This window comes from Collinsella sp. CLA-ER-H9, from assembly GCF_040092295.1.
GTDB lineage: Bacteria > Actinomycetota > Coriobacteriia > Coriobacteriales > Coriobacteriaceae > Collinsella.
The window spans coordinates 57,672-173,014 of record NZ_JBBNLV010000002.1 but is presented as its reverse complement, the minus strand read 5'-3'; the positions used below and the strand labels follow the sequence as shown (position 1 = coordinate 173,014).

At 60.1% G+C, this 115,343-nt stretch carries 97 protein-coding genes, 6 tRNA genes and 2 pseudogenes (2 of these 105 cut by a window edge); 24 read left to right on the top strand and 81 right to left on the bottom strand.

Annotated features, from left to right (window positions below; all coding sequences use genetic code 11):
* Positions 1-380 carry the 3' portion of a restriction endonuclease subunit S gene (locus AAAX73_RS02515; protein ID WP_349124921.1) on the top strand. The gene continues 805 nt to the left of window position 1, outside the view, so the window shows 380 of its 1,185 coding nt (coding positions 806-1,185); the start codon falls outside the window, past its left edge; its stop codon occupies positions 378-380.
* Between the two features lie 117 nt (positions 381-497).
* On the opposite strand, the gene AAAX73_RS02510 is transcribed toward AAAX73_RS02515, so the two are convergent.
* Positions 498-908 carry a type I restriction endonuclease gene (locus AAAX73_RS02510; RefSeq protein WP_349124920.1) on the bottom strand — a complete coding sequence of 137 codons (411 nt, stop codon included), beginning with the start codon at positions 906-908 and terminating at the stop codon, positions 498-500.
* A gap of 84 nt (positions 909-992) precedes the next feature.
* Between AAAX73_RS02510 and AAAX73_RS02505 the strand changes: the two genes are divergently transcribed.
* On the top strand, positions 993-1,532 hold the full coding sequence (locus AAAX73_RS02505) for a restriction endonuclease subunit S (RefSeq protein ID WP_349124954.1): 540 nt from the start codon (positions 993-995) through the stop codon (positions 1,530-1,532).
* On the opposite strand, the gene AAAX73_RS02500 is transcribed toward AAAX73_RS02505, so the two are convergent.
* From AAAX73_RS02500 to AAAX73_RS02480, 5 genes are all read right to left on the bottom strand, one after another.
* Entirely contained in the window at positions 1,529-2,455 is a 927-nt protein-coding gene (locus tag AAAX73_RS02500; protein ID WP_349124919.1) for a tyrosine-type recombinase/integrase, read from the bottom strand. The genes AAAX73_RS02505 and AAAX73_RS02500 overlap by 4 nt on opposite strands.
* The gene (locus AAAX73_RS02495; protein WP_349124918.1) at positions 2,436-3,116 is read right to left on the bottom strand and encodes a restriction endonuclease subunit S; all 681 of its coding nucleotides are present in this window, start codon (positions 3,114-3,116) and stop codon (positions 2,436-2,438) included. The genes AAAX73_RS02500 and AAAX73_RS02495 overlap by 20 nt, the downstream gene beginning before the upstream one ends.
* The gene (locus AAAX73_RS02490) at positions 3,113-6,313 is read right to left on the bottom strand and encodes an HsdR family type I site-specific deoxyribonuclease (protein ID WP_349124917.1); all 3,201 of its coding nucleotides are present in this window, start codon (positions 6,311-6,313) and stop codon (positions 3,113-3,115) included. The genes AAAX73_RS02495 and AAAX73_RS02490 overlap by 4 nt, the downstream gene beginning before the upstream one ends.
* Before the next feature lie 211 nt (positions 6,314-6,524).
* Entirely contained in the window at positions 6,525-7,259 is a 735-nt protein-coding gene (locus AAAX73_RS02485) for a 3'-5' exonuclease (RefSeq protein ID WP_349124916.1), read from the bottom strand.
* A gap of 1,023 nt (positions 7,260-8,282) precedes the next feature.
* On the bottom strand, positions 8,283-9,662 hold the full coding sequence (locus AAAX73_RS02480) for an ATP-binding protein (protein WP_349124915.1): 1,380 nt from the start codon (positions 9,660-9,662) through the stop codon (positions 8,283-8,285).
* Positions 9,663-10,437: 775 nt separating this feature from the next.
* Between AAAX73_RS02480 and AAAX73_RS02475 the strand changes: the two genes are divergently transcribed.
* Together AAAX73_RS02475 and AAAX73_RS02470 are read left to right on the top strand one after the other, a co-directional pair.
* The gene (locus AAAX73_RS02475; RefSeq protein WP_349124914.1) at positions 10,438-10,605 is read left to right on the top strand and encodes a hypothetical protein; all 168 of its coding nucleotides are present in this window, start codon (positions 10,438-10,440) and stop codon (positions 10,603-10,605) included.
* 297 nt (positions 10,606-10,902) lie between these two features.
* Positions 10,903-11,436 (top strand): hypothetical protein, encoded by a 534-nt coding sequence (locus AAAX73_RS02470; RefSeq protein WP_349124913.1) that lies wholly within the window; start codon positions 10,903-10,905, stop codon positions 11,434-11,436.
* Between the two features lie 664 nt (positions 11,437-12,100).
* On the opposite strand, the gene xdh is transcribed toward AAAX73_RS02470, so the two are convergent.
* The 5 genes from xdh to AAAX73_RS02445 form a co-directional block, all read right to left on the bottom strand.
* On the bottom strand, positions 12,101-14,878 hold the full coding sequence (gene xdh / locus AAAX73_RS02465; RefSeq protein ID WP_349124912.1) for a selenium-dependent xanthine dehydrogenase: 2,778 nt from the start codon (positions 14,876-14,878) through the stop codon (positions 12,101-12,103).
* Between the two features lie 12 nt (positions 14,879-14,890).
* Positions 14,891-15,370: a 4Fe-4S binding protein gene (locus tag AAAX73_RS02460; protein WP_117797434.1), complete on the bottom strand. Its 480-nt coding sequence runs from the start codon at positions 15,368-15,370 to the stop codon at positions 14,891-14,893.
* 11 nt (positions 15,371-15,381) lie between these two features.
* Positions 15,382-18,381 (bottom strand): putative selenate reductase subunit YgfK, encoded by a 3,000-nt coding sequence (gene ygfK, locus AAAX73_RS02455; RefSeq protein ID WP_349124911.1) that lies wholly within the window; start codon positions 18,379-18,381, stop codon positions 15,382-15,384.
* Between the two features lie 148 nt (positions 18,382-18,529).
* Positions 18,530-19,885 carry a putative aminohydrolase SsnA gene (ssnA, locus tag AAAX73_RS02450; protein WP_349124910.1) on the bottom strand — a complete coding sequence of 452 codons (1,356 nt, stop codon included), beginning with the start codon at positions 19,883-19,885 and terminating at the stop codon, positions 18,530-18,532.
* Positions 19,886-20,080: 195 nt separating this feature from the next.
* Positions 20,081-21,475, bottom strand: a complete 1,395-nt coding sequence (locus AAAX73_RS02445; RefSeq protein WP_055285183.1) for a solute carrier family 23 protein — start codon at positions 21,473-21,475, stop codon at positions 20,081-20,083.
* Between the two features lie 352 nt (positions 21,476-21,827).
* On the opposite strand from AAAX73_RS02445, the gene AAAX73_RS02440 reads away from it, so the two are divergent.
* Positions 21,828-22,484: a PAS domain-containing protein gene (locus AAAX73_RS02440; protein WP_349124909.1), complete on the top strand. Its 657-nt coding sequence runs from the start codon at positions 21,828-21,830 to the stop codon at positions 22,482-22,484.
* Between the two features lie 122 nt (positions 22,485-22,606).
* On the opposite strand, the gene AAAX73_RS02435 is transcribed toward AAAX73_RS02440, so the two are convergent.
* Complete coding sequence (locus AAAX73_RS02435; protein WP_089572469.1) at positions 22,607-22,984, bottom strand: RidA family protein; 378 nt, start codon at positions 22,982-22,984, stop codon at positions 22,607-22,609.
* A 298-nt stretch (positions 22,985-23,282) separates the two neighbouring features.
* Between AAAX73_RS02435 and AAAX73_RS02430 the strand changes: the two genes are divergently transcribed.
* Positions 23,283-25,778 carry a DUF3656 domain-containing protein gene (locus AAAX73_RS02430; protein WP_349124908.1) on the top strand — a complete coding sequence of 832 codons (2,496 nt, stop codon included), beginning with the start codon at positions 23,283-23,285 and terminating at the stop codon, positions 25,776-25,778.
* Between the two features lie 15 nt (positions 25,779-25,793).
* On the top strand, positions 25,794-26,453 hold the full coding sequence (locus tag AAAX73_RS02425) for an RluA family pseudouridine synthase (RefSeq protein ID WP_349124907.1): 660 nt from the start codon (positions 25,794-25,796) through the stop codon (positions 26,451-26,453).
* 426 nt (positions 26,454-26,879) lie between these two features.
* On the opposite strand, the gene AAAX73_RS02420 is transcribed toward AAAX73_RS02425, so the two are convergent.
* From AAAX73_RS02420 to AAAX73_RS02295, 26 genes and pseudogenes are all read right to left on the bottom strand, one after another.
* On the bottom strand, positions 26,880-27,626 hold the full coding sequence (locus tag AAAX73_RS02420; RefSeq protein ID WP_349124906.1) for a DeoR/GlpR family DNA-binding transcription regulator: 747 nt from the start codon (positions 27,624-27,626) through the stop codon (positions 26,880-26,882).
* Positions 27,627-27,629: 3 nt separating this feature from the next.
* Positions 27,630-28,709, bottom strand: coding sequence for a Gfo/Idh/MocA family oxidoreductase (locus tag AAAX73_RS02415; protein ID WP_118079383.1), 1,080 nt, complete (start codon positions 28,707-28,709; stop codon positions 27,630-27,632).
* 408 nt (positions 28,710-29,117) lie between these two features.
* Positions 29,118-29,423, bottom strand: coding sequence for a 50S ribosomal protein L24 (rplX, locus tag AAAX73_RS02410; protein WP_006235043.1), 306 nt, complete (start codon positions 29,421-29,423; stop codon positions 29,118-29,120).
* Between the two features lie 13 nt (positions 29,424-29,436).
* Positions 29,437-29,805 carry a 50S ribosomal protein L14 gene (gene rplN / locus AAAX73_RS02405; protein ID WP_006235041.1) on the bottom strand — a complete coding sequence of 123 codons (369 nt, stop codon included), beginning with the start codon at positions 29,803-29,805 and terminating at the stop codon, positions 29,437-29,439.
* Between the two features lie 118 nt (positions 29,806-29,923).
* Positions 29,924-30,184 (bottom strand): 30S ribosomal protein S17, encoded by a 261-nt coding sequence (rpsQ, locus tag AAAX73_RS02400; protein ID WP_006235040.1) that lies wholly within the window; start codon positions 30,182-30,184, stop codon positions 29,924-29,926.
* 16 nt (positions 30,185-30,200) lie between these two features.
* The gene (gene rpmC / locus AAAX73_RS02395; protein ID WP_006235039.1) at positions 30,201-30,416 is read right to left on the bottom strand and encodes a 50S ribosomal protein L29; all 216 of its coding nucleotides are present in this window, start codon (positions 30,414-30,416) and stop codon (positions 30,201-30,203) included.
* Positions 30,417-30,523: 107 nt separating this feature from the next.
* A pseudogene (gene rplP / locus AAAX73_RS02390) lies at positions 30,524-30,919 on the bottom strand (50S ribosomal protein L16); the annotation flags it as partial.
* The gene (gene rpsC, locus AAAX73_RS02385; RefSeq protein ID WP_006235037.1) at positions 30,919-31,629 is read right to left on the bottom strand and encodes a 30S ribosomal protein S3; all 711 of its coding nucleotides are present in this window, start codon (positions 31,627-31,629) and stop codon (positions 30,919-30,921) included. The pseudogene rplP and the gene rpsC, both read right to left, overlap by 1 nt.
* 6 nt (positions 31,630-31,635) lie before the next feature.
* Complete coding sequence (gene rplV, locus AAAX73_RS02380) at positions 31,636-32,007, bottom strand: 50S ribosomal protein L22 (RefSeq protein ID WP_006235036.1); 372 nt, start codon at positions 32,005-32,007, stop codon at positions 31,636-31,638.
* A gap of 14 nt (positions 32,008-32,021) precedes the next feature.
* Complete coding sequence (gene rpsS, locus AAAX73_RS02375) at positions 32,022-32,282, bottom strand: 30S ribosomal protein S19 (RefSeq protein WP_006235035.1); 261 nt, start codon at positions 32,280-32,282, stop codon at positions 32,022-32,024.
* Between the two features lie 32 nt (positions 32,283-32,314).
* Complete coding sequence (rplB, locus tag AAAX73_RS02370) at positions 32,315-33,145, bottom strand: 50S ribosomal protein L2 (RefSeq protein WP_118079381.1); 831 nt, start codon at positions 33,143-33,145, stop codon at positions 32,315-32,317.
* A 179-nt stretch (positions 33,146-33,324) separates the two neighbouring features.
* Positions 33,325-33,612 carry a 50S ribosomal protein L23 gene (rplW, locus tag AAAX73_RS02365; protein WP_349124905.1) on the bottom strand — a complete coding sequence of 96 codons (288 nt, stop codon included), beginning with the start codon at positions 33,610-33,612 and terminating at the stop codon, positions 33,325-33,327.
* Positions 33,613-34,239: a 50S ribosomal protein L4 gene (rplD, locus tag AAAX73_RS02360; protein ID WP_006235032.1), complete on the bottom strand. Its 627-nt coding sequence runs from the start codon at positions 34,237-34,239 to the stop codon at positions 33,613-33,615.
* Between the two features lie 46 nt (positions 34,240-34,285).
* Complete coding sequence (gene rplC, locus AAAX73_RS02355; RefSeq protein WP_035137484.1) at positions 34,286-34,906, bottom strand: 50S ribosomal protein L3; 621 nt, start codon at positions 34,904-34,906, stop codon at positions 34,286-34,288.
* A 459-nt stretch (positions 34,907-35,365) separates the two neighbouring features.
* Complete coding sequence (locus AAAX73_RS02350; protein WP_118079379.1) at positions 35,366-35,992, bottom strand: histidine phosphatase family protein; 627 nt, start codon at positions 35,990-35,992, stop codon at positions 35,366-35,368.
* Between the two features lie 39 nt (positions 35,993-36,031).
* A complete protein-coding gene (locus tag AAAX73_RS02345; protein WP_118079377.1) occupies positions 36,032-37,186 on the bottom strand; it encodes a cation diffusion facilitator family transporter in 1,155 nt (384 codons plus the stop codon).
* 140 nt (positions 37,187-37,326) lie between these two features.
* Positions 37,327-37,635 carry a 30S ribosomal protein S10 gene (gene rpsJ / locus AAAX73_RS02340; RefSeq protein ID WP_022094184.1) on the bottom strand — a complete coding sequence of 103 codons (309 nt, stop codon included), beginning with the start codon at positions 37,633-37,635 and terminating at the stop codon, positions 37,327-37,329.
* Between the two features lie 61 nt (positions 37,636-37,696).
* Positions 37,697-39,796, bottom strand: coding sequence for an elongation factor G (gene fusA / locus AAAX73_RS02335; protein ID WP_349124904.1), 2,100 nt, complete (start codon positions 39,794-39,796; stop codon positions 37,697-37,699).
* A gap of 19 nt (positions 39,797-39,815) precedes the next feature.
* Complete coding sequence (gene rpsG, locus AAAX73_RS02330; protein WP_006235013.1) at positions 39,816-40,289, bottom strand: 30S ribosomal protein S7; 474 nt, start codon at positions 40,287-40,289, stop codon at positions 39,816-39,818.
* Positions 40,290-40,362: 73 nt separating this feature from the next.
* Positions 40,363-40,740 carry a 30S ribosomal protein S12 gene (gene rpsL / locus AAAX73_RS02325; RefSeq protein WP_006235012.1) on the bottom strand — a complete coding sequence of 126 codons (378 nt, stop codon included), beginning with the start codon at positions 40,738-40,740 and terminating at the stop codon, positions 40,363-40,365.
* 438 nt (positions 40,741-41,178) lie between these two features.
* Positions 41,179-45,654 carry a DNA-directed RNA polymerase subunit beta' gene (locus AAAX73_RS02320; RefSeq protein WP_199574269.1) on the bottom strand — a complete coding sequence of 1,492 codons (4,476 nt, stop codon included), beginning with the start codon at positions 45,652-45,654 and terminating at the stop codon, positions 41,179-41,181.
* A 6-nt stretch (positions 45,655-45,660) separates the two neighbouring features.
* Positions 45,661-49,152 carry a DNA-directed RNA polymerase subunit beta gene (locus AAAX73_RS02315; protein ID WP_255415126.1) on the bottom strand — a complete coding sequence of 1,164 codons (3,492 nt, stop codon included), beginning with the start codon at positions 49,150-49,152 and terminating at the stop codon, positions 45,661-45,663.
* Positions 49,153-49,439: 287 nt separating this feature from the next.
* A complete protein-coding gene (locus AAAX73_RS02310) occupies positions 49,440-50,348 on the bottom strand; it encodes a UTP--glucose-1-phosphate uridylyltransferase (protein WP_118079369.1) in 909 nt (302 codons plus the stop codon).
* Between the two features lie 313 nt (positions 50,349-50,661).
* Positions 50,662-51,039 carry a 50S ribosomal protein L7/L12 gene (rplL, locus tag AAAX73_RS02305; RefSeq protein ID WP_006235005.1) on the bottom strand — a complete coding sequence of 126 codons (378 nt, stop codon included), beginning with the start codon at positions 51,037-51,039 and terminating at the stop codon, positions 50,662-50,664.
* Between the two features lie 102 nt (positions 51,040-51,141).
* Positions 51,142-51,663, bottom strand: coding sequence for a 50S ribosomal protein L10 (gene rplJ, locus AAAX73_RS02300; RefSeq protein ID WP_006235004.1), 522 nt, complete (start codon positions 51,661-51,663; stop codon positions 51,142-51,144).
* Between the two features lie 504 nt (positions 51,664-52,167).
* A complete protein-coding gene (locus AAAX73_RS02295; protein ID WP_349124903.1) occupies positions 52,168-53,304 on the bottom strand; it encodes an aminotransferase class I/II-fold pyridoxal phosphate-dependent enzyme in 1,137 nt (378 codons plus the stop codon).
* A 93-nt stretch (positions 53,305-53,397) separates the two neighbouring features.
* On the opposite strand from AAAX73_RS02295, the gene AAAX73_RS02290 reads away from it, so the two are divergent.
* Positions 53,398-54,057 (top strand): hypothetical protein, encoded by a 660-nt coding sequence (locus AAAX73_RS02290; RefSeq protein WP_118079365.1) that lies wholly within the window; start codon positions 53,398-53,400, stop codon positions 54,055-54,057.
* 1 nt (position 54,058) lies between these two features.
* Here the strand turns inward: AAAX73_RS02290 and AAAX73_RS02285 are convergent, their stop codons facing one another.
* The 6 genes from AAAX73_RS02285 to AAAX73_RS02260 form a co-directional block, all read right to left on the bottom strand.
* Positions 54,059-54,622, bottom strand: coding sequence for a DNA-deoxyinosine glycosylase (locus AAAX73_RS02285; RefSeq protein ID WP_118079363.1), 564 nt, complete (start codon positions 54,620-54,622; stop codon positions 54,059-54,061).
* Positions 54,623-54,625: 3 nt separating this feature from the next.
* Entirely contained in the window at positions 54,626-56,026 is a 1,401-nt protein-coding gene (locus tag AAAX73_RS02280) for an alpha-amylase family glycosyl hydrolase (RefSeq protein ID WP_233542939.1), read from the bottom strand.
* 130 nt (positions 56,027-56,156) lie between these two features.
* A complete protein-coding gene (locus tag AAAX73_RS02275) occupies positions 56,157-57,353 on the bottom strand; it encodes an MFS transporter (protein ID WP_118079359.1) in 1,197 nt (398 codons plus the stop codon).
* Positions 57,354-57,474: 121 nt separating this feature from the next.
* Entirely contained in the window at positions 57,475-59,835 is a 2,361-nt protein-coding gene (gene feoB / locus AAAX73_RS02270) for a ferrous iron transport protein B (RefSeq protein ID WP_349124902.1), read from the bottom strand.
* Between the two features lie 446 nt (positions 59,836-60,281).
* Positions 60,282-61,745, bottom strand: a complete 1,464-nt coding sequence (locus AAAX73_RS02265; protein ID WP_349124901.1) for a basic amino acid/polyamine antiporter — start codon at positions 61,743-61,745, stop codon at positions 60,282-60,284.
* A 109-nt stretch (positions 61,746-61,854) separates the two neighbouring features.
* Positions 61,855-62,631: an arginine deiminase-related protein gene (locus AAAX73_RS02260; RefSeq protein ID WP_117583089.1), complete on the bottom strand. Its 777-nt coding sequence runs from the start codon at positions 62,629-62,631 to the stop codon at positions 61,855-61,857.
* Between the two features lie 275 nt (positions 62,632-62,906).
* Here AAAX73_RS02260 and AAAX73_RS02255 point away from each other — a divergent pair, with 275 nt between their 5' ends.
* Complete coding sequence (locus tag AAAX73_RS02255) at positions 62,907-63,536, top strand: GntR family transcriptional regulator (protein ID WP_233546742.1); 630 nt, start codon at positions 62,907-62,909, stop codon at positions 63,534-63,536.
* Between the two features lie 440 nt (positions 63,537-63,976).
* Here AAAX73_RS02255 and AAAX73_RS02250 read toward each other — a convergent pair whose 3' ends face one another.
* Positions 63,977-64,876 carry an alpha/beta hydrolase gene (locus AAAX73_RS02250; protein WP_349124900.1) on the bottom strand — a complete coding sequence of 300 codons (900 nt, stop codon included), beginning with the start codon at positions 64,874-64,876 and terminating at the stop codon, positions 63,977-63,979.
* A gap of 244 nt (positions 64,877-65,120) precedes the next feature.
* Between AAAX73_RS02250 and AAAX73_RS02245 the strand changes: the two genes are divergently transcribed.
* The 12 genes from AAAX73_RS02245 (at position 65,121) to AAAX73_RS02190 (ending at position 78,995) form a co-directional block, all read left to right on the top strand.
* The gene (locus tag AAAX73_RS02245; RefSeq protein WP_040359007.1) at positions 65,121-65,684 is read left to right on the top strand and encodes a PTS glucose transporter subunit IIA; all 564 of its coding nucleotides are present in this window, start codon (positions 65,121-65,123) and stop codon (positions 65,682-65,684) included.
* Positions 65,685-65,865: 181 nt separating this feature from the next.
* Positions 65,866-67,269 carry an asparagine--tRNA ligase gene (asnS, locus tag AAAX73_RS02240; RefSeq protein ID WP_349124899.1) on the top strand — a complete coding sequence of 468 codons (1,404 nt, stop codon included), beginning with the start codon at positions 65,866-65,868 and terminating at the stop codon, positions 67,267-67,269.
* A 258-nt stretch (positions 67,270-67,527) separates the two neighbouring features.
* Positions 67,528-68,310, top strand: coding sequence for a hypothetical protein (locus AAAX73_RS02235; RefSeq protein WP_118079349.1), 783 nt, complete (start codon positions 67,528-67,530; stop codon positions 68,308-68,310).
* Positions 68,311-68,470: 160 nt separating this feature from the next.
* Positions 68,471-69,451: an ABC transporter substrate-binding protein gene (locus AAAX73_RS02230; RefSeq protein WP_118079347.1), complete on the top strand. Its 981-nt coding sequence runs from the start codon at positions 68,471-68,473 to the stop codon at positions 69,449-69,451.
* A gap of 204 nt (positions 69,452-69,655) precedes the next feature.
* Entirely contained in the window at positions 69,656-70,579 is a 924-nt protein-coding gene (locus AAAX73_RS02225) for an ABC transporter permease (RefSeq protein WP_118079345.1), read from the top strand.
* Positions 70,572-71,366 (top strand): ABC transporter ATP-binding protein, encoded by a 795-nt coding sequence (locus AAAX73_RS02220; protein WP_117756907.1) that lies wholly within the window; start codon positions 70,572-70,574, stop codon positions 71,364-71,366. Before AAAX73_RS02225 ends, AAAX73_RS02220 begins: the two co-directional genes overlap by 8 nt.
* Before the next feature lie 72 nt (positions 71,367-71,438).
* Positions 71,439-73,475 carry a 5'-nucleotidase C-terminal domain-containing protein gene (locus tag AAAX73_RS02215; protein ID WP_118079343.1) on the top strand — a complete coding sequence of 679 codons (2,037 nt, stop codon included), beginning with the start codon at positions 71,439-71,441 and terminating at the stop codon, positions 73,473-73,475.
* Between the two features lie 128 nt (positions 73,476-73,603).
* Positions 73,604-74,371 carry a mechanosensitive ion channel domain-containing protein gene (locus tag AAAX73_RS02210; protein ID WP_349124898.1) on the top strand — a complete coding sequence of 256 codons (768 nt, stop codon included), beginning with the start codon at positions 73,604-73,606 and terminating at the stop codon, positions 74,369-74,371.
* A gap of 93 nt (positions 74,372-74,464) precedes the next feature.
* A complete protein-coding gene (locus AAAX73_RS02205) occupies positions 74,465-76,384 on the top strand; it encodes a BMP family ABC transporter substrate-binding protein (protein WP_349124897.1) in 1,920 nt (639 codons plus the stop codon).
* Entirely contained in the window at positions 76,381-77,091 is a 711-nt protein-coding gene (locus AAAX73_RS02200) for a metallophosphoesterase (protein WP_117639531.1), read from the top strand. Before AAAX73_RS02205 ends, AAAX73_RS02200 begins: the two co-directional genes overlap by 4 nt.
* Positions 77,092-77,323: 232 nt before the next feature.
* Entirely contained in the window at positions 77,324-77,884 is a 561-nt protein-coding gene (locus AAAX73_RS02195; protein WP_117583099.1) for a sigma-70 family RNA polymerase sigma factor, read from the top strand.
* Positions 77,865-78,995, top strand: a complete 1,131-nt coding sequence (locus tag AAAX73_RS02190) for a DUF4179 domain-containing protein (protein ID WP_117635373.1) — start codon at positions 77,865-77,867, stop codon at positions 78,993-78,995. The genes AAAX73_RS02195 and AAAX73_RS02190 overlap by 20 nt, the downstream gene beginning before the upstream one ends.
* Before the next feature lie 351 nt (positions 78,996-79,346).
* Here the strand turns inward: AAAX73_RS02190 and AAAX73_RS02185 are convergent, their stop codons facing one another.
* From AAAX73_RS02185 to disA, 19 genes and pseudogenes are all read right to left on the bottom strand, one after another.
* Complete coding sequence (locus AAAX73_RS02185; RefSeq protein ID WP_226790685.1) at positions 79,347-80,012, bottom strand: isocitrate/isopropylmalate family dehydrogenase; 666 nt, start codon at positions 80,010-80,012, stop codon at positions 79,347-79,349.
* Positions 79,921-80,487, bottom strand: a pseudogene (locus AAAX73_RS02180) (hypothetical protein). The gene AAAX73_RS02185 and the pseudogene AAAX73_RS02180 overlap by 92 nt, the downstream one beginning before the upstream one ends.
* A gap of 465 nt (positions 80,488-80,952) precedes the next feature.
* On the bottom strand, positions 80,953-81,660 hold the full coding sequence (gene rplA / locus AAAX73_RS02175; protein ID WP_022093892.1) for a 50S ribosomal protein L1: 708 nt from the start codon (positions 81,658-81,660) through the stop codon (positions 80,953-80,955).
* Between the two features lie 117 nt (positions 81,661-81,777).
* On the bottom strand, positions 81,778-82,206 hold the full coding sequence (rplK, locus tag AAAX73_RS02170; protein ID WP_022093893.1) for a 50S ribosomal protein L11: 429 nt from the start codon (positions 82,204-82,206) through the stop codon (positions 81,778-81,780).
* Between the two features lie 120 nt (positions 82,207-82,326).
* Positions 82,327-82,863, bottom strand: a complete 537-nt coding sequence (nusG, locus tag AAAX73_RS02165) for a transcription termination/antitermination protein NusG (protein WP_006234984.1) — start codon at positions 82,861-82,863, stop codon at positions 82,327-82,329.
* A 3-nt stretch (positions 82,864-82,866) separates the two neighbouring features.
* Positions 82,867-83,205 (bottom strand): preprotein translocase subunit SecE, encoded by a 339-nt coding sequence (gene secE, locus AAAX73_RS02160; protein WP_349124896.1) that lies wholly within the window; start codon positions 83,203-83,205, stop codon positions 82,867-82,869.
* 76 nt (positions 83,206-83,281) lie between these two features.
* Positions 83,282-83,357 (bottom strand) — tRNA-Trp (locus AAAX73_RS02155).
* A 13-nt stretch (positions 83,358-83,370) separates the two neighbouring features.
* Complete coding sequence (rpmG, locus tag AAAX73_RS02150; RefSeq protein ID WP_022093895.1) at positions 83,371-83,520, bottom strand: 50S ribosomal protein L33; 150 nt, start codon at positions 83,518-83,520, stop codon at positions 83,371-83,373.
* Positions 83,521-83,799: 279 nt separating this feature from the next.
* Entirely contained in the window at positions 83,800-84,990 is a 1,191-nt protein-coding gene (tuf, locus tag AAAX73_RS02145) for an elongation factor Tu (RefSeq protein WP_117563790.1), read from the bottom strand.
* 96 nt (positions 84,991-85,086) lie between these two features.
* Positions 85,087-85,163 (bottom strand) — tRNA-Met (locus AAAX73_RS02140).
* A gap of 3 nt (positions 85,164-85,166) precedes the next feature.
* Positions 85,167-85,242: transfer RNA gene (locus tag AAAX73_RS02135), tRNA-Thr, on the bottom strand.
* A 10-nt stretch (positions 85,243-85,252) separates the two neighbouring features.
* A tRNA-Tyr gene (locus AAAX73_RS02130) sits at positions 85,253-85,334 on the bottom strand.
* A 793-nt stretch (positions 85,335-86,127) separates the two neighbouring features.
* A tRNA-Thr gene (locus tag AAAX73_RS02125) sits at positions 86,128-86,202 on the bottom strand.
* Positions 86,203-86,426: 224 nt separating this feature from the next.
* Positions 86,427-87,104, bottom strand: coding sequence for an NYN domain-containing protein (locus AAAX73_RS02120; protein WP_055309418.1), 678 nt, complete (start codon positions 87,102-87,104; stop codon positions 86,427-86,429).
* 3 nt (positions 87,105-87,107) lie between these two features.
* Positions 87,108-88,022, bottom strand: coding sequence for a 23S rRNA (guanosine(2251)-2'-O)-methyltransferase RlmB (gene rlmB, locus AAAX73_RS02115; protein ID WP_349124895.1), 915 nt, complete (start codon positions 88,020-88,022; stop codon positions 87,108-87,110).
* A 143-nt stretch (positions 88,023-88,165) separates the two neighbouring features.
* Positions 88,166-89,632: a cysteine--tRNA ligase gene (gene cysS / locus AAAX73_RS02110; protein ID WP_349124894.1), complete on the bottom strand. Its 1,467-nt coding sequence runs from the start codon at positions 89,630-89,632 to the stop codon at positions 88,166-88,168.
* 3 nt (positions 89,633-89,635) lie between these two features.
* The gene (gene ispF, locus AAAX73_RS02105) at positions 89,636-90,130 is read right to left on the bottom strand and encodes a 2-C-methyl-D-erythritol 2,4-cyclodiphosphate synthase (RefSeq protein ID WP_006234975.1); all 495 of its coding nucleotides are present in this window, start codon (positions 90,128-90,130) and stop codon (positions 89,636-89,638) included.
* Positions 90,120-90,848, bottom strand: coding sequence for a 2-C-methyl-D-erythritol 4-phosphate cytidylyltransferase (ispD, locus tag AAAX73_RS02100; protein ID WP_117798311.1), 729 nt, complete (start codon positions 90,846-90,848; stop codon positions 90,120-90,122). The genes ispF and ispD overlap by 11 nt, the downstream gene beginning before the upstream one ends.
* Complete coding sequence (gene disA, locus AAAX73_RS02095) at positions 90,848-91,915, bottom strand: DNA integrity scanning diadenylate cyclase DisA (protein WP_089572525.1); 1,068 nt, start codon at positions 91,913-91,915, stop codon at positions 90,848-90,850. Before disA ends, ispD begins: the two co-directional genes overlap by 1 nt.
* Positions 91,916-92,141: 226 nt before the next feature.
* Between disA and AAAX73_RS02090 the strand changes: the two genes are divergently transcribed.
* The 3 genes from AAAX73_RS02090 (at position 92,142) to AAAX73_RS02080 (ending at position 94,627) form a co-directional block, all read left to right on the top strand.
* Positions 92,142-92,720 (top strand): manganese efflux pump MntP family protein, encoded by a 579-nt coding sequence (locus tag AAAX73_RS02090; RefSeq protein WP_349124893.1) that lies wholly within the window; start codon positions 92,142-92,144, stop codon positions 92,718-92,720.
* Positions 92,721-92,848: 128 nt separating this feature from the next.
* Positions 92,849-93,319 carry a helix-turn-helix domain-containing protein gene (locus tag AAAX73_RS02085; RefSeq protein WP_349124892.1) on the top strand — a complete coding sequence of 157 codons (471 nt, stop codon included), beginning with the start codon at positions 92,849-92,851 and terminating at the stop codon, positions 93,317-93,319.
* A 3-nt stretch (positions 93,320-93,322) separates the two neighbouring features.
* Positions 93,323-94,627 carry a type II toxin-antitoxin system HipA family toxin gene (locus AAAX73_RS02080; RefSeq protein ID WP_349124891.1) on the top strand — a complete coding sequence of 435 codons (1,305 nt, stop codon included), beginning with the start codon at positions 93,323-93,325 and terminating at the stop codon, positions 94,625-94,627.
* Positions 94,628-94,754: 127 nt separating this feature from the next.
* Here AAAX73_RS02080 and AAAX73_RS02075 read toward each other — a convergent pair whose 3' ends face one another.
* The 17 genes from AAAX73_RS02075 to AAAX73_RS01995 form a co-directional block, all read right to left on the bottom strand.
* The gene (locus tag AAAX73_RS02075; RefSeq protein ID WP_349124890.1) at positions 94,755-96,212 is read right to left on the bottom strand and encodes an aminoacyl-histidine dipeptidase; all 1,458 of its coding nucleotides are present in this window, start codon (positions 96,210-96,212) and stop codon (positions 94,755-94,757) included.
* 213 nt (positions 96,213-96,425) lie between these two features.
* The gene (locus tag AAAX73_RS02070) at positions 96,426-99,068 is read right to left on the bottom strand and encodes an ATP-dependent Clp protease ATP-binding subunit (protein ID WP_349124889.1); all 2,643 of its coding nucleotides are present in this window, start codon (positions 99,066-99,068) and stop codon (positions 96,426-96,428) included.
* Between the two features lie 192 nt (positions 99,069-99,260).
* The gene (locus tag AAAX73_RS02065) at positions 99,261-99,950 is read right to left on the bottom strand and encodes a TetR/AcrR family transcriptional regulator (RefSeq protein ID WP_055285228.1); all 690 of its coding nucleotides are present in this window, start codon (positions 99,948-99,950) and stop codon (positions 99,261-99,263) included.
* A complete protein-coding gene (locus AAAX73_RS02060; protein WP_349124888.1) occupies positions 99,934-104,373 on the bottom strand; it encodes an acyl-CoA dehydratase activase in 4,440 nt (1,479 codons plus the stop codon). Before AAAX73_RS02060 ends, AAAX73_RS02065 begins: the two co-directional genes overlap by 17 nt.
* Positions 104,374-104,654: 281 nt before the next feature.
* A complete protein-coding gene (locus AAAX73_RS02055; protein WP_055285230.1) occupies positions 104,655-105,203 on the bottom strand; it encodes a hypothetical protein in 549 nt (182 codons plus the stop codon).
* Positions 105,204-105,516: 313 nt separating this feature from the next.
* Positions 105,517-107,085 (bottom strand): threonine/serine exporter family protein, encoded by a 1,569-nt coding sequence (locus AAAX73_RS02050; RefSeq protein WP_199574366.1) that lies wholly within the window; start codon positions 107,083-107,085, stop codon positions 105,517-105,519.
* Between the two features lie 321 nt (positions 107,086-107,406).
* Positions 107,407-109,371: a lysine--tRNA ligase gene (gene lysS / locus AAAX73_RS02045; RefSeq protein WP_118081027.1), complete on the bottom strand. Its 1,965-nt coding sequence runs from the start codon at positions 109,369-109,371 to the stop codon at positions 107,407-107,409.
* Positions 109,372-109,450: 79 nt separating this feature from the next.
* The gene (greA, locus tag AAAX73_RS02040; RefSeq protein WP_006234960.1) at positions 109,451-109,921 is read right to left on the bottom strand and encodes a transcription elongation factor GreA; all 471 of its coding nucleotides are present in this window, start codon (positions 109,919-109,921) and stop codon (positions 109,451-109,453) included.
* 106 nt (positions 109,922-110,027) lie between these two features.
* Positions 110,028-110,303, bottom strand: coding sequence for a twin-arginine translocase TatA/TatE family subunit (tatA, locus tag AAAX73_RS02035; RefSeq protein WP_158554565.1), 276 nt, complete (start codon positions 110,301-110,303; stop codon positions 110,028-110,030).
* 112 nt (positions 110,304-110,415) lie between these two features.
* Positions 110,416-110,492 (bottom strand) — tRNA-Pro (locus AAAX73_RS02030).
* 49 nt (positions 110,493-110,541) lie between these two features.
* On the bottom strand, positions 110,542-111,438 hold the full coding sequence (ispE, locus tag AAAX73_RS02025) for a 4-(cytidine 5'-diphospho)-2-C-methyl-D-erythritol kinase (RefSeq protein WP_233543014.1): 897 nt from the start codon (positions 111,436-111,438) through the stop codon (positions 110,542-110,544).
* A gap of 2 nt (positions 111,439-111,440) precedes the next feature.
* Entirely contained in the window at positions 111,441-111,737 is a 297-nt protein-coding gene (locus AAAX73_RS02020; protein ID WP_117799674.1) for a Veg family protein, read from the bottom strand.
* A gap of 306 nt (positions 111,738-112,043) precedes the next feature.
* Positions 112,044-112,490 (bottom strand): D-aminoacyl-tRNA deacylase, encoded by a 447-nt coding sequence (gene dtd, locus AAAX73_RS02015; RefSeq protein WP_349124887.1) that lies wholly within the window; start codon positions 112,488-112,490, stop codon positions 112,044-112,046.
* A gap of 3 nt (positions 112,491-112,493) precedes the next feature.
* Complete coding sequence (gene rdgB, locus AAAX73_RS02010) at positions 112,494-113,135, bottom strand: RdgB/HAM1 family non-canonical purine NTP pyrophosphatase (protein ID WP_118081031.1); 642 nt, start codon at positions 113,133-113,135, stop codon at positions 112,494-112,496.
* Between the two features lie 146 nt (positions 113,136-113,281).
* Positions 113,282-114,007 (bottom strand): ribonuclease PH, encoded by a 726-nt coding sequence (gene rph, locus AAAX73_RS02005; RefSeq protein ID WP_118081033.1) that lies wholly within the window; start codon positions 114,005-114,007, stop codon positions 113,282-113,284.
* A 53-nt stretch (positions 114,008-114,060) separates the two neighbouring features.
* Positions 114,061-114,945, bottom strand: a complete 885-nt coding sequence (murI, locus tag AAAX73_RS02000; protein WP_118081035.1) for a glutamate racemase — start codon at positions 114,943-114,945, stop codon at positions 114,061-114,063.
* A gap of 51 nt (positions 114,946-114,996) precedes the next feature.
* On the bottom strand, positions 114,997-115,343 hold the 3' end of the coding sequence (locus tag AAAX73_RS01995; protein WP_118081037.1) for an HAD family hydrolase. 565 nt of this gene lie beyond the right edge of the window; the window shows 347 of its 912 coding nt (coding positions 566-912); the start codon falls outside the window, past its right edge; its stop codon occupies positions 114,997-114,999.

Below are 115,343 nucleotides of genomic sequence, written 5' to 3'. Positions count from 1 at the left end.
AGCGCGGCGATGTCCTGATGACCCGCATTGGCGATATCGGTACATCCAACGTTGTGGAAACCGACGACAAGCTGGCGTTTTACGTTAGCCTCGCATTGCTCAAGCCGCTTAACGTTGATTCCTACTACCTCGACAAAAGCCTACAGTCTCCAAGCGCCAAAATGGAGCTATATAGGAGAACGCTTCACATCGCATTTCCTAAGAAGATCAATAAGAACCAAATTGCCGAAGTGATGTTGCCGATACCGAGGAGCCGTCAGGAACAGGAGCAAATCGGTGCTCTTTTCCGCGACCTCGACACCCTCATCACCCTTCATCAGCGTAAGCTTAAACTGCTGAGGAATACTAAGAAATCGCTGTTGGAAAGGATGTTCGTCTAATAACTTTCGCGAGTTGCTTCTTGTTTCGAGCTCCAGAACCGCCGATTTCGCCATGTCGAGTCGGCGGTTTTTCGCTCCAGCGAGGAAAATAATGTCGTGCGACTTGCTGTTGGGCTGTCACTGATGAAGGGTGATGAGGGAGTCAAGCTCGGCTAAGCTCTTCGCAATTGCCTTCTGCTCGGCGTGATCGGCAGGCACGGCGAAGAACGATTGTGAAATCAGATTCCAATCTGCGCGAGGCATCTTAGAGCCTGAAGATACATTTGCGAGCCTTTGGAAGCTGTTCGTTTGAATCAGCCGATACAAAAATGAACTGTCACACTCTGTAGCCCTAAGGACCCAAAAATCACCAACAGCTACACCATTGAACTGCGGGTATAGCCAATTCATCAAATAAGGACGAAGCTTCCCGTATAGAACATCTCCGGCGTAAAACTTAATTCCTGTTTTGCCGCCTTCTTTGTCGCGCAAATCTTTGTTCAGCGTGCCCTCGCCAGAAACGATATCCTCGTATTCGACTTGAGGCAAATCGGAATCGCTTGACTGAATGGAAACCCTGTCGGTCAGATCGGAGAACTTACGCTGTTCCCAAGATGGAGTCGTCCAATTTGAATAACCGCTTGGGAACAGCGTAAGTTAGGCGAGGCCGCCACTATTGTGGGCGGCGGCACGCCGAGCACAAATAACGATGCGTACTGGGATGGCGATATAGACTGGTATTCGCCCGCCGAATTGGGCGAGCAGGTGTACGCCGACAGAAGTGTTCGAAGGATAACCCAGGCTGGTTACGATAGCTGCTCGGCAACATTGCTTCCAGCTGGTAAAACAATTCTCTTTACAAGTCGTGCGGGCATTGGCAATACAGCGATCCTTCGCAGGTCAGCATGTACAAACCAAGGCTTCCAGTCTTTAGTCGTGAACGATGATACCGATGTGTATTTCGTCTACTCCATGACCGATCGAATCAAGAAGTTCGCTGAACAAAAAGCTTCTGGATCAACCTTCCTAGAGATATCTGGAAAGGGTCTGGCGGCCGGAGAATTCGCCTTTCCTTCAAAGGATGAGCAGACTGCAATAGGGTCCATGTTCAAGCAACTTGACCATCTCATCACCCTTCATCAGCGTGAGCCACGGTTTGCTGATACAGGTTAAATTAGAGTCGAAAGAGCCCTCATGACGATGTCAATGTCCTTGTTCTCGAGCTCTTGAATGACGTGCAGATAGGTTTCCTGAGTGGTGGTCATGCTTGCATGGCCGAGCCTTCGAGATACGCTGGCGATAGAGACACCGGCGAACAGCAAAAGTGACGCATGCGTATGCCGCAGCCCATGGACGGATATGACAGGCACGCCAACATTTTTGCAGTGGCGCGCCAAAACGCTGTTAGCCGTCGAGTTATAGACTTTTCCCTTCACAAATATGGGCTCGGTCGGCGGAAGGTCTTTGAGCAGTCCAGAAAGTTGCATGATGAGTTGCCAGTCGAGTTGAACCTTCCGCATCGATGAGGCGTTTTTCGTGGGGACGAATCCGCCACCGTTCTTGTAATCCCAGGTCTTGCTCACCGAGAGCGTTTGATGGGCGAAGTCAAAGTCTTCGGGAGTAAGCCCAAGGGCCTCGGAGAAGCGCAGACCCGTTTTAGCGACTATCAGAATAAGCCAATCCCAACTCGGCCCGCCTGATAAATCAAGGTCGCCGAGCATGGCATGAAGCTCAAACTGGTTGAGATACTTGATCTTTTTCACCCGCGGCTGTTTCCCTTTGATGATGGCCTTGCGCGTAGGGTCGCGGGGAATGAGCCCTTCGTCAACTGCATCAAGGATCGCCCCTTTAAGCTGATGGTGGAAGTCCATGGTTGTCTGGCGCTCGTGGTGTTCTGCGTAACCATTGATGAGCTGCTGGTACGAGGTCCGGTCGAGATCTTTTATCTTGAGGTCTGGAATCAGCTTGGCAAGCCAAGACTGCGTGAGCCGGTACTTTCCCATGGTGACCTCACGGATGGCCCCTTCTTTGTAGACGCTAATCCATTGCGAGTAGTAGTCGCAGAAAAGAGATTCTTCATTGATACCGATTGGCATTTTTACCCTCTTTCATCATGTGAGTTGGCTCACGCTGATGAAGGGTGATGAGGGCGTCGATCTCACTCAGCGCCACGCCTATGGCAGATTGCTCCGACAAGCTAGGAAATCTAACTTGCGTATCTTGCAGAGCGGCCTTTGAAACGGAAATCACCTTGATCCCCTGCATTAAGGGAAGAAGCTGTCTGTGGTATGCATCGGAATTAAGGTAGTGCCCCAAGTAGCCCGTCCCAAAGGGGAACCGGGGCCGCGCCGGTATCGTATGCAACCCGGAGATAGTTGGCTCTTTGGGTAGTTTTCGCAGTTCAATACACTTGCCAGCCGCTTCGTCCTCTGCCGTGTCAGCGAAGATGACATCGCCTTCGCTAAGTATCGACCCAGCAAATTTGGGAAGCACGGTATCGTCGGTAATGAACGGCAAGTCGCTTTGTTCACCATCCAGGCAATCACCGAACTTGATAAGAATATCTCCGTAATGAACATTACGAGCAATGCCATTCTCGCCATTCAAGTCGGCACGTGAAAGAGTATTGTTCTTCAAGAAGTCGAAGCAATCTCCCAACTTACGCTGTTCCCAAGTTGAAACGAGGGGGCGCATGGTCGCATGCGTCCCCTCAGATAGACAAACTTTCGATTTCGCCTGTTCAAAAAAGCCGCTCATTCGTCGATATCGAAGCCGCCTTCTAGGATGAACTTCTTTAACAGCGCCGCCGCACGGGTGTTCACCTTGAACAGGGGAAGCGTCTTGCCTTCCTTCTGCTCAAAGAAGGCCTTGGCGCGCACCTTGTCCACCGAGTCCTTCAAATCATCGAAGCGCCCGAACTCGTTAATGTTCGATTCCGTCAGGTCAAGCGCAGCCATGGCGGCAAGAAGCTCGCCGTCTATGCCGAGCGCCTCGACGATTCGCTCGACTTGAGCGTTTTTCGCCTTGCGGGCATAGGACGTGATGTAATCCCTCAACGTCTTGCCGTCTTCCAGGGCGACGTCCCCTCGCTCGACATCGTGAAGGAACAGCTCGGCGAAGCGCTGGTCATCCTGGCTTAGGGACGCGAACGATCGGTGGAGCTCCTCACGCGCGGCGGCAAGGCCCTCGTCGTCCTGCTCAAGGCATTTCAGCCACTTCTCGAAGTTCGCGTTCATGTAGTCGCTGTCTATGAGCCCCGTGTCGATTTCGGTTATATGACCATCGAGCTCGTAGGGCGCTTCGGGCTCGTCGCCAGGCCCGCCTCCTCCTGCGAACAGCTCCTTGTAGCGCTGCACGAGAATGAGGTAGGTCCGCTCGTCGATGACCGGTTGCACGAAGAAGGACTTGCCCCTCGGCTCGCCTTCCTCCGGCTCCACCTCAAACTCGTAGGTATCCTGCTCCCATGTGAAACCCTGCACCTTTGCGGCCTCGAGGAACTCGTTGAGCTCAACGAACTCCTTGGCGAACTTGCGCCTGGCTTCCTGCGATGCGGGGAGCTTGGAGAGGTCCCCTACGCCAGCTGCTTCGAAGACCATGAGTATCTCCTGAAGGCGCGCGTCCATCAACGCAATATTCTCCGGTAGTTTCTGGACGAACATGTCGAGCGGTCGGTCTCCCGAATACAGCTTCACTGCCGCTTCGATATAGCCCTTCATGGTGTGGGGATGACGGTAATAGCGGATCGTGCCGAAGGGCTTGTCGGGGCCGAACAGGCGATTCGTACGGCTGAACGCCTGGATGATGCTCTCGTAGTCGATGACCTTGTCGAGGTAGAGCGTGTTGAGCCATTTGGAGTCGAAGCCCGTGAGCATCTGGTCCACTACGATGAGCAGGTCGATACGAGAGTCGCGGTTGGAGTCGACGTTGACGTAGGGCTTCTTGTGAGACAGGCGCGCCGAGATGTCCTTCTTCATGGCGGGCCATGTAGGGATGGTGAACTCCTGGCCGTATGCCTTGTTGTAGTCTTCTATGAGCTCGACCAGGGCATCTTCCTTAACCGTAGAGCCGGCGTTGTTGTCAATGCTCGGGTCGAAAAGGGCGGTCACCTTCATCTGCGGGGCGCGTTCCTTGAAGGCTCGGTAATAGTCAATCGCCTCTGGAATGGAGCTCGTCGCCAAGATTGCATGGAACTTGTTGCCGTGGGAGAGCACCGGGAAACGGCGCAGGATGTCCTCTACGACCTTTTCGTGGTGCGGAGTACCGGGCCAGTATTGGGCGCGGGTAAGGAAATCCTCGATGCCCTTGATGTGGTTGCCGGCGCTGTCGACCATCGGTCCCATGGGGACCTTTGCCGAGTCCATATAGTAGTAGAAGACCTTACTCTTTCGATCGTCGAAGATGGCTTCGGCTACTGTTGCGGCTTTCGCTTGCTCTAGGGCAACCGCTTCGCGCACGTCGTGGTCGTCGAAGGTCGTCACCATATATGGGTCGAAGCCCAGGACGTTGCCGTCGCGGATGCCGTCTGCGATGCTGTAACGGTGCAGACACTCGCCGAACACCATGGCGGTGGTGGAACCCTTCTTCTGGTTCTCGTCGAGAATCGGCGTACCTGTGAAGCCGAAGAACAGCGCGTTGGGGAACGCGCGGCGTATGTCCTGGAGCATCTCGCCGAAGGTGGAGCGGTGACACTCGTCGATGACGAACACGATCCGCTTGGAGGCCAGACGGTTGAGTTCCGCCTGGGTGATTCTGCCCTCGCCGGCCTTCACGTTGCTCATCTTCTGGATAGAGGTCACGATGAGGCGGTTCTTGGGGTCGTCGCTAGCGAGCTTCGACTTCAGCACCTGCGTGTTCTCGGTCCCCTGCACGTCGTCGGCGTCGTCTGCGAACGCGCGGTACTCGGAGAGCGACTGCGTACCCAGCTCGATGCGGTCCATGAGAAAGATCACCTTGTCGACGTCGTGCGAGTCGGCTATGAGCTGGGCAGATTTGAAGCTCGTCATGGTCTTGCCGGAGCCGGTGGTATGCCATATGTAACCGCCGGGGCGCCCCGGGGTGCTGCTCTTGGGTCTCTCGTCCCATTTGCACCTGCGCACCTTGTCGGATATGGCGGAGGCTGCGTAGTACTGGTAGCTGCGCATGACTTTCAGGCAGCCGTCCGAGCTGTCAGCCACGGTGTAAAAGCCAATGAGCTGGTGCGCCATTGGAATGGAAAGCAGCGTGGAGGTGAAGCGTTTCCATTCGTCGGTTCCGGGTTTATCGCCCGCGCAGACGGGCTCGTTGTTGAAGTCCTCCCAGTGGAAGAAGAAGTTCGGGTTGAACGCGCCCGTGCCAGGGTTGGCGAAATAGCGCGCCTCGTCGGGGGTCATCCCCACGAAGATCTGCGTCAGGCGGAAAAGCCCCGTGAACACGCCCTCGTGGGCATATTTCTCAATCTGACCAGTGGCCTGGCTGACGGGGATGCCGCTGCGCTTGAGCTCGATATGGATGACCGGCATGCCGTTGATGAGCAGGCACAGGTCTCCACGGCGATCGTTCAGGATCTTGTTCTTCGCAGGATAGACCGGCTGCTGAGCTATCTGGTAGCGACTCTGGCCGGCTGCGATCTCCTGACGATCATAGATCTTCAGGCTCACCTCCTTACCCAGGTGAAGCGCGTCGTCGGGGTTGTCGCGCGTGACGGCGACGGTCTTTCCGTTGATGAACCCGTTGAGTGCGAGTGGGGTCTTGAGCGTTTCGATTTGTTCGATGACCTGCGCCATTTCGCCCTGGGTGAGCGGGCAGCCGTTCAGGCGGTCTATGTCGGCGTTGTTCTGGAACAGAATCTTCGCCCAGTTGTCGATGAGGTCCTGCTCGGTGGGATAGCGAAGCACACCTCCCGCGTCGTCCCAGCCGTGCTGCTTCAGCACGGTTATGACCGCTTCTTCGAACGAAGCCTCTTTATCGAAAACCATAGCAAAACCTATCTGCACAATTGCAAAAAGCGCATTTAACTGTTCCAAACATTATAGGTCACGCGGCAATTTCCCCGGGATGGCTCAAGCCCATTACAGTCTGTAATAGGCCATCGATAAATTTCGATGGCGAGCATTCGGCGCATTGCCTACGATACGGGCAAGCCCCGAGGGGCCGCCGATCAGGCGCCTCCGGATGGCCGTCTGCCCCCTACCTCCCCTCTGCCTTTAACTTCAGCAGCAGGTCGCCCAGCTCGGGGCACTTCTTGGAAAGGCGCGTCTGGGGTCGCTCGCCCATCCCCCATCGCTGGCGGACTTCCTGGGCGCGCGGGCTCACGTGGTAGTCCCCCTCCATCATCTGCTTGAGCAGCTTGGCGGTCACGCGCGCATCGGCAAGGGCGCTGTGGGCGTGACCCGTCGACTCGTCGAACTTGATGCCAAACCACGCTGCCGCGTCGCCCAGCGAGACGCGCCCGTGGCTGCCCACATCCATGATCGAGGTGTAAAACGCCTGCAGGTCGGCCCAGTCCGTAGGAAATGCGGAAAGGTCGATGTGCTTTGCCTGGCACTCGGTCAAAAGCTGTCGGCGGTCCGCCCCGCTCCAACAGACCACCTGGGCGGAGTAGCGACCAATCCAATCGCTGAGCCTTTTGATCACCACATAGAGCGGATCGGCCATCGCGGTGTCCACGGCCGATATCCCCGTAAGCTCGCGGACGGGAAACGCAACGCCTTCGGTAAATTCCGTCTGCACAAACTGCGAGAACTCGCCCATAACGTTGCCGTGGTAATCGAGCTTGACGGCGCCGACCTCGATAATCTCGTTGCGCAGCCCACGGCGCTGGCGCTGCTTTGGCACCGGTGCAAACTCAAAGTCCAGCACAATCTGGCGCGCAAAGTTCGTCGTATCGATAGCCGAGATACACGGCGTCTTTTCAGCTGACACGATTATGGCCTTTCTCCGTCGCCTGCCGCCTGCTACATAGCTACATAGGCGGCTCTATTGCCGTAAGGATAGGCGCCCGCGCGGACATGAAAGCGGGGCGCAATACCATGCGCCAGGCACACGCCATGCAGACGGCCCCAAGAGAGTCGCCCGCTCTATTCAAATGGATGAAAAAATTTAGGCCCGGTGACTTGAATCAGCGGTCATCCCGGGCCCATCAGAGCTCGTAGAGCTCTTGGTTGCTTTGATCTCGCTCTTCACGGCGCTTATCGAACTTTCCGAGGCACTCAAGCAGCATTCGAAGCATAACAAGTCGCTGCCATTAAGGCACTGACCTCTTGACCAAGCAACGGCGCTGCCCAGCTCTCCAGAACTTGGGCTGTCGCCAACTTTATTCTATCCGCGAGCATCTGGTTTACCAAATGGATTTTCGGTAAAGGAAGCACGGCACGTCCGCAAAACCACTACGCCCCAAGTGCCGCCATGGGGATCACCGCCACGCCGTCGTCGCGTGTGTAGGCAATGCTCCCCTTTCCAACCACGACCGCCAAAAACGCCGGCGCGGCATTCTAAGACGCGCTTTCCACTTGAAGCCATGTCGATTCTGGGACACAGTTTCCGCTTGAAGCCCATCCGGAAAGCGCGTCCCATTCCGAGGCTTGAATCCGGGACGTAGTTTCCACTTGAGCTCCTGACGGGAAAGCACGTCCCACTCTGAAGCTCGATTCCGGGATACAGCTTCCGCCAGAGACCTCAACCGGAAACGGCATCCCACTCTGGAGCCAGAATCCGGGACGCAGCTTCCGCTTGAAGGCCGATCCGGAAAATGCGTCCCAGTCTGAGCGCTCATTCCGGAATGCATTTTCCGCGAGGGGCCGATCCGGAAAGGCCATCCCACTCTGGAGCTATAATCCGGGACACGCTTTCCGCCGACATTCCGCCGGCAGCCAACACGACAAAAGAAGGGCCCCATTCCAGCAATTCGAGGACAGGCTCTTGTTCTCGAGCAGAGCTACCCCGCACTCACATCTCGGCAAACGAGATCAGCTTGACGTCTCCCCTGCTCTCCGCGGCATCTCGACATCCCTGCGTAAAGCCGCGTTTCGAGAAGATCACATAGCTTTTGTGCTGCCGCCTAAAGAGCCCGCTTCGGTATACGAGCTTTTCCAGAACTTCCTCGCCTACCGACTCGTTACGCCATTTGCACTCCGCAAACAGCGCAGTGCCCTCGCCATCGTCAACAATCAAGTCGATTTCTTCCTGCGTATGCGTGCGATTATCCGTCCCCCACCAGCGCCCGACGCTCGCCGGAACCACATCGAGCTGGCCCGCGCGCGCGAGTTCGTACACGTATTGTCTGCATATGAGCTCAAAGACCGTACCCATGTAATCCGATACGTGCGGCTCAATGCGCTTATACGCCATCTCGGCCATATCGTTTTGAATCAACCCGATGTTCTGCGGCACAAACTTGTACCAGAACCTAAACATCTGGTCGCTCAGTAGATACACGGCCCGCTTATTGCTCGTCTCGTTTAGGGGCAGCTCGCGCTCGACAATCCCAAGCGACGCCAGCTTATCCACATAGCTCTTTACGTTGCTCGCAGGGATTCCCGTAGAGCTCGCAATCTCCGAGATCTTCGAGCGCCCCTGAGCAATTGCTTGCACGATCGCATCATATTGCTCGGGATTGCGGCACTCTTGCATTAGCAGGTTACTCGGCTCCTCAAAGAGATAGCCCGTAGGAGTAAGAAAAAGACGTTTGATGTTGTCCTTGAGCGGTGCGGCAGGATCGACTTTCTCGATATATGCAGGAATGCCGCCCGTCATGCCATAGCAAACTGCAGCGTCTTCGCGACTCATGCTCTGCCACAGGCCGAGGGTCGTCGTAAAATCAAGCGGCATGATCTTAAACTGGGCCGTACGCCTACCGTATAGTGGGCTCTCGTAGCCCAACACCTGTTCCTCCATAAACGAAAGAGACGAGCCGCATAGAATCAGCATGAGCTTGGTCTCTTTGTACAGGTGATCGATCTTGTCTTGCAGCAACGAGCTGATCTCGGGATTCGATTGGGCGAGATAGGGGTACTCGTCAATCACGACAATCAAACGTTCCGTGCGAGCCATGGTGGCCAATGCATCGAACGCCTCGTCAAAACTACGAAACGACACGCCTGCAGCACCAACCGATCCTGCAAATATCGCCTGGCTAAAGCCGTGCAGGTTTGCCTCTGCATTGGTACGACGAGCTTGAAAGTAAATAGCATTCTTGCCTTGAATGAACTCTGTGATAAGGCGCGTTTTGCCCACACGACGGCGGCCATAAATCACAGGCATCTCAAAGGAGCCCGTGCCATACAGTCGATTGAGCTCGGACATTTCCACTGTTCTTCCGATAAACATAGGGCCATCCTTCCTTTATCTTATAGCTAGCTATATTATACCTTCCTATAATATAGCTAGCTATAACATAATTCAACAAGCGGAGCACGAAAAGGGGCGGTACACCCCCGCACGTGGACCGTTCCGGAAAATGTATCCCGTTCTGGAGCCAAAAACTGGGCCGTAGTTTCCGCCAAGCATCCCATCCGGAAAGCGTGTCCCGTTCTGAGCCTGAATTCTGGGATGCACTTTCCGCTGAAGCTTCTACCGGAAAATGCATCCCATTCTGAGCGTCGAATCCGGGACGTAGTTTCCGCATGCGGCCTCGTTAGGAAAGCATGTCCCACTCTGAGTGCTCATTCCGGGGCGCAATTTCCGCCAGAAACGCCGCCGGGAAAGCGCATCCCGGTTTGGAGCCGAAATCTGGGATGCGGTTTCCGGTTGAGGGCTGTCCGGAAAGCGCGTCCCATTCCGAGTGGCAATTCCGGGTCACAGTTTCCGCAGATACAAGGCGACAGTCCGCCGCCCTTATCACATGCCTTCAAATATGCGATCCAGAAACACAAAACAGCAGATAGAATGCTCTTTTTCAAAAAGTACACGTCCCGAAACTTACCAAGACTTCATATCCAGTTACCGTTCACGGTCGCCAATTACCGCCCACCGATTCAAACAAGAAATATGTCGCCAAAAGCAGGTCATCTACCTGCATGGTTAGATTTTGGTCAGCTTTTGGTCAGCTGAGCGGCAAGTTCCAGCTGATACGTTTTTGCTACCCAAAAGGAGGCGGTAGCTCATGACCCATTGCAACGACCAGCTCATCGACCAACTGCTCACTCAAGCCGAACAAGAGGGGCGCTGTCTGATTCCCCCGAGCACGGCGATCCGAAAAGCGCTCCTTCGGCGCACCGGCGGCACGGTTGTCTCGCCCATGCCGGGGTTGTTTGCGCGAAAAACGCACTGAGATGAACTCAACCGAGCGCAACGCCATTGCGAGATCCTCCGCGCCCTTGCGATCATCCATCCCGATTGGACGTTCTGCTCGTTTTCGGCAGCTTGCCTGCTGGGGCTCGAGGTCTCGTGGCGACACCTGAACGTCGTGCATGTTTGCAGCTCGACAAAGCCGTCGGCTCGTCCGGGCGCACATATTCAGCGACACCAGATTGAGCCGGCCGGAGCAATACGCAGAGCCGGCATATCGGTAACGCCGCCCATCCAAACGGCCACAGATTGCCTGCTGCAAACTGGTTTTGCCGACGGCATGCCCATTGCCGATTCGGCGATCTTAAAGCTCGGCCTTGCGCGGGAACAGCTGATGGAGGCCGTCGAGCAACGAGCGACCGCCCGCAATGGTCGCACGATTCGCACCGCCCTCACGACACTTCGATATGCCGACGCCCGCGCCGAGAGCGGCGGGGAATCGGTCGCCCGAGCCATCATGATCGAGACGGGCTTTGCGCCCGATTGGCTTCAATACGAGCTGACGGACCCCTTCAATTCGGCCAAGCCCATACGAACGGACTTTGCCTGGGAGCGCCAGGCGCGGGAACTCACGCTGGGCGAGCTCGACGGGCTCATCAAATATACCGACCAGACCATGCTGGCCGGACGCACCACCGCCGAGGCGCTCGTTGCCGAACGACAGCGCGAGGCGCATCTATCGCTCTACGGTCACCCTCTGCTGCGCTTTACCATCAGCGAGGTCCGCTCGGCAGGAGTGCTCGCCAAAAAGCTGCAGACGGCAGGCATCCGGCAGACCGCGCTGCCGACATGGCTCAACGAGGTGGACCTGTAGGAGTTGTTGAGCTTATGCCCGCCTGCCCATCAAACTGGGGCACACTTTCCAGTTGGCGGCACCGCGGAAACCATATCTCAGATTGAGTGCTCAGAATGGGATGCGCCTTCCATATGGCATACCTAGCGGAAACCGTGTCCCGGAATCAAGGCCCAGAACGGGACACGCTTTCCGGCTGAAGCGCCCAGCGGAAACTGCATCCCGGAATAGACGCTCAAACTGGGACGCAATTTCCGCTGAGGTTCCATCCGGAAACTGTGTCCCACTCCGAGCGTCAATTCTGGGATGAACTTTCCGCCAGAGGGTTCAGCCGGAAACGCCATCCCACTCTGAAGCGAAATTCTGGGACGCAGTTTCCGGTTGAGGGCTGTTCCGGAAAGTGCGCCCCATTCCAGGCGCGGATTCCGGGATGCACTTTCCGTTTGAAACTCCAACCGGAAAGCGCATCCCACTCTGGAGCCGAATTCCGGGATGCGCTTTCCGCTAGAGGCTCAAAAGGAAAGCGCGTCCCATTCTGAGCGTCGAATCCGGGACGCAGTTTCCGTATGCGGAGACGCTCCAAACAAAAGGCCCCGACTCGCGATGGAGCTGGGGCCAAAGGCGCAGCACATACAGTTGATGTTGAGCGCGAACGGCCCGTTAGCAATGCCGTCCGCGCTCTACCCTACCCGCGGTGACGGACGCGGCTGTACGGCGTATCCACCATGGGCAGATCTGGACGCAGCTTGCCGTCAAACGCGCGATAGGCGTTCTGTACGGCGGGCGCCGTGGGGATCGTTGCGATCTCGCCGATGCCCTTGCCGCCGTATGCCACGGGCAGCAGCTCGTCCTTCTCCACGTAGATGGCGTGGATATCCGGAATCTCGGGCGCACGGAACAGTCCGAGCGTGCCGTACCTTGCCTGGGGCACGCAGTCCTTGAGCGGCCAGTCCTCGGTAAGCGCATAGCCCATACCCATGAGCACGCCGCCTTCGATCTGACCCTGGATGGAGATGGGGTTGACCACCTTGCCGGAATCGTGCGCGGCATAGACCTCGCTCACGCGACCGTCATCATCCAGAATGACCACATGCGTGGCAAAACCGTAGCAGATGTGGCTCTTGGGGTTGGGAACGTCAGCGCCCAGCTTGTCAGTCGGCTCCAGGTACACGTAGCCAAACTCGCATCCCTCGAGCGCCTTGATGGCGGCCGCGGGATCCTGAGGATGCATGCCCTGGCCGGCGACGAGCTCCTGCGTGCGCAACTGATAGGCTCGACCGTCGTCGTACTCGATCTTGACGCCGTCACCATGCGCGCTCACAGGAACATCGGGTGCAGGCTTGCCGGCCTCGATGTCAAGCATGGCATCGCGCAGCAGGAAGGCGGCACCGCGCACGGCCTCGCCGGTCACGACCGTCTGTCGCGAGCCAGACGTGGTGCCGGAGTCGGGAGCGTTCTCGGTGGAGCACTCGCCATTGGCAATGCAGCTCAGCGGCAGACCGCACGCCTCGGCAACGTCCTGCAAAAAGACCGTGTTGCAGCCCTGGCCGATGTCGGACGTGGCGGCGTAGACCACGGCGCGGCCATCCTCGACGCGAATCTTGCAGCGGCCGGCATCGGGCAGGCCCACGCCCACGCCGGCGTTCTTCATGGCGCAGGCGATACCGGCGTGTCCGGGATGCGCATAGTAGGCATCCTTGACCTCAAGCAGCGTCTCCTTCAGCGCCGTGGAGCAGTCGGCAATCTGGCCGTTGGGCAAAACCTCGCCCGGCTCGATGGCGTTTCTGTAACGAATCTCCCACGGGTCCAGGCCGACCTTCTCTGCCAGCAAGTCGATCAAGCTCTCGAGCGCAAACTCGGACTGGCAAACGCCAAAGCCGCGGTACGCGCCGGCGGGCGGGTTGTTGGTGTAGTAGCCAAAGCCGCGAATGTCGGTGTTCTGGTACTTGTAGGGGCCAACGGCGTGCGTACAGGCGCGCTCGAGCACCGGGCCGCACAGCGAAGCGTAGGCGCCGGTATCAAAGTTGATCTCGCAATCAAGGCCGGTAAAGTTGCCCTCGGCGTCGCAACCCAGCGTAAAGGTACCGTCCATGGCATGGCGCTTAGGATGGAACGCAAGCGACTCAGCGCGCGTGAGCTTGCACTTCACAGGACGTTGGAACTTATATGCGGCGAGCGCGGCCAGGTGCTGGATGGACACGTCCTCCTTGCCGCCAAAGCCGCCACCCACGAGCATGGTTTCGACGACCACACGCTCGGGTTCGCTATCCCAGCCAAACATATGGGCACACTCTTTGCGCGTGTCGTAGGCACCCTGGTCGGTCGACTGCACCTTAACGCCGTTCTTGTACGGGAAGGCAACGGCGCACTCGGGCTCCAAGAAGGCATGCTCGGTAAAGGGCGTGGTAAAGCGCTGCGTCACGGTGAACGCGCTCTCTGCCAGCGCCTTGGCGGCGTCGCCGCGCGTCACGTGACGGCTCTGGCACACGTTGTCCTTGAGCTCCACCGTGTTGCCAAAGGCAAAGAAGCTGTCGTGCAGGCGCGGGGCGTCGGCAGCCCTGGCCTCGACAATGTTACGCACGGGCTCCAGCGGCTCGTAATCGATCTTTACGAGCTTCTTGGCCTTCTCGAGCGTCGCCTCGTCCTCGGCAACCACCAGCACGATGGCATCGCCCACGCAGCGGGTGATATCGCCCTGGGCGATCATGACGTCCCAGTCCTGGATAAGGTGGCCGACCTGGTTGACCGGCACGTCCTCGGCGCGCAGGATGCCCACCACACCGGGCAGGGCCTCGACCTTGGAGGTGTCGATGGAGAGCACGCGGGCGCGCGGATACTTGGAGCGCACGGCGCTGGCGTAGGTCAGACCCGGCTGATCGAGCTCGTCGATGTCATCGGGATACTTGCCCTCGCCGAGCACCTTCTTGCGCACGTCGATACGGAAGGCGCGCTTGCCCACGCCGTAGTCGTCGCCGCGCTCCAGGTCCTCGTCGATCTGCTTTTCGCCGCGGAGCACCGCAGCTGCCAGCGAAATGCCCTCGATGATCTTCTTGTAGCCGGTGCAGCGGCAGACGTTGCCGCGGATGGCGTACTTGATCTGCTCCTCGGTGGGCTCGGGATCCTCGGCGATCAGCGCCGCACCCGCCATGACCATACCGGGGATGCAAAAACCGCACTGCACGGCGCCCACGGCGCCAAAGGCGTACACAAAGGCCTCGCGCACGTCCTCGGGCAGGCCCTCGACGGTCACGATGTTGCGACCGGCGGCAAGGGCGGTGGTCAGCACGCACGCCTTGACGGCCTCACCGTCCACGTGGATGGTGCAGGTACCGCACGCGCCCTCGGAGCAGCCGTCCTTGGCGGAGTGAATGTGCAGGTCGTCGCGCAGGTAGCGCAGCAACGGTTTGTTTTGAGTCGTCGTGCGCTCGACGCCGTTAACGGTAAAAGTGAATTCCTGTGCCATGGTGATTCCCTTCTACACGCCGGCGGCTATGCCGGTGCGGTCGTGGATGGCGCCATGCGGGCAGACGACGGCGCACATGCCGCACGACAGACAATCCGCGCCATCAATATGGGCGCAGTTGTCCTCGATGCGGATAGCGCCGGCAGGGCACTTTTTGGCGCACATGCCGCAACCGATGCAGCTCGTGTCGCAGATCTTGCGGGCGATGGCGCCCTTATCGGTGTTGTTGCAGCGCACCAGGATGTTCTGGTAGCCGGGAACGAAGGCAATCACGCGCTGCGGGCACGCCATGCCGCACAGGCCACAGCCCGTACACTTGGAGCGATCCACGCGAGCGATGCCATCAATCAGCGCAATGGCGCCGTGGGGGCAGGCCGTGACGCAGGCGCCACAGCCAATGCAGCCTTCGCTGCAGTGGGCGTCGCCGCCTGCGGAGGCGCAACCGCTTCCGCAGGCAACGTAGGCCACGTTATGTTGAATGGATTTGGCCATAAGAGACTCGCCTATTTCTTAAGGAGATACGAATAGCTGTCGCGCACGGCCTTGATGGTCAGGCGGACGGCCTCGGGCAGACCGGTGTTGACGGCATCGACCGAGACGGTGCGGACCGTGCCGGCGACGCGGACCTTAAAGTGGTCCTCGTCCACTGCCAGGAAGCCCTCGTTCTCGGAGTTCTCCATGTCCTGATCGCTCCAGAACAGGGTGAGCTTGTCCTTGTAGGGACGACCCTCCTGGTAGGGGCAGAACACGGCGCAGTTGCCGCACTCGTTGCACATGCCGTCGATGTGGACGACCTGATGCTTGGCCAGGCCCGGCACCTTAATTGCCACGTTGGCGCGGTTGGGGCACACATCGCAGCAGACCTCGCACACCGAGCCGCAGCCCAGGCAGCGGGTCTTGGTGCAGTTGCGCTTGTCGCGGCACAGCGATCCCTTGCGCTCGTAGCAGGTGTCCTCGCGGCCGGCCTGCTCGTTGCAGTCGGCGTACTTGTTAAAGTCCACGCCGGCAATGGCACGGGCGACCTCGGCGGCGTCGGCGATAGCCTCGACCACGGTAGCGGGACCGCGGCGGCAGTCACCGGCAGCCCAGACGCCCTCGACGCCGGTGGAGGTGGCGGCAAGGCGGCCGCGACGGTCGTGCTCGACGCCCGCGGCGTCGTACAGGCTGGCATCGATGCCCTCGCCCACGGCGCAGATCACCGTGGTGGCGGAAAGCTCGACGGTCTCGCCCGTGGCGACGGGGCTGCGACGGCCGCTTGCATCCGGCTCGCCAAGTTCCATGACGTCGCAGGTCAGCACGGCGCCGTTGAGCGCCTTGGGCGCCAGCAGCTCGCAGAACTCAACGCCGTCGGCAAGAGCAAGATCGAGCTCTTCCTCGTCGGCGGGCATCTGCTTCTTGGTGCGGCGATACACCAGGCGCACGTTCTTCACGCCAGCAAGGCGCTTGGCCACGCGGGCCGCGTCCATGGCGGTGTTGCCGGCGCCAATGACCACGACGTCCTCGCCCAGCTCGAGTTTCTCGCCCTTCTTGGCGGCCTCGAGGAACTCCAGCACATCGAGCTCGGCACCCTCGCCCAGGCCCGCAGAGCCGGGCATCCAGGCACCGGTGGCCACGACCACGTCAGTAAAGCCCTGGGCCTTGAGCTCGTCAATGGACTCCACGCGGGCGTTGAGCTGAACCTTGGCACCAAAGGCCAGGCAAAGCTCGGCGTCGTGGGAGATATCGTCGCTGGCAATACGGAACTCGGGGATCACGTGACGGACCACGCCGCCGAGCGAATCGCGGGCCTCAAAGATGGTGACGGACACGCCGGCACGCGTCAGGAAGAACGCCGTCGCCAGGCCGGCCGGGCCGCCGCCGATAACGGCAACGTTGCGCTCGCCGTCGTTGGCGATGGCCTGGGCGCGCAGCTTGAGCAGCACGGTGGTCATGGCCTCGCGGGCGGCCTTGAGCTTGCTGGCGCGGATCTGGGCGCCCTCGGGCTCGTAGAATGCACGCTCGCAGGCACGGCCGCAGGGATGCGGGCAGATGGTGCCGGTAATGAACGGCAGGGCGTTGCGCTCGATGATGATGTTGAGTGCGTCCTCGTAGCGGCCCTCGTCAACAGCCGCCAGATAGGCGGGAATATCCTGCTGGATGGGGCAGCTCGTGCGGCACGGCGTGGTAAAGCAGTCGGAAAGCGGGCTCTTGCCGGCGACCTTGCGGTCGGGCAGCGGGCGCAGCGGCTTCTTGTAGAGCGGGTTGGTGAGCGAGTCGGTCTGGATCGCGGTCACGGCCTCGAGCGAGACGCCCGCGAACGGCTTGCCGTCCAGATCGCTAAACTCGCCGGCCATCTGGCTAAAGCGCTCGTAGCCACCGGGCTTGAGCACGTCGGTCGCCAGAGTAACGGGCCAAATGCCGGCGTCATACAGGGCGCGAATGTTGTAGACCGTAGCACCGCCGGAGTAGCTGATGCGCAGCTTGCCATCGAACTGCTCGGTAATGCGGCGGGCGGCCTCGATGGTCAGCGAGAACAGCGAACGGCCCGACATGTACATCTCGGTGGAGGGCAGCTCGTTCCTCGTCACGTCGACGGGGAACGTGTTGGTCAGCTTGACGCCAAACTCCAGGCCGCGCTCGGCGCACAGGGCAATCAGGCGCTCGAACATGGGCACGGCGTCGACCCACTGCAGGTCCTCGCGGAAGTGCGTGTCATCGAAGACGATGTAGTCAAAGCCCAGCTCGTTGAGGCGCTGACGGGCAAACTCATAGCCCAGCAGCGTGGGGTTGCACTTGATGTAGGTGTTGAGGCCCTTCTCGGTGATCAGATAGGTCGCGATGCGCTCGATCTCGGCGGGCGGGCAGCCGTGCAGGGTGGACTCGGTGATGGAGTTGGAGACGCGCGCCGGAATGGACTCGACAAACGCGGCGTCGACATGCTCAAACTTGTCCAGATTGGCGAGAGCCCAGGCACGGCACTCGTTCCAAACCTCGGAGCCGCTGGCGTCCTTCATGTCCTCGATGTAGGCGTCGACCTTGGGGCTCTTAATACCCTCGAGGTCATAACCCACGGACATGTTGAAGACAAAGCCGTCCGGGCTGCCCAGACCGTACTCGCGAGCGATCAGGTGGCAAGCGAACCATGCCTTCACGTACTCGGCAAAGGCCTGCGGAACCTCGAGCTCGGTCGACCATTCGCAGTTGTAGCACTCGTCCTGAGCCACAATGCAGGGCTTGTTGACGCACTTGGAGAGCTCCTCGCCGTCCATAACCTGGACGGTCTTGAGCTCAAAGAAGCGGGAACCGGCCACGTAGGATGCCACGATGTTCTGGGCCAGCTGCGTATTGGGACCGGCGGCCGGGCCAAACGGAGTCTCGATTCGCTCGTCAAAAATGGGAAGCGCGCCCTCCTGGTTGGCCGTGACCATCTTGCGCACGCCAAAGATGGCGTCCTGGGTCTTGTGCTCCTCGATGATCCAGTTCATCAGCTGCGAAAACGGGATCGGCCTCATGATGTCGCTCATAGTGAGCTCCTCTCTGTAACGCCCGGCGAGACCGCGCGGCGGGCGCAAATACGGTGTAGCGCTAGCACAGCGCCGGCGACCCCGCGGAGGTCGCCTATACGCGCGTCGGATGCGGCGAAACATCCGACGCGCGCGAATCTACTTGTAATTAGTAGGCGCGATCGTTGAGCGTGCTCCAGAGCTTCTTGGACTCGGCCATGGTCCACGCGTTGATCTTGTCCTCATCAATGCCAACGAACTCGCGATTCTTGTACAGGACGCGGCCGTTGATGATGGTGGTGCGGCAGTTTTTGCCCATCATGCCAAAGAGCATGTGGCCGTCAATGTTCTCCTCGCTCAGCGGCGTAAAGGGTTTGTAGTCCATAACGATGACGTCGGCGGCGGCGCCGGGCTCAAGCACACCGAGCTTGCAATCGAAGTACTTGCTGGCCATCTTGGCGTTATTCTCGAACAGCATGGTCATGGCCTCGCACCAGCCCACATTGGGCATGGCTGCGTTGTGGCGCTGAATGATCAGGAAGACCTTGAGGCTCTCGAGCATATCGTGGGTGTAGGCGTCGGTGCCCATGCACACGGGGATGCCGCGGCGGAAGAACTCGAGCACGGGTGCGCAGCCCACGGCGTTGCCCATATTGGATTCGGGGTTGTTGACGAGCCAGGTACCGGACTCCTTGACGATATCCATCTCGGCAGGTGTCACGTGGATGCAGTGGCCGAGCATGGTGTCGGGACCCAGCAGATTGTGCTGCAGCAGGCGCTCGACGGGGCTGATGCCACCGCGGTTGAGGCGGGAGTCCCACACGTCATTCATGCCCTCGCACACATGGATGTGGAAGCCGGTCAGGCCGTTGTTGGCCTCGGCCATCTTGTCCATGGTCTCGTCCGACAGCGTAAAGGTGGCGTGACCGCCAAACATGGCGGCGATCATATGGTTGTCGTTATCGCGACGCTCCTTGGCGGCCCACTGGGCAAATTCGGCGTTCTCGGCAATGGCCTGGTCGCATTTTTCCTGACCGCGGCGGTCGGAGACCTCGTAGCACAGGCACGAACGCATGCCCAGCTCCTGCGCGGCATCCTTAATGGCAAAGAGGCTGCCCGGAATCTCGCAGAAGCTCGCGTGGTGATCGAAGATCGTGGTGACGCCATCGCGGATGGAGTCAAGGATTGTGGCATAGGCGCTGGCCTTGGTACCGTCGAGCGTCAGGTTATCGTCGATCTTCCACCACTGCTGCTCAAGATTCTCCAGGAAGTTGGTGGGGTTGCAGCCCTTAATGGCAAGGCCACGGGCCAGACCCGAGTAGATGTGGGTGTGGCAGTTGATGAGTCCGGGCATGATGAGGTTGCCCTGGGCGTCGACGTACTCGGCATCCGGGTACTTGGCCTTGAGCTCGAGCTCGAGGCCCACTTCGACGATCGTATCTCCGTCAATGGCGACCGCACCGTTGGGAATGAACGGGGCCTGAGCGTTGCGGGTAAAGACGGAACCGTTAGCGACCAGAAGCATGAATGCTCCCTTCAACATCAGGGGCGGGGTTTGACACCTCTGACATAGCGGAGTGCGAAGCGCCGGCCTACACCGGAAACGGGCCCTCTCCCGTCAACGCTTCACCAAAGGGACAAACCCTTTGAAGTGCGGCTTGGCGCCGCATGACGTCGGCGGACGAGGCGATGCGTCCGCCGACGAATAGCACCGAATTGGTTACTTCTTGCTCTCGGGCAAGACCAGATCCACGGCAGCGTCCTTGGCAGCATCGATGTGCTGAGCCACGACCGGCGTCTGCGGAAGGATCAGGTTAAGGACAATGGCCATGATGGCGGTGGGGGTCACGGCATTGGAGCCGATGACGGTGGACACCCAGGCGGGCATACCCTCGCCGGCAAGGCAACCGCTGGCCATCCAGATACCCAGGCCAAAGACGACGGAGGTGCCGACGATGGTGGTAGTGCGCTGCGTGAGGCCCTCGCGGGTGAACATGCGCACGCCGTTCATGGTGATGGTGCCAAAGACGCCGACGGTCGCGCCGCCGATAACGGGCTGCGGGATAGCGGAAAGGACGGCAGAGAGCTGCGGGAACAGACCGGCGATGGCAAAGACGGCCGCGATGATCACAAAGACCCACTTGTTGACGACCTTGTTGGAGCAGATGATGCCCACGTTCTGGCCAAGGGCGCTGGTGGGAAGACCGCCCAGCAGGCCGCCGACCATAGAGGTGAGGCCCTGGGACACGATAGCGCCGGAGAGCTCGCGCTCGGTGGGCATACGGTCGATGGAGCCCAGGCAGGCGGCGGAGACGTCACCGATAACCTGGATGGCAACCATGGGGAACACAACAGCGAGGGTAATGCAGACTTCGGGATCAAACTCGAGCGCGTAGGGCATGAGCTTGGGAAGGGCGAAGACCTGAGCGGTGGCGACGCTGGAGAAGTCGATCATGCCAAAGGGGATCGAAACGATCATGCCAACGATCATGCCAAAGAACACGGATCCCAGCTTGAGCGTGCCCTTGCCAAAGTTGGCGAGCGCAAAGACCACGGCGAAGGTGATAAGAGCGACGCACCAGGCCTGCGGAGTGCCCCACAGCGGCGTACCCATACCGCCGGCCATATACTTGACGGCCGTGGGATACAGCGAAACGCCGATGGAGAAGATGACCGTACCGGTCACGACGGGCGGGAACAGCCACTTAATCTTGCTGTAGGCCAGACCAAAGAGGACCGCGACGGCGCCGCCGACGATCTCGCCGCCCAGCAGCGCACCAAAGCTAAAGCCCGAGGCACCCATGGCCTGCAGAGCCGGCAGGAACGCGAACGAAACGCCCATGACGATGGGCAGGCCGCCGCCGATGCGACGGAAGGGAGCGAAGGCCTGAAGGGCCGTATCGATCGCCGAAAGAATGAGCGCGACCTGGATGATGTCGGTGCTCTGCTGGCTATTAAAGCCGTAGACGCCGGCCATGATGACCGCTGGGGTAATGATGCCGGCAAACGATGCCAGTACGTGCTGAAGGGCACACGGGATCATTTCCTTAACGGGAGGCATGCCTTCGCGAGTGAACAGGGCTTCAGTGCCGTTCGTAACCGTCTCCTGGGTCATTTGACCACCAATCCTCGAAGTAGTTGTTTTCGCATCTAACGCTCTATTGTGACGCAGTGCGGGGTTGAGGTTGTGCCTTCGTTGCATATCGTATTAAAGATGATTCTCATTCTCAATAATAATTTTTTGTTATCAGACTATTCTTCGGCTGAAATAACTCGTTTCCGCAGGTCAGGAATGTGTCTGGTCTAAATAACATCTTACTTTTCTTTTGGTCGACCGTTTACCGCCAAATACCTACCGCTCATCTGTATTACGCAATGTACCTGCGAATATGTGAGTCAATAGACATCGTGTTACCATGAGAAAAAATTGTTATGAACATTTCCGATTTCACCCAAAGGAGTTGCCCGTGAACGAGACCGTACGTCGCTTTTTGCCGATGGTCGATTTCCTGGAGCAGATACTCGGTAAGAACAGCGAGATCGTCCTGCACGATTTCTCGGATCCCGACCACGCCATCGTCGATATTCGCAACGGCATCGTGAGCGGCCGCAAGGTCGGCGGTCCCGCCACCGATCTGGCGCTCAAGATCATGCACGACCCCAAGTATCGCGACCTGCCGTTTATTATGGGCTACGAGGGGCGCGGTGCCGGTGGCAAGACGTTGGAGTCCGCGACGTTCTTTATCCGCGAAAATGACGAGATCGTCGGTATGCTCTGCGTCAACACCGACCTCTCGACCGTACGCTCCATCAACGCCATGGCGCAGCAGCTCATGGCGTGCTTCGACGCAGCGCCGACGCGCACGGAGCCCGCCCCTATCGAGGTCGAAAGCCTTTCGGAGTCCACCCAGGAGCTCATCGACCGCAGCATTGCCGAGTTGCTGAGCGCGCGCGGGCTGGATGTAGCGTCGCTTGGCCAGAGCGACCGCGTGGACGTCATTCGCCACCTCAACGGCAACGGCGTGTTTATGCTCAAGGGCGCCGTGGCCTGCGCCGCCACCGCGCTGGGCATCTCGGAGCCCAGCGTCTACCGCTACCTGCAAAAAGTTCGCAAGGAGGGCTAAACGTGATCCCTTGGGGACGAAGGGAAACGGATCATTTTTGTCGCATCGCTTGACAAAAGACCCTGCAGCTCGCACGCGCTGCAGGGTCTTTTTGCATGTCATGTTTAGTTGTTACCAACACCTTAGAGAGCGGCGACAACCTCGATCTCGACCAGACCGCCAGCCGGAAGAGCGGCAACCTGGAAAGCGCTGCGCGCGGGGAACGGGGCCTCGAACTTGGAGGCGTAGATCTCGTTTACGGCAGCGAAGTCGGCAATGTCAGCCAGGTAGACTGTGGTCTTGACGACATCGGCAAAGGTGGCGCCGGCAGCGGTCAGCAGGGCCTCGACATTAGCAAGGGACTGCTTAGCCTGGGCCTCGACACCCTCGGGCAGCTTGCCGGTCGCGGGATCGATGCCCAGCTGGCCGGACAGAAACACCATGTTGCCAGTCTGGATACCGGGGGAATACGGGCCGATGGCTGCGGGTGCGTTATCGGAAGACACGACGGTCTTGCTCATGTTTTTCTCCTTACAAGTAAAAGGGAACGGGAGCGCGGCGTTCACACCGGGAGGCACAGTTCGGTCTGAACACCGCGCTTGATTGGGATAGTACTCAAGGTTTCCGCGCGATGCAAGATTATTATCACGTTGCGAGAATATTTTATCGCCCAACGGTTTCCCCGGACCGCTGAACGGTTCTCATGTGAAGCAGCCAGTCCAAGCTGCTGAAGACTTTATCCCGCTTAGAGCACGGGCATCGCCTGCCGCGACGGCACCACTATACTTTTGAGTATCTGAGCATTTTGAAAGGCAGGATATGACCGCAACCGCCAGTCGAACCACCAACCGCAGACCCGAACTCTTGGCCCCCGCCGGAGGCCCGGAGCCCTTTGCCGCCGCGCTCGCCGCCGGGGCAGACGCCATCTACTGCGGCATGGGCAGCTTCAACGCACGCCGCAAGGCCACCAACTTTACCGACGAGGCCTTTGAGCAGGCCTGCCGCGCCGCGCATCTGGCCGGCTCGCGCGTCTACGTCACGGTCAACATCGTCATCAAGGAATCCGAGATGAGCGATGCGCTGCAGCTCATCCATCGCTGCTCCACGCTGGGCGCCGACGCCTTCATCATCCAGGACTGGGGCCTGTTCTTTGAGGTCAAGCGCACGATGCCCGGCATCGAGACGCATATCTCGACCCAGGCGAACATCCACGACGACCGCGGAACCCTTTGGTGCCGCGAGCAGGGCGCCGACCGCGTGACCCTCTCGCGCGAGCTTTCCATCGACGAGATTGCCGCCATTCACGATGCCGCGCCCGATGTGGACCTTGAGGTCTTTAGCCATGGCGCCATCTGCTTTTGCTACTCTGGCCTGTGTCTGCTTTCGAGCTTTGCCATGGCGGGACGATCGGCCAACCGTGGCATGTGCGCCCAGCCCTGCCGCTTGCCCTACGAGCTGATCGACGAGAACGGTCGCTCGCTCTCCCCTGCCGGTCGCGAGCGCGCGCTGTGCCCGCGTGACACCAACACTTCACAACTTGTTCGCCGCCTGTATGACGCCGGCGCCGCGTCGCTCAAGCTCGAGGGCCGCATGAAGGCGCCCGATTACGTGTATTCCATCGTCGACGTGTATCGTCATCAGATTGATGACATGCTGGCCGATGTTTCGACCTCTAAGGATGAGGATGCCGCCCGCCAGCGCCAGCTCAAGCGCTGCTTTAACCGCGACTTTACGCACGCCTATCAAGACGGTACCTCGGGTGACGAGATGATGAGCTACGAGCGATCCAACAACCGCGGCCAGATCGTGGGCACGGTGCTCGGCAGCCGCCTGGCCAACCGCGATGTGCGCGGGCTCAAGCCCGACGACCGCCGTCGCCGCGCTGCCATCGCCCGCATTGAGCTGTTTGAGCCCGTGGGCAAGGGCGACCTGCTGGAGCTTCGTCACGACGATGAGTTTGACCAGTTCCTGACCACCATTGCCGCCGAGGATGCCGCTGCCGGCGACATCATCGAGTGCCGCGTGCCCCGTAGCATGCCCGAGGGTTGCCGCGTGCGCGTGATTCGCAGCCAGCGCGCCATCGACGCCGCCGGGGCTGCGCTCAAGCGCGACGTGCTGCGCCGCCGCGCCGTAGACGTGTCCGTTGTGGCGCGTCTGGGCGAGCCGTTTACCGTGACGCTCACCTGCTGCGACGACCCCACGCTCACCGCCACCGCTACCGGCTTTACCGTCGAGGCCGCCAAGACTCGCGCCGTCGAGGCGTCCGATCTGGTGGAGCACGTCGGCCGCATGGGTTCCTCGCCCTTTGAGGCCGCGAACTTTGATGTGGCGCTCGACGAGGGCTGCGGCATGGGCTTCTCCGCCGTGCACAAGGTGCGCGCCGCCGCCTGCAAAGCGCTGGAAGAGGCCATTCTGGCGCCGTATGAGGAGCGCGCCCGCACGCTCGAGCTGCCGGCGATTGTCACCAGTGATTCCCGCCCCATGCCCGAGCATTACCGCGATGAGCCGCAAATCTGCGCCACCGTCACCTCGCTCGAGGCCGCCGAGGCAGCGCGCGTGGAGGGTGCAACGCGCATCTACATGACCACCGACGCGCTCAATGCTGCCGAGCTCTCCCCCGCCGATGCGTTTGAGCAGGGCATCGTACCCGTACTCGACGAGGTCTGCCGCGCCGTCGACCACGTACGTGTCGACCCGTGGGTTGTTGCCGGCGCCACGGTCGCTATTGGCAACATCTCCGAGCTTGCCCTGACCGCCCAGGTTGGCGCCACGGCCGAGATTCGCTCTTGCCTGCCCGTGCACAACACGCCTTGCATGGAGGCACTTGCCGAGCGCGGAGCCGGCGCTTTTTGGCTCTCGCCCGAGATCACGCTCGACGAGATTATCTCGCTTGGCACCTCCGCGCCCGCAGCGCTGGGCATCACCGTGTTCGGCCGCCCGCGCGTTATGACGAGCGAGCACTGCATCCTGCAGGTGGCCAACGGTTGTATTCACGATTGCGCCAATTGCCGCCTGCGCGCCCGCAAGCTGTCGCTCAAGAATATCGATGGCAAGGTCATGCCAGTGCGCACCGACGTCCACGGCCGCTCGCGCCTGTACGATGCCTACCCCATCGACCTCACTCCGCAGGTTCCGCAGCTGCTCGACGCCGGCGTGCGCCGTCTTATGGTTGACGGAACCCTGCTCGAGCCCGATGAGATTGGCCGCGCCGTCGCACGCGTCCGTCGCGCCATCGAGGCCGCGCAGGCAGGTCGCAAGCCCGCCGCCCGCCTGCGCGGCGCCACCTCGGGCTGTATGTTTGTGGGAATTAGCTAACCGAAAGGCTTACACGTGAACGAAGAACCCCAAGTCCTCTACTGCGACGCCTGGCTCATGGCCATCGATAAGCCCGCCGGCATGATCGTCCACGGTGACGGCACCGGCGAGCGCACACTTACCGACTACGCCAGCGATCTGCTGCTGGCGATGGGCGACGGCTTTGCCGCGACTGACATGCAGCCGCTCAACCGCCTGGACCGTAACACCACCGGCGTGGTGCTGTTTTCGCTCGACAAACAGACGCAGCCTGCTTTTGATCAGATGGTGAACGACCACGCCTTCGAAAAGCACTATCTGGCGCTCGCCGAGGGCAAGATCGACTGGAACGAAAAGCTCATCGACAAGCCCATCGCCCGCGATCGCCACGATAGCCGCAAGATGCGCGTCGGTGCCAGCGGCAAGCCGTCGCAGACACGTGTGAAGGTGCTCAAGCGCCTTAAGAGCCGCCGAGGCCTGCCCGCGCGCTCGTATATCGATGTCGAGCTGCTCACCGGCCGCAAGCATCAGATTCGCGTGCACCTGGCCAGCGAGCACCATCCGCTGGTGGGCGACGACCTGTACGGCACTGCGCGCCCCTGCGGCCTGATGCTCCACGCCCACAGTGTGTCCTTTACGCATCCCGTAACCGGCGAGCACATTCACATCGAAGCCCCCTGCCCCTGGGAGCCCTAAACCACCACAATGGGGACAGGCACCTTTGTGGTGGTTTTGCCGCAATGGCTCAGTCGCGGTCCCAAAACGTCTCGATCTGTAACAGTTAGAGTCCATTTTCCGGTCTATCTGTTACAGATCGAGACATTCGAATCCCCCTCAAGGGAAAATCTCAATCTGTAACAGTAACTCGGCAAAATCCGTCCCAGATGTTACAGATTGAGACAAAGGGACGGCAAGGTTCGGAAGTATCTCAATCTGTAACATCTAGCCCACTTTTAACGGTCCAGTTGTTACAGACTTAGACAAACCGGCAGACAACGAAAGCGGCAACGCCCGTGATGGACGTTGCCGCTTTTCTATTGAGAAAACTACTCGGTTTTCGTTACTAACCACCACAATGGGGACAGGCACCTTCGTGGTGGTTTTGGCCTTAGCCCCCTGCTGTTAGACCGTGATGACGTTGTCCATTGCCCGGTACTTGGCGGGAACCTCGCCCGCAGTAATAATCGTTGCGTCGCGGAAGTCCGCGAACTTGACGGGCGCCACCATGCCAAATTTGCTGGCGTCCGAGATTACGAAGCGTTTGGCCGTATGGCGTATCGAGATACGCTTTACTTGCGCCTCCTCGATATCGGGTGCTGTGAAGCCCTGCTCGGCGGCAATGCCATTAGAACCCCAAAAGCCACAGTTGAAGTTGTAACGGTCTAGGGTTGCCAAAGCATCGGGGCCAACGAGCGCCTCGGTCTCGGGTTTGAGCTCGCCGCCCAGCACTACGGTGCGCATGCCGCGCAAAGCGAGGCGCTGAGCATGGAGCACGGAATCGGTCACATAGGTGACACCTTCAAAGTGTGGAAGATGCTCGATGAGCTTGAGCGTCGTCGAGCCCGAGTCGATGTATACAAAGCTCTCGGGCTCCACAAGCGCCGCCGCACGGGCGCAGATACGCTCCTTGTCGTCGTTATGGAGGTCGCTGCGCTCATTGAGCGTTAGGTCGCGCGTCACGTGCGCGCGCTCAAGACTCGTCGCTCCGCCGTGGACCTTGGCGATGCGGTGTGCGCGATCGAGCGCCTGCAGGTCGCGCCGAATGGTGGACGCCGTCACGCCCAAGGCCTCAGCAAGCTCCGGCACAGTAACCGAGCCAGCCTGCTGCACCATCGACACAATCGCATTGAGCCTATCTTCCGCTAGCATCGTTTACTCCTCCTCGGGGTACACGACTCCCCAGTCGGCGCGAAGCTTGGTCATAAGCTCCATAACATCAGAAGCATAATCCAGAAGCTCGCGCTTGGAGTCGTCGCCGGCAACGGCCTTCTCAAGATCGGCCATCTCATAGCAAAGGGCGTAAGCCTCGGTGCCCGCGTGGACCTCCTCGCGGTGGCCGTCCGCAGTCCACACGATGGTCGCGTGATCGGCACGCGGATACTCGTTGACCTCGATATAGCACTTGTCAAAGCTGATGACCAAGCGCTTGGGCTGCTTGGAGTGAAGCGTAAGGCTCACAACACCCAGCTGTTGCTCAGCATTACGGCAGACGATGCCGCCCGCAACGTCGACACCGGTCTCACAGGTGTTGCCCAGCGAAACGACCTCAGCGGGCTGGCTTGCCAAAAAGAGGCGCATAACGGAAAGCGCATAGACGCCAATGTCGAGCATAGCACCGCCAGCGAGGTTGCGGTTATAGAAGCGGTTAGTCAGATCGCCGTACTCCTTGTAGCTGCCAAAGTTGAGTTGGGCGAGGTTCATGCGGCCAAACTCACCGGCATCCATGCGGCGGCGCAGCTCCTGATACAGGGGCATGTGGAGCACCGTAGTGGCGTCCATGAGGACGACGTTATGCTCGTCGGCGATGGCGCGGGCCTCGTCGAGCTCGGCAGAGTTGAGGGTAATGGCCTTCTCGCAGAGCACGTGCTTGCCAGCTGTCAGAGCGGCGCGCAGGTAGGTGATGTGAGTGTTGTGCGGCGTGGTGATATAGACTGCGTCAATGTTCGGATCGGAGTAGAGGTCCTCGACCGTGTCATAGACCTTCTCAACGCCATACTGCTTGGCAAAAGCCTGAGCCTTGGACAGCGTGCGGTTGGCAACGCCCGCGAGTTTGCGGCCGGCAAGGGCGAGAGACTGAGCCATCTGGTTGGCGATAACACCGCACCCGATCACAGCCCAACGAAGCTCGGGGGCCGTAAAGATATCATCGGGGAACGGCTTGCCCTGGACCGAAGCGAACGCTGCCTTTGCGGCTGCCGCAGCATCAAGCGGAGCCTGTTTGGAATCTGCCATATGTGCCTCCTGCGTCGTGAAAAGTCTTTCATTTCTGACAGCTCTATATTCGCACAAATGCGCGTATCTGTGCGCGTTTTTGCGTATCTCACCGTCAAACGATCATTATTGCCCCATAAACGGCGCATATATACGCATTGATACGCAATTAAACGCAGCAAAATGCGCACAAGCACGTATGCTATCAATTTGTAAAGCACGATGCACGATCGATATCGACTCTTTCGGCGGATAAATAATCTAGGTCGAGACACCCACCTAGATTATCCGCGGTACGCCTTATGCCGCATGCACTCATTTAAGTCTGTCCCCACTCATTTAAGTCTGTCCCCAATGAGTGGGGATAGAAAAAGGCCCGGACGCGCTTGGTGTCCGGGCCTTTGGTTGCAACCTTATGTTGCAGGCAGCTTAGAACTTGTGGCCGCACTTCTTGCAGACGCGCAGCTTGTTCTTGCCGTCCTTCTCGTGACCGACGCGGGTAACCTTACCGCACTCGGGGCAAACGAGATTGACGTTGGAGGCGTCGATGGGAGCCTCCTGCGAAACGATGCCGCCCTGCTGGTTGGCAGCGTTGGGCTTGACGGCCTTCTTGACGACCGAAACGCCCTCGACAACGACCTTGTTCTCGGCGGGGAGAGCACGCAGGACAACGCCCTGCTTGCCGCGATCCTTACCAGAGAGAACCTGGACCTTATCGCCCTTCTTGATATACATATATCTCCCCTAACTACAGGGTCTCGGGAGCGAGCGAGACGATCTTCATGTACTTCTTGTCACGAAGCTCGCGAGCGACGGGCCCGAAGATACGGGTGCCGACGGGCGAACCATCGTTGTTGATGACAACGCAGGCGTTCTCATCAAAGCGAATGTAGGAGCCATCCTTGCGGCGGATCTCCTTAACGGTGCGAACGACGACGCAACGGACAACGTCCTTCTTCTTGACGTTGGCGCCAGGGGTAGCCTCCTGGACAGCACCGATGAACACATCGCCGATGCCTGCATAACGACGCTTGGAACCGCCAAGCACCTTGATGCAGCGAATCTTGCGAGCGCCGGAGTTGTCGGCGACGTTCAGCATGGTTTGCATCTGAATCATGGTAGATGTTCCTCCGAACTAAGAACCGAAGAGAGGTGCGCAGCCTTTATGCGGCCCGTGGTATGCAAGCCAGGCATACGCACATCTTCGGAAATGTACAAGTCGTAAGAGCGACTGCTTATTTAGCGCGCTCGACGACCTCGATGAGGCGCCAACGCTTCATCTTGGACATAGGACGGGTCTCCATAACGCGGACGGTGTCGCCCACGCCAGCCGTGCACTCCTCGTCGTGAGCGTGCAGCTTCTTGGAGCTGGTCATCATCTTGCCGTACTTGGGGTGACGCTTACGCTCGGTGATGGTGACAACAATGGTCTTGGCACCGGAGACGGAGGTAACGACACCCGTACGGACCTTACGCGAGTTACGCGAATCAGTCATGTTCTCTCCTTAGGTCCTACTCGGCGACAGCGGACTTCTCCGCTGCGATCTCGCGGGCGCGCTGCTCCGTGAGGACGCGAGCGATGTCCTTCTTCACGGTGTTGACGCGAGCGGTGTTGTCCAGCTGGCTGGTAGCCATCTGGAAACGAAGGTTAAAGAGCTCGGCGCGCATTTCCTTCAGCTTCTCAACGAGCTGAGCGTCCGAGAGCTCACGAATCTCTGCGGGCTTCATTAGTTCTCCTCCTTGGCGGCGGCGGCGTCCTCAGCAGCCCACTTGGCCTCGAGAGCGGCCTCCTCAGCCATCTCCTTCTCGATGCGCTGCTCAGCGTTCTTGGCAGCAACAATCTTGGTCTTGATGGGAAGCTTGTGCTGTGCAAGACGCAGAGCCTCGCGAGCGACCTCCTCGGGCACGCCCTTGACCTCAAACATGATGCGGCCAGGTTTGACGACGGCCACCCACTCCTCGGGGTTACCCTTACCAGAACCCATGCGAGTCTCGGCAGGCTTCTTGGTGATGGGCTTATCGGGGAAGATCGTGATGTACACACGACCGCCACGCTTCATGTAGCGGGTCATGGCAATACGAGCGGCCTCGATCTGACGGTTGGTGATCCAATGGGCCTCGAGAGCCTGGATACCAAACTCGCCGAAATGCAGCTCGGTATTACCCTTGGCCTGGCCCTTCATGGAGCCACGCTGCACCTTGCGGTGAAGAATACGCTTAGGGGCAAGCACTACTGACCCCTCCTCTCGGAGTTACGACGACGAGGACGGGAAGAGCCCTCGAGTGCAGGGTTGGGAACAGGCTGGCCCGGGAGCTTCTCACCCAGGTAAATCCAGACCTTCACGCCGCAAGCGCCCATGGTGGTGCTGGCGACAGCCGTGCCGTAGTCGATCTTGGCGCGGAGGGTGTGCAGAGGCACGCGACCCTCACGGTACCACTCACGACGGCCCATCTCGGCACCGCCGAGACGACCGGAGCACTGGATACGGATGCCCTTGGCGCCGGCCTTGCGGGCGGACTGGACAGCCTTGCGCATAGCGCGACGGAAGGCAACGCGACCCTCGAGCTGCTCAGCGATAGACTGAGCAACGAGGTTGGCGTCGAGCTCGGGGCGCTTGATCTCGACAACGTCGACGGAGAGCTGGCCCTTGGAGACGCCAGCGACCTTCTCGAGCTCGGTGCGGAGGGTATCGATCTCGGCGCCCTTCTTACCGATGACAACGCCGGGGCGAGCGGTGAGGATGATGACCTTCACCTTGTCGCCAGCGCGCTCGATCTCGACGCGGGAGACAGCTGCGCGGGAAAGACGCTTCTCGAGGTACTTGCGGATCTCGAGATCGTTACCGAGGGTCTTAGCGTAATCCTTCTCTGCGAACCAGCGGGAGCGCCAGTTCTCGGTGATGCCAAGACGGAAGCCGGTGGGGTAGACTTTCTGACCCATACAGCTTTACGCCTCCTTTCGAGGAGCAACGACGACGGTGATGTGGGAAGTACGCTTCAGAATGCGAGAAGCGGAACCCTTGGCGCGGGGACGGATGCGCTTAAGCGTCGGACCCTCGTCAACATAGGCAGCGGCGACAACCAGGTTGTCGGCACGCAGACCGTTGTTGTTCTCGGCGTTCGCAACGGCGGAACGGAGAACCTTCTCGACATCCACGGCGACGGCGCGGTCGCAGAAGTGGAGGATGTCGAAGGCCTGAGCGACAGGCTTGCGGCGGATCAGATCGACCACCAGGCGGGCCTTGCTGGGGGAAACACGCACGTACTTAGCGACGGCGCGAACCTCGGTGGCCTCAGTTTCAATAGACTTAGTTGCCATTTACGGTTAACCCCCTATTTGGCCTTGTGGCCACGGAACGTACGAGTCGGCGCGAACTCGCCGAGCTTGTGACCAACCATGGACTCGGTAACATACACGGGCACATGCTTGCGGCCGTCGTGGACGGCGATGGTGTGACCAACCATCTCGGGGAAGATGGTGGACGCGCGGGACCAGGTCTTCACGACGTCCTTCTTGCCAGCCTCGTTCATCGCGGTGATACGCGAGAGAAGGCGAGTCTCCACGAACGGGCCCTTTTTGAGACTTCTGCTCATAAGTGCTTTCTCCTAAAACTCGGTATCCGAAATTACTTCTTACGGCGACGAATGATGTGCTGGTTCGAGACCTTCTTCTTCTTGCGCGTACGAAGGCCCTTCGTCGGCTTACCCCAGGGGGTAACAGAGGGACGACCAGAGGTGTGGTTCTTGCCCTCGCCACCGCCGTGCGGGTGGTCGACAGGGTTCATGACGGTACCGCGGACGGTCGGGCGCACGTTCAAGTGACGCTTACGGCCGGCCTTGCCGATGACGATGTTGGCGTGATCGGCGTTGCCGACCTCACCGACGGTGGCGCGGCAGGTAACGAGGATGCGGCGCATCTCGGAGGAAGGCATACGGACGATAGCGTACTTGCCCTCCTTACCCATCAGCTGGCAGGAGTTACCGGCGGAACGGGCGATAGCAGCGCCCTTGCCCGGCTGGAACTCGACGGCGTGGATGAGCGTACCGACGGGGATGTCGGCGAGGGGCAGAGCGTTGCCCGGCTTGATGTCGGCGTCAGAACCGGACATGATGGTCTGACCGACCTCGAGGCCCTTGGGAGCCAGGATGTAACGCTTCTCACCGTCAGCGTAGTGCAGCAGAGCGATGCGAGCGGAACGGTTCGGATCGTACTCGATCGTGGCAACCTTGGCGGGCACGCCGTCCTTGTTGCGCTTGAAGTCGATCACGCGGTAACGACGCTTCACGCCGCCGCCCTGGTGGCGGGTGGTGATGCGGCCGTTGTTGTTACGACCGGCCTTCTTGGGCAGGGGCTCGAGAAGAGACTTCTCGGGCTTGGTGCAGGTGATCTCGGAGAAATCGGAGATCGTCTGCCAACGCCTACCAGCGGAGGTCGGCTTAAGGTGCTTTACAGCCATTACAATCCCTTTCAATAGGAATCCGTTAGCCATCGCAGACAGGGATTCGAGGTTCTGCCTCGGGTGCGATGACACCGGACGTATACACGGTTCCGGGCGTGTCCATTTTATACGCCCGAAACCTTGAGCTCTCGCCTCCCCTATTTGGGAGGCATGAGCTCACTCAACAGCAGCGAGTCTTAGGCCTGGTTGCCAAAGACCTCGATGGTGTCGCCCTCGGCCAGCGTGACGATGGCCTTCTTCCAAGAACGGGTCTTGCCGGCGACATAGCGCACGCGCTTGGTCTTGGGCTTGACCGTCAGGGTGTTCACGCGAACGACCTTGACGCCGAAGATCTCCTCGACAGCGTCCTTGATCTGATACTTGTTAGCATCTTTGGTGACCTCGAACGTGTACTTGTTCTGCTCCATGCCGGAGAAGGAACGCTCGGACACGATCGGACGGATGATGATCTCGTGGGCGGTCATTTATGCAAGCACCTCCCCGAAGTGAGCGGCGATGTCGGCGGGCATCAGCACAGCGTTGTTGTTGACGAGATCGTAGGTGTTGGCCTCGTCGGCAGTGATGATGAACGTCTTGGGAATGTTGCGGAACGACAGGTAGGCGTTGACGTCCTCATCGCGAACGATGATGGTCAGGCGCTTGCCCTCAAGGCCGAGAGCCTTGAGCATGGCAACGGCAGCCTTGGTGGAAGGCTTCTCGAAGCCGTAGTCGTCGACGAGCACGAGCTCGCCATCGGCCAGCTTGGCGGACAGCGCGGAGCGCATAGCCAGCTTGACCTCCTTGTTGTTCATACGCTTAGCGTAGGAACGGGGCTTGGGGGCGAAGACAACGCCACCGTGACGCCACTGGGCAGCACGGATGGAACCCTGGCGGGCACGGCCGGTGCCCTTCTGACGCCAAGGCTTCTTGCCGCCACCGGAAACCTCAGAGCGGCCCTTAGCGGACTGGGTGCCCTGACGCCAAGAGGCCATCTGGCACTTGACGATGTGGTGCATAACGTGGATGTTCGGCTCGATGCCGTACACCTCAGCGGCGAGCTCGGCCTCGGCGACCTTCTTGCCCTCGCTGTTCTTTACTTCAAACTTTGCCATTTAAGTGTTCTCCTTGGTATGACGCTGGGCTAAATGGGCTGGGCCCTTAGGCCATACGGATGGCGACGAGACCATTCTTGGCACCCGGGACAGCGCCCTTGACCAAGATGAGGTTCTGCTCGGCATCGATGCGGACAACGGAAAGGTTCTTGACGGTAACGCGCTCGTTACCCATGTGACCGGCCATCTTGACGCCCTTGAGGACGCGCGCAGGATAGGCGCACTGACCGATAGAACCGGGGTGACGCTGGAAGTGAGAACCATGCGTCATAGGACCGCGGCGCTGACCCCAGCGCTTGATGCGACCCTGGAAGCCCTTACCCTTGGAGGTACCGATGACGTCGACCTTCTCGACATCAGCGAAATCAGCGACGGTGACGACCTCGCCGACCTTGTGCTCCTCGCCGTTCTCGACGCGGACCTCACGAAGGAAGCGGACAGGCTCGACGCCGGCCTTGGCGAAGTGACCAGCCATGGGCTTGTTCACGTTCTTGGCCTTGATGTCGCCGAAACCGATCTGGACGGCGTCATAGCCGTCGGTTGCCTGAGTTTTAACCTGCGAGACAGCGCAGGGGCCAGCCTGGATGACCGTGACGGGAACGACGTTGTCGTCCTCGTCCCAAACCTGGGTCATGCCAATCTTGCGGCCGAGAATCATGCTGATCAAGATATGATCCCAACTCTCGCGTGGTCTTGGGACAATGCGTACACCACCGAGCGTGCGCCCCTAGAGGACCACTACTTACACGACGTGCTCCCCAACCTTGTATTGCGTCCGGACTACCTGACAACCCTATTAAGCAGGCATTTTGTCCAGCCAGAATACTCCCCTGGTTACACACAGCTGTTTAGTATACACGGCTGCGGGCGTATCCATCGAGATTCATATTTCACTCACATTGTTTACGCAGGTAAAGTGCGTGGCACGTTCCCAGTGTGCGGCGGAGGGGGCGGGCCTGAGACATATTAAGGTTGCTGCTCTACAGTCCTGCTCACGACGGAGAGCACATTAAGTGCTCTCCTGTTCGTGCGGAACTCGCGACAACCTTAATATGTCTCAGGCCCGCCCCCTCCGCCGCACACTGGGAACGCCACGTTAATGTCTGCTTAACTCTGCTCGCTCAGGCTAATGACTTTGTTGAGGGTCCACTATTTGCTGGAGGGTGAACTTGCATTGCATTGGCTCGCCTTCTGCTTGTGGCTTTGCTTCGTCAAAATCGAAGATCATGATGGCGCAGTTGGGGAGTTTTGCTGGAAGCTTGAAGCCCTCTGGGGCTGCGGCCCTAATGAATTGGCGGCTGGCGCTGCCGTGGCTTACTGCTAGGAGGGTTTCGGTGTCCTTAGCGCTCATAAGATTGGAGAGGGTGGCCACCATGCGCGCTTGTAGAGCCCGGCTTCCTTCTCCTCCGTAAGGGACCAAGTCCTCGCCTGGATCCCAGACGTCGGTGGGTAGAGCGTCGTGCGGGCCTTCTTCGAAGGTGCCGTAGCAGCGCTCGATGATGCCTTCGCAGGGCTCGACTGCTGCATCCGGACCCAGGAGTTCGCATGCGACGAGCTGAGCTGTGTCCATGGCTCGACCTAAGGGCGAAGAAACCACTTTGTCGGGGACGACGCTGTGGGCCTTGAGCCATGCGGCCGCCATTCCCGCTTGTTTGCGGCCCAGGTCGGTCAACGGTGAATCGCAGCGACCCTGGACGAGCTTTTTAACGTTGAATTCCGTCTGACCGTGACGGAGTAGATACAGCTTCTTCATGCTCTCCCCTTCTGCATCAATAGCTTGCGTGGCTCAATCCTATTCGTGGGTATGCCCTACGTAGTCTTCGTCGATCGTAATCTTGGCAATCGACTTGGGGTATTCCGATTCGACCCTCTGGGCCAGCGCGTGTTTGAGCTCATCGGCACTCATCTGCAGATCCGAGGGACGCACGCAGTCAAAGATCACGTTGGTGTGCGTGGGACCCGGCACGCAGCGCAGATCGTGAATCGAAAGGCGGCTATCAATCTCGTGGGCCATAGCGTTGATGCGCAGGCGCATGCTCGCCACATTTGAATCGTCGGTCACGATGGGATCGTAATGGAGCGTGACGATCATGCCGTCCTCGTCCCTAAACGACTGCTCGATGTTATCGAGCGTGTCGTGACTTTCCAGCGGGCTGGCCTCGGCCGCCATCTCGGCGTGAGCGCTTGCGAACTTCCTGCCCGGGCCATAGTCGTGGACCATCAAATCGTGAACGCCCAAAACGCCGGGATAACTCATGATCTTGTCTCGAATGTGCTTGACCAGCTTAGGATCGGGCGCCTGGCCCAAAAGCGGGCTCACCGTATCCTGGATGAGCTCAAAGCCGCTCCAGCCAATATAGGCGCCAACGGCAAGTCCAACCCAGGCATCAAGATTGATATGCGTCACCTGGGAAACAATCGCGCACGCCAGCACGGCACCCGTGGCCAGGACATCGTTCTTTGAGTCTTGAGCCGTCGCATGCAGCGTATCGGACTCAATACGGTCACCGAGCTTTTGGTTGAGGGCCGCCATCCACAGCTTTACAACCATCGAAAGCGCCAGGACTGCCACCAGGGCAAGCGAGAACTCGACAGGTTCGGGGTGGATGATACGCTCAAACGAAGACTTAACCAGTTCGAGTCCGATCAGCAGCACGAGCGCCGCCACGACCAGACCCGAGAGATACTCGTAGCGGCCATGGCCGTAAGGATGTTCGGGGTCTGCCGGCTTGCTCGCCAGTTTAAAGCCCAGCACGCTCACGATGTTTGAGCTTGCGTCGGATAAGTTGTTCATAGCATCCGCCACAATCGAAACCGATCCCGACAGCACGCCAATTGCACCCTTCGCAGCGCAAAGTGCCACATTGGCGAGAATGCACACCACGCCCGTCAACGTGCCCACGCGCGCACGGTCGCCCTGCGCACGACGAACGATCCACTCGACCATCTATATCTGCCCCCAACAGTTTTACTCATACACCCGTTTGTCGAATAGCTCAGTAGTGTAGACCCTTTATCCCATCGGCACAAAAAAGGCCGCAACCCTTAGGGCTGCGGCCTTGCAAATCGCACTATCGAGCAAAAAGCTTAGAGCTTGATGTCGATGTCGACGCCAGCGGGGAGGTCGAGACGCATAAGCGAATCAACGGTGCCCGAGGTGGGGTCGAGGATGTCGATGAGACGCTTGTGGGTGCGCATCTCGAACTGCTCACGGGAGTCCTTGTTCACGTGCGGCGAGCGGATAACCGTGTACAGGTTGCGCTCGGTGGGCAGGGGGACAGGACCGGAAACGCGAGCGCCGGTCTTCTGAGCGGTCTCAACGATGAGCTTCGCGGACTGATCGACGACCTCGTGATCATAGCCCTTGAGGCGAATGCGGATCTTCTGGGTAGCCAACTTAAACCTCCAAAGAGTGCGAGAAGTGTTCTCGCAGGATTACGTAACAGGGAGCTCGAACTTAGGCGTTCTTGCTCATGACCTCGTCCACGATGGACTTGGGCGCGGGCTCATAAGAGTCGAACTGCATCGTGTAGGATGCACGGCCCTGGGTCTGGGAGCGAAGGTCGGTAGCGTAACCGAACATCTCGCCCAGCGGCACCTTGGCACGGATGAGCTTGCTGTTCTTGCGATCCTCCATGCCCTCGATCTTGCCGCGGCGACCGGAGAGGTTGCCCATAACGTCGCCCATGTACTGCTCGGGGGTCTCGACCTCGACAGCCATGATCGGCTCGAGCAGCTGCGGATCGGACTTCCTGAGGGCGTCCTTGATAGCCATGGAACCGGCGATCTTGAAGGCGGCCTCGGAGGAGTCGACCTCGTGGTAAGAACCGTCGAACAGGGTGACCTTAACGTCGAGGACCGGGAAGCCGGCGATAACACCGGTGTTCAGGGCCTCCTGAATGCCCTTGTCGATGGACGGGATGTACTCCTTGGGCACGACGCCGCCGACGATAGCGTTGACGAACTCGTAGCCGAAGCCCTCCTCCATCTTCTCGAGCTTGATGACGGCGTGGCCGTACTGACCGCGACCGCCGGACTGACGGACGAACTTGCCCTCAGCCTTCTCGACGTCGTGACCAGCGGTCTCGCGGTAGGCAACCTGGGGCTTACCAACGTTAGCGTCAACCTTGAACTCGCGGAGCAGACGGTCGACGATGATCTCGAGGTGCAGCTCGCCCATGCCGGCGATGATGGTCTGGCCGGTCTCGTGGTTGGTGGACACCTGGAAGGTCGGGTCCTCCTCGGCGAGCTTGGTCAGAGCCAGGGACATCTTGTCCTGCTCGGCCTTGGTCTTGGGCTCGATGGCAACGTCGATAACGGGCTTAGCGAACTCGATCTTCTCGAGGACGATCTCCTTGCCCTCGGCGCACAGGGTGTCACCGGTGGTGGAGTTCTTGAAGCCGACGCAAGCGACGATGTCGCCGGCGGCAGCGTCGTCACGGTCGATACGCTCGGCAGCGTTCATCTCGAGGATGCGGCCGAGACGCTCGCGCTGACCGTTGGAAGCGTTGACCACGTAGGAGCCGGACTCGGCGCGGCCGGAGTAAACGCGGACGTAGGTGAGCTTACCGACGAACGGGTCGGTCATGATCTTGAAGACCAGGCCGGAGAAGGGCTCGTCGAAGGAAGGATGACGCTGGATCTCCTCGCCGGTGTCCGGATCGGTACCGGTGACGGCCTCAACGTCGAGCGGGCTGGGCAGGTAGTCGACGACAGCGTCGAGCAGCTCCTGGACGCCCTTGTTCTTGTAGGCGGAGCCCACGAAGACGAGGTTGAGCTCGTTGGCCAGAACGCCCTTACGCAGAGCAGCCTTGAGCTCCTCGACGGTGAAGTCCTCCTCCATGAGGATCTTCTCCATGAGCTCGTCGTCAAAGCTGGCAGCAGCGTCGAGGAGCTCCTCGCGCTTGGTGGCAGCGATGTCGGCGAACTCAGCCGGGATCTCGTCCATCGGCTCGGGGTAGGTCATGCCCTTCTCGTCGGCCTTGAAGTCCCATGCAGTCATGGTGACCAGGTCGATGACGCCCCAGAAGTTGTCCTCGGCGCCCATCGGGACCTGAGCGGCCACGGCGTTAGCGTCGAGACGATCCTTCATGGTCTCGATAGCGTTGAAGAAGTCAGCGCCCACGCGGTCATACTTGTTGATGAAAGCGATGCGGGGAACGTTGAAGGTAGAAGCCTGACGCCAAACGGTCTCAGACTGGGGCTGAACGCCGGCAACGGCGTCGAAGACGGCGACAGCGCCATCGAGGACGCGCAGGCAGCGCTCGACCTCGGCGGTGAAGTCAACGTGGCCCGGGGTGTCGATGATCTGGATGCGGTAGTCCTTGCCGTCCTTGTTCCAGAAGCAGGTGGTAGCAGCGGAGGTAATGGTTACGCCGCGCTCCTGCTCCTGAACCATCCAGTCCATGGTGGCAGCGCCCTCATGGACCTCACCGATCTTGTGGGTCTTACCGGTGTAGTAAAGAATACGCTCGGTCGTGGTGGTCTTACCGGCATCGATGTGGGCCATGATGCCGATGTTACGGGTATCGGAAAGCTTGTACTTAGGCTTAGCCATGTTAGTTCCTTACCTTAACTTACCAACGATAGTGAGAGAACGCGCGGTTGGCCTCGGCCATCTTGAAGACGTCCTCACGCTTCTTGACGGAAGCGCCCAGGCCGTTGGAGGCGTCGAGGATCTCGTTGGCGAGACGCTCGGCCATGGTCTTCTCCTTGCGAGCGCGGGAGAAGTTGACAATCCAGCGGATGCCCAGAGCGGTGGAACGACGGGAGTTGACCTCCATCGGGACCTGATAGGTAGCGCCACCGACACGCTTGGGCTTAACCTCGAGCGTGGGCTTGACGTTGTCCATAGCCTTCTTGAAGGTAGCGAGAGCGTCGCCACCCTCGGACTTCTCGGCAACAATCTCGAAAGCGGTGTAAACGATGCGCTCAGCGGTGGCCTTCTTGCCGTCAAGAAGGACCTTGTTGATGAGCTGAGTCACCAGACGGTTGTTGTAAACGGCGTCAGGCTGAACCTCACGACGATTAGCTGCTGCACGACGCGGCATGTGAAATCTCCTTAAGTGTCTACCGTGCGGCGCTTAGGCGGCACACGGCGAAAGTATCAAAACGTTATCTGGCTTATTTGGCCTTGGGGCGCTTAGCACCGTACTTGGAACGGGCCTGCATACGGTTCTGGACCGGAGCAGCGTCGTAGGCGCCACGGATGACGTGATAACGGACACCAGGGAGGTCACGGACACGACCGCCGCGGACGAGCACGATGGAGTGCTCCTGCAGGTTGTGGCCCTCACCCGGGATGTAAGCAGTAACTTCGATGCCGTTGACGAGGCGAACACGGGCAACCTTACGAAGAGCCGAGTTCGGCTTCTTGGGGCTCGTGGTGAAGACGCGGGTGCACACGCCGCGCTTCTGGGAGTTGTGCTGCAGAGCAGCGTTCTTGGACTTCTTGGGCACGGAACGACGGCCCTGGCGAACCAGCTGGTTAATAGTAGGCAAAGCGTACTCCTTCTCGAATGATTCCAGCTTTCTGTAAAGTGCAACGGCTTGAATCGAGGGGTCAGCATCCCCCTACGAAACACGCAGTTCGATAGGATACGTGCCGTTAGCTGTGCCGTCAACAGACCACGCCGCCGGGCGTATCCTTAAATAGCCACATTTCCGCAAAGCCTACACAAAAGGAATCCCCTCCTGTGCGCGGGGGTGGATTCCCGGGCCGGGCGGCACAGGGGTTAAGTTTGCTGCTCTACAGTCCTGGCTCGCACGGAGGCCACATTAAGTGGCCTCCGGCTCGTGCGGAACTCGCGACAAACTTAACCCCTGTGCCGCCCGGCCCGGGAATCCGACGTGCTCGTTGGGGCAACGTTCCTCATCAAAAAAGGCCCGCTCCCCTGTTGGGAAGCGAGCCTTTATAAGAACGGTTAACGTACTAGGAAATTACTCCTCGTCGTTGTCCTTGGCCTCTTCGGCGTCGTCAGTGTCCACGAGCTGGTTGAGCAGCTCGTCGAGGGAAGCCATGTCCTCGTTGATCGCGCCGTTGGCGGGAGCCTTCTTGTCGTCGATCGGGGCGCCCAGGAGCTCCTCGTCGGCGTCGGCGTGATGCGTCGGAGCGGAGGTACCCAGCAGGATATCGTCCGGACCGTCGGGGCTAAAGACCATCTGCAGCAGCTGCGAGAGGTCTTCCTCGTCGGCAACGTCGTCGTTGTTCTCGAGGATGTAGAGCAGGTCGTGGGCCTCCAGGCCGTCACGGAGCTCCTCGATCGCCTTGGCACCGATACCATCGATGCGCAGCAGATCCTCCTCGGACTTGCCGACCAGGTCGCCGACCGTCTCGATGCCGACCTCGCTGAACTTGTTGGTCCAGCGCTGCGACACGCCCAGGTCGTCGAACAGGTACAGGCGAGCCTTCTCGGCGGAGATGGTGTGGCCGTTGCGGGTGAACGAACCGTCAGCACCACCGAACTCGTCGTACCCGGCCCAGTCGAGCTGCTGCGGGAGCTGCTCGTCCAGGTCCTTGAGCTCCACAGGAGCCCACTCGGGCAGCGACTTGGCGTTGGGCGAAGCCGGGCCGTCGATGTCCACGTAGCCGTCGGCCGTACGATACGTCAGCTTGGCGTTGGCGTACGGCTTGAGGCCGGTACCGGCCGGGATCTTCTTACCGACGATGACGTTGGACTTAAGGTCGAGCAGGTGGTCGACCTTGCCCTCGATGGCAGCCTCGGTAAGGACGCCGGCGGTACGGATGAACGAAGCGCTCGACAGCCAGGAGTCGATGTTGGACGCGACCTTGAGCGTACCCAGGATGACGGGCTCGGCCACAGGAGCCTGACCGCCCAGACGGGCAACGCGCTCGACCTCGTCAGCAAACTCGTAGCGGTCGACGTACTGACCAAGCAGGTACTTGGAGTCACCGGGGTTGGTGATCTGAACGCGACGCAGCATCTGACGTGCGAGCACCTCGATGTGCTTGTCGTTCAGGTCGACGCCCTGGCTGGTGTAGACGTCCTTGACGCTCTCGACGAAGGTGTGCATCGTCGACTCGATGTCGGTCAGCTTGCGCAGGTTGCGGAAGTTGACGAAGCCCTTGGTGATCTGGTCGCCGGCGCGAACCTCGCAGCCGTCCTCGATCTCGGGCATAAAGCGCACCGAAGCGGGGACGCGACGCTCGTCGAGAACACGGGTGTGGTCCTCGGAGTCGGTGAGCGTCAGCACGTACTCGGACTTCTCGGGCTTAATCGAGAGGTGACCGGAGTACGGAGCCAGCTCGGCCTCGCGACCCAGGATCTTCTCGTTGACGTTGCCGACGATATCGAACATACGGCTGACCGTAGGCAGGCCCTGCGTAATATCGTCGACGCCAGCGACGCCGCCGGAGTGAATGGTACGCATCGTAAGCTGCGTACCGGGCTCACCGATGGACTGGGCGGCAATAATGCCGACCGCGGTACCGATGGCGACCGGACGACGGGTGGAAAGATCCCAGCCGTAGCACTTCTGGCACACGCCGTACTTGGAGCGGCAGGTGAGCAGCGCGCGAAGCTTGACCTTCTTGAGGCCCGCATCGACCATCTTCTGGATGTCGGCGACCTTCTCGATGTAGCCGTCCTGCTCAAAGAGCACGGTGCCATCGGGAGCCACGACGTCCTCAATGAAGCAACGGCCGACGAGGTCGGTGTTGAGGTCGGTGGTGCCGGGGATGATGAGGTTGTAGGTGACGCCCTCGTGCGTACCGCAGTCCTCCTCGCGGACGATGACGTCCTGGGCCACGTCGACCAGACGACGGGTCAGGTAACCAGAGTCCGAGGTGTGGGATGCGGTATCGACCAGGCCCTTACGGGCGCCGTAGGTCGAAATGAAGTACTCGAGCGGCAGCAGGCCCTCGCGGAAGTTCGCCTTAATGGGAAGGTCGATCGTCTCGCCGGACATGTCTGCCATCAGGCCACGCATGCCGCCGAGCTGACGCAGCTGGGTCTTAGAACCACGGGCGCCGGAGTCGGCCATCATATAGAGCGGGTTCTCCTCGTCGAACAAGTCGAGCATGAGCGCTGCAACCTTGTCGGTACAAGCGGTCCACTCGTTAACGACTTCGATGTGGCGCTCCGTCTCGTTGATGAAGCCCTCCTCGAAGTACTCGTTGATCTGGTCGACGTTGGCCTGGGCGCGATCGAGCAGCTCCTGCTTCTCGGCAGGGATGAGAGCGTCCCACACCGAGATGGTGAGGCCGGCGCGGGTAGCGTAGTGGAAGCCGGAGTACTTGATGGCGTCGAGGATCGGGCCGACCTTGGCCTCGGGGTAACGATCGCAGCAGTCGGCAACCAGCTTGGCCACATCGCCCTTGACCATCTTGTAGTTCATGAACTCATAGTCTTCGGGCAGGCACTGGCGGTTGAAGATGATGCGGCCGATAGAGGTCTCGAAGCGCGCGGTCTTGTTGCCGGTAACGTCGTAGTCGACGAACTCGTTCTTGCCGTTCTTGACGCGGAAGATACGGGTGCCGTCCTCGTTGATGACGTTGGCATCGGCAGCGGACACGCGAACCTGGATCTTGGCCTGCATGTCGACCTCGGAACGGCAGTCATAGGCGTGCAGCGCGTCGTCGAAGCTGGCGAACACGTGGTTCTCGCCCGGCAGACCCTCGCGGACCTGGGTGAGGTAGTACACACCAATGATCATGTCCTGCGAAGGGATGTTAACCGGCTTGCCGGATGCCGGCGAGCGCAGGTTGTTCGCAGAGAGCATGAGCACGCGAGCCTCGGCCTGAGCCTGGCTGGACAGCGGCACGTGGACAGACATCTGGTCGCCGTCGAAGTCGGCGTTGAAGGGCGAGCAGACCAGCGGGTGCAGGTGGATAGCCTTGCCCTCGACCAGCACCGGCTCAAAGGCCTGGATGGACAGACGGTGCAGGGTCGGTGCACGGTTGAGCAGCACGACGCGACCGTCGATGACCTCTTCGAGGATATCCCACACAAAGGTGGCACCGCGGTCGATAGCGCGCTTGGCGCCCTTGATGTTCTCGACCTTGCCGAGCTCGACCAGGCGCTTCATGACGAAGGGCTTGAAGAGCTCCAGCGCCATGGTCTTGGGCAGACCGCACTGGTGCAGCAGCAGCTTGGGGTCGGTAACGATTACCGAACGGCCGGAGTAGTCGACACGCTTGCCCAGCAGGTTCTGACGGAAACGACCCTGCTTGCCCTTGAGGGCCTCGGCGAGCGACTTGAGCGGGCGACCGCCACGGCCAGAGACCGGGCGACCACGACGGCCGTTGTCGAACAGGGCATCCACGGACTCCTGGAGCATGCGCTTCTCGTTGTTCACGATGATCGCAGGGGCGTCCAGGTCGAGCAGGCGCTTGAGTCGGTTGTTACGGTTGATCACGCGACGATACAGGTCGTTGAGGTCGGACGCGGCGAAGCGGCCGCCGTCGAGCTGGACCATCGGGCGCAGATCGGGCGGAATGACCGGAATGACATCCAGGATCATGTTCGCGGGGCTGTTGCCGCCCTTCAGGAAGGCGTCAACGACCTCGAGGCGCTTAACGGCCTTCTCGCGCTTCTGCTTCTGGGAATCCTCGTCGGCGATGATGGCCTTGAGCTTCTCGGCCTCGGAGGGGAGGTCGATGGCAGCGAGCAGGTCGCGGACGGCCTCGGCACCCATACCACCCTTGAAGTACATGGAGTAGTAACGGGTCATCTCGCGGAACAGCGGCTCATCGGAGATGAGGTCGCGCTCGGTAAGCTTCATGAAGGCGTTGAAGGCGTCCGTGCGGAGCTGCTTCTCGTCCTTGCACTCTTCCTCGATGTCGACGATGCCAGAGGCGATCTCCTCGGGGGTCAGCGGCTCCTCGTCGGAGAACTCGTCAAAGTTCTCGGGGTTGCCCTGCTCCTTGAGGGACTCGATCTGGCGGGCGCACTCGGCATCGATCTCTTCCAGATCGGCGGCGAGCTCCTCGCGCAGGTCGTCAGCGTCGGCCTCGCGAGCCTCGTAGTCGACCTCGGTGATGATGTAGCTGGCAAAGTACAGAACCTTCTCGAGGTCCTTGGACTTGATGTCGAGCATACGGCTCATCGGGAAGCTCGTGGGGCTCTTGAAGTACCAGATGTGGGACACGGGAGCGGCGAGCTCGATGTGGCCCATGCGGTCGCGACGCACCTTGGCCGAGGTGACCTCGACGCCGCAGCGCTCGCAGACGATGCCCTTAAAGCGGATGCCCTTGTACTTGCCGCAGGAGCACTCCCAGTCCTTGGCGGGACCGAAGATCTTCTCGCAGAACAGGCCGTCCTTCTCGGGCTTGAGGGTACGGTAATTGATGGTCTCCGGCTTCTTGACCTCACCGTGCGACCAGGAACGGATCTGGTCGGCGGAGGCAAGGGAGATCTTTACCGAGTCAAAATCAGTAGCTTCGAAATCTGCCACAGTCAACTACTCCTTATCAGTGGTCGTGGCGGCGACAGCCTCGGGTGCCTCGGCGGTCTCGGCATCCTGGGCCTCAACGTCGGTGTCAACGCCGGCGAGCGCAGCCAGGTCGTCGAGAGCAGAGGTCTCCTCGGCGGTCACAGGGGCGGAGGCGTCCTCGTCGGCATCGTGCATGGGCTCGATGTCCAGTGCGAGGGAACGGATCTCCTTGACGAGAACCTTGAAGGACTCGGGGATACCCGGAACCGGGACGTTCTCGCCCTTGACGATGGACTCGTAGGTCTTGACGCGGCCCACGGTATCGTCGGACTTGACGGTCAGGATCTCCTGCAGGACGTTGGCAGCACCGTATGCGTACAGTGCCCAAACTTCCATCTCGCCGAAGCGCTGGCCGCCGAACTGAGCCTTGCCGCCCAGCGGTTGCTGGGTAACCAGGCTGTAAGGGCCGGTCGAACGGGCGTGGATCTTGTCGTCGACCATGTGGCCGAGCTTGAGGATGTAGGACGTACCCACGGTAATGGGCTCGCGGAACTCCTCGCCGGTGCGGCCGTCGAACAGGCGGGTCTTGCCGCGCTCGTCAAGCTGGGTGACAAACTCGGGGCGCATGTGATCGCCAAAGGCAGCGGTGGCCTTGTTGAGCATGTTCTTGTTGGCGCGACAGATGACCTCGGCGATCTCGTCCTCCTTGGCGCCGTCGAAGACGGGCGTCGAGACGAAGAACGGACCGGGGACATACTTGTCGGAGTCGGCATCCTCGGTATCCCAACCGCAGGCAGCAGCCCAGCCAAGGTGGCACTCGAGCAGCTGACCGACGTTCATACGCGAAGGAACGCCCAGCGGGTTGAGGATAACGTCGATCGGGGTACCGTCAGCCATGTAGGGCATGTCCTCGACCGGCAGAACGTTACAGATAACGCCCTTGTTGCCGTGGCGACCGGCGATCTTATCGCCCTGCTGGATCTTACGACGCTGGGCGACGTAGACGCGCACCTGCTCGTTGACGCCGGGGGCCAGGTCGTCGCCGTTCTCGCGGCTAAAGCGGACGACGTCGATGACGCGGCCATAAGCGCCGTGAGGCATCTTAAGGGAGGTGTCGCGAACATCGTGAGCCTTGGCACCGAAGATGGCGCGCAGCAGGCGCTCCTCGGCGGTCAGAGCGCTCTCGCCCTTAGGCGTGACCTTGCCGACCAGGATGTCGCCAGGGCCGACCTCGGCGCCGATGCGGATGATGCCGTCCTCGTCGAGGTTGGCAAGCATGTCCTCGGAGAGGTTCGGGATCTCGCGAGTGATCTCCTCGGGGCCGAGCTTGGTGTCGCGGGCGTCGATCTCGTGACGGGTGATATTGATGGTCGTCAGCAGGTCCTCGGCCACCAGGCGCTCGGACACGACGATACCGTCCTCGTAGTTGAAGCCTTCCCACGGCATGTATGCCACGGTGAGGTTCTGGCCCAGTGCGAGCTCGCCATGATCGGTCGAAGGACCGTCGGCCAGAGGCTCGCCCTGCTCAACGGTGTCACCGACGCGCACGAGCGGACGGTGGTTGATGCAGGTGGACTGGTTGGAGCGCTGGTACTTGGCCAGGTGATACTCGTCCATGCCGCCGGCGTGCTTGACGATAATCTTGGAGGCGTCGGCATAGATGACTTCGCCGGCGTTCTTGGCCAGGGTAACCTCGCCAGAGTCCAGGGCGGCGCGACGCTCCATGCCAGTACCGACATAGGGAGCGGCGGGGTGAACCAGCGGCACGGCCTGACGCTGCATGTTGGCGCCCATGAGCGTACGCTTGGCGTCGTCGTGCTCGAGGAACGGAATCAGCGTGGCTGCGACGGAGAGCATCTGACGCGGCGAGACGTCCATGTAGTCGACGTCCTCGACAGGCACGTCGGCGGGAGCGCCGAAGGAGCCGTCGAAGTCGCGGGTACGGGCGATCACGGTATGCGGACGGACGATCTTGCCCTCGGCATCGGTCGTGATGAACTCGTTGGTCTTGGGATCGAGCGGCGTGTTGGCCGGCGCGATGACGTGCTTCTCTTCCTCGTCAGCGGTCATCCAGTCGATCTGGTCGGTGGCAACGCCGTTCTCGACACGACGGAACGGGGCCTCGATGAAGCCATACTCGTTGACGCGGGCGTAGAGGGCGAGCGAGCCGATCAGGCCGATGTTGGGGCCTTCGGGGGTCTCGATCGGGCACATGCGGCTGTAGTGCGAGTTGTGAACGTCGCGGACGGCCGTCGGCACGTTGGTGCGGCGGCTGGAGCCCGACTTGTGGCCGGCAAGGCCGCCAGGGCCGAGTGCGGACAGACGGCGCTTGTGAGTCAGACCGGTCAGGGGGTTCGCCTGGTCCATGAACTGCGAGAGCTGCGAGGAACCGAAGAACTCCTTGATAGAGGCCACGATCGGACGGATGTTGATGAGCGACTGCGGGGTGATCTCGTCGATGTCCTGGGAGCTCATGCGCTCACGGACGACGCGCTCCATACGGCTCATGCCGATACGGAACTGGTTGGCGACGAGCTCGCCGACGGTGCGAATGCGGCGGTTGCCAAAGTGGTCGATGTCGTCGACCTTGAAGCCCTGCTCGCCGGCAGCGAGGGACAGCAGGTAGCGAAGCGTAGCGACGATGTCCTCGTCGGTGAGCACCGTGACCTCTTCCTCGGTGGTGAGGTTGAGCTTCTTGTTGACCTTGTAGCGACCGACGCGGGCCAGATCGTAGCGCTGCGGGTTGAAGAGCAGGCCCTCGAGCAGGCTGCGGGAAGCATCCACGGTGGGAGGCTCGCCCGGGCGCAGGCGACGGTAGATCTCGATAAGAGCATCCTCGCGGGTAAGGGCGGTATCGCGCTCGAGGGTGCGCTTGATCACATCGGAGTTGCCGAGCAGCTCGATGATATCGTCGTTGGTGACGGCGATGCCAAGGGCGCGCAGGAACATCGTGGCGCTCTGCTTGCGCTTACGGTCGATGGAGACCATGAGCTGGTCGCGCTTGTCGACCTCGAACTCAAGCCAGGCACCGCGGGACGGGATGATCTGGGCCTTGTAGATCTGCTTGCCCGAATCCATCTCGGAGCTGTAGTACACGCCCGGGGAGCGGACGAGCTGCGAGACGACGATACGCTCGGTACCGTTGATGATGAAGGTGCCCTGATCGGTCATCATGGGGAAGTCGCCCATGAAGACGAGCTGCTCCTTGATCTCGCCGGTCTCCTTGTTGGTGAGACGGACGTCGGTCAGAAGCGGAGCCTGATAGGTCATATCCTTCTCGCGGCACTCCTCGACGGTGTGCGCGGGGTCGCCGAACTGATGCTCGCCGAAGGTAACCTCGAGAACATGGTTCTGGCTCTGGATGGGGCTGGATTCCTTGAACGCCTCACGAAGGCCCTCGTCCTTAAAACGCTCAAAGGATTCCCTTTGAACAGAGATAAGGTTGGGGAGCTCCATGGCCTCCGGGATTTTCCCGAAGCTGACGCGCTTGCGCTCAGTGGCAGTGTATGCGTAGGTCACCAGGTTTTTCCTCCTTCACGGAAATGCTCGGTGGGTTGGCGAGGCATAGCTTCGCCAGTTATCGCAACCTAATAGTTTATCAGGTACCGACCGTTGGGCAAGAAAAGCCTTGACGCGATTGAGTTTTTGGAGTAGCAAAGTTTTTCGACGGAAAACACGCAGGTAGATGTATGTGTATCGAACATCTGTTCATATATTTTCTGTGAACAGGGAGCCAGCAATCGCAGCTCTTATAAAAAACGGGCGCGAACCGAAGTCCGCGCCCGTAAATGTCGATGCCCGAAGGCTTACTTACGCATCAATCCGCCGCGCTCGTCGATGGCGTCCCAGAAGGCGCTGGCAAAGCGGGGGTCGCTTGCAGCCATGAGGGCGTTGGTGGCCATCCAGCCAGAGGGAGTGCCGGTGTCGTAGCCCGACAGCGGGTCGATGACGACTGCATACATGGCCTCGCGGTCGAGCGAACGTGCCATGGCGTCGGTCAGCTGGATCTCGCCGCCCTTACCGGCCTGCTGATCGGCCAGCAGGTCCATGACCAGCGGGCTCAGCAGGTAGCGACCAACGATGTACAGGTTGGACGGAGCCGCCTCGGGAGCGGGCTTCTCGACCAGGCCGCCGATGCGCCAAACGGCACCGGGCTCGTCGTCGGCGGCATTCTCGAAGCCCTCGAGAGAGCCCACGCGATCGCCGGCGATAACGCCGTAGCGGCTGACCTCCTCGGGAGCGCACGCGGCAACGGCGATAACCGAAGCGCCACCGTGCTCCTTGGAAACGGCGAGCATCTTATCGCAGATGTCGCGGTTGGGCACAACGTAGTCGCCCAGAAGAACCAGGAAGTTCTCCCCCGCCACAGCGTCAGCGGCAGAGCGAATGGCGTGACCGAGGCCCTTGGGCTCGTACTGATAACGGAAGTCGACCGGCATACCGCCCGCATGGGCGACGGCGTCGGCATAAGCATCCTTGCCGCGCTCGCGCAGCAGGTTCTCGAGCGAACGATCGGGCTGGAAGTAGCTCAGCAACTCGGGCTTGCCGGGAGAGGTGACGATAATGGCATCATCGACCTCCTCGGGGTCGAGCGCCTCCTCAACGACGTACTGGATGACCGGCTTGTCGAGCACCGGCAGCATCTCTTTGGGCGTGCACTTGGTGCCAGGCAGAAAACGCGTGCCAAGACCGGCGGCGGGGATGATTGCCTTCATGTTATTCAAGGATCCTTTCGCAGGCGCAGGATGCGCCCTGTGCGTGCGGCACGGCGGCCGCAGACCAAATTGCGATACCGAAGTATCTTACCGCCGGAGACATACGTCACCGTAAGGCAAACGCAATTCTTCAGCAGGTCAACGCAAATTATTGCTCGAATGGTGCAATTTTACGCCCCAGCGGTAACGGGATTGGCACGGCGAAGACAACGGTGTTCTGCGTGCCGAGCAATGGGAATGAGAGGCCAAAACAAAAAAGACGGGGCTCGCAATGCGAACCCCGTCTGCAAAGAAATCTGGCGAGAAAGCCTGATTACTTGAGGGTGACAGCAGCGCCAGCAGCCTCGAGCTTCTCCTTGGCAGCCTCGGCGTCCTCCTTCTTGGCACCCTCGAGAACAGCCTTGGGAGCGCCCTCGACGACCTCCTTGGCCTCCTTCAGGCCAAGGTTGGTGAGCTCACGGACGGCCTTGATGACCTGGATCTTGTTGTCGCCGAAGCCCTCGAGCACGACGTCAAACTCGGTCTTCTCCTCGGCCTCAGCAGCGCCAGCAGCGGGAGCGGCGACAACAGCGGCAGGAGCAGCGGCGGAAACGCCGAAGGTGTCCTCGATAGCCTTAACGAGCTCGGAAGCCTCGAGAAGGGTCATTTCCTTAAGAGCATCGATGATCTCATCGGTGGTAAGCTTAGCCATTTCTAAGTCCTTTCGGTTTCCGTGTCTGTGCACGGAGATCAGTTAAAACACGGCGCGAATGCGCCAGGGGTGCGACGTTGCCGCCGCGGGTGAAAGCAGCGACTAGGCTGCCTTCTGCTCGGAGACCTGCTGGATCGAACGAGCGAGACCAGAGGAAACGCCGTTGACGCAGACAGCGATGTCGCGAGCGAAACCGGAGATGAGACCGGCGATCTGGCCGAGAAGCTGATCCTTGGTGGGCAGCTCGGCGATAGCCTTAACATCATCAGCGGAAACGGCCTTGCCGTCGGAGATACCGCCCTTGATCTCAAGGACGCCCTTGGACTTAGCAGAGAAGTCCTTAAGGGCCTTAGCGGCCTCGACCGGCTCGGACTCGTAGAACACATAAGCGACGGGGCCGGCGAGGATCTCGTCGAGCTCGGGCTGCTCCTGGTTCTTGAGAGCGATCTTGACCAGGTTGTTCTTGTAGACCTTCATCTCGGCGCCGCACTCGCGAAGCTGATGACGCAGCTCCTGAGCCTGCTTAACCGTCAGACCGTTGTAGTTGACGACGAACAGACCGGCGTTCTCGGCGATACGGGACTCGATCTCTGCAACCTTGTCGATTTTGTACTGCTGGGGCATGAATTACACCTCCTCGAATTCTTTCCGGGCACGGTCCGCCACAAGGACGTGACGGGGGCATGTCCAAAAAGAAAGCCCCCGCGCTGCATGAGCGACGGGGGCGAGAAGACATATCTACTCGACCACCTCGGCTGGCGGGATATCCCATTAAGCTCGCGGGCGATGCCCGTTTGCACCGGCTGTCTCTGGCAGCGGATTCGTGCGTGAACCGAAAGTATTATGGCGGGGACCCCGGCGTCGGTCAACGGGCGCGAGGATTCGCACACAAACCCTGCATACGCTCCGGTCGGGAGGGGCAGGGCGAGTTTTCCGCTCGGTCAAGTCCTGAGCTCGCACGAAGGCCACATTAAGTGGCCTTCGGCTCGTGCGGAATCTACGGAAAACTCGCCCTGCCCCTCCCGACCGGAGCTACGTTACCTTTGCTGCGAATCCTCGTGTCCGTTGGCCGGCGCGCCCCACGCATAACCCTTATGTCGGTGGGCTGATGGGTTGGGTCCCGTTGGGCTACAAAGTTGAAAGGAAGGTGGACAGGCGTTTTAGGCCTTTGTCTAGGTTTTCGTCGCTTACGCAGTAGCTGAGGCGGACGTGGCCTTCGGTTCCGAAGCAGTTTCCGGGAACTAGGGCAACGTTGGCCTCTTTGATGGCTTTAATGCAGAAGTCTTCGCTGGTTAGGCCGTACTGTTTAATGCTGGGGAAGGCGTAGAAGGCGCCGGCTGGTTCCACTACGTCGAGATCCATGGCGTCTAAGGCTGCGAGTACGCGTTCGCGGCGGGCTCGGTAGACTTTGAGCATGGGGGCTGGGTCGACGGTCAGGGCTCGGGCTGCGGCGTCCATCTCGAAGGAGACGGCGCTCGATACTAGGTATTGGTGAGCTTTTGCGATCTCGGCGATGACGGGGGCTGCGGCTGCGAGCCAACCTAAGCGCCAGCCGGTCATGGCCCAGGGCTTGGAGAAGCTCTCGATAACTACCGTCTGATCGCGAAGCTCCGGGTGACGCTGGGCAAATCGCTCGTAGCCGTCCACGTAGACCAGGCGGTTATATACGTCGTCGCAGATTACGTAGATGCCCGTCTGGTCTGTCACGCGCGCCACGGCGTCGAGCGACGCCGCGTCGAGGATGCAACCCGTGGGATTGTTGGGCGAGCAGATGACGATGGCCTTAGTCGCCGGTGTCACGCAATCACGAAGTGCGTCTTCGTCAATCTGGAATTGTGCAGGCTCTGTATCCAAAAAGACCGCTTTGGCATGATTGGCCACGACGATGCTCTCGTACAGGCCAAAGGCCGGCGTTGGGATAATGACCTCGTCGCCGGGGTTGAGCATAGCCATAAATGTTGCCGACAGGGCCTCGGTCGCTCCGTCGGTCAGGATGACCTCGTCGGCCGAAAACGTAAGGCCCGCGTCCCCCATGTAGGCAGACAGCGCCTCGCGCAGGGCGGGGCGACCGTTGTTGGGCGGATAGTGCGTGTCGCCGCGGCCCAGCGCGGCGGTCACCTCGGCGCTAATCACATCGGGCGTGGGAAAATCAGGCTCGCCAAGCGCAAGCGCGATGCACCCCGGATGCTGGGCGGCGAGCGCATTGATCCGACGGATGCCGGAGGGCTTGAGCGTGGCAAGCGAGGTATTCATGGGCAGACGCATGGCGTTCCTTTCGTAAGGGTTGCACTAGGATAGCGCGGCGAGACGCCGCCAGACGGTGTAACCTAAACGGAAACCAACCGGAAAGGAGGCGGCATGGAGACGACCGCACACGGCGATATACCAAAAACGCTGTATAACATCGCGTTTGTCAGTATTCCCGAGAGCGCCGATCTTGAGTTTTTGCTCTGGGACCTCCAGGATGCCATCGCCGCCTATGCCCAGCTTTCTGGCACCGTACTCCCCCGCCCAGTCAACTTGAAGGCAAATGATGCCGGTGCAGTCGATGGCATGGTGCTCGCTGTTGACGATGCATTTGATGATGAGGCTATGATTGCTGTCGAGCAGATACTCGATCGCCTTGGGAATACAGAGACACGCATCTATGTCGTCGTCCAGGCCCTGTCAAAAAACAACAAGCAGGCGGACGAAGTCCTCGACCGCTTGCACCGGGCATGCATTCTACGTGACCTGCCATGGTGCGACGGCGTTGTCATCTGTGCCGGCAGCGGCATCGCAGCGCTTCACCATTCCCCACGCATGGGCGTCTTGCGCCGACCATTTTCGGAAGCGATGGATAAGCTTGTAGGCGCTGTGCGCATGGGCTGCTCCATCGAGCATGCGCAGCTGCTTGGCGGTGGCAATGCCGGTAGTGTCGATGCCGACGGCATGGTGCGTGCCAGGCCCGCCGTGCCCGCACCAATCTGGCGCGTCATCATCAAACGCCTCGGCACCCGCGCCCAATCAGATATCTAAATTACAGAGCGCCCCAATCAACGGCATCGCGCCAGCGCTCGACAAGGCGTTCCAGGCGCCATGCCGCATTGGCGGGACTTGTCGACGGCAGAACGATGGCGGGCAGCCCGGTGCGTTCTTGTAGATAGCGCCTGTAGAGCCGACCAGCTGTGCCACCGTTGCATATCACCTGCTCAATGGGGGCTGCGCCGGTAATGCACTCGATATGTGCCGGCACAACGTTGCGAATGCTCGCGTCACTCGAGCCCTTAATGTCGCAGCTCTCAATCACATCCCATAGGGCTACGCCGCCGTAAAGCAGCATAGATCGCTTGACGGCAATGGAGGCATCGAGCGCCGCGTGCTCACCGCTTGCCAAAGGATCGCCCTCGTTGGGCGGCACAGGCACACCGAGGCACGCGGCCATCACGCGCCAAAAGCGATTCTGCGGATTGCCATAGTAGAAGGCATTGGCGCGCGAAAGCACCGAGGGAAACGACCCGAGCACCAAAACGCGCGAGTGCTGGTCGAACACGGGCTCAAACCCATGCTCAATATGTTGATAGCCCTCGTCGGACGCCGCCATGATCTAGGCCCTCAACAGATAGCGCACCTCGTAGGGCGCAAGCTCGAGGGTGCCCGTCAGCTCGACCGCGAGCGCGTCGTCGGCAAGCAGATCGACAAAGGAGCCGTTGAGCTCGCCGGCGCCAAAGGTGTAAGGCTCGCCCACGGCGTTCACCGCCACGAGCACCGTCGCGCCGTCACAGGCGCGCTCGAACAGCAGCTGCTTGTTCTGGATCACCACGTTGCGATAGGCACCGTAGTTGAGGGCGCGGGCCGCCGCGCTGTCTGTCGAGCGCAGGTGCGTGAGCTGCTTGATGAAGGCCGTCAGCTCGTTGGGCGCAGGCTCATCGAGCGCAGGTCGCAGCGCCCAGTCGCCATCGGGGCCGCCCTTTTCGCCAGGAATTCCCCACTCGCTACCATAGTAGACGCACGGGATGCCCGGCATGCCAAAGAGCATGCCATAAGCGGGGCGCAGGCAGGACTTGTCCGTCAGGATGCTTGCCAGGCGCGGCACATCGTGGTTGTCGACAAAAGACAGCAGGTGTTTGCCGCGGTAGATGCACCACGGGTCGCCGCCAAACTGACGGTGCAACGAGTGGGCGATCTCGAACATGTTGACCGAGTTAAAGCTGGAGTACAGGCCCTTGTAGCACTCGTAGTTGGTGCAGGAGTCGAGCATCTCGTCGTTGACGATCTGGTTGTAGTCGCCGTGGAGCGTCTCACCAATCAGCACAAAGTCGGACTTGAGCTCACGGGTAAAGGCGTGCAGGCAGCGCATGAAGTCGCGGTCGAGCATATAGGCGACGTCCAGGCGCAGGCCGTCGATGCCAAAGACCTCGGCCCAGTGACGCACGGACTCAAGCAGGTAATCAACCACAGCGGGGTTTTGCAGGTTGAGCTTCACAAGCTCAAAATGGCCCTCCCAGCCCTCGTACCAAAAGCCGTCGCCGTAGCACGAGTCACCGTCGAAGCTGATGTGGAACCAGTCCTTGTACGGCGAATCCCACTTGCGCTCCTGCACATCACGGAAGGCCCAAAAGCCGCGACCGACGTGGTTGAAGACGGCATCGAGCACCACACGGATGCCGTGGGCATGCAGCGTCTCACACACGGCGGCAAAGTCGGCATCCCTACCCAGGCGGCGGTCAATATGGCGCAGGCTGCGCGTGTCGTAGCCGTGGCTATCGGACTCGAGCGGCGGGTTGATGAGCACGGCGCCAACGCCGAGTTCCTGCAGGTAGTCGGCCCATTGGGCGATCTTCATGATGGGAGCGTCGGGATTGGGCGCGGCGTTGGCAACCTGGGCGAGCTCGTCCTCGGCAACGGGCGCGGCATTCTCGTGCGGAGCTCCGCAAAAGCCCAGCGGATAGATCTGATAGAACGTCGTCTCGTATGCCCACATAACAGCCTCCCAGAAATCCTTCACGCAACGCCACCCATTGTATGCCCAGCTTGTATCCTCTTCCCCAAAATAAGTTGCGGTGGAATAGTTCCTGCTTGGGTCTTCAGAGGCCTTAAACAAGAACTATTCCACCGCAACTGATGAGGGGACGTGATTAGGCGACGGGCTTGGCGCGGCGTATGGCCGGGAACAGCACCGTAATGGCGAGGATGACGCCCACGACGGCGATCGCCCCGCCCGCAAAGCCGATCCAAGCGATACCGGGACCCGAAACCACGGCGCCGCCGATCGCGGTGCCCGTGCCAATACCGAGATTGAACAGGCCCGAGAAGATCGACATGGCGACAGCCGACGAATCCGCGGGCGTGTACTTGATGAGCTCGGCTTGAAACGCCACATTAAAGGCCGTGGCGCAGCAGCCCCACAGCGCGCAGACGGCAAGCACTGCCGCGAGCGACGATGCGGCCGGACCCATGAGCAGCAGGGCCGCCGGCACGCCGGAGAGCGTAATTGCAAGGAACGGGAAGCGATGCCCATCGAACAGGCGGCCAAACAGCCAGCTTCCGAGCAGACCAGAGCAGCCGAACGCCGTCAGCGTCATAGTGATGGCGCTTGCGTCGACATGCGCGACCTGAGCCAGGAAAGGCTCGATATAGCTATAGCCCGCGTAATAGCCGGTCGCCATGAACACCGTGACCACATAGAGTGCGATGAGGAACGGGTTCTTGAGCAGCTCGGGCAGCTGCTTGAGCGTAAAACGCTCGCCCGCTGGCATGACAGGAAACACCGTGGCCTGGTAGACGACCGCGACAGCAGACAGCGCTCCGACCACGGCAAACGTCATGCGCCAGCCCACGGCCAAGCCAATGGCGCGACCGAGAGGCAGGCCAAAGATCTGCGCGATGGACGAGCCCGTAGCGATCATGCTGATGGCGAGCGCGCCGTGGCGCGTGTCAACCAGACGCGAGGCCATAATCGAGGCGACCGACCAGAACACGGCATGTGCGCAAGCGACCACCAGGCGCGCGCAGACCAGGATGGGATAGGTCGGCGCCACAGCGGACAGGAACTGACCGAGCGAGAACACGGCCAGCACGCCCAGCAGCATCCGCTTGAACTCAAAGCGCGAGGCGAACACCATGAGCGGCAGCGACAGCAGCATGACGCCCCAGGCATAGACCGAGATCATGATGCCCGCCTGGGCCTCGGTGAGCGAGAACGACGCGGCGATATCAGTCAAAAGGCCGATGGGCATAAACTCCGACGTGTTGAACACGAACGCACAGCAGGTGAGCCCGACGAGCGGGAGCCACTGCCTGAGCGTGATACCGTCTTGCCTTGCCTGACTCATATATAACGTCTCCAATCATTTTGAGCGGAGGCGATTATATAGCAACGGCCCCGCATCCGTCAGCAACAGATGCGGGGCCGAAAACAATTCGATACATAGAGGTTGCGCCGTCAATGCAAAACTAAGCCAACCCCAGCAATAAGCCCGCCGAATGCACGACAAACGCCACGATCCAGGCGACCGTCACCTGAAACGCGAACACGGCCACGGCATAGCGCGCGCCCAACTCGCTCTTGACGGCGCCGATGGACGCCACGCACGGCGGGTACAGCAGCGCAAAGACCAGGAACACGTAGGCGGTAAACGGCGAAAACATGGTCGACAGCACCGCGGGCGACGTTGCGCCTAAAAGCACCGTGAGTGTCGAGATGACACTCTCCTTGGCGATAAGTCCGGTGACGAGCGCCGTGGATGCACGCCAATCGCCAAAGCCGAGCGGTGCCAGCAGCGGCGCGATAATGCTACCCAGACCGGCAAGCAGACTCTGCGACTGGTCGGCGACCACGTTAAAGCGAATGTCGAACGTCTGAAGGAACCAGATGACCACGGTAGCGGCAAAGATAATGGTAAAAGCCTTGGTAATAAAGTCCTTGGCCTTATCCCACGCCAGCATCACCGTCGTCTTGACGCTCGGCAGGCGGTAATTGGGAAGCTCCATAATAAACGGCACCGGGTCGCCCTTAAATGCCGTGCGGTTGAGCACCAAAGCCGCGATGCAACCGACCGCAATGCCAATCAAATAGAGCGAGACCATGGCGGGAACCGTCGCCTGCGGGAAAAACGCCCCGCACAGCAGGCCGTAGACCGGCAACTTGGCCGAACAGCTCATGAACGGCGTGAGCATGACCGTCATCTTGCGGTCATGCTCGGATGGGAGCGTACGGGTCGACATAATAGCCGGCACGGTACAGCCAAAACCGACGAGCATAGGCACAAAGCTGCGGCCCGACAGGCCAAAGCGACGCAGCACCTTATCCATGACAAAGGCCACGCGCGCCATGTATCCGGAGTCTTCCAAAATGGAGAGGAACAAGAAGAGCACGACGATAATCGGTAGGAAGGTCAGCACGCTGCCCACGCCCGTAAGCACGCCGTCGACAGCCAGCGAACGCACCACGTCGTTGGTGCCGAACGCCTTGAGGCCCGCATCGGCCGAGGCGATGATGGCAGCGATGCCGTCCTCCATAAGTCCCTGCAACGCTGCGCCGATCACGCCAAACGTCAGCCAAAAGACGAGACCCATGATCACCAGAAACGCCGGGATGGCCGTGTAGCGACCCGTCAGGATGCGGTCAATCTTGACGGAGCGTACGTGCTCGCGGCTCTCGTGCGGCTTGACGACGCAACGCCCGCACACGTCGCCGATAAAGCCGAAGCGCATGTCAGCCAGCGCAGATAGACGGTCGGTGCCGGCCTCGCCCTCCATTTGGCTAATGATGTGCTCGATGGCGTCGAGCTCGTTGCGGTCCAGGTGAAGCGCCTCGGTCACCAGCTCGTCGCCCTCAACCAGCTTGGTCGCCGCAAAACGCACGGGAATGTGCGCCGTCGCGGCATGGTCCTCGATAAGGTTGGCGATGCCGTGAATGCAGCGATGCAGCGCACCGCCGTCCGGACCATCGGGCGCGCAGAAGTCCAGGCGACCGGGACGCTCGCGGAACCGCGCCACGTGCAAGGCATGATCCACCAACTCGCCAATACCCTCGTTGCGGGCAGCACTAATGGGAACAACAGGCACGCCCAGCAGGCTCTCGAGCAGGTTGACGTCCACGGCGCCGCCGTTGGCCGTCACCTCGTCCATCATGTTGAGCGCGATGACCATGGGTCGATCGAGCTCCATAAGCTGCAGCGTCAGGTACAGGTTACGCTCGATGTTGGTGGCGTCGATGATATCGATGATGGCGTCGGGGTGCTCATCCAGGATAAACTGGCGGCTTACGATCTCCTCGCCCGTGTACGGCGACAGAGAGTAAATGCCGGGCAGATCAGTGACGCTCGCCTCGGGGTGGTTGCGGATGGCGCCATCTTTGCGGTCGACCGTCACGCCAGGAAAGTTACCGACATGCTGGTTGGAGCCCGTCAGCTGGTTGAACAGCGTGGTCTTGCCGCAGTTTTGATTGCCGGCGAGGGCAAAATGCAGCGGTGCGCCCTCGGGCACGGCCGTCTTTGCCGCGCGGGGCGAATACGTCCCCTCGCCCAGGGCCGGATGCTCCGTCGTGCCGATTGCGGCGTTAGCGCGCGGACCCGTATCGGTGTCGTGAATGCCCGCGAGCTCGATGCGAGCGGCATCGTCCTTGCGCAGCGTCAACTCATAGCCACGCAGGCGAATCTCGAGCGGGTCGCCCATGGGGGCGCACTTCATCATGGTGACTTCGGTGCCCGGCGTTAGGCCCATGTCCAAAATATGCTGTCGGAGTGCCTGGTCGTCCGATGCCACCGATGCGACAACGGCGTCCTTTCCAATCTCGAGTGTATCGAGTCTCACGTCCGCGTTCCTCCCCCGGCGCCCACAGGGCGTTGCATTTTGTTTATCTTGGCTAACCGTTTGCCATGGCTAACCATTTAACCACGCATGATAGCGCGAACACACACCGATGTTCAATCGACAGATTGGTGCAAGGGGGATTCCGGGCCGTGGTTTCCCCGAGGACCGAAAGCCGCCCGCCCCCTCGACAAAATGATCCATTCCCTTCGTCGCATGCAAAACAACCAAGGAGTGTCCCAAGGCGCCGGCACAACAGGAACGTCCCCAGCTGCCGGCAGCATTTCGCCGCAACAGCAAAGGCCCGCGCTGGCAACAAATGTCACCTGCGCGGGCTTGGTGGGCGCTCACATAGGCACGTTATAGAGACCCACATCAGCTATGGAATGCCAAGTAGCACCGATACGCGATGCCCGCCGGCTTACCTAGCAATGAAACTCGCCATAGCCTTAGACAATCGGCGCAATGCCGGCAAAGTGCAGATACAGCGAAATGATTGCCACGACAATGACCACCGCTGCGATCAGCTTGTCGTGCAGATGCGGAAGTACCGGCTTACCGCGGCCTCGCTCGCCCAGCATATAAACGGGAATGGCCGGAGCAAAAAGAATCGTCGTGATCATAACGCCCTGAAGACCCGTCGACCACACCAGGAACAATGTGTAGATGAAGCCGAGCGTACCGAAGAAGCGCGCCTTGCCGACGCTTGGCGCATGCGGCCCGTCCAGATGCTCGTTCTTCCAGCCAATCACCATGTAATAAGCTGCCGAGCACACGTACGGAACTAGGATCGTATTAACTGCGCAGCTGTAGAAGAACTGGTACGTGCTCGCCGCCACATACGACACGATCAAGAAGAGTTGCGTAATGCCGGAGCTCACGAGAACCGTTACCACCGGGGCGTCGTGCTTGTTCGTCTTGGCAAACGCCAGAGGGAAGGATCCCTGGCGTGCTGCCTCGAACGGCGTCTCGGACGCAATGATGACATAGCCCAGCATCGCGCCGACCAGCGAGAGAATAACGCCAAGGTTTACGATGGCAGCGCCAACAGGACCGATTGCGCACTCGAGAATTCCCGCCATGGAGGGCGTTGCGAGCTGTGCCATCTCCTCGCGCGGCATAATGCCGAGTGACAGCATCGAGATGATCAGATACAGCGTGAACACAGCCGCGAATCCAAGTGCCGTCGAGCGGCCGACGTCACGCACGTACTTTGCACGGCCCGAAATGACGACAGCGCCTTCGATACCCGTAAAGACCCAGACAAGGGCAATCATGGTCGAGACAACCTGCTCACCAAAACCGGGGCCAGCCGGCTCTCCCCAGAAGTTGTCCATAAAGATATCGACGTTGAACTTACCCAGGAGCACAATGCTCAGCACAAAAAGCCCCAGCGGCACCAGCTTCGCCAAGGTGACGATCGTGTTGATGCCGGCAGCTTCCTTAACGCCGCGAAGCACGAGAGCGGTTAGGAACCACAAAAACACGCTGGCGCAGACGATGGAAAGCATATTGTTGCCCGTACCGAACGCAGGGAAGAAATAGCCCAGCGCGCTAAACAGCAAGAGCGCAAAGCTCACATTGGAAAGACATGCGCTGATCCAGTAGCCCCAAGCGGAGTTGAATCCAACGTAATCGCCAAAACCGGCCGCAGCGTATGCATAGATGCCGCCAGTCAGGTCTGGACGAGCCTGAGATAAACCGTTGAATACCATCATCAGCGCAAAGACGCCAATGAAGCAAATTCCCCACGAAACGATAACCGCGCCGGTATTGGCTCCGCCTGCCGCCATATCGCCGGCAAGAGAAAAGATGCCGCCGCAAATGCTCGCAGTGATGACCATCATGGTCAGACGAAAGAGATCGAGGCCATTAGGGTCGATAATCTCTTCATTTTGAGCTTTAGAGGCCATTGTATGTGCACCCCCTTCATCATGTGATCGAACGAAAGATGGCCCGGACGTCCCGAATCGGGTGCCGGGCCATCGGTCAAGCGATCATCAGACTGTTACAGCTATCGCGTTAGAAGCGCAGCGACAGGCAAGAAAGGCCGCCGTCGACCTTGCGATACTCGGAGGTGTCGACGACGAGCGTCTTGTAGCCCAGATCCTGCACGGCCTTGAGCACGGTCGGATAGCCCTCGGCAACGATGACCGTACCGTTGACCCAGATGCAGTTGGCGCCGTAAGCCTCGTCCTCGGGCACGACGATCTTGTTGTACTGGGCAAAGTCGGGCTTATCGATGAACTCACCAGAGACGAGCATGTTGTTGTCCTCGATATAGTTGACGCCCGTCTTGAGGTGCAGGACCTCCTCCAGCGGAACCTCGGAACCCTCGAGGCCCCAGCCCTCGAGAATCTCGCAGAACTGGCGGATGCCCTCTTCGTTGGTGCGAGCGGAGCGACCGACGTAGAAATGGTCGCCGACCATCATGACGTCGCCGCCGTCGAGCGTGCCCGGAGAAACGATGTGCTTAACATGCTCGTCGTCAAAGAAGCGGCGGACGGCCGGCTCGATCTCATCCTTCTCGCCGTTGCGGCTATCGGCACCGGGGTTGGTAATGATGGCGCCGCAGCGAGTGATAACGGCCGGATCTTCGACGAAGCAGCTGTCGGGATACTGCTCGAGAGCCGGCAGCACCGACACGTCAACGCCGCACTGCTCGAGTGCGTGCTCGTAATCGTAATGCTCCTCGATAGCGCGCTCGTAGATGGGCTGGCCAAGCTCGGGAGCGCTCGTGATGCCATTGCTCAGGGACTTGCCGGGACGACGGATGATGACGTGGCTGAACTTGGTCATGATGATCCTCCTTGGATCTCATAGTACTGAGCGGACTTCCTTGCGTCCGCCTTCCTTCCGATGGCTTTATCTTAGGATGTCTTTGCTGTTTTGTATATTGTATACAATCCTGAACGGTAGATATTTTTCGGTGAACGTATTTTTGCTTCCTAGGGTCAGGTAGCATGATTTAGCTGGTCGTTCTATAATCAAATTAGCCTATTCAAACCAAACGTATTTAAATTTGAAAATATACAGTTAAGGTATATAAGCTCATGGAAACACTCAGAAGACCCTTGAAGGATCATGTATACGACTATATTTCGAGTCGCATAGACGCCGGCGAGCTTTCGGCCGGCGACCGTGTGAGCGAGCAAGCGATCTGCGATGCCATGGGCGTGTCGCGCACGCCGGTTCGCGAGGCGCTCATCCAGCTGGCAAGCGACGGCTATCTGGACAACCTCCCCCGCCGCGGATTCCGCGTCCGTGGGTTCGATCAGCAAAACGCCGTTGAAGTCTTTGAGATTATGGGGCCGCTCGACGGGCAGGCGGCATACCTTGCCTGCCCCCTCCTGACCGAAGAGGACATCATGCAGCTAAAGTTCTTGGTTGGATCCATGGACCTCGCGATCCAAGGCGGTCTTATCCGAAAGTACGACGACATTCAGCGGGACTTTCACCTTACGTACTTCAACCGCTGCGGCAACGACCGTCTGCGCGACATGATTTCGCAACTCGAGCGTTGCTTTATCAAACGCGATTACGAGACCGTCGATCAGGAGACGGCGTGCAAACTGCTGGGTATAGCCAATGCCGAGCATGCCCACATTCTTGAGCTGTTCGAAGCGCGGGATGCGGCGGCCGTGCGAGACTACGTTCGCGATGTCCATTGGAACACGGAGAACGCCCAGTTCACCGTTTGGTAGGAAAGCAACAAGGGACGACATCGGTCTTAAACCTTGACGCCAGCACCGCCCAAACTGATCCATTTTCCTCCGTCCCCGAGGGATCAGCGACGCCCTTCTGGAAAGCGCATCCCACCATCCGGGCGAATTCCGGGATACCGTTTCCCGATGGGGCCTCTCGGGGAAATTGCGTCCCAGAATTCTGGCTCGAAACGGGATATGGTTTCCCAAACAGGCCTCTTGCGGAAAATGCATCCCGGAATCCCTGCCCGAAACGGGACGCGCTTTCCCAGTCGAGGCCCTACGGGAAACTGCATCCCGGAATCCGCGCCCAAACCGGGACGCAGTTTCCGGGCGGGGCATCAAAAACAAAGTTGCGGTGGAATAGTCCCTGCTTGGGCTGGTTGAGGGCTTAAATAGGAACTATTTCACCGCAAGTTATTGAGGGGATGTCCGTCCTCTTACAGATGGCGTTCCAAAAAGCGGAAAGCTAGGCGAATCCAGGGACGGACTGCCACCTGCTTGTCCTCGTTGTCGACCGCGGTGTTGGCGTTGCCGAGCGAAAGGCCATGACCGCCCTGGTCAAAGACGTGCATCTCGCAAGCGACGCCCTCCTCCGCCATGCGTTGGGCAAACGGATAGACCTGCGCGATCGGCGCCGTCTTGTCATCGGACACGCCCCACACAAAGGTCGGCGGCATCTGGCGCGAAACATGTGTGGTGGGGCAGATATCGGCCAGGTGCTCGTCAGTTGCCTCGCCACCCGTCACCATCGATAGGTAGTCGTTGAGCAGGTCGCGCCCCGTCTTGCCGCCCGTCTTGGGCACGCGCAAGTCAATGCGCGGATCGCGCGTCTGTATGTCGCGCACATAGGCAAGGTCGAGCAGCGGATAGCCCAGCACCACGGCATCGGGACGAATATCGTCCGGACGCGCCCCTGCCAGGCCCGCGAAGGGACCAGTCTTCCATTGCGTTGCCAGCGAAGCGCTGATCATGCCGCCCGCCGAGAAGCCCACGACGCACACGCGCTTGGGATCGACATGCCACTCGTCGGCGTTGGCGCGCACCGTGGCGACCATCTTGGCAAGGTCTGCCTGCGGGTGCGGAAAGCTCACATCGCCCGTGCCGCTCGTCACATAGTTGAGCACAAAGGCCTGGTAGCCGCGGTCCAAAAATGCAAACGCCACCGGGTCCTGCTCGTGCGGAGCGATATGTGTAAACCCGCCCCCGCCACAAATGATCACCGCGGGGCGGCGGCCATTGGGCTTGTCGGGGAGCGGCTCGGCGCCCAGATACGTAAACGTCGCCGGATATTCCTCGGTCGGCTCCTCGCCCCACAGCGCATGGTTCTCGACAATCATATGTGCTCCCTTCGCGCAAATTAAGCGCCCTTGTTTTTCGCCTTCAAGCGTACCCCACTTGAACTCATGGCGCAGAAACACGCCAGCAATAAGTTTCCCTTCAACTGATATATCACATAATCCCAGCTCAGAGGTATCGCTGAGCAGCGTAGAATAGGGGACGTTGACCAAGCCGCGAAACACATATGAAACGTTTCCGGCAAACCAAACGCGCGATATGCGCCTATTTAAGTTGGAGGCAACTATGGGTCTGCTCGATTCGCTTAAGTCCACCTTCACCTCGACGGGCGAGGCGTCCGTTCCGCCCGCAGCAAGCTTCGCCACCCGCGAAGGCGTCATCTATGCCCCCGTCAACGGCGTGCTCGTCAACCTGAACGAGGTCCCCGACGAGACGATCGCCTCGGGCATGCTTGGCCAGGGCTATGGCATCGAGCCCATTACCGGCACCATCTATGCGCCCGCCAACGGCCGCATCGGCGCTACCACCGTCACCAACCACTCCATTGGCATGATCACCGAGGACGGTCTTCGCGTGTTCATCCATGTTGGCCTGGGCACCGTGGAAATGAACGGCAAGGGTTTTGCCCGCTTTGTCGAGATGGGCGATGTGGTCAAGGCAGGCCAGCCGCTCATCAGCTTCGACCGCGAGGCCATTAAGGCCGCTGGCCACGAGGACATCGTGACCGTCATCGTCTCCGAGCTCGATCGTCTTAAGAGCATCGACCATGTCGGCGAGTCTGGAACGCTTATCGGCGGCAACCCGCTCGTCAAGCTTGGCGACCCGCTGCTGGTTGCCAAGACCAAGTAGTCAGGCCCCGCGCCACACAGCCAAAAGGCACCTCGTCAAGCGCCCGCGACCATTTGGCCGCGGGCGCTTTTCGTTTGAAAAACCATCCCGCCAATGCCTTATCTGTATAGCCCAAATGAGCCGAGCTGCTAGAATATCGAACTGTATGGATAACTATCATTCAACCGTTATGGGAGGATACGTGAACCGCACCAAAATCGCGCAGCTCTACGCCGACGCCGAGTCGCTCGGCGGCCAGACCGTCACCGTCGCCGGCTGGGTCAAGTCCGTCCGCGACATGAAGAACTTTGGCTTTGTAACGCTCAACGACGGCAGCTGCTTCCGCGACCTGCAGGTCGTCATGAACCGCGATGCACTCGACAATTACGACGAGATCGCCCATCAAAACGTCTCGGCCGCCCTCATTTGCACCGGCATCGTCAAGCTGACCCCCGATGCGCCCCAGCCTTTCGAGCTTTCTGCCACCTCCATCGAGGTCGAGGGCGTCAGCGCCCCGGATTACCCGCTGCAGAAGAAGCGCGCAACCGTCGAGTTCCTGCGCACCCAGCAGCACCTGCGCCCGCGCACCAACCTGTTCCGCGCCGTGTTCCGCATCCGCTCTGTCGCAGCTGCCGCCATCCACCGCTTCTTCCAGGAGCAGGGCTTTGTCTACGTCAACACCCCTATCATCACCACGAGTGACTGCGAGGGCGCCGGCGAGATGTTCCGCGTGACCACGCTCGACCCCAAAAATCCGCCCCTCACCGAGTCCGGCGAGGTCGACTGGAGCCAGGACTTCTTTGGCAAGCATGCGAGCCTGACCGTGTCCGGCCAGCTCAATGCCGAGAACTTTGCCATGGCCTTTGGCGACGTGTACACCTTTGGTCCCACCTTCCGCGCCGAAAACTCCAACACCACGCGCCACGCCGCCGAGTTTTGGATGATCGAGCCCGAGATGGCCTTTGCCGATCTGAACGACTACATGGATAACGCCGAGGCCATGCTCAAGTACGTCCTTAAGGACGTTATGGCCACCTGCCCCGACGAGCTCAATATGCTCAACAAGTTTGTGGACAAGGGCCTGATCGAGCGCCTGGACCACGTGGCAAACTCCGACTTTGCCCGCGTCACCTACACCGAGGCCGTCGAGATCCTGGAGCAGGCAGTCGCTGCTGGTCACCAGTTTGATTACCCCGTCAGCTGGGGCATCGACCTGCAGACCGAGCACGAGCGCTTCCTGACCGAGGAGCACTTTAAGCGCCCGACCTTTGTAACCGACTACCCGGCAGAGATCAAGGCCTTCTATATGCGCATGAACGACGACGGCAAGACCGTCGCCGCCGCCGATTGCCTGGTGCCGGGCATCGGCGAGATCATCGGTGGCTCCCAGCGCGAGGAGCGCCTGGATCTGCTCGAGGCCCGTATCAAGGACCTGGGTATGAATCCCGAGCAGTACAAGTACTATCTGGACCTGCGCCGCTACGGTTCCTGCAAGCACGCCGGCTACGGTCTGGGCTTCGAGCGCTTGGTGATGTACCTCACCGGCGTGGGCAACATCCGCGACGTCCTGCCGCACCCGCGCACCGTGGGCAACGCCGACTTCTAATCGTCGGACGTTAGCTCGCGTCGCCACACGACAACGCTCATCGCACAAGCGTCTCTCGACATCGGTCGAGAGACGCTTTTTTCAACAGCATCCGTCAAGCTTTTGGCAAGTTTTTGGTCAGTTGAACAGGGCTGTTGAAAACTCGAACCGCCGTTTGCCGACGACTACCGACCGCCCAGAGCGCCCTGCGCCCCTGGGAAAACCCCGCGTCCTAGGCTCCATACCGTCGCCACCCAAAACAGAAAGGACGTGGGCACCATGACCGAAGCCGCTGTTGAAACCTACGACACCACAACGAGAGGCGCCGCCTCGATGGCAGCCTATCGCGCCGTTCGCATCCTGCAACTATTAAGCGAGAACACCGGCGAGGACAGGGCCATGTTTTCCGATGAGTTGATCCGGCACCTCGCCCATCCCGACGACCCCGCCCGCATGCCCATCTCGGCGGCGCGGCGCAGCATCTACACCGCCATCTCCGCACTTCGCCATGCCGGATACGAAATTGAGTACAAACGCGGCGTGGGGTATCGGCTCTTGACCCGTCCGCTCACCGACGAAGAGATCATCCGGCTCCACGGCATGGTCATGCGTAACCGCTCTACGCCCATCGCCATTCGAAAAAGCATGGCGCAGCACTTGGTCGCCATGGCGAGTGCCGACGTTCGCGGCTACCTCGATGCGCCCGAGCCCGCTCCAAGCGCCGGTGGCAAATCCACCAAGGCCACGCGCACGCCCGTCAAGCGCATCGACACCTGCGAGCTCATCGAGCAAGCCATCGACCACGGAACCACGGTGAGTTTTGATATTTCGAGCGTCACGACACGTGGCGAAACCGAAGTAGCACGGATGACACTCCGCCCCTTTGCCATCAAGCAACGAGACGGCATCTCGTATTTGCTGGGAACGGTCTATGACGCCCGAGGCGCCGATGACACGCTGCGTACCGTAGAGATCGGGCGCATGAGAAACGTCACCACGCGTCTCCTCGACGGCAAGAAGCTCTTCGCCGCCCTGGAGGGGGACGACGCCTCCGCCGCATAAGAACCTCCGCCGTCCATTCGACTACCCGTACCGCCCATCCGGTTCTGTATTAAAAAACCCGCCAGGTTATTGTAAAAATGGACATCCGCGCTACTATAGTTCCACTTGCACTTTGTTTGAGTGCAGTGTTTCCAGCCATTTCTATACTGGGGGTAACGATATGAAGGACATCACCATCAGCCGCAGGAGCCTTCTGGTCTCTGCCGGCCTGCTCGTGCTCGCTCCGCTCGCCGGATGCGGCGGCAACTCTGGTTCCGGCTCTGCTGCCGCCGGTTCCGACTACACCGTCGGCATTCTGCAGCTCACCGAGCACTCCGCACTCGACGCCGCCAACGACGGCTTCGTCAAGGCCATCAAGAAGAGCGGCCTTAAGGTCAAAATCGACCAGAAGAACGCCCAGAATGACCAGTCCACGTGTAAGTCCATCGCCGACAAGTTCGTGGGCGATGGCGTCGACCTGATCTACGCCATCGCTACGCCCGCCGCGCAGGCCGCCGCCGGCGCCACCGCCGATATCCCCATCGTGGGTTGCGCCATCACCGACTACGCCGCCTCGGGCCTGGTCCAGGACAACGAAAAGCCCGGCACCAACGTCACTGGCGCCTCCGACCTCACCCCGGTCGCCGAGCAGCTCGAGATGATGCAGAAGGTCCTGCCCGACGTAAAGAAGGTCGGTCTGCTCTACTGCACCGCCGAGTCCAACTCCGACGTCCAGATCAAGGCCGCCAAGAAGGAGCTCGACAAGCTGGGCCTGGACTACACCGACTTCACCGTCTCGAGCTCCAACGAGATCCAGTCCGTCGTCGAATCTGCCGTGGGCAAGGTCGACGCGCTGTACTCCCCCACCGATAACACCATCGCCGCGGGCGCTTCGCAGGTCGGCCAGATCTGCAAGGAGAATAAGCTCCCCTTCGTAACCGGCGAGGAGGGCATGTGCATGGCCGGCGGCCTGTTCACCCTCTCCATCAACTATGAGGACCTGGGCTACGCCGCGGGCGAGATGGCCGTTAAGATCCTGAAGGGCGAGGCCAAGCCCGAGGATATGCCGATCAAGCACCTCTCGAGCAAGGACCTGGTCGTCGTCAAGAACGACGAGATGGCCGAGGCGCTGGGCATCGACCTTTCCGCTCTGGACGAGTAGCGCCATGCGCGGTAACGCGTCTAGGACCCGCACTCGCGCCGTTGACGTGTTATTCAATATCTGAGCCACAGGGGCGAACGCCAAAGACCGGCGTTCGCCCTGCTTGTTTCGGATGAGTCAAAACATCCGGCCGCAGCTCTTTTATACATTGTTACCGCTATCATGGTGACTCACGTGTCCACCCTATCCTAGGAGGTATGAAGCATGCTTATTGCATTGCAGGGCGCCGTTTCTCAGGGCGTCCTCTGGGGCATTATGGTGCTTGGCGTGTTTATCACGTTCCGCCTGCTCGACATCCCCGATATGACCTGCGACGGCAGCTTTGCCCTCGGCGGCTGCGTCTGCGCCGTACTCATCGTCAATGACAACGTCGACCCGCTGCTCGCCGTTTTGGCCGGCATGTGTGCCGGTGCCATCGCGGGCGCCGTCACGGGCATTTTGACCACCGTCTTTGAGATTCCCGCGATCCTCGCCGGAATCCTCACCCAGATCAGCCTGTGGTCCATCAACCTGCGCATCATGGGCAAATCCAATACGCCCATCCTTGCCAAGGGCACCGTGTTCTCGGCCGTCAGCAACATGACGGGTCTGCCGCAGTCCACCGTCGCCATCATCCTGGGCATTGTGCTGGCCGTGGCCATCGTCGCCATCCTGTACTGGTTCTTTGGCACCGAGATCGGCTCCGCACTGCGCGCCACCGGCAACAACGAGTACATGATCCGCGCATTGGGCGTCAACACCAACTCCACCAAGATGATCGCCCTCGTGCTCTCCAACGCCCTCATCGGCCTCTCTGGCGCGCTTATCTGCCAGAGCCAAAAGTATGCCGACATTGGTATGGGCACCGGCGCCATCGTTATCGGTCTTGCCGCCATCGTCATCGGCGAGGTGCTCGGCCGCCTGCTGCCCGGCGGACTCACGCAGTTCTCCGTCCGTCTGGCCTCTGCCGTCTTTGGCTCCGTGGTCTACTTCCTCATCCGTGCCATCGTGCTGCAGCTGGGCATGGACGCCAACGACATGAAGCTGCTCTCCGCCGTGATCGTCGCCGTTGCCCTGTGCGTGCCTGTGGTTTGGGAGCGCTATAAGCTCCGCAGCTCCTATACGAAGGGGGATGAGGCAGATGCTTAAGCTCTCGCACGTCAAGAAGACCTTTAACAAGGGCACCGTCACCGAGAAGCGCGCTCTCACCGGCGTCGACCTTACCCTCAACGATGGCGACTTTGTGACCGTGATCGGCGGCAACGGCGCCGGCAAATCCACGCTGCTCAACATGATCGCCGGCGTATATCCGCTCGATTCGGGCGTTATCGAGCTCGACGGCACCGACATCTCGCGTCTGAGCGAGTCGCAGCGCGCCAAGTACCTGGGCCGCGTGTTCCAGGACCCCATGCGCGGCACCGCAGCCGACATGCAGATCGCCGAGAACCTGGCCCTCGCCAAGCGCCGCGGCCAGCGTCGCGGTCTTTCGTGGGGCGTCACCAAGGCCGAGAAGGACGAGTACGTTGAACTGCTCAAGCGCCTGGACCTTGGTCTGGACACGCGCCTCAACGCCAAGGTCGGCCTGCTCTCGGGCGGCCAGCGCCAGGCACTCACCCTGCTCATGGCCACGCTCACCAAGCCACGCCTGCTGCTGCTCGACGAGCACACCGCGGCGCTCGACCCCAAGACGGCCTCTAAGGTGCTCAATCTGACCGAGGAAATCGTCGACGAGCATCACCTGACCACGCTCATGGTCACGCATAACATGAACGACGCCATCCGTCTGGGCAATCGTCTGATCATGATGCACGAGGGTCACGTGATCTACGACGTGGCAGGCGACGAAAAAAAGTCGCTCACCGTTGCCGACCTGCTGCAGAAGTTCGAGGAGGTCTCGGGCGGCGAGCTCGCCAACGACCGCATGCTGCTGAGCTAACGACCTAGAAAACCACCACAAAGGGGACAGGCACCTTTGTGGTGGTTTTTATTAAAGAGTAAGGAGACAGCCATGAAAAGACTCCCCCGCCTTGCGTTAGCTGCCGCGTTGTTTGCCGGCGCGCTCACAGGCATCCCAAGCCTCGCTTTCGCGGGGAACCTGCCCGCCGCTATTGACGGCGCCGTAACCGTCATGCACACCAACGACATCCACGGCAGCTACAAGTACAGCTACAACGCAAGCAAGGGCACGGGCACCATTGGCTTTGACGGGCTGGCGGTTCTCTATAGCGCTCAAAGCAACGCCCCCGACTTTCTGCTCGATGCAGGCGACACCTTCCACGGGCAGTCCTTTGCCACCATGAGCGAGGGCAAGAGCATCGCCGAACTCATGAACACCTTCTACGCAAACGGCTACGACGCGACCACACCGGGCAACCATGACTGGAGCTACGGCGCGGACAAGCTTCGCACGATGGCCGGCAATGGTGCCACCAGTACACCTTTCGCCATGCTCTGCGCGAATGCAACGTCCTCGAACGGCGTATGGAGCTCGAGCATCACCAAGACGCTCAATCGCACTTGGAAGGACGGCGAGGGCAGCCCCACGTTTAACTACAAGATTAAGGTCGGCGTCGTCGGAGCCATGGATGAGTCGCTGGGCTCCTCGCTACGCGCGGACCTGGTCGCGGGCACGTCGTTCTCGGGTGCGGCGGACGCCATCAATGCCGAGGCCAAGCGACTGCGCGAGGATGAGGGCTGCAACGTTATCGTCTGCATCGCGCACACGCTCAACGCCAAGACCTTTGCCGCAAAGCTCGTTGGGGTCGATACACTGGTCGCGGGCCACGAGCACATCAACTTAGACGAAAACGTGACGGGGGCCGACGGCAAGCCGGTCCGCGTCGTCGAGGCAGGCAGCGCCTTTGCCGAGGTTGGTCTGCTTTCCATTCCCTATGAGTACGACACCAGGGGTACCGAAACCACCAACGACGACATGGTGACGGTCTCCGCAGGCGACAGCGACGAGAAGCTCTACACCGCCAAGGACGTCGACGACCTTTTGGCAGACTCTAACAACCAGAACATCCTTGACGAGGTTCGCAACAACAAAATCAAGCCACTCGACGATGCCTTTGAAAGCGAATCGAACAAGGTGCTCGGCACATCCTCCACCAACTATTTCTACGGCGAGGACGCCGCGGGTACGCATGGCTGGGAGATGGTGCGCACCACCGATCTGCGCCCCAGCAAGGAAGGCGATACCACCAAGGCCCAGACCATCGGCCACGTGATTTGCGGCTCCTATCTTTCCCTGACGGGCGCGGACCCTGGCCTGACGAGCGCGGACCTTGCTATTGAGAACGCTGGCGGCATCCGCGGCGGCATCGCGGCGGGAAACGTGACCGCCGGCGACGTCATCGCCATCTCGCCCTACGGCAACACCTTGGAGACCTGGACCATGACCGGCGCGGACTTCCTCGCAGCGCTTGAGCACTCGTTGGAAATTAGCGACAAATGCAATGACAGCTACGAACTTCAACAAGCCTACGTCGCAGCCGGCCACACCGAGCAGGAAGCCCAAGACATGTACAAGTGGCCCGACGACTCCGGCAGCGTTCTTTCCTTTGGCGGCATCAACGTAACAATCGACTGGACGCAGTCTGAAGGCAAGCGCATCGTGAGTGCCACGCTCACCAAAGACGGCAGCACGCTCGACCCCGCCAAGACCTATACCGTCGCCACCAACAACTACATCATCACCAACACGACCGACTTCCCCACCTTCGCAAACGCCAAGAAGCTCACCGAGTGGGGTACGTGCGAGGCAGCGCTGAGGGCATTGATCGGGCAGGACGACTGGGAGCACAAGGTGGCCTCGCTCGCGGGCACCATCAGCTTTAGCTCCGCTGAGAGCCCCGCACCCCATCCGACCCCAACGCCTGAGCCCTCACCCAAACCCGGCACGACGACCACGCAGATCACCACCAAGAAGACGGCCGGTAAGCTTGCCGCAACGGGAGACCGTACGCCGACCGTGGTCGGCGCATGCCTTATCGGCGGCATCGTCATCATCGTTCTCGGCATTATCTGGAAGCGCCGCCGCTAAGCTACACCGCCGGGCCTTGCAGCCCCGCCGTACAAACCTTATATCGAGCGCAAAAGCCCGTCCGAATGTGATCGGACGGGCTTTTGGTGGGTATCATGGTTGGACGATCATGAGGAGGTTTTCCCAACATGGAATTGTTTGAACCGATTCTTCATTTCTTTGAACAACGGTGGGTCCACAACATCATCTGGGCCGGCATCTTGGTAATAGGCACCGCCATCGCCACCAAGGTCGTATCCAAGACCCTGCGCCACCTACTCAACCGAGACGACAACCCGCTTCCCGCATCGAGCATCTTCATCAACATCGCGCGTGCCGTCATTTGGATGATCGGCGGCAGCTTTATCCTCGACAACTGCTTTGGCATTAACGCAAACGCGCTCGTCGCCGCTCTTGGCGTCGGCGGCATCGCCATCTCTCTCGGCTTTCAGGACACGCTATCAAACCTTATCGGCGGCATGCAAGTGACCTTTATGGGCATCATCAAGCCCGGCGACAATATCGAGGTCGGCGGCGTGTCGGGCGTGGTCCAGGACATCACTTGGCGCCACACGACCATCGAGGACGCCTGCGGGCAGACCATCATTGTGCCCAACTCCAACATCTCCAAGAACACGCTCGTGCATCTGATGCCCTTTGGGCGCGTGGCCGTGCCCGTTGCCGTAAAGGACACGTCTAAGTGGGCCTCGCTGGACGCGCTGGCAGATGAGCTTACCGACGCCACCAAGGCCGCGGTGCTTCCCATCTCTGGCTTTGACAAGGAGCCGTACGTGCTCTTTAGCGAGATCGGCGACTTTGGCGTCAAGGGCAAAATCATCTTTATCGTCAACGACGATAGCACCACTTTTACGGCAGCCGACGCCTGCATTCGTGCCATCGCCCCCATCATCGCCTAAACCACCACAAAGGGGACAGGCACCTTTGTGGTGGTTTCGCATCGTGGTACCATGGTTCATATCGTTGTTTAAACGACTAAGGGAGTAGACACCATGGAAGAGGCCTATCGTCAAGCACGCAAGCGCGGCGAGCAGGGACGCCGTCGCGCCATCAGCCAAAGCGAGCATCCATACCTTACGGACCTCGACAGTTTGGTTGCTCAGCTCCCCTTAGGTCAGCGAGAGAATGTCGGCCTAAGGGATATTCCGCTCGAAATGGTCGTCGGTACGGTTACTAAGGGCCGTCAGTCTGCCTTTTCGTGCAACTTTATGCCCCTGCTGCCGTTTAACACCGAGTTCGCCCGCAAGTGGTCCAACCTCTACGACATCCAGGTGACCGAGGGCTATCGCGACCCCATCATCGTCACCGAGTTCATGCATCGGTTCTACGTCCAAGAGGGCAACAAGCGCGTCAGTGTCCTCAAATTCCTGGACGCCCCGACGGTTTCGGCTAAAGTCACCCGTCTCTACCCCGGCAAATGGGATTCCGTCGAAAGCCGCCTGTACGGTGAGTTCTGCGCGTTTTGGCGCGTCTGCCCCCTATACGAGATCGAGTTCTCGCGTGAGGGAAGCTACGAAACGCTCGCCAAGATGCTCGGTCAGAACCTTATCGAAAAATGGCCGCAGAAAAAGATCGACTACCTGCGCCATACCTTCCTGCTCTTTAAGCGCGCCTACCTGCGCGCCGGCGGCGACCATCTGGACATTACGCCCGCCGACGCTATGCTCGTCTACCTCAATGTGTACAACCAGGACCGCCTGCTGGATACGCCGACGGATATCGTCGTAAACCACCTGTGCAAGATTTGGCGCGAGCTGGTCATTGCCGGCAAAAATGACGAGGACAAGGTCGATCTTGTCGAAGCGCCGAGCGTCGATGAGCAAGAGACACCCGCCAAGTCCACCTCCGGCGTGCTCAACTTCTTTATGGGCAAGACCGTCTATTCGGCGGCCAACCCCCTGCGCATCGCCTTTATCCATGAGTTCCCCTGTGCGACGTCGAGCTGGGACAGCCTGCACGACCAAGGACGTCAGTATCTCGATGAGCACTTTGGCGGTATCGTGCGCACCGAGGCGTTCGAGGACTGTCACGATCCGGACGTGTTCTACGCCGCCGTGGAAACGGCTGTCAAACATGGAGCAAACGTCATCTTCTCGACCTCGCACCGCCTGATGGAATACACGCTCAGGGCTGCGGTTGAGTATCCCCAGGTTCGGTTCCTTAACTGCTCTATCGGCCTTCCCCACCAAAGCGTCCGATCGTACTTTGGCAAGATGTACGAGGCCAAGTTTCTCCTGGGCGCCCTTGCCGCCAGCATGGCGGACAACCACCGCATCGGTTATCACGCGTCAGTCTTCGCCTCGGGCGCACTCAGCGAGATCAACGCCTTTGCGATTGGCGCCTCGCTGCTCGACCCCCGTGCGCAAATTATCCTGACCTGGGGCGATGTGCCCGCCGGAGGCCTTGCCGAGGCCATGTGCCGCGAAGGCGTGAGCGTCATGACCGGCGCCGATATGTCCAAGTCTCTCGAGGACCCCACCGCCTACGGGCTTCACCGTCTGGTAAACGGCAAGGAAGTTACCGGTATTGCTATGCCGGTATGGAACTGGGGCCGTTACTACGAACTCATCGTACGCAGCCTACTGCACGGCACATGGGACGAGACCGCCGATGACCAGCAGGTGCGCGCCGTCAACTACTGGTACGGTATGAGCTCCGGCGTCATCGATATTCGCTACGCTCCGGGCCTACCCTATCAGACGCGTAAACTTGTGCAGCTGCTTCGCAACGGCATTGTCGAGGGCTCCATCAACCCATTTGGCGGCGAGCTCCACAGCCAGGACGGCGTGGTTCAGATTGAGGGCTTCCCTCCCCTGCCGAGTACGCAGATTGTCGAGATGAACTGGCTGGCTGACAACGTTATAGGCTCGATTCCGCAGCTCGATAACGAGCCGGAGGTCCGTGCCCTATGAATATCCTAGCCATTGCCGATGTAGAGGAGCGCTGCCTGTGGGAATGTTTTCGCAAGGAGCGCTTTGAGGACGTTGACCTGATTCTATCCGCAGGCGACCTGGATCCGGACTATCTTGAGTTTTTGGTCACTGTCATCAACAAACCGCTTGTGTACGTTCGTGGCAACCACGACGACCGCTACGCGCGCCATGCACCGGGCGGGTGCATTTGTGTTGAGGACAGCGTATATGTGTACCGAGGTATTCGCATTGCGGGTCTGGGCGGTTCCATGCGCTACCGCGACGGCGCGAACATGTATACCGAGCGCGAGATGGCAAAACGCATGCGCAAGCTATCGCGAAAAATCGCACTGGTAGACGGATGCGATATTCTACTTACCCATGCACCCGTCGCAGGCATGGGCGACCTGGACGACCTGCCGCATCGAGGATTCGAGTGCTTTAATGCGGCTCTTGAGTCTTGGGGTCCCGACTATATGATTCACGGGCATGTGCACCAAAGCTACGGCCCCAACTTTCAACGCGAGCGCCAACACCCATGCGGAACGAAGATTGTCAACGCCTGCGGCTATACCAAGATCGAAATTGACGAGGCGCGCTACCCCACGCGCGGTTGGAAGGCCGCTTGGCTCAACTCGCAAACCATGCGCCGCGAGCTCAAACGCCACGAAGCAATCGAGTCTTCAACCGCCAGAACCCCCTGGTAACTGCCAACAACCACCACGAAGGGGATAGGCACCTTTATGGTGGTTTTGCTGACTCGTCCGACCTGTCCATCACGGTGCTTGTGTAATTAACGAGAACACTCATTGTTTTGTAAGGACGGCGCTCACGTGCCGTCTTTTTTTGTCAACTTATGCAGTCTCGACCGTGTTGTATGTAGAGGGACCTCGCGAGACGCCTTCCCTATATCCACCACGACCAATTGGAGGTGACACTATGCCTGCACGCCGTAACCGCAATAGCACGCTCCGATGCGATGCCGATCAGATCGAGCGGGAAGCAAAGCGCTTGGTCGACACGTATTCCGACCTCATCCTTCGATTGTGCTATTCGGCCCTTGGATCCGCTGACGACGCTCAAGACATCTGCCAGGACACGCTGATCAAGATTCTCCAACGCACTCAACCGTTCGACTCGCTCGAACACGAACGTGCTTGGGTGATCCGAGTCGCACTGAACGCATGTCGCGATATCGGCCGTACGCACGCGAATCACCCGGTTGTCGACCTCGATTCGCTCCCCGATTTCTGCGCACCCGTAACACATACCGAGCAAGAATTCGCGCAACGCGACTGCGCCATTCTTTCCGCTGTCACGGCCCTGCCTCAAGCACAGCGCATCGCCATCTTTTTGCACTACTACGCAGGCATGAGCATCAGGGAAATCGCAGACGCCGTTCACGCGACGCCAGCTGCAACCGCCCAGCACCTTAGCCGCGGACGTGCGTCACTTCGGCTTTCCTTGAAAGGAGACCACAATGACTACGAATTCGAATGACTATCGCCACGCCCTGGAGCACATTTCGTTTACCGATAATGCGAAGCAGCACATGGCAAACTCGATTGCTCAGTCCGTCGCCTCGAGCGATGCGGCGACCGCTCAAAGCAACTTTAATGGCACGCGACGCAAGCCGCGCATCGCCCGCCATCCCGTAAGAACAGTCGCTCGCATTGCCGCTGTAACAGCAGTCCTCGCTATCGTCATTGGAGGCGCTGGCACGGCTATGGCAACAGGCGTCCTGCCGCTTCCTTCTGACATGCTTTCCGACATCTTTGACGGACCTGCTTCTCAAACCGAGATCATCGACCGTATTGGCCGGCCCGTCGGTGCTAGCTGCTCCAACAACGGAGTCACCGTGACCGCCGACGCCATCATGGGCGACAAGGATATGGTTACCATCGCCTATACGCTTACGTTCGACGATCCCGCTGCCCTGAAAAAGCTTTCCGAGCCGGGCGAGAACGGAACTATCGCCGGAAGTGTCGATGGAAACGTATACGTTGATGGCGAGCATGGCGGCCAAGGCCAATCATGGCTCATTGACAAGAACCCCAATGACTCCAGCATTCAATACTTTGCACAGTTCAGCGTTGAATCACCCGGCCTTATGGGCAGGACCGTCCGCACGCATATCAACTCTCTCGTTGTGCCACGTGCTGGCAAAGAGCTTCCCGAGTATAAGAAAATACTTACGGGCCCATGGGATCTTAAGTTCCAGCTGAATTACGAAGATACATCCGTTACGATTCCCGCGCCCAAATCGGTCAACTTTAACGGCACCAAGGCGACGATTCAAGAGGCCACCGTATCCTGCGTTGGCGTTTCAGTCCGCTACAACATAGATCGTTCCATCGAACACGACAACAACAGCGGCAAGATGTCTCAAAACATGGAGGAGTCTATGGATGCCGTTGGCAACATACCCCTCATCGTGACGTTCAAAGACGGTCATGTTGAGGACGCAACCAGCCACAGCGGCTATTTCGCAAATAAACTGGATAACGGCACCACTGATGTCCACAAGACCTGGCCGTTCTCGCAAGTTTGTGACACAGACAAGATTGCAAGCGTACAAATTGGCGATACGGTCATTCCCATGAATTCGTAACGCTACGCGGCTCGTATATGCACCCGGTTCCGCACTTCGCGTCTAAAGATGCGCTGTCATCGAGCAGCGTGAGCGCAAGGCCGCCCGTATGGTCGGCTGGGAACACCTCGTTGCGCTAAAAACCACCACGAAGGGGACCGGCACCTTTGTGGTGGTTTTGCTGACTCGTCCGACCTGTCCCAACGGTTTGTCTCAATCTGTAACAGGTAGGGCCCAAATAATCGGTTAGCTGTTACAGATCGAGACAGACCACGGATGCTCAGCCGAAAATCTCAATCTGTAACAGGTAGGAACGATTTTGCCCCTTAGATGTTACAGATTGAGATATTTGACAGCTTGAATCGGCATCGCCTACAGCGCGGCGACGACCTTGTCGCCCATCGTCGTGGTGCCGAGGATCTTATCTGCCGGGGTGTTGACATCGGCGATGTCACGGGTGCGCCAGCCCTCGTCGAGCACGCGCGCCACGGCGCTCTCGATCCACGCGGCTTGCTCGCCCATGTCGAGCGCGTAGGTCAGCAGCATCGCCACCGACAAGATTTGAGCCAGCGGATTGGCCACGCCGAGCCCCGCGATGTCAGGAGCGCTGCCAGCGCTCGGCCCAAACAGCGATACGCCATCATCCAGCGAGGCAGAGGCAAGCATACCGAGCGATCCGGTAATCTGAGCCGCCTCATCGGACAGGATGTCGCCGAACATGTTCTCCGTCACCACGACGTCAAAGTCTGCCGGTCGACTGATGAGCTGCATGGCGGCGTTGTCGACGAGCAGGTCCTCAAGCTCCACGTCGGAGTACTCCTCGTCTTGCACGCGATGCACGATCTCGCGCCACATGCGGCTCGTCTCCAGCACGTTGCGCTTATCAACGCTCGTCACCTTGCCGCGACGTTTGCGCGCCGCCTCAAATGCCTGGCGCGCAATGCGCTCAATCTCGTACTCGCGATACTCCATCACGTCGACCGCACGCTGACCGGCCGCACCCGCAGCGCCCGCGCAGGTCACGGATGCGGGCGCCAAAGTCCCACGGCATGTTGTAGCCCATCGTATCGGGGATGTTCACGACCGTGGCACCGGCCTTTACGGCCGCCTCGATAATGCGCACCAGAAACTCCTGATCGGAGCGGCCGGCATCCTCGGCATAAAACTCAACATCGTCAACGAACTTGCGAGCATGTTTGACGGCATGGATCGCTCACTCAATTGCCCTTTCCTCAGTCATATGGAGCTTGTCGCGCAGGTGACTGGTGCTCACACCCAGCCCTGTATGGATACGGGGCCTCTGGGCCGTTTTGAGCGCCTCTGCAGCCACTTCGATATCCCTGTCGACAGCGCGCGTCAGGCCGCATACCGTGCATCGGTCGCCCGCAATCTTGCCAATCTCCTGTACGGAGCGAAAGTCACCAGGACTCGAGATGGGAAAGCCCGCCTCGATAACGTCCACGTTCATGCGCACCAGCTGGCGGGCGATGAAGAGCTTTTCCTCGGTATTCATGCTGGCGCCCGGCGACTGCTCACCGTCGCACAGGGTGGCGTCAAAGATTGTGATTTTGCGGCTTATATGTTCCTCCTGATTGACCGTTTTATGACAGATGGCTTTCAGGAGAGAGAGAAGGCCTAGAGATAGAAAAATACCCGTGTCGCTCATCACGCCTGAAAGCGGCAGACGATAGCGCACCCGGGTACAACAAATCGTTATAGCGAGATTACAACCCTAGCGCGCTATCCAATCTAGTAGCGCTAGGCCTAGGAGCTGTTGCGTGTTCTTAAACATGTTGGGCTCCCTTCGGCCTCGGGTAGTACTACATCGCGCTAAAGTACAACACAAGTAAAACCACCACAAGGGTGCCTGTCCCCTTCGTGGTGGTTTCGTTGACTCAAAAGCAAGAGACCCGGTCCTGCACGAGGCAGAACCGGGTCTCTTTAGCAATGCTTGCTTTGCTCAGGCAGTAACTGTTAGTTACTCAGCCAGGAAGTCGCGCTGGACAGCGGGATCGACCTTGACGCCAGGGCCCATGGTGGAAGACACGGAGATGGACTTGACGTACTTGCCCTTAGCAGAAGAGGGCTTGACGCGCAGGATCTCGGTGTACAGGGCAGCGTAGTTCTCGACGAGCTGCTGCTCAGAGAAGGACTTCTTGCCCAGGGGCACGTGGCAGATGCCGTAACGGTCGGCGCGGTACTCAACGCGGCCAGCCTTGAGCTCGGAGACCATCTTGGCGACGTCCATGGTCACGGTGCCGAGCTTGGGGTTCGGCATGAGGCCACGGGGACCGAGGATCTTACCAATGCGGCCAACCTTGGCCATCATGTTCGGCGTAGCGATAGCAGCGTCGAAGTTGATCTCGCCCTTCTGGATCTGGGCGACGAGCTCGTCGGAACCGATGATGTCGGCGCCGGCAGCCTCGGCCTCGCGGGCCTTCTCGCCCTCGGCGAAGACAGCAACACGAACGGTCTTGCCGGTGCCGTGAGGCAGGGAGATGGAACCACGGATGTTCTGGTCAGCCTTACGAGTATCGATGCCCAGACGGAAGTGGGCCTCGACGGTCTCGTCGAACTTGGCGGTGTCGAGCTCCTTGATGAGCTTGGCAGCCTGAAGGGGGGTGTAGAGCGTGGCGCGGTCGATCTTCTCGGCAGCGGCGTTATAGCTCTTACCATGCTTAGCCATGTGCATTACCTCCTGTGGTTAAACGGGCGTGAGCCCTCCCACATCGTATCGTGTGCCCTATTGCACACATATAACGGGCGCCCCGGTCGGAGCACCCGTCATTACCTAAAGAAATCGCTACTCAGCGATGGTGACGCCCATGGAACGGGCGGTACCGGCGATGATCTTCTTGGCGGCGTCAATGTCGTTGGCATTGAGGTCCGGCATCTTGATCTCGGCGATCTTGGTGAGCTGCTCCTGAGAGAGCTGACCAACCTTGTCGGCCTGGGGCTTAGCGGAACCAGACTTGAGGTTCAGCTCCTTCTTGATGAGGTGAGCCGCCGGCGGGGTCTTGGTGATGAAGGAGAAGGACTTGTCCTCGTAGACAGAGATCTCAACGGGGATGATGTCGCCCTTCTTGTCCTGCGTCTCGGCGTTAAAGGCCTGGCAGAACTGCATGATGTTCACGCCAGCAGCGCCCAGGGCGGGGCCGACGGGAGGAGCGGGGTTAGCTGCACCAGCAGGAATCTGGAGCTTAATGACGTTGGCAACCTTCTTCTCAGCCATGGTCATTCCTTTCGAATCACGAGTGTGAAGTACTTGCTATATCGTAAGCACGCACGTGTTAGAAGCACTCCTGAGATGAGCAGTCACAGAAGAAGCACGCTCGCGCGAACGGACGAAAACTTAAGCGATGACAGCGACCTGGTTAAAGTCGAGCTCGACCGGCGTCTCGCGGCCAAAGATCATCAGCGTGACCTTGAGCTTGCCAGCCTCGGTGTTAACCTCGGAGACCTTGCCATCAAAGTCGGTAAGCGGGCCATCGGTGACGCGGACGGACGTGCCGACCTGAATATCAACCGAGGTGCGCTTGGGCGAATCGCCCTTACCGGGACGACGAGTCATCTTGTTGTACTCGTCGCGGGAAAGCGGAGCGGGCTTGCCGTTGCCGCCCAGGAAACCGGTGACGCCAGGCGTGTTACGAACGCACGTCCAAGCATCGTCATCCATCTCCATGCGGACCAGGACATAACCCGGGAAGATCTTGGAATCCTTGGTCTCGCGCTTGCCACCCTCTTTAATCTCGGTGACGCGCTCCATAGGAATCTCGATATCAAAGATACGGTCCTGCATGCCCATGGTCTCGATGCGATGTTCGAGATCGGACTTAACGCGGTTCTCGTATCCAGAGTAAGTGTGAACGACGTACCAACGCTTAGACATGGTTTAGCCCCTCAATCCAGAGAACAGAGCAAGAGCCTCGCCAAAGCCAGCATCGAGCAGAGCGATGACGACGCCGACGACGATCAGAGAAGCGCAAACGACGACCGAGTAGTTCACGAGCTCCTTCTTATCGGGCCACGTGACACGCTTCATCTCGGACTTGACCGAAGCGAAATACTTCTTGGTGCGGGCGAAGAAAGCAGGCTTCTCGTTCTTCTTGGACTTCGCAGCCTTCTCGTTCTTCTTGGCAACGGCCTTCTTGGCCTCAACCTTGGAGTTGGCGGCAGCGTTGTTGGCAGGTGCCGGCTGCTGAGCCTTCTTCTTGTTCTTCTTGTTGGCCATTTGGGTTACCTCCGCGCAATGCGCTTATACATGAGTAAACCGTAAGCCCCCAATTGGGAGCTTACGGAATAATGACTGGCACGCCAGGAAGGACTCGAACCCTCAACACTCGGTTTTGGAGACCGATGCTCTACCAATTGAACTACTGGCGTATGTGACTAGAGACTAGCGAGTCTCTTTGTGCAGCGTGTGGTGACGGCACCAGGGGCAATACTTCTTGATCTCCATACGATCAGGCATGGTCGACTTGTTCTTGGTGGTCGTATAGTTGCGGCGCTTGCACTCAGTGCACGCAAGAGTAACTAGAGTACGCATGTATCCTGAACCTTTCATTTCCGCCCCGTACGGGCACGAGTTGTTACTTTATCAGCTCCACGTAAGTGCTGTCAATGAAAACCTCGAGTCAATTGGTTCTCGGTGGATCCATTCATATTTGGAACACATCAATGAAGCCATCGAGAGCTAATCGACGGTGCATCCAGGACCATTATCGATCCTCTCGACGCTAGCAACGGCTTAGTATCCATTGCAGAAAAGAACCCGGCACCCATACAAGTGCCGGGTTCTCTAAGTCAGCTATATCAAAGAGCTAATTTACTCAATGATCGTGGAGACGATGCCCGAACCGACGGTGTGGCCACCCTCGCGGATAGCGAAGCGCAGGCCCTCCTCCATGGCGATCGGGTGGATGAGGTCGCCCTCGATGGTGATGTGGTCACCAGGCATAGCCATCTCGGTGCCCTCGGGGAGCTTGACCGTACCGGTAACGTCGGTGGTACGGAAGTAGAACTGAGGACGATAACCATCGAAGAACGGGGTGTGACGGCCGCCCTCCTCCTTGGTCAGAACGTAGATCTCACCGGTGAACTTGGTGTGCGGGGTAACCGAACCGGGCTTGCAGAGAACCTGGCCGCGCTCGATGTCCTCGCGCTTGATGCCGCGGAGCAGCAGACCGACGTTGTCGCCAGCCTCGCAGAAGTCCATGGACTTACGGAACATCTCGATACCGGTAACGACGGTGTTCTGGGTATCCTTGATGCCGACGATCTCGACGGGCTCGTTGAGCTTGAGCTCACCGCGCTCGACACGACCGGTAGCAACGGTACCACGGCCGGAGATGGTCATAACGTCCTCAACGGCCATCAGGAACGGGAGGTCGTTGTTACGAGCAGGCGTCGGGATGTACTCGTCGACAGCGTTCATGAGCTCGCGAATGGCGTCCATCCACTTGGCGTCGCCCTCGAGAGCGCCCAGAGCGGAACCACGGATGACGGGGATGTCGTCGCCGGGGAAATCGTACTCGGAGAGGAGCTCACGGGTCTCCATCTCGACGAGGTCGATGAGCTCGTCATCGTCGACCATGTCGCACTTGTTCAGGAAGACGACGATGTAGGGAACGCCGACCTGACGGGCGAGCAGGATGTGCTCGCGGGTCTGAGCCATGGGGCCGTCGGTAGCGGCGATGACCAGGATAGCGCCGTCCATCTGAGCAGCACCGGAGATCATGTTCTTGACGTAGTCAGCGTGGCCCGGGCAGTCAACGTGAGCGTAGTGACGGGCAGCAGTCTCGTACTCGACGTGGGAGACGGAGATCGTAATGCCGCGCTCGCGCTCCTCGGGAGCCTTGTCGATGTTCTCGAACGCAGTGAAGTCAGCCTTGCAGCCCTCGGTCTCGGAGAGAACCTTGGTGATGGCAGCGGTCAGCGTGGTCTTGCCGTGGTCGACGTGACCAATGGTGCCGATGTTAACATGCGGCTTAGTGCGCTCAAACTTCTCTTTGGCCATAAAGCCCTCCTCTAAACAGGTCGTCCCCGGACGGGACTTTGCCTTTATACCATAGTGGCCTCTCAACATACTATTGAGAAGCCACCGTGTTACCTATGGTAGCGGTGACTGGATTCGAACCAGTGACGCCACGGGTATGAACCGTGTGCTCTAACCAACTGAGCTACACCGCCGGATGGAGCCTGCAACCAGACTTGAACTGGTGACCTCTTCGTTACCAACGAAGTGCTCTACCGACTGAGCTATACAGGCACTTGACGGGTGGGAGCTATAGGATTCGAACCTATGTAGGCAGAGCCAACGGGTTTACAGCCCGTCCCCATTAACCACTCGGGCAAACTCCCAATCGTTCAAGTATCCGCAGTTTCTTTGGTCTTTTGGACCGCCGCCCCCGCGAACGAAAAAGATAATACGATGCCACCTTGGGGGCTGTCAACGAAAACCTCTAGATACACGGTGCCGGGCGTATCTATATGCTTTTGACCTGCGGTTTTGTTGAGTTTGGATATGAAGGATGGTGGATTTGCATGTAGCGGTGACATTTCCCAAGGGAACACTTTGGCATAGTGGAGTACACCTTCAGGATCGAACTTCGATAACAGCCTATTTGCACCTATATATAGGTCGAGATCGGGCTTCCGCGGCAAATTCGAGCGTGGATTTTCTCCCGTTTGAAATCGAGCGTGGATAATCTCCCACTTTTGGCATGGCCCCAAGGCCAAAGTGGCAGATTATCCACGCTCATTCTCCAGGCGGGAGATTTTCCACTCTCGTGTGTCCGAAAATCCTCGCTCGATGACGATGACCAACCTCGCCCTGGCTTCTGTCTCGATCTGTAACAGTAAGAGGGTTATTCCTCCTCTATCTGTTACAGATCGAGATGTTTCCCTGGCGGCTTGTCTGTTTATCTAAATCTATAACAGCAAGAACGGCTTTCAGCCTCTTCGTGTTATAGATCGAGATGTTATCGACCATCCCTTGGCATTGTCTCGATCTGTAACTATAAGGAGGGTTTTCAGCCCGCCCGTGTTATAGATCGAGACAAACCTGAAGCTTGGTGGGAGTCAAACCCGCTGACATGTCAACATAAATAGAAACGGGCCCTGTCCCACAAGGGAACAGAGCCCGAAACTCTCATGGAGCCAGTGACAGGAATCGAACCTGCAACCCACTGATTACAAATCAGTTGCGCTACCGTTGCGCCACACTGGCACACTTGGCGCTTTCGCGCGAAGCCTGTTTAGGATAAAGGAATTGAGGATGGGGCGCAACAGGCCCTTCGACCGACCACATCTCAAAACTATTCGCCAGAACGAATAGTTTTATCCGTTCGCCAAAACCAAAAACTATTCGTTTTGGCGATGGCAAGTCCACAATCCAATAACTACAAGCCAGTGAATTGACCAGCCGAGTAGCTGGTCTCTACAGATAATCCCCTACCTCCCGCGAAGGGCCTTGAGCTTGGCCAGGGCATCGGGGCTCAGGCGACTGCCCAGAGTCATCTTGATCTGCGGAGCTTCCTCTGCCTCGTGAACGTCGTTATCGATCTGTTTGATCTCGTCCACCAGCATACGGCTCGAGATGCGCGTTACACCCTTGCCCATGACGACGGCCTGGATTGTGCCGTCACTCGACACCACGGAGCACGCGCGGCCTTCCTCGCGCGCCTCGATGCAGAGCTTCTGCACCACGGTATCGGCAGAGACACCCGTCGGCGAGAACTCGATGCGCACGCCGCGGGCCGGCAGGTTGGGGCGCTCGTTGGAGATATTGCCCGCGCCGTCGAACACGATCACAGCCTCGTAGCGGCCCTGGGCAAACGCGGCGACATCGTTGATGAGGGCGGTGCGCGCCATATCGTGAACGTCGCTGGAATACGGATCGTCGGAATGGTCGTACACGAGCTTTTCGTAGCGCGGCGTACAGTGGATCACGTTGTAACCGTCGACCACCAGCAGCTCGGGCTTGTTGGAGTGCACCGTCGAGACTGGGTCGGCGATAGCCTGCGCAAACGCATTGCCGCCCACGCCATAGGTCGCGGCCGATACAATCGGCTTGGCCGAGCCCTCGCCAAAGCGCTTGGCCTTGGACTTGGCGCGGTTCTTCTTGGACATGCGCTACTCCTCCCCCATGAGCTCGCCGGCGTTCCGGCGCAGCCACTCAAAGCACAGCGCCGTGGTCGCCTGGGCGACGTTGAGGCTCTCGGTCATGCCGCGCTGGGGAAGCTTGGTCAAAAAGTCGCATTTCTCGAGCACCAGGCGCGAAATGCCGTCGCCCTCGGAGCCCATGACGAGCGCCACGCGGCCCTCGAAGGGAGCATCCCAGCAACTGCCTTCGGCGTGCTCGGAGGCACCGCCCACCCAAAAGCCAGCGGCCTTGAGGTCGTCGAGCGCACGGGCGATGTTGGGCACCTGCGCGATAGGCAGGTGCATGACGGCACCGGCTGACGTCTTGTAGCTGCCCACGGTTACGCCGGCGGCACGCTTATTGGCAATGACGACGCCGGCCGCGCCCACAACCTCGGCGGAGCGCACGATGGCGCCAAAGTTGCCGTCGTCGGTCACGTGGTCGAGCACGACGACGAGCGCCGGACCGTCGCCCGCGCGATCGAGGATATCGGCGACATCGGCATAGGGGAAGTTGCCAACCTCGAGCGCGATGCCCTGGTGAGCGCCATGGCTCGACAGTGCGTCGAGCTGCACGCGCGGCACATACTTAATGCGGACACCCGCGGCGTTGAGGTCGTCGACCAGGCGCGACAAGGCGGCATCGCGCTCCCCGCCCTCGGCAATGAGCGCGCACTTGATGGGAAAACCAGTGCGTAGCGCCTCGGCGGCAGCACGACGGCCTTCGATAAACTCGCCCTTGGGAGCCTGGACAGCGTCGCGGCTGCGATCGCGCTGCGGACGTGCGGCCTGGGTGCGATCGCGCTGGCCCTTGGAAGCGGCAGCGCGGTCATTGCGGCGAATCGGACGCGAGCCAGAAGCAGCCTGCTTGCCGCCACGAGGCGCACGCTTGCGATTGTCGGCCATAAAGCGACCTCCTTAAAAAGATAACGAACAAGAATCGACCGTCCGAGCCACGGCGCCTTGCCTTTCAATCGTCGGGCATGACCACCAGGTCTATGCCCTCCTCTTTCAAGGCAATCTACCGCACCTCGAACGGTCGACAAATACTAGAGAGTCTTAATACGGGTGCCGGCGGCGGTATCTTCAATCGTCAGGCCCAGATCCTTGAGCTGATCGCGGATGGCGTCTGCCAGATCCCAGTTCTTGGCGGCGCGGGCCTCGGCGCGGGCCTCGAGAATCTTGGCAGCTGCCTCGTCCACGTCGTCACCAGTGTAGGCAACCAGGCCGGCGGCAACGCCCAGCAGGCCCAGCGGCAACTCGACCTTGGGCTCGGGGAGCTCAACGCCAAACGTATCGAGCAGCTCGACCAGCGTATCGGCGGCGGCAAGCGCGGCGGCCTTGTCGGCAGCGTCGCCCGCCTGCTCCAGGTACTGGTTGCACTCGGTCACAAAGCCAAAGACGGCGCCCATGGCACCGGCGGTATTAAAGTCGTCGTCCATGCACTCCTTAAAAGTGGCACGGGTCTCGGCGGCCTTGGCGGCAAACGCCTCGGATGCTGCCTCATCGGCCTCGGCCGTCGCATGGTTCGCGGCCCAGCGCAGGTTCTCGACCGTACCGGCGATACGCGTGAGCGAGTTCTCGGCACCCTCCAGGCGCTCCCACGAAAAGTCGAGCGGCGAGCGATAGCTCGTCTGCAGCATCAGCAGGCGCAGGGCCGCGGCAGAGTGCTGCTCGAGGACCTCGGCCAGCGTAAAGAAGTTGCCGAGCGACTTGGACATTTTCTCGCCGTCTACCAGCAGCATGCCCGTGTGCATCCAGGTGTTGGAGAAGGCCTGGTGCCAGGCGCAGGTGGCCTGGGCGCACTCGTTCTCGTGATGCGGGAAGGCAAGGTCGGAGCCGCCGCCGTGGATGTCGATCGGGGTGCCCAGGTAGCGATGCACCATGGCGGCGCACTCGGTGTGCCAACCGGGACGGCCCTCGCCCCAGGGGCTCGGCCAGCTGGGCTCGCCGGGCTTGGCAGCCTTCCACAGGGCAAAGTCGAGCGGGTCGTTCTTGTCCTCGTTCTCCTCGATGCGCGCGCCAACCATAAGGTCGTCGATGTTGCGGCCCGAGACCTGACCATAGTTGGAATCGCTGCGCACGGCAAAGTACACGTCGCCGTTATCGGCGGCGTAGGCGTGGCCCTGCTCGATGAGCGTCTTGATCATGGCGATCATGGGGCCGATCTCTTTGGTGGCGCGGGGGCGCACATCGGGATCGAGCACGTTGGCGGCACGCATGACGCCGATGAACTTGTCGGAGAACTCCGTCGCGACCTCGGCAGCCGTACGGCCCTGCTCGTTGGCGCGCTTGATGATCTTGTCGTCGACATCGGTGAGGTTCTGGGCGAACGTGACCTCGTAGCCGCTCGCGATGAGCCAACGACGAATCACGTCAAAGCTGATGAACGTGCGGGCATTGCCGATGTGGATGTTGTCGTAGACCGTGGGGCCGCACACGTACATGCGGACCTTGCCGGACTCGATGGGCTGGAACTCTTCCTTTTTATGGGTAGCGCTGTTGTAGATACGCATTCGTTACTCCTTAACGGTTTTCTGTAACAGGCAGACGGCCCAGGCGCCAATTCCCTCGCCTTGACCTTCCCAACCGAGCTTTTCGGTCGTAGTGGCGGCGACGCCCACGTTTTCGACGTCGACGCCCAGGGCATGGGCCAGGTTGGCGCGCATGGCATCGCGATGCGGGGTGATCTTGGGCTGCTGGCAGGCAATGGTGCAGTCGGCATCGACAAACTCAAAGCCCAGCTCGCGTGCATAGTCCATTACGCGGGCAAGCAGCACCATCGAGTCGGCGCCCTCATAGGCAGGATCGGTGTCGGGGAACAACTTGCCAATGTCTCCCCCGCGGCAGGCGCCCAGAATGGCGTCGGCCAGCGCGTGCGCGAGCACGTCGGCATCCGAGTGGCCCAGCAGGCCGCGCTCGTAGGGAATGTCAACCCCGCCGATGATACATCGACGCCCCTCCACCAGACGGTGAACGTCGTAGCCGTGTCCAATGCGCAGGTTACTGAACATGGGGAAGGTCCTCTCCCTCGGCCATGCGACCGAGCAGAATCGCGGTTACGGGACGCAGGTCCTCGGGCACCGTCACCTTAAGGTTATCGCGCGGGCTCTGGACGCAGCGGACGCGCCCACCCATGCGCTCGACCAGCGACGAATCGTCCGTACCGATAAAGCCCTCAGCAATCGCCGTGGCATGGGCACGCCTCATGGCGTCGACGCTAAAGATCTGCGGCGTCTGCGCGGCCCAGTAAAGCTCGCGCGGCGGCGTCTCGACGATGTTGTCGCCGTCGACAATCTTGAGTGTGTCGATGGCAGGCTGGCCGCACACGACACCGTCGAGGGCGCGGTCGCTCACGAGCACGTCGATCGCATGATCGATGGCCTCGGTCGTGATGAGCGGACGGGCGCCGTCGTGGATGGCGACGTATTCAAAGCCCGCCGGCACCGCGTGCACGCCGGCGCGGGTGGAATCCTGGCGGGTCTCGCCGGCATCGGCAAAGCTGATGGGCGTGCTATACGAATACGGGCTGATGGCCAGGCGGCGCATCTCGGCACGACGCTCGGCAGGGCAAACCACGACGATGTGGCCGACCTTATTGCTACGGTCAAATGCGCGGATGGACCAGCTCATAAGCGGACGACCCGCTACATTGACGAGCTGCTTGCCACCGGGGTTACCAAAGCGCTGGCCGCTGCCACCGGCAACGACCACGGCGCATACGGGCGCCATTATGCGTTCCCCTGTTTGGTGCCCTTCATGCGGTACAGGGAGTCCGCAAGAATGGCAGGGTTGTTAACGCCAAAGTCGCCCAGGCGCTCCGGATCCTCGCTGATGTCGTCCATGAGCTCCTGCAGCGATCCATACTCGTCGACGATTTTCTCGGCCACGCCGTCGCGCACGACGGACACGCGCGAAAGCGTGCGCAGGCCCAGCGGTGTCATGACGGAGTCCTCGTCCAGGTCGTCGTAACCCAGAACCGCCGCCACATGCTGTGGGTCGGACAGGTCCTTAGGTGTCATACGGCTTAGGTTGGCGCGAATCTTCTCGGCATTAGCCTCGGAAGAATCACTTGCGTAGTCGCGGATCATCAGGTCATACTCGGTATCCATGCTGGAGCCCGCGAGCTGCTCGAGCTGCATCTGCACGAGCTTGCCCTGGTTGCCCAACTTGACGATGCAATCCTTAAGCTCGGTCTTTGCCTGCTGCATGATCTCAAAGCTCGAGAAAATACCGGTAATGTCGGCGAGCGTAACGTAGTCGTCGAGCTCGAGGGCCGTCAGGCGCAGCAAGGAGCGGTCGAGCGACTGACGGGTAGTCTGGAGCGTGGCGACGAGCTGGTTGACCGAGCTCATGATGGTGGTGACGGGCTGGATCTCGTAGCTCTTGCCGTGAACGTACACGTTGACGACGGCACGACGGGCCGAGACCGAGATCACAATGGCATCGGTGAGCACCGACATGCGAGCGGCGGTGCGATGACGCATGCCCGTCTCGCTCGTGGCAAGCGAGGGATCGGGATTGAGATGGAAGTTGGCGCGCAGGATCTGGGTGAGGTCGCCGTCGATGACGATGGCGCCGTCCATCTTGGAGAGCTCGAACAGACGGTTCGAGGTGAACGAAATGTTGAGCGGGAAGCCGTCGTTACCGGCAGCGAGCACGTTTTCGGTGTCGCCAACGCAGATAAGGGCGCCCAGGTGACCGGCGATGATCATGTCGAGGGCAGTGCGGATCGGCTGACCAGGTGCCGTCAGGCGGATGGCCTGTTCCATACGCTTTTGCAGCTCGTTCTTATCCAAGGCATCGCTCCCATCGTATACGCTCCATAAACGCTAAATAGTTTCTCACGGTTTGTCCCCGCGGCGCTCGCGAAATCCGATGCTTACAGAATGAGCGAACACCGCTAAGATAGCTAATTTGGGACGGGCTCTTTTGACTACCCACTCAACCATGTGCCAAGGATAGTCTTTTTGTTGCTCCCCCAAGAGGTACACGCGGGCCCGCCCGCAGAGAGGGAGCCAGACTATGGGACTCGCAGAGCTCGTGCTGCTCGCCGTTGGCCTTTCGATGGACGCCTTTGCCGTATCCATCTGCAAGGGCCTTGGCATGAAGAAGATCAACCTTAAGGTCGCCGTAGTGCTCGGCCTGTTCTTTGGCGGCTTCCAGGCCGGCATGCCCGTGATCGGATGGGCGCTTGGCAGCCAGTTTATGGGCATCATCGGCCCCATCGACCACTGGATCGCCTTTATCCTGCTCGCCTTCATTGGCGGCAAAATGCTGTGGGAGGCCTTTACCGAGGACGAGGATGAAGGCGACGGCAAGGATGCCGAAAAGATTGACCTGGGCGAGTACATGATCCTCGCCATCGCCACCTCAATCGACGCCCTAGCCGTTGGCATCTCATTTGCCGCGCTCTCGGTCGACATCATGCCCGCTGTATCGCTCATCGGCATCACGACCTTTATCTTCTCCGTCGCCGGCGTAGCGATCGGCCACACCTTTGGCGCGCGCTACGAAAAACCCGCCACCATCGTGGGCGGCGTCGTGCTTATCCTCATCGGGCTCGAGATCCTGCTTGAGCACCTGGGAATTTTGGCGCTGTAACGCCAAACACAATCGCTCAAAACTCAACGCCAGTACAAGGCCTCATACAGAGTTTTGCATGAGGCCTTTTCGTGCGGACTTTTGCATGTCATACTGATATGCAAAAGTCTGCACGTTAGGAGATCGCTGTGGATACCCTTCCCATCACCACACCGCGTCAAGCTGGCATCTATGTGCGCCAGGCACGCGAGGCTCAGGGTCTCACCCGTGCCGCCCTCGCCAAAAAAGCCGGTGTTTCGGAGCGCCTGCTCGCATCGCTCGAGCTAGGAGATGCCACCGGCATTCGACTCGACAAGCTATTGGCAATCTTCAATGCTCTCGGACTGGCGCTCGCCGCTCAAGGGGATATAGGCGAAACGAAAAATGAGCAATCAGCCAACGTTCCGCGTGCCGATTTGCAACCTCACAGTACCCCCAGACGCCATCGCGCTCAACGTCCCTCTCATAGCTACCGTTGCTGCGCCGCCATTCCGGTTCTTGCAGACGCCCCCTTTACGTCTGAACTCTACGACAAAGCCTTCGCAGATTTCGCCATGTCCAATCTCGGAGTCTCGATTGCCGCAAACGCATCTGTCCAACCAAAGCCTGACGGGAAATAGCCAATGGCCAGAACATCACTTCGGACCATTATTTGCGGCGTACCTGCGGGAACGCTCACGCAAGATGAGAACGGTCTTATCAGCTTTACCTACGATCATGACTATGACGGGCCAGCCCTATCGACCAACATACCCGTATCGAATCGCACATACGGACAACAGGTCATGAATCCGTACCTGTTTGGCCTTCTACCCGACAGCGAGGATCAGCGAAAAGCGATTGCTGCCGAATTCGACGTTAGACCCAACAATGCCGTTGCGCTACTCAGCCATATCGGACTTGACTGTCCGGGTGGAGTGCAGTTTTGTGCCGAAGAAGACGTCAACGCCGTCCTGCATCGCACCAGCGAATACCGCCCTATAGGCGATCACGAGATTGCGCTGCGTCTCAAGTCGATCAGAGATGACCGCGATGCATCGTGGATGGGTCTAGATGAAAGTTGGTCACTTGGAGGCAACCAGGGCAAGTTCGCACTCGCACTCATAGACGGTCGCTGGTGCGAATGTGTGGGCTCCTCGCCCACGACGCATATTTTCAAAAATGGCGTTATCGGATTTAAACTCGAGGCTCTCAATGAGTTTGTCTGCATGAAAAGCGCCCAGCGCGCCGGTATCGCAACGGCAAACGTCGAATATCGTATGTTTGAGGACGAACCTGCCCTCATTGTTGAGCGCTATGACCGCATGAAAGTCGAAGACGGAACGATCAGGCGTCTACATCAAGAAGACCTCTGCCAGGCACTTGGGGTGATGCCCGCCCAAAAGTACACGGCAGACGGCGGCCCGACCACCCGCGACATTCAAGAGCTCCTCATAAATACGAGCCACCATCAACTTAACCTGTATCTGTTTACGCAAATACTGTTCTTCAACGCCATTATCGGCGCACCGGATGCGCATGCGAAAAACTATTCCCTGCTCCTTGGAAACGACGGCGCAGCCATGATGGCTCGAATGTACGATGTCGCGTCGGGTTTGGCGTATGAGCGCATGCGCCGCCGGGCGCGCCTTGCCATGAGCGTTGGCGGCGAAAATCGTGTGGGGCGCATCGGTCCAGGTGCTATCCGCCGATACCACGGTATGGGCGACCCCGCGCTGGAGACGGCGCTCACCGATGCCGGGCTATCCGAGAAGTTTTGCTTTGCGACCATGATGGACCTCGCCTACGAGGTACCCATTTGCATGGAAGAGGTCATGGACGAATACGCCGACCTGCCCGGCATGGCGGACCTGCGCGATCATATGCTCGGCCCCGTCCGCGAAAACTGCCAGCGAACCCTCGACCTCATCAGGGCGGATATGGGCTAGACGCCAATCAATTTCCCATTTCTTAAAAGAAGAGAGGGGACACCTGTCGCAAAAGACCGGGTACCCCCTCTCGTAATGTCATTTGCAATCCGCTAGCACGTGGCTCGGACTGCTGCTAGCGCAACCTTTACGCGGCGAGGCGCTTGAGCACGTCGATGAGCAGCTCGTAGAAGCGCTCGGCAGAAGCGAGCTCCATGCTCTCGTCCGGGGTGTGGACATCGGAGAGCGTCGGGCCCACGGCGATGGCGTCCAGGCCGTGCAGGGCCTCGGCAAACAGGCCGCACTCAAGGCCGGCGTGAATGGACTCGATGCGCAGCTCGGAGCCAAAGAGCTCGCGATAGCTCTCGACAAAGACGTCGCGGACCGGCGAATGCTCGGCATAGCTCCAGCCGGGATACTCGAACTCAAACTTGGCGTCGAAGCCCAGGACATCGGCAAGCGTCTGCAAACGATCCTTGAACTCGTTCTGCAGCGAGGTGATCGAGGAGCGCGGGGAAAGCATGATCTTAACCTCGTCGTCAGAGGTGGCAACCACACCGATGTTGGAGGAAACCTCGACGGAGCCGTCGGTGGCGACGTTGCGGCGAATCACGCCGTTAGGGGCAAGACGCAGGGCGCGGATGAGGGCAAGCGCGGACTTCTGGTCCATGGCCTCGATCTCGGCGTCGTCGGCAATCTCGACGGTGCAGGTAAAGCCGGGGTCGAAGACCTCGAGCTCGGCAGTGACGTCGGCGATGATGTCCTTTGCGATCTGGGCCGCGGCCTCGGCGGCAGCGTGGTCGGCATAGACCAGAACAGCCTTGCACTCACGGTTGATGGCGTTGTCCTTGGTGCCGCCGTTAAAGCTCACGATGGCGGGCTCGCCGGCAACCATCAGGCGGTCGATGATGCGGGCCATGATGAGGTTGCCGTTGCCGCGCTCCAGGTGGATATCGCTGCCGGAGTGGCCGCCCAGCAGGCCGGAGATGTCGAGCGTGAGGGTGCTACCGGTCTTGTGCTCGCGCGCGATGGGGCAGGTGTAGGTAACGACGACGCCGCCGGCGCAGCTGACGGTGGCAACGCCCTCTTCCTCGGAGTCAAGGTTAATCATGGTGCGGGCGCTAATCTGGGACTTGTCGAGCGTCTCGGCGCCGACCAGGCCAGTCTCCTCGTCGGTGGTGAACACGCACTCGAGGGCCGGATGGGCAATCGAATCGTCGTTGAGCACGGTAAGCATAAGCGCGACGGCGATACCGTTGTCGGCGCCCAGGGTGGTGCCGTTAGCGGTGAGGACGCCGTCCTTGACGACCAGGTCGATACCGTCGGTCGTAAAGTCGTGCTCAACAGAGCCCAACTTGTCGCACACCATATCGATGTGGCCCTGCAGCATCACGGTCGGGGCGTTCTCGGCGCCGGCAGATGCGGGCTTGCGAATGATGACGTTGTAGACCTCGTCCTGATACACATCGAGACCGCGCTCCTTGGCAAACGCGACCAGGAAATCGCTGATGCCCTTCTCGTTGCCAGACCCACGGGGAATCGCGCTGACCTCTTCAAAGAAATGGAACAGCTGGGCGGGCTCGTAGCCAGTAATCTTGTAGTCCATGGTGCCTCCTTGGCGCAACTGGTTAGACAATAAGACATGCGCCTTGTATATTCCCAGACTTCGTTTGCATAAACCACTCGAAAACGCCGAGCGCCCTCGCATCATCGGCTAACGGTGGACCGCATAGCGTAACGGTCACAACTTCACAGCTCTACAAATCGAGGCGCCCTTGCCGGAACGCCTCGATTGCACAGATCAAATTGTCGCCACACCCTACAGCGCGCCGGAACCGGCTTGCATCATGCCGCCGGGGCCCGAGGTCACGCCGCCGCTCACGGGCGCGGCGTTGCCGGTGTGCGGTGCCGCCGGGGCGGTATCGCCACCGAGCGTGCCCGCCGGACGCGGTGCCGGGATCTCGCCCGTGCCGTGGCTAAAGACAAACTTGCCATCGGCCACGTCGCACAGGACGGTATCGCCCTCGCCCCACTCGCCGGCCAGAAGCTCCTCGGACAGCGGGTCCTCGATGAGCTTTTGGATGGCACGGCGCAGCGGACGCGCACCGTTGGTGAGGTCGGTGCCCTCGGCCACGATCTTGTTATAGGCCGCATCGGTGAGCTTGATGTTCATGCCGTTGGCAATCAGGCGCTGGCGCAGATCGTCCACCAGCAGGTGAGCAATCTTGGTCAGGTTCTCGCCCGAGAGCTTCTGGAACACCACGATGTCGTCGATGCGGTTGAGCAGCTCGGGGCGGAACAGGCGCTTGAGCTCGCCCATCGCGCGGCCGCGGATCTCACTCGACGTGAGACCCTGCTCGCCGGTGGTGCCAAAGCCCACGCTCGCATCCTGCGCAATCTCGCGGGCGCCCACGTTGGACGTCATGATGATCACGGTATTGCGGAAGTCGACCGTCTTGCCCTGGCTATCGGTCAGGCGGCCCTCCTCCAGCACCTGCAGCAGGATGTTGAAGATGTCGGGGTGCGCCTTCTCGATCTCGTCGAACAGCACGACCGAGTACGGGTGGCGACGAACGGCCTTAGTGAGCTGGCCGCCCTCGTCGTGACCAACGTAACCCGGAGGGCTACCGATGAGCTTGGATACCTCGAACTCGCTACCGAACTCGGACATGTCGAAGCTGATGAGCGCATCCTTGCTGCCAAAGAGGTACTCGGCAAGCGTCTTGGCGAGCTCGGTCTTGCCCGTGCCGGTGGGACCCAGGAAGATAAAGCTGCCGCCGGGGCGACGCGGGTCCTTGAGGGGTGAACGGCTGCGGCGCACTGCCTTGGCCACGGCCTCGACAGCCTCGTCCTGGCCGATGATGCGGGTCTTGAGCACGCTTTCGGTCTGCAGCAGGCGGCGGCTCTCGCTCTCGGTAAGCGAGGACACCGGCACGCCCGAGGTCACGGACACGATATCGGCGATCTGACTTACGTCGATGGTGAGCGGGCTGGCGTCGAGCTCGGCGGTCCAGGCAGCCTTGGCCTCGGCGAGTTCAATCTCGGCAGCCTTCTGCTGCTCGGTGATCTCGGCGGCCTTGTTCATGTCGTCGCTCTCGGTAGCCTCCTGTGCGGCAACCTTGAGTTCCTCGATGCGATGCTCGGCCTCGCGCACCGGCTCGGGTGCGCGATTCGCGGCGATGCGAGCGCGGGCACCGGCCTCGTCAATGAGGTCGATGGCCTTATCGGGCAGGAAGCGATCCTGAATGTAGCGGTTGGAGAGGTTCGCAGCGGCCTCGATGGCACCCTGCGTGTAACGCACGTGGTGGTGCTCCTCGTAGCGCGGCTTGAGCGCAGTCAGGATCTTGACCGTGTCCTCGACGCTCGGCTCCTCGACATCGATGGTCTGGAAGCGACGCTCGAAGGCTGGGTCCTTGGTGAGGTACTTGCGGAATTCCTCGGCCGTGGTGGCGCCGATAATCTGGAAGGCACCACGCGCGAGCACGGGCTTGAGCATGGAACTTGCATCGATGGACCCCTCGGCAGAACCGGCACCGATGATGGTGTGCATCTCGTCGATAAACAGGATGACGTCGTCGGCTTCGGTGGCCTCCTGGATCACGTTCTTGAGGCGCTCCTCAAACTCGCCGCGATACTTGGCACCCGCGACAAGACCCGGCAGGTCAAGCGTCCAGATGTTCTGGTTCATGAGGTTCTCGGGCACGTTGCCGGCTGCAATCTGCTGAGCTAGGCCCTCGACGATGGCCGTCTTGCCCACGCCGGGGTCGCCCAGAATGAGCGGGTTGTTCTTGGTGCGGCGCGAAAGGATCTCCATCATACGCTGGACTTCCTTTTCGCGACCAATTACAGGGTCGAGCTCGCCGTCGCGTGCCTTCTGCGTGAGGTTGGTCGCGAACTGCTTAAGTGTATCGGTGCCGCTCCCCTTTTGCTGGGAGGCATCCGAGCCGCTAAAGAACGGCAGGCCCGCACCGGGACGACCAGCACCGGCGCCGGCGAGCGGACGCTTCTTGTCCTGGTCCTTGGCGGTGAGTTTCTCGATAGCCTTTTTGATGGAGGCGGACGACACACCCAAGCGCATGAGGATGTCCATGGCCATGCCGTTGCCCTCTTCGACGATACCGATGAGCAGGTGCTCGGTCGACACGTAGGTCTGGTTGTTCTCACGTGCCACGCGGAATGAACGCTCCATCACGCTGATGACGAGCGGCGTAAAGGCGAGCTTGGCCGCCTCGGTCTCCTCGCTGGGCTCGGGAACCGTGGTCTGGACCTCTTTGAGGGTGTCCATGATGTCGTCGTAGGAGATATCGAGCGAGCGCAGCGCCTCGGCAGCGATGCCCTCGTCCTCCTTGGCAAGCGCGAGCAGCAGGTGCTCGGTGCCCACCTTATTTGAATGAAGATCGAGCGCCTCCTGTTTGGCCATCGACATGACCTTGCGCGCTCGATCGGTAAATCTATCTAACATGCTCGTTTCCTTACATGAGTTCATCGAAATCAAAACGCCCGCCCGTCGGCGGCGCTTTTGTCTCTTTACCCACAGGTTGTCTATGTTAACAGCTGGAGGAATATCTATAAACCCGGCTCACATGAATGCAGGTTATGACCGCATCGCGGGACTCACCGCGCGATGCGCGACAGGCGCCCCGCAAGAGAAACCCTAGGCGTCTTTCACCACGTCGGGACTCGTCGCACGCGATGCGCGATAGGCATCGGCCTCCTTGGAGACGCGTTCGAGCAGCTCGGATGTATCGACGCCCTCGACTTGCGCGACCGTTTCCACCGTCTGCATGGCGACCGCCCTCAGGTACGCGCACGCGCTGTCCCCCAGCTGCTCGAGGTCTATCTCCTCGCCGCCCTCCCGGGCAAAGCCGACCGCCATCACAAAGTCCATGATGCCCGAGACCAGAAAGCCCACCGCAAAGCTCGAATCCGCCTTGAGCTCTTCTCCGTCGGGGTGGACGATCTCTCTCACGCGGTCGATGATGATCGTATGGATGCCCTGCACGACCTGCTCGGCGGCACCCGCCCTCATGGTGATGACGATGCGCCGCAGCAGGCAGCGGACGTCGCGCCGGTCGAACGCCGAAAGGTCGCCCTCGCTCGAAAAATGCCAGAGGGCATCGGTGATGAGCTCGTTATCCTGCAGCAGTTGGGCTATGGCGATGGCGACGAGTTCATCGAAATCGTGAAAATAGTAGTAAAACGTTCCGCGATTGCACCGGGCGGCGCGGGTCACCTCGCCAACCGACAGCTCGAAGATGCTGTTGTTCTCGATGAGCTCCCAAAACGCCTCGATGATACGGGTGCGTGCATCGGGCGCATCGGCGTCCTTACGCGGTCTCGCCATGCGCCTCACCGCACCCCTGCGCCTTGGCGTTCATGATGAGCATCTGAAGACGGTTCTCCACGTTGGCGAAGCTCACGTCGGGATCGTAGTCGAGCGGCAGGAACTGCGCCGTGGGATACTGCTCCTTGAGCGCATGGATGAGCCCGCGCCCCACGACATGGTTGGGCAGACACCCGAACGGCTGCAGGACCACGAAGTTGCGGCAGCCGCGCTTGGCGTGCTCGAGGATCTCCGCCGGAATCAGCACGCCCTCGCCCGCATCGAACGTATGGTGCAGGATCTTATCGCTCGCGCGCACGAGCTCGGGCATGCGCGTCGTCGGCTCGTAGAGCGGGCTCGCCGCGCCCAGGCGGTCGCAACGGTCGTGCGCGAGCTCGAACAGGTTGTCCGCCGTGGCGTACCAGGCCTTTTCGGGCAGCGACAGGTCGACGTGGAACTCGCGCGACTGCGCATGCTTGTAGAAATAGGTCTTGCGGATCACGTCGGTCATGCGCGCCTCGATGACCTCGAGCCCGTTGTCCTCGAGGTAGCGCTCGATCTCGTGGTTGGCGCCGAGATGGAAATTGAGCAGGTACTCGCCCACGATGAGAACGGTCGGATGCGGGTTCGAGCGGTCGTACGGAACGGCGTCCATGATCGCAAGCGCGCGTTTGAAGCCCGTCGCCTGGCCTCTCAGCCCGGAGCGCTCCATGCCCTCGATAACCTCATCGAGCGCGCGGTCGAACGCAGCGTCCGCCGCGCCCTTCTCGAGCTCGTAGGGACGGATGCGCCTAAGCATGGCCTCGAGGGTATCGATCATGGGAAGACCGTAGGCGATCTGGATGCTCGGGCCAAGGCCGAGCTTGAAGCCCGGATGCGCATTGTGGGCATCGACGTCGTCGTTGGTGAGCACCGGGACATAGTCGTATCCCGCGTCGTCGAGCGCGCGGCGCAGCAGGGGCATGTAGTGCGTCAGGCGGCAGTCGCCGATATACTTGCCAGTCACCACGGCGACGTCGTGCGGGTCGTACTTACCGCTCTCGAGTGCCGCGAGCGCCTCGCCGATCACGATTTGCGCGGGGAAGCAGATGTCGTTGTGCACATAGCGTTTGCCCAGGCGGATGGCATCCTCGCGCCCGATATCAAGGGCCTCGGCGCGCACGCCCTGATTGCGCATCGCCGCGGTCATGAGCCTGCAGAACGCATGGGAGGTGTTGGGGACCAGCGCGATCTTGTCGTGCCGGTCGCGCTTGGTGTACTTGACCTTATACGGGTCGTCGAGCGGATGGACCGCGTGCACCCGGGCGCCCTCGGCACGCTCCTCCGCGCGACGACGGTTGACCGACTCGATAAACGAACGCACGCGAATGCCCATGGGACCGGCGACGTCGCTCTCATCGAGCTTGATCATCATCGGAACCTTGGAGCCCATCTCGCCCATCATGCGCGCGATCTCGTCGGTGAGATACGCATCGTGGCCGCAGCCGAAGCTGCCCATCTGCACGAGCTCGAGCTCGGGCGTCGATGCGACGATGACCGCGCACGACAGCATGCGCGCATGGTAGTTGTTCACGATGTCGATGCGGCTGTTGGAAAGATCGACGTTGCAGACCCCCGGCACCGCATCGGGCGTCAGCACGGGGATGCCGCGCTCAGAGAAGAGCTTGGGCAGCCCGTGGTTGACCAGCGGGTCGTTGTGGTACGGGCGCGAAGCGATCACCACCGCGTAGCCGCCGTCCTCGCGCACGTTCTCGAGCACCTGCCTGCCGCGCAGCTGCAGCTGGTTCTCAAACGTCTGCTGCGCGCGGTCCGCCTGCTCGGTCGCCTTGGCAACCAGGTCGGCATCGATATCGAAGGTCTCCTTGCACCACGCCTTGAGCTGGCGGTTTCGGTCGCCCTCGTCGTACCAGTGGAACAGCGGCGTATCGAACGGAACGCCGAAACGCTCCTCCGGGTTATCGGAATTGCGCATCACGTAGGGGTATCCCTTTACGACGGCGCACATCCACTCGCTGGTAGAGGCGGTGTTTTCGGTGGGCACCGTCGTGATGATGGGCATGAAGATGCGGTCGACGCCGGCGTCGACGAGATTGCGGATGTGCCCGTGGACGAGCTTGGCCGGGAAGCACACGGTGTCGGATGTGACGTGCGCCAGACCGCGCTCGTACATCGCCTTGGTGCTGCGTCCCGAGACGCGCACCTTAAAGCCGAGCGTGCTGAAGAACGTCGACCAGAACGGCATGGTGTCCCAGAACTCGAGCACACGGGGAATGCCGATCGTGACATCGCGCCCCCCGCAGACGGGAACCGTGGGGCACGACTCGAACAGCAGCTTCTCGCGGTCGACAAAGAGATTGGGGGCAGCCGCGGTCCGGTCGCGCCCCGTGCCGGGTGCATGTGCCTCGCAAGCACCCTGCGGACGCAGCTCCTCCGCCGCGGGAACCTCGCGCACGAGCTCATCCCATGAGATGGCGCCGCCGCGCGGGCAGCGATTGCCCGTGACGTAAAGCGAGCCGTCGCCAAATGCCACGACCGCGCGCTGGCAGCGGTTGTTGCACCGACGGCAGGTAACGCCGCCGAACTCGCGATGCTCGAAGCGCTCCACGGCATCGAGCCCGATAAACGACGTGCCGGCGTCGCCCTTGCGGCATTTCTCGCGCGCGAGCAGGGCGATACCGATAGCGCCCATCAGCCCCGGGTGGGGCGCACGCGTGACGGGTTTGCCCAGATACTGCTCGAATGCGCGCAGCACCGCGTCGTTTCGGAACGTGCCGCCCTGGACGACGACTTTGTCGCCCAGACGGTTGAGATTTGAAACGCGAATGACCTTGGTGAACACGTTCTCGATAATCGAACGGCAGAGACCGGCCATGATGTCGCCCGGACCCTTACCGCGCCGCTGCTCGGAAACGACGCTGCTGTTCATGAACACCGTGCAGCGGCTGCCGAGAACGGCGGGGGCTTTGGACGAAAATGCCTCGGTCGCGATATCCTCAACGGCTATTCCGAGGTTTTTGGCAAAACCCTCGAGGAACGAGCCGCAGCCCGCAGAGCACGCCTCGTTGACGACGATATCGGTCAGCACGCCGTGGTTGAGCCAGATGGCCTTCATATCCTGTCCGCCGATGTCGAGCACGAAGGTCGCATCGGGAACGCATGCGCACGCGGCGCGGGCGTGCGCGACCGTCTCGACCGTATGGTAGTCGGCGTGGAACGCGCGCGCGAAAAGCTCCTCGCCGTATCCCGTGGTGCCCACGGCATCGATCGCAAGCGTGACTCCCGCTGTCTCCCAGCGGTTCTTCAAGCTGACAAGACCCTGTTGGGCGACGTCGAGCGGTCTGCCGTTATTAGACGCGTAGAACGAATCGACAAGCTCACCCGCCTCATCGACCAGGGCGAACTTGGTCGTCGTGCTCCCCGAATCGATACCGAGCGCCACACGCACCGTCTCTCCGGGCGCATACGCATCCGGACCCTTTGCCGGCGTCTCTTTGCCATGGCGTGCCATAAAATCCGCCTGCTCGGCAGGTGTGGCAAAAAAGGGCTGGGCAAGACGTCCCTCCCCGCTTGCGGGCGCGACCGTCTCGAGCTTATCCAGCCGGACAAAAGCGTCGGGAAGGTCGATCGGTTGGGACGATGCGAACATGTCGGTCAGCGACAGGGCGGCACCGCGCGCGACCATGATCTGCGGATCGCGCGGGACGATAACCTGATCGTCCGATAGATTCAGTTGCTCCCGGAACACGCGGACCAGCGTGGGGTTGTAGGCGAGCGTACCGCCCTCGAAGATTACCGGCGGCTCGATGTCGATACCCTGGGCCAGACCGCCGATCGTTTGGCGGGCGACCGCGTGAAGCGCCGAAAGCGCCAGGTCGGTGGTAGGAATGCCCTCGTTGAGCAGCGGCTGGATATCGGTCTTTGCGTACACGCCGCAGCGGCCCGAAACCTCGTGGACGGTCGTTCCCCGGCTTGCGAGCTGCTCGAACTCGCCCGATTCGGTGCCGACCCCCATGAGCTTTGCCATCTCGTCGATAAATGCACCGGTACCGCCTGCGCACGAGCCGTTCATGCGCATGTCGGCAACCTCGATGTCTCCCTTATCGTTGGTGCGGAAGAAGATCATCTTGGCGTCTTGGCCGCCCAGCTCGATGGCGCAGCGCGTCTGCGGATAGAACCTGCTGATCGCGAGCGCGTTGGCGACCACCTCCTGAACGTACGAGGCGCCCAGCGCGGTCGCGATATCGCGCGCACCCGAGCCGGTCACCGCAACGCGCAGCGACTCATGGGGAAAGCGCTCGGCGAGCTCGCCGAGCATGGCGCGCACGCTCGCTGTCTGACACGCCCCGTGGCGGCGATATCCCCACCACGCCTCGGTCATATCCTCGTGCATCGCGTAAACTTTGGTCGTCGTCGACCCTACGTCCAGTCCTACTAGCAACGCCATAATGCTCCGTCTCTCGCATTTTTCCTGCTAGAGATATACCACTCTACGTAATACAACAGACTGTTGTATTTAAACTCCGTATAAAATGCGGCTGCCGAAACGCTTCAGCAGCCGCCGAATGCACCAACAGATTGTTCTGCGCGCTAGCACGTCGGGCAACGGAGCAGCACGGGCCCTCCGGTCATGCGCACCGCTCACGCCCGCGATGCCGCCGAGAGAACTATCCACGCTTAGGGCTCCAACCAAGCAAGTCGCCCGCGCTCAGCAGATCCCTAAGCGAGCTACTCGCACTCAGGAGCCATAGCCTGCTCCAAGAGCTCGGCATGCTCCTCCTCGAAAACCGTCCCCACAGGGAAGGCGCGACGGAAGACGAAGTGGGAAATCGGACCGGCTACCAAAAGGTTCCACGGCAGCGCCATCACAAAATTATGCGGGATGTTGATCATCCAGATCGCGGGCACGGAATACAGGTTCGCAAGGATGCCACCGGGCATGTGCGTCAGACCCTCGCAGGCACCGTACAGCGACATGATGATGACCATGGGAACGACCATGCAGGAGCTGACGGCGAGCGTCATGGCGAGCGGCGAGCTCTTGCCCGGAGTGACCAAGTACTTAAAGGCGAAACCCTTGGCGAGCGGGCTGGCGACGAACCAGTCGCAGCACATGGCAAAAATGTAGGCAACGGGGAAGCCGAGCCACGCAGCGGCAACGACCTCGCCGTTGATGGCCCCATGCTGCAGGGCAACGTTGTAGATGCTCATCCAGAGCACCATGCAAAAGCACATGATAAAGGTGAACAGCAGGCTCTCTCGTTTGTTGATAGGCATGAAGGGCAGATTCCTCTCTGTGTTGTGCCGCGGCACCACGCAACAAAAACGGGCGGGCAAGATGGAGCTGTTGGGACTTCATCTCGCCCGCCCGTGGTACGTGCGTCTGCGACTACTTATGTGGTGGAACCAGCCTAGCACGAAACGCATGCGCTTCGTAAGCGTTGAGTTTATGAAGATGCAGGGCACCGATAATCCCCCGACCCCATAAGTTGCGGTGGAATACGGACTGTTTTGACCCTTTAAGCAGCAATTCAGTCCCTATTTCACCGCAACTCTTTTGGTGCAAAGTAACCTGTCCCCCTTGTACCAATTAGCTGGTGTGGCGCCAGCGAGGGTCGGTGAGAGTTCTCGCCACACCCAGCCCAACGGGCAGAAACGCTACGATGAGCACTGCGCGCACAAACCAGCCGAGCATATTGACTGTGTCGAAGGTGCACATGTAATACATAGAGCGATAGAGATACAGACCGGGCACCATAATGACAATCGAAGGCACCGTGAGGGCGATGCGCGGGTAGGTGAGCTTGACTTCAGCCAAGCTTGCGAGCAGCCCCGATACCAGCGCGCCGATAAACGCTGCTGCCTCGGGAGGCATTCCCGTGCTGAGGCCCAGGAAGGGAATCATCGTCGGCGCATCGACAAGGGTCAGACGCAGGGTATTGGACACGGCACCGATCAACCCAGCTGCCGCGGCCATCTTTACCGGGCTGTTGAACATCACCGAGAAGCCGAATACGCCAACGAAGCTCATCACCACGCGCAGGAGCGTAAGGGCAAGCGGCGAAAGGCCCAGTGGGGCAAAGTCGTCCGGCGCTAGGCCAACACACTCGGCAACCATCCAACCTACGAGGGTCGCCATCACAATAATCGATACGGCATATGAAAGGCGCTCGATACCGCTTCGCATGTCGAGCTTAGCGATGTCGAGGCCTGCCGTAATGAGCGGAAAGCCGGGAATCACAAAGAGCATGGCGCCGATATAGCCTTCTTGGTGCGACATTGCCCCCGGTATGACCTGGCCAAGGCCGAGCAATGCCAGCAGATACGAAACGCAAGCGAGCGCAACGCCGGTCGTCAGCGCGCTGAACTGACCAAGGCCCTGCTTGAGAATATGGGAGCGAGCAAAATTGCCGACACCAGCGCCTACGAACGCGCAGGCCATCTCGATAGGGCCGCCGCCGAGCAAAAAGACGAAGGCGCCACAAGCACAGGCCGCCGCAAGGCCCTGTTGCCAGGGAGCGTAATCGGGCTTTGAGCTCTCAACGGTCTTGAGCATCTCGTGGTATTCGTGCACGGTAAACCGGCGCCCGTAAATCTCGATTTCCTTTAAGAAGCTCTCCATCATCCAGATGCGATGGGTATTGACTCCCGTTGTGGGCAGGCTGACAACCTCGTTAAAGCAGTGGCCATCTTCGATGCAGGTGCACTCAAACGACAGGAGACTCAGGTCGACGTGAATCGTGACGCCGAGCACGTCAGCAACACGATTCATGGTATCGCGCACGCGCCAGGCACCCGTTCCGCTCGCGAGCATAAGCATACCGGTGCGGCAGATGATGGATGATTTATCGGTGAGCGGCGCATCGACGGCAAGTTCATCGCCTGCCGTCACGATCTGGTGCCAGTCAGTTTTCATATGGAGCGCGCCGGCACGGACACCGTGGTGCATGGGGGCTCTCGAAAGCAGCGAGTCAAGGCGCGAAGACTGTGGGGGCTCCGCCGATTCGCCCTCGTCCTCGTCGGGCTCTTCATCGATCAGATCAAAGGAATCAAGCGGCGCTGGCTCGCGACGGTCGATCAGCTCCTCGTCCTCATCATCAAAGTAATTGAACTGATCGAGCATGTCCTCTTCGATAGCACGCTCGCTCGCATCGTCCATCCCGGTGCTCCCTTCCTATCGACTAACCCCCATCCTAGACAGCGACGGCTAAAGGAAACATAAAAGAGACGGCTGTCATGCGAGCCATGTGTGCAATAGCCGTTGGGTAGTCGTTTGAGAACGCCCCCAATGACTATTGACGGCCAAGGCAACGCCGATGCTATGGCACCGACAGCGAAAACCCGCCAGAGCGAGCAAGGTGCCTTGAAACGAGGCGGCATTGACCTTTTGGTCATGCCGCCGAAGTTGAAAGGCAGATTGCCGCTCTGGCGGGCTTGCAGCGTCAACTGGTTACGCGGGTTGGTAAACCCGCGTAACCCCCTAGTACATCTTTGCGCCGGCGGGGATGGAAGCGTCGAGCTGGATCAGGTTGAGGCGCTCCTCGCCCTCCTCCTCGTGGATGGCGCTGATCAGCATACCGCAGCTGGGAATACCCATCATCTTGCGCGGAGGCAGGTTGGTGATGGCGAGCAAGGTCTTGCCGACCAGGTCCTCGGGCTCGTAATAAGCGTGAATACCGGAGAGGATGGTGCGGTCGGTACCGGTACCGTCGTCGAGCGTAAAGTTCAGCAGCTTCTTGGACTTCTTGACGGCCTCGCATGCCTTGACCTTCACAGCGCGGAAATCGCTCTTGGAGAAGGTATCGAAGTCGACGAACTCCTCGAACAGCGGCTCAACGGCGATCTTGGAGTAATCGAGCGTGGGCTTAAGCGACTTAACGAACGGGCTTGCGGCGTTGCCGGCCTCGGCAGCCTTGGCAGCGGCGGCACCGGACTGGAAACCCTTCTCGGGCTTCATGTGCGGGAACAGCAGGACGTCGCGAATGGAAGCCTGGTTGGTGAGCAGCATGACCACGCGATCGATACCGATGCCGATGCCGCCCGCGGGAGGCATACCGTACTCGAGGGCGCGTACGTAGTCCTCGTCGTACTCCATAGCCTCGTCGTCGCCGCCGGCCTTCTCGGCCATCTGGGCGGCAAAGCGCTCGGCCTGGTCGACCGGGTCGTTGAGCTCGGAGAATGCGTTGGCGTACTCGTGGCCGGCGATGACCAGCTCAAAGCGGTGCGTCAGGCGCGGATCGTCCTCAAAACGCTTGGCAAGCGGGCTGACCTCGATGGGGTAATCGCATACGAAGGTCGGGTTGACGATGGTGTCCTCGCCCAGCTCATCGTAAATCTCGGCGATGATCTTGCCAGCAGTCCACTCGGGCTTAATCTCCAGACCCTTCTCGCGTGCGGCGGCGGCAAGCTCCTCGACCGGCGTGTCGATGGTGACCTGCTTGCCGAGCACGTTCGAGACGATGTCGGTCATGGGACGGCTTGCCCACTCACCGGAAAGATCGATGGTCTGACCCTGGTACTCAATGACCTCGGGGTTGCCGATGGCCTTGTTGGCAGCCTTGATGACACCCTGGGCGAGCGCCTTCATGCCCTCGAGGTCGGAGAAGGCACGGTAGGCCTCCATCGTGGTGAACTCGGGGTTGTGGGTGAGGTCCATGCCCTCGTTGCGGAAGATGCGACCGATCTCGAACACACGCTCAAAGCCGCCGACGATGCAGCGCTTGAGGTGCAGCTCGGTAGCAATGCGCAGATAGCACTCCTGGTCGAGCGCGTTGAAGTGCGTGATGAACGGCTTAGCCGTGGCGCCGCCCTGGATTGTCTGCAGGATGGGGGTCTCGACTTCCATGTAGCCGTCAGATTCCATGAAGCGGCGGAAGGTGGAGAGAATCTGCGAGCGCTTGCGGAAGGTCTCGCGAACATCGTCGTTGGCAATCAGGTCGACATAGCGCTGACGATAGCGGGTCTCCTTGTCGGAGAGGCCGTGGAACTTCTCGGGCAGCGGGCGAACGGCCTTGGAGAGCAGCGTCGCGCTCTTGGGGGCAACGGAGAGCTGGCCGCGCTTGGTGCGAACAACCACGCCGGTCACGCCCAGGATATCGCCAAGGTCGAGAGCCTTGAGCGTATTCCAAGCTGCCTCGTCCATGTCGTTGATGCGGCAGAACAGCTGAATCTCGGCGGTAGCGTCGCGCACGACGATAAACATGATCTTGCCCTGACCGCGCTTGGCGACCACGCGGCCGCCGATCTTCACGACGTCCTCAGTATCCTCGCCATCGGCAAGATCGGCATATTTGGCCTCAATGTCGACGACATAGTCCTCGATCTCGGAGTGCTCGGGATAGGGGTTCTGGCCCGCCTCGAACAGGGCGGCGCGCTTTGCCAGACGCGTGGCGCGCTCGTCGTTGAGCGTCGAGGCCTGATCGGCGACGTTCTGGTTCTCTGCCATAAGTTAGCTCCTCAAACTAAAACGCTCCCCAGGATTCGGTCCCAGGGAGCGAAAACATACCTTTACGCGGGACCGTGGTCTAGCGTGCGATCTTTGCGATGGTGTAGACGCGGGTCTTGCCCGAAGGCGTAACGACCTCGACGGAGTCGCCCTCGCCGTGACCGATAATGGCGTGGCCGACCGGAGACTCGTTGGAGATCTTGTGCTCGAGCGAGTTGGTCTCGGTGGTACCGACGAGCGTGACTTCCATGACCTCACCGTTGGGATCGATCAGAGAAACGGTGGAACCGATGGAGACGGTCAGATCGCCCGTGGTGGCAGCAACCTGAGCGTTGGCGAGGATGGCCTGAATCTCGGCAATGCGAGCAGCATTCTGGGCCTGCTTGTCCTTGGCGGCATCGTACTCGGAGTTCTCCGAAAGGTCGCCGAACGCGCGGGCTTCCTTGATGTCCTCGACGATCTCCTTGGCGTAATCGCCCTCACGCCAAGCAAGCTCCTCGACGAGCTTCTGGCGGCCCTCAGCGGTCAGTACGATCTGGCTTGCGTCCATACGGATATCTCCCCAACTATGATGTAACGATCAACTGTCAACAAAACGAAAAAGACCGGCTAGCCTGCGGGCAAGCCGGTCAGGTGCTCACCCCAAAGGGATGGGACTACTCTGCGTCCGCGTCGCTGTCCTCTGCCTGCTTTTTCTTGGCAGCAGCGAGCTTGGCCTCGAGCTCTGCGATCTCCTTGTCCTCCTTGGACTCCTCGACCACAACGTCCTCGGCCTGCTTGGTTTCGCCCTTATCGTCGCCCTCCATACCCTCGCGGATATTCTTGACGGTAGAGCCGAGAGACTTGCCGAGCTTCGGCAGGTTCTTAGGCCCGAAGATGATCAAGACAACGACGAGAATAATGATGAGCTCAGGAGCCCTCAGTCCAAACATGTAGACCTCCACAATACAGCGAGACAAGCTCGAATGAGTATACCGCGGGTGCCGCGGTATCACAACAATAGCTAAAAAAAGGGACCGCAAGAAGCGGTCCCTTCTCATGCTCTGGTCGGGTTGACTGGATTTGAACCAGCGACCCCTGCGTCCCGAACGCAGTGCTCTACCAAACTGAGCCACAACCCGTTAGCTCGACTATAGTAACAAAGATTTTCGTCGCGTGCTAGAGAAATTTTTATTTCTTTGGCGCGTCGATTTGAACCGTGTTGGGAATAAGCTCAGTCGCGCAGGCCCACCAGCCATTTTGCTGGGCAGCTCCCGCAAGATGGGCTGCTGCAGCGACGGTATCGCAAATGGCAAACGAGCAAGCACCCGAACCGCACACGTCCACGGCAACGGTTCCCTCCTGTGCGCGCAGCCAGTCGAGAACTGCCTGGATCCGCGGCTCCATCTGCGCGGATATGACGCCCAGATTGTTATGAACGAGCGCATATGCCGCCTCGGCATCGCCGGCGCGTAAGACAGAAGCAATCGCATCGGGTTTTTCCGCGGGCACCGGGCTCTCATCAAATCGTCGATACGCTTCAACCGTTGAAACGCTCGTCTCGTGCGGTTTGACCAATACGACAGGTGTCGCCGGAAGCACAGGATACTCAGTGGCCAGCACATCTCCCCCGCCGACGTAGAATGCGGGACTCGTGTGCAAAAAGAACGGCACGTCGGCGCCGATACCGCGAGCGATGTCATCGAGCGCGGGGTCGGCGCGGTCGATACCCCACAGCTCGGCCAAGGCAACGATGACCGCAGCGGCATCCGTCGAGGGGCCTCCCAGGCCGGCGCACAGCGGGATACGCTTTTCGATCGTCACGCACACGTTGGCATCGCGACCGTAACGCTCGGCCATAGCGATTGCCGCCCGATAGGCCGTATTTTTTTGCATGGGAAAATCGGATGCCGGAACCGTCTGGACGGTCAACGCCTGCGCCGGCGTGACCGTCACGGTATCGGCTAGACCGACGGCTGCCATCAGGGAATCGACCCTGTGATAGCCGCGGGCGTCGCGCTCGGTATGAACCCCCAGATAGAGGTTAATCTTTGCCGGCGCGGTAAGGATGAGGGACCGATCGGTCACCGTTAGTGCTCCTCGAGCTGGTTGCCGAGCGGGGTAAAGATATGTTCGCCGCTCTCGGGGTCGAACAGTTCGACCTGGCCGGTAAGGACATCGATGTACTGGTAGGACTGACGCGATTTGCGGCCGCGACGCTCGTCAACCTCAACGATAAAGACAGCGGGGTGGACGCTCTTGATGGTGCCCATGCGCTCGATGACGCGGGTACGGCCCATGTTGGCCTTAACCTTGACGCGATCGCCCACCATATCGGTCAGCTTCTCGTGGATGTCGTCGACGTGATTGACTTCCATCTCTTCCATGAATAGGGCCTCCAGAGGGTGCAATTCAAAAAGGGGATAATACCCCTAAGATAGACAAAACTCTAATACTATAGCACCCTGTTGCAGCCATACGCAAGCAGCTAAAAAAGCCCGGTCCCAAATACGTACCAGACGATAACCTCACATGACCAGTTCACGTCAGCGAACGACCACCATTCGAGCCAAGGTGTCGCGAAAGAGGAGCGACGCGTACTTTGGTACGCGAGCGACGGTTTGAGCGACAGATTGGCCGAATGGTGGCCGTGCAGCGTCGAGTAGTTACGCGGTTTGGTAAAACCGCGTAACCTAAAGATTGTCTGTGTCCAGGACGATGGTGAACGGACCGTCGTTGACCAGGTCGACCTTCATATCGGCGCCAAAGATACCGTGCGCCACATGCTCAACGTCCTGAGCGACGAGTGTCAAAAAGTACTCGTAAAGTTCGTTAGCGACATCGGGCGCGCCGGCGTCCGTAAACGACGGACGGCGGCCGTGGCGGCAGTCGGCAAACAGCGTGAACTGCGACACCACGAGCACCTCGCCGTCGACATCCGCCAGCGCCAAGTTGGTCTTGCCGTTCTCGTCCTCGTTGATACGCAGCCCGCGGAGCTTGCCCCACAGCTTGTCGGCTTCGGCGCGTGTGTCGCCGTGGCCCACGCCCAGCAGCACCAAGTAGCCGCGTCCAATACGGCCCACGCACTCGCCGTCGACTGTCACGCTGGCGTTGAGCACGCGCTGCACCACCGCACGCACGGTCTACTCCTCGCCCGTCAGCTTGGCGGACAGATGCTCGAGCGCATGGAAACGATGGCTGATGGCGTTCTTCTCGTCCGCCGTGAGCTCGGCCATGGTCTTGCCCGGCGTATCGACCGGCAGGAACAGCGGGTCGTAGCCAAAACCGTGTTCGCCGCGGCCCTCGTGCGCGATAACGCCTTCGCAGGCGCCCTCGCCATAGGTGACCAGGCCGTCCGTATCGATAAGCGCGACGACGCTCATAAAGCGCGCGGTACGGTCCTCGTCTGCCACGCCTTCCAGGTTAACGAGAAGCTTGGCGTTGTTGGCGGCATCGTCGCCATGCACGCCCGCATAGCGCGCGCTATACACGCCCGGCTCACCGTCCAACGCATCGACGACCAAGCCGGAGTCGTCGGCGATGGCCATAAGGCCCGTCTCCTCGACCGCAGCCTGCGCCTTGATGATGGCGTTCTCCAAAAACGTCGTGCCGTTTTCCTCGGGGTCCTCAAAATCGCCCAGCTGGCCGAGCGCCACAAAGCGCACCTCGGGCATGACCTTGCCCAAAATGGCCTCGATCTCGGTGAGCTTATGGGCGTTGCCGGTTGCCACGACGATGGTCGCCGCCGGGTCGAGGGTGTCGATGTCAATCTTCTCAAGTGCCATAGCTGGTCTCCTTTGTCTCTATAGCAATGACGAGTTGAGGACGACGAGGACTTCGGCCTCTCTCCCGTCTCAATCAACGGCAGTCTTATACTTCGACGTTTTCCCAGATAAAACCTGCCAAAATAAACCTGTCCCTTTTTGGCAGGTTAGGCGAGGGCTTGGCGCTGAAGCTCGATGAGCTCGGCGATACCCTTGTCACCCAGGTCGAGCAGAGCGTTGAGACGCTTGCGGTCGAAGGGCGCCTGCTCGCCGGTACCCTGGAGTTCGATCATCTCACCAGAATCGGTGGCGACGAGGTTCATGTCGACCTCGGCGTGGCTGTCCTCGGAATAATCCAAGTCGAGCAGGGTGTTGCCGTCGACGACGCCCATGGAAATGGCGGCAACCTGGCCCGTGAGCGGGATGCGCTCGAGTTTGCCCGCCTCGACCCACATGGCAAGGGCGTCGTGCAGCGCCACCCAGGCGCCGGTAATGCTCGCCGTACGCGTGCCGCCATCGGCCTGGATCACATCGCAGTCGACGGTAACGGTGTACTCGCCGAGCGCCTTCATATTGACGACGGTACGCAGGCTGCGGCCGATAAGCCGCTCGATCTCCATGGAGCGGCCCTTGCGGTTGGCATGCTCGCGCTTGCAGCGTTTACCGGTCGAGGCCGGTAGCATCGCATATTCCGCCGTTACCCAGCCGGCCTTGGCGCCCTTGCGCCAACCAGGCACACCCTCCTCGATGGTGGCGGCGCACAGTACGTGCGTGTCGCCGAACTCAGCCAGGCACGAGCCGTGGGCGTGCTTCATGACGCCGCGGGTGAGCTTAACGGGGCGCAGCTCGTTGACAGCGCGGCCGTTGGCGCGGTTGACCTGCATGTATTCCATGGAACTATCCTTTCGGCAAAAGATGTGGCGAAGCCTCCGGCGACATTGCGAGCCTAACCGAGTTCGTCGATATCGACATGCTCGATGCTTTTAAGCGGCTGGCCAAAGATAAAGCTACCCGCCACCGCAAACTCGGCAATGTTGTCAGACGTGGTGGCAAAGCGATGCTGTGGCTCGGCGGCATCGCCCGCCAGCTGCTCACGGCGCGTGAGGATATCGGTCAGCTCGCGGGTGGTCTCCTCGGCGGAGCTCACCACGCGCACCCCGGGTCCTAGCGCATGGCGGATGGGACCCACCAGCAGCGGGAAATGCGTGCAGCCGAGTACCACGGTATCGATGCCACGATCGTGCAGCGGCTCGACTGTGGTGCCGACCAGCGCGCGAACGGCTGGCGTATCAAAAATATCCTCGTTCTCGAGCCACTGCTCCTGCAGATGCGCGCCCGAGGCGAGCTCGTGCTCGACGACCTCGACAAAGCTCGAAGCCGGGCAGCCATACACATCGACACCAGCATCCAAATCCTGGATGGCGCGCGTGTAGGCGCCCGAGCGAATGGTGAGGTTGGTGGCGAGCACGCCCACGCGACGCGTACGCGTGCTGTTGATGGCGGCGCGTGCGCCCGGGGCGATCACGCCGATCACAGGAACGTCGAGCACTTGCTGAGCCAGACGCAAGGCCGCGGCGGTCGCCGTGTTACAGGCGATGACCATGATCTTAACGTCGTGCCTCGATAGCCAGCGGCCCGCCTGCAGCGCAAACGAGCGAACCTCGTCCTCGGTGCGGGTGCCATAAGGGCAGCGTTTAGTGTCACCGAAATAGTAGACGGACTCGCGCGGAAGCGCCGTTGCGATCGCGCGCGCGACCGTTAAGCCGCCCAGGCCCGAGTCGAACACGCCGATCGGACGCGTGTCCCCGGCCAGATTATCGATATCGGACATTACCTCACCAGATTCTCTCTCGAAAAATGCGACCATGCGTGATGCGTCGCGCTACGAACGGGCCGCGACCAACAGCTCGGCCGTTGCCACCCAACCGTCGACAATCTTGCCGCGCGTAATATAGGCATTGTCGCAGGCATCCAAGAACTCCGGGGCACCGGCGCTCGTCAGACCGTTCTCGACCAGGCAGAACATGCCAACATGGTCGGCCATGTAGAAGTCGGACTCGGAGTCACCGAGCGCAAGCGTCTCCTCGCGCTCGATCCCCAGGTGCTCGCAGAAGCGCGCAATGGCAACGCCTTTGTTGAGACCCGCCGGATTGATGTTGAAGGCGCGGCCGTCCTCGACGCGATTAAGCTCGAGCGTCGTCGGCTTGGACAGGTGAGTCAGATGGCCGT

What these genes read in the sequence shown, in the direction of transcription:
- AAAX73_RS02290 (WP_118079365.1), top strand. Translation starts at nt 53,398, where the DNA reads ATGGAGACGACCGCACACGGCGATATACCAAAAACGCTGTATAACATC.
- nusG (WP_006234984.1), bottom strand. Translation starts at nt 82,863, where the DNA reads ATGTCTAAGCGTTGGTACGTCGTTCACACTTACTCTGGATACGAGAAC.
- AAAX73_RS02190 (WP_117635373.1), top strand. Translation starts at nt 77,865, where the DNA reads ATGACTACGAATTCGAATGACTATCGCCACGCCCTGGAGCACATTTCG.
- AAAX73_RS02285 (WP_118079363.1), bottom strand. Translation starts at nt 54,622, where the DNA reads ATGGCGGCGTCCGACGAGGGCTATCAACATATTGAGCATGGGTTTGAG.
- AAAX73_RS02120 (WP_055309418.1), bottom strand. Translation starts at nt 87,104, where the DNA reads ATGTCCAAGAAGAACCGCGCCAAGTCCAAGGCCAAGCGCTTTGGCGAG.
- ispD (WP_117798311.1), bottom strand. Translation starts at nt 90,848, where the DNA reads ATGGCGCCCGTATGCGCCGTGGTCGTTGCCGGTGGCAGCGGCCAGCGC.
- AAAX73_RS02350 (WP_118079379.1), bottom strand. Translation starts at nt 35,992, where the DNA reads ATGAAGAAGCTGTATCTACTCCGTCACGGTCAGACGGAATTCAACGTT.
- AAAX73_RS02200 (WP_117639531.1), top strand. Translation starts at nt 76,381, where the DNA reads ATGAATATCCTAGCCATTGCCGATGTAGAGGAGCGCTGCCTGTGGGAA.
- rpsS (WP_006235035.1), bottom strand. Translation starts at nt 32,282, where the DNA reads ATGAGCAGAAGTCTCAAAAAGGGCCCGTTCGTGGAGACTCGCCTTCTC.
- AAAX73_RS02080 (WP_349124891.1), top strand. Translation starts at nt 93,323, where the DNA reads ATGGCCAGAACATCACTTCGGACCATTATTTGCGGCGTACCTGCGGGA.
- rplV (WP_006235036.1), bottom strand. Translation starts at nt 32,007, where the DNA reads ATGGCAACTAAGTCTATTGAAACTGAGGCCACCGAGGTTCGCGCCGTC.
- rplB (WP_118079381.1), bottom strand. Translation starts at nt 33,145, where the DNA reads ATGGCTGTAAAGCACCTTAAGCCGACCTCCGCTGGTAGGCGTTGGCAG.
- AAAX73_RS02345 (WP_118079377.1), bottom strand. Translation starts at nt 37,186, where the DNA reads ATGGTCGAGTGGATCGTTCGTCGTGCGCAGGGCGACCGTGCGCGCGTG.
- greA (WP_006234960.1), bottom strand. Translation starts at nt 109,921, where the DNA reads ATGGACGCAAGCCAGATCGTACTGACCGCTGAGGGCCGCCAGAAGCTC.
- AAAX73_RS02230 (WP_118079347.1), top strand. Translation starts at nt 68,471, where the DNA reads ATGAAGGACATCACCATCAGCCGCAGGAGCCTTCTGGTCTCTGCCGGC.
- AAAX73_RS02490 (WP_349124917.1), bottom strand. Translation starts at nt 6,313, where the DNA reads ATGGTTTTCGATAAAGAGGCTTCGTTCGAAGAAGCGGTCATAACCGTG.
- rplD (WP_006235032.1), bottom strand. Translation starts at nt 34,239, where the DNA reads ATGGCAAAGTTTGAAGTAAAGAACAGCGAGGGCAAGAAGGTCGCCGAG.
- rdgB (WP_118081031.1), bottom strand. Translation starts at nt 113,135, where the DNA reads ATGGCACTTGAGAAGATTGACATCGACACCCTCGACCCGGCGGCGACC.
- lysS (WP_118081027.1), bottom strand. Translation starts at nt 109,371, where the DNA reads ATGGCAGAGAACCAGAACGTCGCCGATCAGGCCTCGACGCTCAACGAC.
- ssnA (WP_349124910.1), bottom strand. Translation starts at nt 19,885, where the DNA reads ATGCTTCTGGTCGCTAACGGTTCCGTCTTTACCCGCAACGCTCAGGCC.
- AAAX73_RS02060 (WP_349124888.1), bottom strand. Translation starts at nt 104,373, where the DNA reads ATGGCGTTGCTAGTAGGACTGGACGTAGGGTCGACGACGACCAAAGTT.
- rplN (WP_006235041.1), bottom strand. Translation starts at nt 29,805, where the DNA reads ATGATTCAGATGCAAACCATGCTGAACGTCGCCGACAACTCCGGCGCT.
- AAAX73_RS02250 (WP_349124900.1), bottom strand. Translation starts at nt 64,876, where the DNA reads ATGATTGTCGAGAACCATGCGCTGTGGGGCGAGGAGCCGACCGAGGAA.
- AAAX73_RS02075 (WP_349124890.1), bottom strand. Translation starts at nt 96,212, where the DNA reads ATGGACTACAAGATTACTGGCTACGAGCCCGCCCAGCTGTTCCATTTC.
- AAAX73_RS02260 (WP_117583089.1), bottom strand. Translation starts at nt 62,631, where the DNA reads ATGACCAAGTTCAGCCACGTCATCATCCGTCGTCCCGGCAAGTCCCTG.
- AAAX73_RS02420 (WP_349124906.1), bottom strand. Translation starts at nt 27,626, where the DNA reads ATGCTAGCGGAAGATAGGCTCAATGCGATTGTGTCGATGGTGCAGCAG.
- ispF (WP_006234975.1), bottom strand. Translation starts at nt 90,130, where the DNA reads ATGTTCAGTAACCTGCGCATTGGACACGGCTACGACGTTCACCGTCTG.
- rlmB (WP_349124895.1), bottom strand. Translation starts at nt 88,022, where the DNA reads ATGGCCGACAATCGCAAGCGTGCGCCTCGTGGCGGCAAGCAGGCTGCT.
- rpmC (WP_006235039.1), bottom strand. Translation starts at nt 30,416, where the DNA reads ATGAAGCCCGCAGAGATTCGTGAGCTCTCGGACGCTCAGCTCGTTGAG.
- AAAX73_RS02310 (WP_118079369.1), bottom strand. Translation starts at nt 50,348, where the DNA reads ATGAAGGCAATCATCCCCGCCGCCGGTCTTGGCACGCGTTTTCTGCCT.
- AAAX73_RS02480 (WP_349124915.1), bottom strand. Translation starts at nt 9,662, where the DNA reads ATGTTTATCGGAAGAACAGTGGAAATGTCCGAGCTCAATCGACTGTAT.
- xdh (WP_349124912.1), bottom strand. Translation starts at nt 14,878, where the DNA reads ATGGCACAGGAATTCACTTTTACCGTTAACGGCGTCGAGCGCACGACG.
- rpsG (WP_006235013.1), bottom strand. Translation starts at nt 40,289, where the DNA reads ATGCCGCGTCGTGCAGCAGCTAATCGTCGTGAGGTTCAGCCTGACGCC.
- AAAX73_RS02225 (WP_118079345.1), top strand. Translation starts at nt 69,656, where the DNA reads ATGCTTATTGCATTGCAGGGCGCCGTTTCTCAGGGCGTCCTCTGGGGC.
- rpsC (WP_006235037.1), bottom strand. Translation starts at nt 31,629, where the DNA reads ATGGGTCAGAAAGTCTACCCCACCGGCTTCCGTCTTGGCATCACCGAG.
- tatA (WP_158554565.1), bottom strand. Translation starts at nt 110,303, where the DNA reads ATGTTTGGACTGAGGGCTCCTGAGCTCATCATTATTCTCGTCGTTGTC.
- AAAX73_RS02020 (WP_117799674.1), bottom strand. Translation starts at nt 111,737, where the DNA reads ATGGAAGAGATGGAAGTCAATCACGTCGACGACATCCACGAGAAGCTG.
- rplL (WP_006235005.1), bottom strand. Translation starts at nt 51,039, where the DNA reads ATGGCTAAGCTTACCACCGATGAGATCATCGATGCTCTTAAGGAAATG.
- rplW (WP_349124905.1), bottom strand. Translation starts at nt 33,612, where the DNA reads ATGACCGCCCACGAGATCATCATCCGTCCGATCGTGTCCGAGCGTTCC.
- rpsQ (WP_006235040.1), bottom strand. Translation starts at nt 30,184, where the DNA reads ATGACTGATTCGCGTAACTCGCGTAAGGTCCGTACGGGTGTCGTTACC.
- AAAX73_RS02460 (WP_117797434.1), bottom strand. Translation starts at nt 15,370, where the DNA reads ATGGCCAAATCCATTCAACATAACGTGGCCTACGTTGCCTGCGGAAGC.
- AAAX73_RS02265 (WP_349124901.1), bottom strand. Translation starts at nt 61,745, where the DNA reads ATGGCCTCTAAAGCTCAAAATGAAGAGATTATCGACCCTAATGGCCTC.
- rplJ (WP_006235004.1), bottom strand. Translation starts at nt 51,663, where the DNA reads ATGCCCCAGCAGTACAAAATCGACAAGGTTGCAGAGATCGAGTCCCGT.
- AAAX73_RS02195 (WP_117583099.1), top strand. Translation starts at nt 77,324, where the DNA reads ATGCCTGCACGCCGTAACCGCAATAGCACGCTCCGATGCGATGCCGAT.
- cysS (WP_349124894.1), bottom strand. Translation starts at nt 89,632, where the DNA reads ATGCGTATCTACAACAGCGCTACCCATAAAAAGGAAGAGTTCCAGCCC.
- AAAX73_RS02415 (WP_118079383.1), bottom strand. Translation starts at nt 28,709, where the DNA reads ATGGCAGATTCCAAACAGGCTCCGCTTGATGCTGCGGCAGCCGCAAAG.
- AAAX73_RS02245 (WP_040359007.1), top strand. Translation starts at nt 65,121, where the DNA reads ATGGGTCTGCTCGATTCGCTTAAGTCCACCTTCACCTCGACGGGCGAG.
- AAAX73_RS02220 (WP_117756907.1), top strand. Translation starts at nt 70,572, where the DNA reads ATGCTTAAGCTCTCGCACGTCAAGAAGACCTTTAACAAGGGCACCGTC.
- AAAX73_RS02430 (WP_349124908.1), top strand. Translation starts at nt 23,283, where the DNA reads ATGACCGCAACCGCCAGTCGAACCACCAACCGCAGACCCGAACTCTTG.
- AAAX73_RS02500 (WP_349124919.1), bottom strand. Translation starts at nt 2,455, where the DNA reads ATGCCAATCGGTATCAATGAAGAATCTCTTTTCTGCGACTACTACTCG.
- AAAX73_RS02445 (WP_055285183.1), bottom strand. Translation starts at nt 21,475, where the DNA reads ATGACCCAGGAGACGGTTACGAACGGCACTGAAGCCCTGTTCACTCGC.
- AAAX73_RS02210 (WP_349124898.1), top strand. Translation starts at nt 73,604, where the DNA reads ATGGAATTGTTTGAACCGATTCTTCATTTCTTTGAACAACGGTGGGTC.
- AAAX73_RS02295 (WP_349124903.1), bottom strand. Translation starts at nt 53,304, where the DNA reads ATGCGTCTGCCCATGAATACCTCGCTTGCCACGCTCAAGCCCTCCGGC.
- rplX (WP_006235043.1), bottom strand. Translation starts at nt 29,423, where the DNA reads ATGTATATCAAGAAGGGCGATAAGGTCCAGGTTCTCTCTGGTAAGGAT.
- AAAX73_RS02215 (WP_118079343.1), top strand. Translation starts at nt 71,439, where the DNA reads ATGAAAAGACTCCCCCGCCTTGCGTTAGCTGCCGCGTTGTTTGCCGGC.
- rpmG (WP_022093895.1), bottom strand. Translation starts at nt 83,520, where the DNA reads ATGCGTACTCTAGTTACTCTTGCGTGCACTGAGTGCAAGCGCCGCAAC.
- AAAX73_RS02495 (WP_349124918.1), bottom strand. Translation starts at nt 3,116, where the DNA reads ATGAGCGGCTTTTTTGAACAGGCGAAATCGAAAGTTTGTCTATCTGAG.
- murI (WP_118081035.1), bottom strand. Translation starts at nt 114,945, where the DNA reads ATGTCCGATATCGATAATCTGGCCGGGGACACGCGTCCGATCGGCGTG.
- AAAX73_RS02090 (WP_349124893.1), top strand. Translation starts at nt 92,142, where the DNA reads ATGGGACTCGCAGAGCTCGTGCTGCTCGCCGTTGGCCTTTCGATGGAC.
- AAAX73_RS02435 (WP_089572469.1), bottom strand. Translation starts at nt 22,984, where the DNA reads ATGAGCAAGACCGTCGTGTCTTCCGATAACGCACCCGCAGCCATCGGC.
- rph (WP_118081033.1), bottom strand. Translation starts at nt 114,007, where the DNA reads ATGGAATACATGCAGGTCAACCGCGCCAACGGCCGCGCTGTCAACGAG.
- AAAX73_RS02275 (WP_118079359.1), bottom strand. Translation starts at nt 57,353, where the DNA reads ATGAGTCAGGCAAGGCAAGACGGTATCACGCTCAGGCAGTGGCTCCCG.
- ygfK (WP_349124911.1), bottom strand. Translation starts at nt 18,381, where the DNA reads ATGAGCGACATCATGAGGCCGATCCCGTTTTCGCAGCTGATGAACTGG.
- AAAX73_RS02070 (WP_349124889.1), bottom strand. Translation starts at nt 99,068, where the DNA reads ATGTTAGATAGATTTACCGATCGAGCGCGCAAGGTCATGTCGATGGCC.
- rplK (WP_022093893.1), bottom strand. Translation starts at nt 82,206, where the DNA reads ATGGCTGAGAAGAAGGTTGCCAACGTCATTAAGCTCCAGATTCCTGCT.
- rplA (WP_022093892.1), bottom strand. Translation starts at nt 81,660, where the DNA reads ATGGCTAAGCATGGTAAGAGCTATAACGCCGCTGCCGAGAAGATCGAC.
- secE (WP_349124896.1), bottom strand. Translation starts at nt 83,205, where the DNA reads ATGGCCAACAAGAAGAACAAGAAGAAGGCTCAGCAGCCGGCACCTGCC.
- AAAX73_RS02235 (WP_118079349.1), top strand. Translation starts at nt 67,528, where the DNA reads ATGACCGAAGCCGCTGTTGAAACCTACGACACCACAACGAGAGGCGCC.
- AAAX73_RS02475 (WP_349124914.1), top strand. Translation starts at nt 10,438, where the DNA reads ATGACCCATTGCAACGACCAGCTCATCGACCAACTGCTCACTCAAGCC.
- AAAX73_RS02050 (WP_199574366.1), bottom strand. Translation starts at nt 107,085, where the DNA reads ATGGACGATGCGAGCGAGCGTGCTATCGAAGAGGACATGCTCGATCAG.
- fusA (WP_349124904.1), bottom strand. Translation starts at nt 39,796, where the DNA reads ATGGCTAAGCCTAAGTACAAGCTTTCCGATACCCGTAACATCGGCATC.
- AAAX73_RS02205 (WP_349124897.1), top strand. Translation starts at nt 74,465, where the DNA reads ATGGAAGAGGCCTATCGTCAAGCACGCAAGCGCGGCGAGCAGGGACGC.
- AAAX73_RS02055 (WP_055285230.1), bottom strand. Translation starts at nt 105,203, where the DNA reads ATGCCTATCAACAAACGAGAGAGCCTGCTGTTCACCTTTATCATGTGC.
- AAAX73_RS02065 (WP_055285228.1), bottom strand. Translation starts at nt 99,950, where the DNA reads ATGGCGAGACCGCGTAAGGACGCCGATGCGCCCGATGCACGCACCCGT.
- tuf (WP_117563790.1), bottom strand. Translation starts at nt 84,990, where the DNA reads ATGGCCAAAGAGAAGTTTGAGCGCACTAAGCCGCATGTTAACATCGGC.
- AAAX73_RS02470 (WP_349124913.1), top strand. Translation starts at nt 10,903, where the DNA reads ATGCCCATTGCCGATTCGGCGATCTTAAAGCTCGGCCTTGCGCGGGAA.